At 41.1% G+C, this 83,721-nt stretch carries 69 protein-coding genes and 1 tRNA gene; 36 read left to right on the top strand and 34 right to left on the bottom strand.

Going from position 1 to position 83,721, the window contains the following annotated elements; genetic code table 11:
- The 3 genes from KH180_RS11915 to KH180_RS11905 all read right to left on the bottom strand — a co-directional run.
- The coding region (locus KH180_RS11915; RefSeq protein WP_290760594.1) for a sugar phosphate isomerase/epimerase family protein at window positions 1–580 on the bottom strand (580 nt) is incomplete at its 3' end.
- 12 nt (window positions 581–592) lie between these two features.
- Window positions 593–1,756: a Gfo/Idh/MocA family protein gene (locus tag KH180_RS11910; protein WP_290760591.1), complete on the bottom strand. Its 1,164-nt coding sequence runs from the start codon at window positions 1,754–1,756 to the stop codon at window positions 593–595.
- A gap of 23 nt (window positions 1,757–1,779) precedes the next feature.
- Window positions 1,780–2,706, bottom strand: a complete 927-nt coding sequence (locus tag KH180_RS11905; protein WP_290760588.1) for a sugar phosphate isomerase/epimerase family protein — start codon at window positions 2,704–2,706, stop codon at window positions 1,780–1,782.
- Window positions 2,707–3,109: 403 nt separating this feature from the next.
- On the opposite strand from KH180_RS11905, the gene KH180_RS11900 reads away from it, so the two are divergent.
- The gene (locus KH180_RS11900) at window positions 3,110–3,940 is read left to right on the top strand and encodes a class I SAM-dependent methyltransferase (RefSeq protein WP_290760586.1); all 831 of its coding nucleotides are present in this window, start codon (window positions 3,110–3,112) and stop codon (window positions 3,938–3,940) included.
- Window positions 3,941–4,063: 123 nt separating this feature from the next.
- Here the strand turns inward: KH180_RS11900 and KH180_RS11895 are convergent, their stop codons facing one another.
- The 14 genes from KH180_RS11895 to KH180_RS11830 all read right to left on the bottom strand — a co-directional run bounded on the left by KH180_RS11895 (window position 4,064) and on the right by KH180_RS11830 (window position 18,197).
- Window positions 4,064–4,420 carry a hypothetical protein gene (locus KH180_RS11895; protein WP_290760583.1) on the bottom strand — a complete coding sequence of 119 codons (357 nt, stop codon included), beginning with the start codon at window positions 4,418–4,420 and terminating at the stop codon, window positions 4,064–4,066.
- Between the two features lie 27 nt (window positions 4,421–4,447).
- A complete protein-coding gene (locus tag KH180_RS11890) occupies window positions 4,448–5,326 on the bottom strand; it encodes an AraC family transcriptional regulator (protein WP_290760581.1) in 879 nt (292 codons plus the stop codon).
- A 40-nt stretch (window positions 5,327–5,366) separates the two neighbouring features.
- On the bottom strand, window positions 5,367–5,906 hold the full coding sequence (locus KH180_RS11885) for a 5-formyltetrahydrofolate cyclo-ligase (protein ID WP_290760579.1): 540 nt from the start codon (window positions 5,904–5,906) through the stop codon (window positions 5,367–5,369).
- 169 nt (window positions 5,907–6,075) lie between these two features.
- Complete coding sequence (locus KH180_RS11880; protein WP_290760576.1) at window positions 6,076–6,858, bottom strand: HAD-IIA family hydrolase; 783 nt, start codon at window positions 6,856–6,858, stop codon at window positions 6,076–6,078.
- Between the two features lie 6 nt (window positions 6,859–6,864).
- Entirely contained in the window at window positions 6,865–7,560 is a 696-nt protein-coding gene (locus KH180_RS11875) for an L-ribulose-5-phosphate 4-epimerase (protein WP_290760574.1), read from the bottom strand.
- Between the two features lie 14 nt (window positions 7,561–7,574).
- Window positions 7,575–8,867 (bottom strand): sn-glycerol-1-phosphate dehydrogenase, encoded by a 1,293-nt coding sequence (locus tag KH180_RS11870; protein ID WP_290760571.1) that lies wholly within the window; start codon window positions 8,865–8,867, stop codon window positions 7,575–7,577.
- A 3-nt stretch (window positions 8,868–8,870) separates the two neighbouring features.
- Window positions 8,871–10,298: a PTS galactitol transporter subunit IIC gene (locus KH180_RS11865; protein WP_290760568.1), complete on the bottom strand. Its 1,428-nt coding sequence runs from the start codon at window positions 10,296–10,298 to the stop codon at window positions 8,871–8,873.
- 27 nt (window positions 10,299–10,325) lie between these two features.
- Window positions 10,326–10,628, bottom strand: a complete 303-nt coding sequence (locus tag KH180_RS11860) for a PTS sugar transporter subunit IIB (protein ID WP_290760564.1) — start codon at window positions 10,626–10,628, stop codon at window positions 10,326–10,328.
- Between the two features lie 26 nt (window positions 10,629–10,654).
- Window positions 10,655–11,125 carry a PTS sugar transporter subunit IIA gene (locus tag KH180_RS11855; RefSeq protein ID WP_290760561.1) on the bottom strand — a complete coding sequence of 157 codons (471 nt, stop codon included), beginning with the start codon at window positions 11,123–11,125 and terminating at the stop codon, window positions 10,655–10,657.
- Between the two features lie 6 nt (window positions 11,126–11,131).
- A complete protein-coding gene (locus KH180_RS11850) occupies window positions 11,132–13,213 on the bottom strand; it encodes a BglG family transcription antiterminator (RefSeq protein WP_290760558.1) in 2,082 nt (693 codons plus the stop codon).
- 225 nt (window positions 13,214–13,438) lie between these two features.
- Entirely contained in the window at window positions 13,439–14,341 is a 903-nt protein-coding gene (gene pfkB / locus KH180_RS11845; RefSeq protein ID WP_290760555.1) for a 1-phosphofructokinase, read from the bottom strand.
- Window positions 14,338–15,084, bottom strand: coding sequence for a DeoR/GlpR family DNA-binding transcription regulator (locus KH180_RS11840; RefSeq protein WP_290760552.1), 747 nt, complete (start codon window positions 15,082–15,084; stop codon window positions 14,338–14,340). The genes pfkB and KH180_RS11840 overlap by 4 nt, the downstream gene beginning before the upstream one ends.
- 307 nt (window positions 15,085–15,391) lie before the next feature.
- Window positions 15,392–17,440 carry an ABC transporter permease gene (locus KH180_RS11835; protein WP_290760549.1) on the bottom strand — a complete coding sequence of 683 codons (2,049 nt, stop codon included), beginning with the start codon at window positions 17,438–17,440 and terminating at the stop codon, window positions 15,392–15,394.
- Window positions 17,430–18,197 carry an ABC transporter ATP-binding protein gene (locus tag KH180_RS11830; protein WP_290760546.1) on the bottom strand — a complete coding sequence of 256 codons (768 nt, stop codon included), beginning with the start codon at window positions 18,195–18,197 and terminating at the stop codon, window positions 17,430–17,432. The genes KH180_RS11835 and KH180_RS11830 overlap by 11 nt, the downstream gene beginning before the upstream one ends.
- Window positions 18,198–18,374: 177 nt before the next feature.
- On the opposite strand from KH180_RS11830, the gene KH180_RS11825 reads away from it, so the two are divergent.
- Window positions 18,375–18,725 carry a cupin domain-containing protein gene (locus KH180_RS11825; protein ID WP_290760543.1) on the top strand — a complete coding sequence of 117 codons (351 nt, stop codon included), beginning with the start codon at window positions 18,375–18,377 and terminating at the stop codon, window positions 18,723–18,725.
- Between the two features lie 83 nt (window positions 18,726–18,808).
- A complete protein-coding gene (locus KH180_RS11820; RefSeq protein WP_290760539.1) occupies window positions 18,809–19,030 on the top strand; it encodes a hypothetical protein in 222 nt (73 codons plus the stop codon).
- Between the two features lie 44 nt (window positions 19,031–19,074).
- Here the strand turns inward: KH180_RS11820 and KH180_RS11815 are convergent, their stop codons facing one another.
- The 8 genes from KH180_RS11815 to KH180_RS11780 form a co-directional block, all read right to left on the bottom strand.
- Window positions 19,075–20,082 carry an ATP-binding protein gene (locus tag KH180_RS11815; RefSeq protein ID WP_290760536.1) on the bottom strand — a complete coding sequence of 336 codons (1,008 nt, stop codon included), beginning with the start codon at window positions 20,080–20,082 and terminating at the stop codon, window positions 19,075–19,077.
- Window positions 20,079–20,750 carry a response regulator transcription factor gene (locus tag KH180_RS11810; protein WP_290760533.1) on the bottom strand — a complete coding sequence of 224 codons (672 nt, stop codon included), beginning with the start codon at window positions 20,748–20,750 and terminating at the stop codon, window positions 20,079–20,081. The genes KH180_RS11815 and KH180_RS11810 overlap by 4 nt, the downstream gene beginning before the upstream one ends.
- A 10-nt stretch (window positions 20,751–20,760) precedes the next feature.
- The gene (gene serS / locus KH180_RS11805; RefSeq protein ID WP_290760531.1) at window positions 20,761–22,038 is read right to left on the bottom strand and encodes a serine--tRNA ligase; all 1,278 of its coding nucleotides are present in this window, start codon (window positions 22,036–22,038) and stop codon (window positions 20,761–20,763) included.
- A gap of 18 nt (window positions 22,039–22,056) precedes the next feature.
- Entirely contained in the window at window positions 22,057–22,554 is a 498-nt protein-coding gene (locus tag KH180_RS11800; RefSeq protein WP_290760528.1) for a DUF4446 family protein, read from the bottom strand.
- Window positions 22,555–22,564: 10 nt separating this feature from the next.
- Window positions 22,565–23,458 (bottom strand): ParB/RepB/Spo0J family partition protein, encoded by an 894-nt coding sequence (locus KH180_RS11795; RefSeq protein ID WP_290760524.1) that lies wholly within the window; start codon window positions 23,456–23,458, stop codon window positions 22,565–22,567.
- Window positions 23,455–24,228 carry a ParA family protein gene (locus KH180_RS11790; RefSeq protein ID WP_290760521.1) on the bottom strand — a complete coding sequence of 258 codons (774 nt, stop codon included), beginning with the start codon at window positions 24,226–24,228 and terminating at the stop codon, window positions 23,455–23,457. Before KH180_RS11790 ends, KH180_RS11795 begins: the two co-directional genes overlap by 4 nt.
- 295 nt (window positions 24,229–24,523) lie before the next feature.
- Window positions 24,524–26,215, bottom strand: a complete 1,692-nt coding sequence (gene argS / locus KH180_RS11785; protein ID WP_290760518.1) for an arginine--tRNA ligase — start codon at window positions 26,213–26,215, stop codon at window positions 24,524–24,526.
- Window positions 26,216–26,227: 12 nt separating this feature from the next.
- Window positions 26,228–26,998 carry a hypothetical protein gene (locus KH180_RS11780; protein WP_290760515.1) on the bottom strand — a complete coding sequence of 257 codons (771 nt, stop codon included), beginning with the start codon at window positions 26,996–26,998 and terminating at the stop codon, window positions 26,228–26,230.
- 106 nt (window positions 26,999–27,104) lie between these two features.
- Here KH180_RS11780 and KH180_RS11775 point away from each other — a divergent pair, with 106 nt between their 5' ends.
- On the top strand, window positions 27,105–28,055 hold the full coding sequence (locus KH180_RS11775) for an alpha/beta fold hydrolase (RefSeq protein WP_290760512.1): 951 nt from the start codon (window positions 27,105–27,107) through the stop codon (window positions 28,053–28,055).
- Here the strand turns inward: KH180_RS11775 and rsmG are convergent.
- The 8 genes from rsmG to rpmH are packed head-to-tail and all read right to left on the bottom strand — an operon-like array spanning window position 28,052 to window position 34,643.
- Entirely contained in the window at window positions 28,052–28,762 is a 711-nt protein-coding gene (gene rsmG / locus KH180_RS11770; RefSeq protein WP_290760510.1) for a 16S rRNA (guanine(527)-N(7))-methyltransferase RsmG, read from the bottom strand. The genes KH180_RS11775 and rsmG overlap by 4 nt on opposite strands.
- An 8-nt stretch (window positions 28,763–28,770) precedes the next feature.
- The gene (mnmG, locus tag KH180_RS11765) at window positions 28,771–30,654 is read right to left on the bottom strand and encodes a tRNA uridine-5-carboxymethylaminomethyl(34) synthesis enzyme MnmG (RefSeq protein ID WP_330624538.1); all 1,884 of its coding nucleotides are present in this window, start codon (window positions 30,652–30,654) and stop codon (window positions 28,771–28,773) included.
- 2 nt (window positions 30,655–30,656) lie between these two features.
- Window positions 30,657–32,030 (bottom strand): tRNA uridine-5-carboxymethylaminomethyl(34) synthesis GTPase MnmE, encoded by a 1,374-nt coding sequence (gene mnmE, locus KH180_RS11760; RefSeq protein WP_290760506.1) that lies wholly within the window; start codon window positions 32,028–32,030, stop codon window positions 30,657–30,659.
- A gap of 55 nt (window positions 32,031–32,085) precedes the next feature.
- A complete protein-coding gene (jag, locus tag KH180_RS11755; protein ID WP_290760503.1) occupies window positions 32,086–32,868 on the bottom strand; it encodes an RNA-binding cell elongation regulator Jag/EloR in 783 nt (260 codons plus the stop codon).
- A gap of 1 nt (window position 32,869) precedes the next feature.
- Window positions 32,870–33,871 (bottom strand): YidC/Oxa1 family membrane protein insertase, encoded by a 1,002-nt coding sequence (locus KH180_RS11750; RefSeq protein WP_290760501.1) that lies wholly within the window; start codon window positions 33,869–33,871, stop codon window positions 32,870–32,872.
- Window positions 33,868–34,110, bottom strand: coding sequence for a membrane protein insertion efficiency factor YidD (gene yidD, locus KH180_RS11745; RefSeq protein ID WP_290760498.1), 243 nt, complete (start codon window positions 34,108–34,110; stop codon window positions 33,868–33,870). Before yidD ends, KH180_RS11750 begins: the two co-directional genes overlap by 4 nt.
- Complete coding sequence (gene rnpA / locus KH180_RS11740) at window positions 34,107–34,454, bottom strand: ribonuclease P protein component (protein ID WP_290760496.1); 348 nt, start codon at window positions 34,452–34,454, stop codon at window positions 34,107–34,109. Before rnpA ends, yidD begins: the two co-directional genes overlap by 4 nt.
- 54 nt (window positions 34,455–34,508) lie before the next feature.
- Window positions 34,509–34,643 carry a 50S ribosomal protein L34 gene (gene rpmH / locus KH180_RS11735; protein ID WP_006568113.1) on the bottom strand — a complete coding sequence of 45 codons (135 nt, stop codon included), beginning with the start codon at window positions 34,641–34,643 and terminating at the stop codon, window positions 34,509–34,511.
- Between the two features lie 429 nt (window positions 34,644–35,072).
- On the opposite strand from rpmH, the gene dnaA reads away from it, so the two are divergent.
- The 17 genes from dnaA (at window position 35,073) to KH180_RS11650 (ending at window position 63,581) form a co-directional block, all read left to right on the top strand.
- Window positions 35,073–36,416 carry a chromosomal replication initiator protein DnaA gene (dnaA, locus tag KH180_RS11730; RefSeq protein ID WP_290760489.1) on the top strand — a complete coding sequence of 448 codons (1,344 nt, stop codon included), beginning with the start codon at window positions 35,073–35,075 and terminating at the stop codon, window positions 36,414–36,416.
- A 254-nt stretch (window positions 36,417–36,670) separates the two neighbouring features.
- Complete coding sequence (gene dnaN, locus KH180_RS11725; RefSeq protein ID WP_290760487.1) at window positions 36,671–37,774, top strand: DNA polymerase III subunit beta; 1,104 nt, start codon at window positions 36,671–36,673, stop codon at window positions 37,772–37,774.
- Window positions 37,775–37,787: 13 nt separating this feature from the next.
- Window positions 37,788–37,997: an RNA-binding S4 domain-containing protein gene (locus KH180_RS11720; RefSeq protein WP_290760484.1), complete on the top strand. Its 210-nt coding sequence runs from the start codon at window positions 37,788–37,790 to the stop codon at window positions 37,995–37,997.
- An 11-nt stretch (window positions 37,998–38,008) separates the two neighbouring features.
- Window positions 38,009–39,094: a DNA replication/repair protein RecF gene (recF, locus tag KH180_RS11715; protein WP_290760481.1), complete on the top strand. Its 1,086-nt coding sequence runs from the start codon at window positions 38,009–38,011 to the stop codon at window positions 39,092–39,094.
- Window positions 39,095–39,103: 9 nt separating this feature from the next.
- Window positions 39,104–41,026: a DNA topoisomerase (ATP-hydrolyzing) subunit B gene (gyrB, locus tag KH180_RS11710; RefSeq protein ID WP_290760479.1), complete on the top strand. Its 1,923-nt coding sequence runs from the start codon at window positions 39,104–39,106 to the stop codon at window positions 41,024–41,026.
- Between the two features lie 15 nt (window positions 41,027–41,041).
- Window positions 41,042–43,525 (top strand): DNA gyrase subunit A, encoded by a 2,484-nt coding sequence (gene gyrA / locus KH180_RS11705; RefSeq protein WP_290760476.1) that lies wholly within the window; start codon window positions 41,042–41,044, stop codon window positions 43,523–43,525.
- 91 nt (window positions 43,526–43,616) lie between these two features.
- On the top strand, window positions 43,617–44,459 hold the full coding sequence (locus KH180_RS11700; RefSeq protein WP_290760474.1) for a fumarate hydratase: 843 nt from the start codon (window positions 43,617–43,619) through the stop codon (window positions 44,457–44,459).
- Between the two features lie 14 nt (window positions 44,460–44,473).
- The gene (locus tag KH180_RS11695; RefSeq protein ID WP_290760472.1) at window positions 44,474–45,034 is read left to right on the top strand and encodes a Fe-S-containing hydro-lyase; all 561 of its coding nucleotides are present in this window, start codon (window positions 44,474–44,476) and stop codon (window positions 45,032–45,034) included.
- Between the two features lie 153 nt (window positions 45,035–45,187).
- Entirely contained in the window at window positions 45,188–45,796 is a 609-nt protein-coding gene (locus KH180_RS11690) for a DUF4867 family protein (RefSeq protein WP_290760469.1), read from the top strand.
- A 212-nt stretch (window positions 45,797–46,008) separates the two neighbouring features.
- Window positions 46,009–48,384: a phosphoketolase family protein gene (locus KH180_RS11685; RefSeq protein WP_290760466.1), complete on the top strand. Its 2,376-nt coding sequence runs from the start codon at window positions 46,009–46,011 to the stop codon at window positions 48,382–48,384.
- 82 nt (window positions 48,385–48,466) lie between these two features.
- On the top strand, window positions 48,467–49,690 hold the full coding sequence (locus KH180_RS11680; protein WP_290760463.1) for an ABC transporter substrate-binding protein: 1,224 nt from the start codon (window positions 48,467–48,469) through the stop codon (window positions 49,688–49,690).
- Window positions 49,687–51,381, top strand: a complete 1,695-nt coding sequence (locus KH180_RS11675; protein ID WP_290760460.1) for a sensor histidine kinase — start codon at window positions 49,687–49,689, stop codon at window positions 51,379–51,381. Before KH180_RS11680 ends, KH180_RS11675 begins: the two co-directional genes overlap by 4 nt.
- Window positions 51,382–51,383: 2 nt before the next feature.
- Complete coding sequence (locus tag KH180_RS11670) at window positions 51,384–52,895, top strand: response regulator transcription factor (RefSeq protein WP_290760459.1); 1,512 nt, start codon at window positions 51,384–51,386, stop codon at window positions 52,893–52,895.
- A 109-nt stretch (window positions 52,896–53,004) separates the two neighbouring features.
- Window positions 53,005–54,426 (top strand): MFS transporter, encoded by a 1,422-nt coding sequence (locus KH180_RS11665; protein ID WP_290760457.1) that lies wholly within the window; start codon window positions 53,005–53,007, stop codon window positions 54,424–54,426.
- A gap of 259 nt (window positions 54,427–54,685) precedes the next feature.
- Complete coding sequence (locus tag KH180_RS11660) at window positions 54,686–57,676, top strand: LamG-like jellyroll fold domain-containing protein (protein WP_290760455.1); 2,991 nt, start codon at window positions 54,686–54,688, stop codon at window positions 57,674–57,676.
- Window positions 57,677–57,873: 197 nt separating this feature from the next.
- A complete protein-coding gene (locus KH180_RS11655; RefSeq protein ID WP_290760452.1) occupies window positions 57,874–62,526 on the top strand; it encodes a beta-L-arabinofuranosidase domain-containing protein in 4,653 nt (1,550 codons plus the stop codon).
- A gap of 449 nt (window positions 62,527–62,975) precedes the next feature.
- On the top strand, window positions 62,976–63,581 hold the full coding sequence (locus KH180_RS11650; RefSeq protein ID WP_290760450.1) for a DUF4867 family protein: 606 nt from the start codon (window positions 62,976–62,978) through the stop codon (window positions 63,579–63,581).
- Window positions 63,582–63,829: 248 nt separating this feature from the next.
- Here KH180_RS11650 and KH180_RS11645 read toward each other — a convergent pair whose 3' ends face one another.
- Entirely contained in the window at window positions 63,830–64,195 is a 366-nt protein-coding gene (locus tag KH180_RS11645; protein WP_290760447.1) for a PTS fructose transporter subunit IIB, read from the bottom strand.
- 158 nt (window positions 64,196–64,353) lie between these two features.
- Between KH180_RS11645 and KH180_RS11640 the strand changes: the two genes are divergently transcribed.
- From KH180_RS11640 to KH180_RS11570, 15 genes are all read left to right on the top strand, one after another.
- Window positions 64,354–65,469 (top strand): GntR family transcriptional regulator, encoded by a 1,116-nt coding sequence (locus tag KH180_RS11640; RefSeq protein ID WP_290760444.1) that lies wholly within the window; start codon window positions 64,354–64,356, stop codon window positions 65,467–65,469.
- Window positions 65,466–66,959, top strand: coding sequence for an L-arabinose isomerase (araA, locus tag KH180_RS11635; protein ID WP_290760441.1), 1,494 nt, complete (start codon window positions 65,466–65,468; stop codon window positions 66,957–66,959). Before KH180_RS11640 ends, araA begins: the two co-directional genes overlap by 4 nt.
- 40 nt (window positions 66,960–66,999) lie before the next feature.
- Entirely contained in the window at window positions 67,000–68,610 is a 1,611-nt protein-coding gene (locus tag KH180_RS11630) for a xylulokinase (RefSeq protein WP_290760438.1), read from the top strand.
- A 17-nt stretch (window positions 68,611–68,627) separates the two neighbouring features.
- Window positions 68,628–69,335, top strand: coding sequence for an L-ribulose-5-phosphate 4-epimerase (locus tag KH180_RS11625; protein WP_290760435.1), 708 nt, complete (start codon window positions 68,628–68,630; stop codon window positions 69,333–69,335).
- 54 nt (window positions 69,336–69,389) lie between these two features.
- A complete protein-coding gene (locus tag KH180_RS11620) occupies window positions 69,390–71,015 on the top strand; it encodes a response regulator (protein WP_290760432.1) in 1,626 nt (541 codons plus the stop codon).
- Window positions 71,015–72,457 carry a sensor histidine kinase gene (locus KH180_RS11615; protein ID WP_290760429.1) on the top strand — a complete coding sequence of 481 codons (1,443 nt, stop codon included), beginning with the start codon at window positions 71,015–71,017 and terminating at the stop codon, window positions 72,455–72,457. The genes KH180_RS11620 and KH180_RS11615 overlap by 1 nt, the downstream gene beginning before the upstream one ends.
- A 269-nt stretch (window positions 72,458–72,726) precedes the next feature.
- Window positions 72,727–73,725 (top strand): ABC transporter substrate-binding protein, encoded by a 999-nt coding sequence (locus tag KH180_RS11610; protein WP_290760426.1) that lies wholly within the window; start codon window positions 72,727–72,729, stop codon window positions 73,723–73,725.
- Window positions 73,726–73,836: 111 nt separating this feature from the next.
- Entirely contained in the window at window positions 73,837–75,354 is a 1,518-nt protein-coding gene (locus tag KH180_RS11605; RefSeq protein WP_290760424.1) for a sugar ABC transporter ATP-binding protein, read from the top strand.
- A complete protein-coding gene (locus KH180_RS11600; RefSeq protein WP_290760422.1) occupies window positions 75,354–76,397 on the top strand; it encodes an ABC transporter permease in 1,044 nt (347 codons plus the stop codon). Before KH180_RS11605 ends, KH180_RS11600 begins: the two co-directional genes overlap by 1 nt.
- Window positions 76,394–77,431, top strand: a complete 1,038-nt coding sequence (locus KH180_RS11595) for an ABC transporter permease subunit (RefSeq protein ID WP_290760421.1) — start codon at window positions 76,394–76,396, stop codon at window positions 77,429–77,431. Before KH180_RS11600 ends, KH180_RS11595 begins: the two co-directional genes overlap by 4 nt.
- A 14-nt stretch (window positions 77,432–77,445) precedes the next feature.
- The gene (locus KH180_RS11590; RefSeq protein WP_290760419.1) at window positions 77,446–78,930 is read left to right on the top strand and encodes an L-fucose/L-arabinose isomerase family protein; all 1,485 of its coding nucleotides are present in this window, start codon (window positions 77,446–77,448) and stop codon (window positions 78,928–78,930) included.
- A 139-nt stretch (window positions 78,931–79,069) separates the two neighbouring features.
- Window positions 79,070–80,119 carry an aldose epimerase family protein gene (locus tag KH180_RS11585; protein WP_290760417.1) on the top strand — a complete coding sequence of 350 codons (1,050 nt, stop codon included), beginning with the start codon at window positions 79,070–79,072 and terminating at the stop codon, window positions 80,117–80,119.
- 88 nt (window positions 80,120–80,207) lie between these two features.
- The gene (locus tag KH180_RS11580) at window positions 80,208–81,683 is read left to right on the top strand and encodes an L-fucose/L-arabinose isomerase family protein (RefSeq protein WP_290760415.1); all 1,476 of its coding nucleotides are present in this window, start codon (window positions 80,208–80,210) and stop codon (window positions 81,681–81,683) included.
- A gap of 17 nt (window positions 81,684–81,700) precedes the next feature.
- On the top strand, window positions 81,701–83,167 hold the full coding sequence (gene xylB, locus KH180_RS11575; protein WP_290760413.1) for a xylulokinase: 1,467 nt from the start codon (window positions 81,701–81,703) through the stop codon (window positions 83,165–83,167).
- Between the two features lie 265 nt (window positions 83,168–83,432).
- Window positions 83,433–83,520 (top strand) — tRNA-Ser (locus KH180_RS11570).
- Window positions 83,521–83,721 lie beyond the last annotated feature (201 nt).

The raw sequence follows: 83,721 nt of genomic DNA, 5'->3' as shown, positions 1-83,721 counted from the left end.
TTAACATGGAGCGCACATCCCCTTTTCCTTCATCATAGAAGAATCCGTGCGGGGAAGAATACACATATCCAAGGTTCGGGGAACGGAAAGATTTTACCAGGTCACAGGTCTCATTGTTTAATTCACAAAAGTCATACGGATGAGACTGAATCTCCACTCTGAGCCCTTCCCTCTCAATGATCGGCAGCAGCTCTTCCATGGACTTAAACCACATGCCGTTGCAGATTTCCTGCTGGTTCGGGTCTCCGGAAAGCTCCGTGTTGATCACCGGAACCCCCATATCCACAGCAATCTCGATCATCCGTTTCCAGTTGGCAACCGCCATCTGTCTCTGTTCTTCGGTGGGGCCGGACCAGCGGTATACTACGATGAAAGAAGAGATTTCCACGCCGGTTTCTCTGAGTGCTTTTCTGTATTCTGCCTCACATTCCCTGGAAAACAGAGGATGCTTATAGAATGGATTGATTCTTGGATGTGGAGACTGTTCAATATACTTGTAGCCCCAGTCTGCCGCCTGGTGTACCATCCGGTTGATATCCATCTGCTTGGCCAGAACGTCAACATCAAATGCTATTTTCATCTTTTCTGCTCCTTATTTGTAATCTACCCACTGTGCCCCCTGATCTGCAGACTGCACACAGTTCTCTACCCAGCGCACACCTTCTGCCCCTGCATGTACATCAGGATACCAGAATTCAACAGCTTCCCCTCTGTCACATGCATCCATAGCCTGTGCAAACCGGCTGTACAAGTTGCTCCATGCCTCAAATAAACCTTCCGGATGTCCTGCACCAATCCGGTCTTCCTCCAAAGCTGAGGGTGCCAGATACCCCATTCCTCTTTCCAATACACGCACAGGTTCATTCTGCACTTCATAAGTAAGCTGATTCGGGTGTTCATCCCACCATTCAATGGATGCTTTTTCTCCGATCACACGGATTTTCTGTCCATGCATAGAGCCGCAGTTTACACAGCAGGACCACACATATCCCACTGCTCCATTGTCATATTCCATGATGGTCATAGCATTATCTTCCAGCGGTTTTCTGGATTCTACAAAAGACTGCCTGCTGCACATCAGACGTTTAATCTTCATATCCGGAAGCATAACTTCGGACAGATAGAGAGGATGAGTTCCCACATCACCAAGCACATAAGACGGCCCCGCCACTTTCGGGTCCACACGCCATTTAGTAGACGCTGTGTTTTTCTCTACAGCCACATTGTGGAAACCATGGGAAAACTGCATGCTGACAATACGGATCTTTCCTAATTTTCCTGATGCAATCAGCTGACGTGCTTCTTCTATCACCTGATGTCCGGCATATCCATAGGTTACGCCTACGATTTTGTTCTGCTTTGCTGCCAATTCCTCCAATTCTTCTGCCTCTTTGGCGGTAAAACAGAGCGGTTTTTCACAGACAACATGAAGACCGGCAAGAAGGGCTGCTTTTGTGATTTCATAGTGTGTTCCGTTTGGTGTGGCTATGGAAACTGCCTGGATTCCGTCTGCCCTCTTTGCCTCCTCTGCAAACATTGTTTTATAGTCAGGATAACATCTGTCTTCTTCAACATGAAGCTGCTTTCCAAACTCTTTTCCCCTCTCAGGGTCAATGTCAAACGCCCCTGCCACCAGGTCAAAATTAAAGTCTCTCATTGCAGCGGAACGGTGGATATAACCGATCTGGCTTCCCTTGCCTCCACCTACCATAGCCCAGCGGATTGGTTTTTCAATTTTCTTTTCTCCATAATACATAGCTTTTATCTCCTTTTATGAATTTAAATCTGATATCCTACACTTTTTAAATATGTAACACTTTCTTTTACATCCCGAAGACTGGTGTCAGAATTTCTCGGGTCGCGTTCCTGCTCAATGGTAATGTATCCGTTATAATTTATATCCTCTAATGCCTGCTTAATTCCCGGATAGTCCAGCGCACCTTTTCCGATCGGACACATGGCACCTTTTCCACATCCTTCAAAGAAGCGGATGTGTTCTCCCAGCACTTCCCTGTAAACCTTTTCATCCACATCTTTAAAATGAACATAGTCCAAACGGTCAGCATATTTTTTCAGCCATTCCGCCGGATCCATGCCAGAGTAATAGAGATGTCCTGTATCCAGGCAAAGTCCTGCCAGTTCATAAGGAATATCTCTTACCACTGCCTCAATTTCATCTGCAAATTCAATGTAGCCTCCTGCATGAGGATGGATGACCGGACGGACTCCGTATTCTTTTGCCTTTTTGCAGATTCCCCTGATATGATTCATCATCCTGGCCCAATCATCATCGGAAAGCCGGGGTGCCTTGTCAGGATGTCCTGCCGCATAATCTCTCTCATCATGTCCCCAGTCCATAATCGTCATATACGGTGCGGCAAAATGCTGTCCGTCATGTACGGGAAGCGGCGGGAGCTTTGTCACAAGAGAGCATATTTCTTCTGTCTGTCTCAGTACATTTTCATAATTCTCTTCACTTAAAAGATCATCAAAAATGGTTCCTGCAACAATTGACAGTTTATTGTTTTCCAGTTCTTCGGAAACTGCTTTTACATCAATGGGAAGATATCCGTAAGGTCCAAGTTCAATCGCCCGGTAGCCCGCCTGCCCTGCCTCCTTAAGCACTCTCTGCCACGGCGGCAGATAAGGATTTTTTACATCATCCACGCCCCAGCAGCAAGGAGCTCCGCAGATATTCATACTCATATTAAAACCTCCTGTTTTGTTTGTTCATTATCGCTTTCTGTAATTAATATTTTAGAGAAAAAAAGATGTGTGTGCCTTTGCTAAACTGTATTGATTTTCAAGAAAAGAAACAGATCTGTATATTCCCGCAATCCCCAATTATAGGCCTGCGGCACCGTAAAAGCGCCATATTGGAAAACTGGATCCTTTATGAAAAACCGATAGTAAAACTTCACTATCCTGTACATATGCTATATAATTGAAACACTACAGATAAAAAGGAGATGGTTTTGTCCGGCGCATTTACTGCTGTATAATCAGCGGCACAAATGAAACGTGGAAATCAGAAATAATCAAACATATATAAAATCTGTGAATGCAGATTTAGTTGTTGCGCAGAAAAGATTATGAAAGGACAAAACATATGAAAGATTTACTGAAACTAGTAAAAAACAAACCAAGTTTATTTGAGCAAAGTGAAAAAAATATATGGGATGATGATTACGTTTCCAAGAGTATGCTTAAGGCACATTTAAAGAAAGATTTAAATTCTGCTACAAGAGAAATAGAATTTGTAAAATCATCAGTCAAATGGATATCTGAAACTTTTCCCCCTGAAAGATATACGTCATTGCTGGATTTAGGGTGCGGACCGGGAATATATACTGAATTGTTTTATGATCATGGCTACGATGTTTCCGGCATAGATCTCTCAGGCAGATCGATTGCTTATGCAAGAAATACTGCCTGTGAAAATAAGAAAAATATTCATTATTTTAAAGGGGACTATACCAAGTTTGATTTTTATTCCCAATATAACTTAATAACACTTATATACTGCGATTTGGGCGTTCTTCCCCATGCTTCCAGAAAGAAATTATTATCAAAGATTTATGCCTCTTTGCTGCCTAATGGAGTTTTCTTATTTGACATTTTTACACCCTTAAAATATAGAGATATGAAAGAAAGTAAGGACTGGGACATTTGTGAAAACGGCTTTTGGAGTGAAAAATTAAGTTTAACGCTTCATTCCTTTTATCGTTATGATGAGGATCAGACTTTTTTAAACCAATACGCTGTTGTCACTGAGAATGATATCTCCTTATATAATGTCTGGGAACATACATTTACATTGGAAGAAATAAAAAGTGAATTAATGGACGCCGGATTCAGCAGCATAACAGTTTACGGTGATATTGCAGGAAGTTTATATGAAGACGGCAGACAAACAATATGTATTGCAGCTCAGAAATAGCTTCTCCTATATCATGCCTCAGGATTTTTTTATTTCATGGGATGCACTTTTCTATGAAACGAAAAAAGATCCTGAGGCATATCACATAACCAAAGGATCTTCTTCAACTATAAACTTTCCTGATTATTTAATTGGTATTTCTCCTACTATTATTTTAGATGCAGAATCCAGTAGAAGTATTCTGAAATCATTCCCCTGCGTATTTCCAATCTGAACGGTTATATCTCCTTCCACTGGTTTGGCATCTGCTGTAACTGATTCGGCCTGCTCATAGTCCTGTTTGACTGCTTTTCTTACAGTAACATATTGAAAATCTATTTTAAAAAAGTTTATCGGCTTCTGCTTCCATAAATATATTTTACAGTTTCTGATTACTTCCCCATCAGCCTGAGGTGTTTCGTTTATAAAATATTTTTTGCAAAAAACTAATATACATAGAAACAAAATAACCGCAACTGCAGTTAATAATATTTTTTTCATAGGTTTCCTCCAGTCATATGGCTATTTTTATGACTGATCCCTTCTTCCCCTCAATTTATCCAGATACATTGTCCGATACCGGATCGGCGTCATTCCAACAGTTTTCGTAAACAGCGTACTGAAGTAATTGGTATTGTCATATCCAACCATGGTGGCAATCTCTGTAGCCGTAAGATCAGTAGAGATCAGCATTGTCTGTGCAAGCCCGATTCTCCTGCGGATAATATAATTGATCGGTGTCATGCCTGTAGCCTTTTTAAAACTGTGAGACACATAAGTGGCAGAACAATGCATGTCCTCAGCAATCCTTTCCAGATTGAGTTCCTCTGTAAAGTGGTCATTCAGATAATTAAGAATCCTTGAAATGAATTCTTCTTCCTCTGTCTTCGCAGCCATGGCCTGGGGGAAGGTTTCCAGCTGATTTGCAATGACAACCATAGATGCACAGAAAAGCTGTGAGGCCAGCTGCCCTGCCGGATTCATTTCCTCCATCATATAAATCTGATCGCACATGGTTTTTAGAAACGGAAACAGGGAACCTGCATGCCTTATAAAAGGGCCTCCGTCAGGAACCATTTGATTCCGCTCCAATCCCCTTAAACAAAGATTTGTAATACCGATACAGTAATGCCCGATATTTGTTTTTTCAGCAGTGGCAATCTCGTGAAGATCTCCCTGATTATAATAGGCCATGCAGCCTTCTTCTATAGGATAAATATTTGTCCCCACCTGATATGTACCTGTCCCTTTATATACAAGCAGCAGTTCACAGATAGATTCATGGCTGTGGAGCGGACGGCTGATCTTTTCCGGCGTACTCTCCTGTCTGGAAATATAGACCATCGTCGGCAGCTGCCCATTTTCAAAAACTTCTTTCAGATTTTGGTTTATATCAAATCGTATCAAAGCTCCACCTCTTTTCAAAGACTTCTTTTTTACGGCATCTTTATTCCGTGACCACAAGATCCATTGGCACATCATGGCTGTCGGAAGGTATATCATTCCATAACAGTTTCCTTCTGCATAAAAGAACTTTCAAAAAATCTGTATCACACAGATACCGGTCATAATACCCTGCTCCGTGTCCCAAACGTTTTCCACACAGATCTGCCGAAACACACGGAATAATCCCCAGATCGATCTCCTTTTTTTCAACAGGAGGTGTATTTCTTTTGGGTTCCCTAAGACCATAGATACCATCCTCCAGCTGGTCCATACAGGTAATCTCCCTCACCTCCATAATACCCGGTGCCGTACACAGCGGGACTCCCACTCTTTTTCCCTGCCGGAAGCACTCGGATAAAATTTGGTTTGTGGATACTTCTCTGCCTGCGGACACATAACAAAAAACAGTCTCTGCCTTTTTAAACTCCGGAAGTGTTAAGACTTTTCTCTGTATCTCTTCTTCTGACATCCGCAGATACTCTGTGGATAACTTTTCTGTTTTTTCTTTGATCTGTTGACGGATTCTCTGTTTTTCTTCCATAGATCCTGATCCCCCTGCCTGATATCCCCGAATGCAGGATAAATTTTTAAATACCTTTTCTTTACCCAAAAGGATAGCATATGATCTGGCAAAAGGAAAGGAGCAGAATTTACTTCCTCTTTCTCTTCACACAAAAATCCCGGACGCCATTCAAACGCCCGGGGCTTTTTCACTCATTCAGTTCTTTCGTGATTTCGCTTAAATCCTTCACAATCAGATCCGGCTTTACATTACTTTTCTCCGCATCCTCTGCAGTGCTCTCTCCGCTCAGTACAAGAACGGATGTCACATGACTCCCGTCTGCCACTGCAATGTCTGTATAGAGCCTGTCTCCAACGACAGCGATCTCTTCCTGGCGGCATCCAGTCTTCCGCACAATATAGTCCAATGTATGTTCAGATGGTTTCCCAAAGAACTCCGGATATCTTCCGGTCGAAGCCTCCACAAGCTTAGCCATAGAACCGCAGTCCGGTATAAAAGTGCCTCCCTCCATGGGGCAGTTTAAATCAGGATTGATCCCATAATAGATACAGCCGTTCCGGATATAATGGCAGGCTTTCGACAGCTTTTCATAAGTAAGTGTCGTGTCAAATCCCAATATCACAATATCAGGGTCTTCTTCTGCCAGCGGTATGCCAAACCTTTTAAATTCATTAACCAGTGACGGAGTCCCGACCACATACACACTCCTGCCCGCATGATTCCTCTGAAGATACTCTATCATTACATGGCTTGAGATCATCATTTGTTCCTTATCTGCGCGGATCCCCATATCTGCAAGCTTTTCAATATAGGCCTGCTGGCTCTTGGAAGAATTATTTGTGAAAAAATAAAATTTTCTGCCCGTATTCTCCACTCTGGAAAGAAAGTCCTTCGTAAACGGAAACAGTTCATTTCCAAGATAAATCGTTCCGTCCATATCCAACACAAAAGTCTTAATGTTTTCTAACATAATCCCTCACTTTCCGGCGTTTCCGTAGTAGGCATTGGGTCCGTGTTTCCGGAAAAAATGCTTATCCTGAATGGTTTTGGGCGCCTCGGCTGCTTCTGCCTTCAGCTGCTCTGTCCTGGCAGCCATTTTTGCCACCTCTTCCATCACGACAGCATTGTGCACTGCCTCCTCTGCATCCTTTCCCCAGGAAAACGGTCCGTGGTTTGTACACAGCACTCCCGGAACATAGGATGGATTCATCCCCTGAAATGTCTCAACTATGACAAGTCCTGTATTCTTCTCATATTCGGTTTCGATCTCTTCCGGTGTCAGACTTCTGGCACACGGGATCTCTCCGTAAAAATAATCTGCATGTGTGGTTCCGTAACATGGGATCGGCCTGCCGGCCTGCGCCCAGGAGGCTGCCCAGGCAGAGTGAGTGTGGACAATCCCTCCCACCTGGGGAAATGCTTTATAAAGCTCCAGATGGGTCGGTGTATCGGAGGACGGATGATAATCTCCCTCCACCCGCTCTCCGTTTAAATTCATAATTACCATATCAGATGGTTTCAGGTCCTCATAGGCAATACCGCTTGGCTTGATTGCAAACAGCCCCTGCTCACGGTCAATTCCGCTTACGTTTCCCCAGGTATAGGTAACCAGCCCCTTTGCGGGAAGCTCCATATTTGCCTCATAAACCTGCTGTTTTAATTCTTCCAGCATATCTTGTGCCCTCCCTAATTCTTGATTACTTCTTCATAAAAACTATAAAACTTGAGAAGCCTCATAAAAGTGATTCTGGCTCTCACATAAGGAGACAGCCTTGCGGTCTTTTCCTGGAAGCTCTCATCAAATCCAAGATCCTCTAAGGATCTGACCCCGTCCACCTTGGCAAGCATTTCGGTGAGTTCCCCGGCAGAAGGGATCTCATCGATGACAGCCGCGATCTCATTCTTTTTATCCAGAAGCTTTTTGGAATCAATCTCTTCCAGCAGATTCGGTGTATTTTCCTCCATGATGGACTCATACATACCAAGTTTGGTAAAATTCACCCGGATCAGTTCCTCTTCCACAGGCATAGATTTTTTCACTGTAAATGTTTCACTGCGCATTTTTTCTGCTGCTTTGTGATAGATTTTTGAAGCCAGAATCAGCCCCACGCCTACCTTTTCTCCATGGTAATAATCTATATAATCATTCAGCACTTCCATCTCCCACAGATGAGACATATGATGCTCTGCTCCGGAAGCCGGCCGGGAGTTCCCTGTCATCTGCATCGCCAGGCCGGAGAGCAGAAGTCCGTACATAAGCTCCTCATAAGCCGCAGCATCTCCTTGTGCCAGACCGGAAAGACTGTTTTTCAGTGCATCCAGTGCTTTATATTCCATCTCACAGATCTCTTCACAGATATATTCCCCTGTTAAAATATGTGTGATCTTCCAGTCCGCCAGAGCCGTATATTTTCCCAGCAGGTCCGCAGCCCCGGAAGCAGTAAGGCGCATAGGCGCTTTGCTGAAAATATCAGTGTCCGCGATCACAACAGCCGGAGACACAGCCGTAAAACTCTTTTTAAACCCGTGCCATGTCATGGCAGCCACCGTGGAGACATAACCGTCTACACTGGCTGCTGTAGGTACAGAGAAGAATGGAATTTTCCTCTCATAGGCATGGTATCTTGTAATGTCATGAACCGTACCAGAACCCACGGCAATCATCAGATCCACGTCCCCTATTCTGTCAAGCTGATTTTGGGCTGCCTCCACTCCGTGTTCATCGGCATGAAGGTTTTCAGGGTCAAGAACTGCTTTTTTCAGTCCCGGTACCAGACGTTCCACGGTTTTTCCTGCTGCTTCATATGTATTTTCATCACAGATCATTACAATATTCTGAAACTTCTTATATGCATCTCTTGCAAGAATCTCAGGAAGCTTTGAAACTGCGCCTTTTTCTATAATCATATCATCTACTGCAATCTCATGTTTTCTGCCGCAGCTGCACGGCTTTAGAAACTCTTTTACATCTACTTTCATACACTACACCCCTGCTTCTTCCACTGATTCATTTTTCTCTGCCTGACGGTCTAAGTAAGCTACGATCTCCTTGTTTTTTAATTTAAATACTGCAAACATTGCCGCATAAACTGCCACTGCTATGGCGATAAAGACAGGATTTCCGGAGAGGAAAGCCAGGAAGACAAAACCAAGCATTGGTTTTCCAAGAATGTTAAAACTGGTAATCATGGCTGCTCCTGCCGGAATCGCAAAGCCTGCGGACATTGCCACCTGTGTAAACAACGGAGCTGTATAGGTGCACATCAAAAGGCCTAAGCTGAACCAGATTGTTCCTGCCACAAGAATCTTGGACATGTTCCCTTTATAAACTGCTACCAGACCCTGCACCATGTATGGGATTGCCAGGAGATCCACAACCGGAAGCACCTGGTTGCCCGGAAGGATGGTAGAGACTACGATCATAATCGGGATCAGCAGAAGCCCGCTTGTAAGAGTTGCAGGTTCTCCATATCCCACAGCATCATTGACTGCAATATACCATTCCCTGTCTCCTGCCTTGCCCATAAATTTTCTTGCCGCTTCTGTGATCGGTGCAAATGCCTGGGCAAACATGCTGGCGATTTTAGGAAAGATGGCCATAACGGCACTGGTTGCAATCGCAGCTTCCAAAATATCTCCCCATCCTGCTATGGTTCCCAGTTTATTCACACTTCCAAGGATACCGATAAACATTCCGAGGAAAAATCCAAGTGTCATTGGCTCTCCCAGGAATCCGATTTTCTTTTCAATCGATTTGGGATTGAGCTTTAATTTGCTGAACCCAAGCTTATTTAAAACCGGATCAAACAAAATCGCAAAAATCGCAGGTTCCACATTGTGCATGGCAATGATCGTACAGTTCGGATAGTTATAATACTTGGACCACCGCTTGGCAACTAACTCTGATATAAGAAGGCTGTACAGATTTAAAAGGATCATACACGCGATTCCGAGAAGGAAATTATGAGTTTTAAAAATAACCATAGCTCCCCAGACAATGTATGAATAGTTATTCCAAAGATCGGACGGCTGAAAAATATTGGTCCACTTCACAAGAAACAGGATCGTCTGCAGAAGGATTCCCAGTCCCAGATAAATCATGCCTGCGCTGGTTGCAAAGGCAACCACGGAGGTGGCCTGCCATCCTACATCAAAGGTATTTAAATTAACCCCTGTGACCCCTGCCATAACCTGTGACATATTCTTGACCATCGGTGTGATGATCGGTGTAAATGCACCCAGGATTAAGGTAAATCCCATCAGGGATACACCTGCATAAAGTGCCGATAAAAATGCTTTCTGAACTTTTACTTTAAATATCAATGCAATGATAAAAATAATAAATGGTACGATAATAGCTGATCCGAAGTTGTCGATAATTGATTTCAGTATTGTAAGAACTGCTTCCATATGTATTTCCTCCGTTTCATTTCCTGTTTACTTTCCGACAGACTTCAGTGCCTCCACGATCTGGTCAAAAAATTCTTCCTCACCCATGCCGGTGATGCACGCGAAGGCATTGACCTGAGGGATTCCATAATCTCCGTCCGGGAGAGGACTTGTATGGGCCAGAATATCAAATCTTCCGGATTGGGCAAGATTCAAAGCCTCTGTAGGCCTTGCCTCTGTGGTGGAAACAGAGTATCCCTTTTCCCCTAATTTTTCTTTCAGCTTTGCAGCTACCATAGATGAAGTTACGGTTCCTGATCCGCATACGGATAAAATATTTACAACTGACATAATGAATCTCCTTTCATATTTCCTTTTCAGGAAAGTGACTGTTCTTTTTCTTTTATTATTCGGATAACGTCCTGTTTCTTCGTGCATTCTGTCAATTCTTTCAGTGTCTCTGAATCCTGAAGTATCTGCAGGATCCTCTGTAAAAATACGAGATGTTCTTCCGGATCGTCCACTGCAAGCATAAAAATAAGCCTCGCCATGACAACTTCATCGGTTGTTCCCATCTGGTAAAACTTCACTGGCTTTTTTAATACTCCAATAGCCACAGCTCCTTTATACACATGGCTTTTATCTGTATGGGGAATGGCGATTCCCACCCCTCCCATATTGACGCCTGTTGGAAAATCTTTTTCCCTTGCCTTTAAAGCGTCGATATAAGATTCCCTGCAGAATCCTTCTTCTATCAATGTCCTGCCCAGACGTTCAAAGACCTCCCCGGAGCTTTCGGCCTCAAGGCCCGGGAGCACCAGTTCTTCTTTTAAATCTTCCCAAATCATGCTACATTACCTCATTTCATATTCATATCGTTTGATCGCATTATAGACTTCCCGGCCGCTTCCCGCACACCGTATTTCATCTCTGAACTTCTGGTTATGAAATAGGTTTACAAGATGAAACATTGCCTTTAAGTGGGTTTCTTTGTTGATAGCGCTTAGGCAGCAGACCCACTCTACCGGATCAAATTCAGGCTTTCCGAATACCACAGGCTGTTCGAGCCGGATCAGACTCATTCCTGCCTTCTTAGCCCCTGCATTCAATGCCTCATGAGGCAGGGCAAATCCCGGTGCCACGAGAATATATGGCCCGTTTTTTTCCACATTTTCTATCATGGAACTTATGTACCTTTCCTCAATACAGTCATTTTCAAGCAGATACCCGGCAGACTCCCTGATAGCCTGCTGCCAGCTTTTACAGCTTACATTTAATCTCACTGCCTCCCCGGGAAGCATGGCTAACAGCGGCAGGCTCACCTCTTTGTGGTAATACTCATTCACAACCTCTTCGATTTGAAAGACCATTTCCTGCGGAGCCGTATCTGATGCAAGAATTTCTTTGATCCGCTTCATATGTGCCGCCTCAGGCTTTTCTTTGACCTTTGGTTCTGCGGCAGCTTTATGATTTCCTTTCAGCCGTGAAAGCTTTTTCCCCACATTGATACAGTCCTCATCATTTAACAGCGGATCAACCTGAATATATTCCATGTCCGTATCCAGCGCCACGGTGGAAATAATCACATCAGCCTGGTCAATGTCTGCATTTTTAAGATCATGTGCCGGTATAATATCACACACATTAAAGTTAAAATACTTTTTCAGTCTGGCCAGCAAAAGCTGGGAAGTACCTATCCCTCCGCTGCACACAAGAATCACGGAGTAACGCTCTGTAGAATTTTTATTCCGTTCAATGGCAGCGCAGATATGCACTACAATATATGAAATCTCCACTTCATTCAGTTTCCGTCCGATATAATCTTCCAGAACTGATACGTTGTTCTGCACTGCTTCCTGAATCCTGGGATAACGCTCCAATACTTCCGTCACCACTGAGTTGACTGTATTGTCCTGGATAGCCGATGAAAACATGGATTCCAGATGATTGATCAGATTTTCATAGAAAATATAATCTCCCTGTAAATTCAGGTCAATGTCAAAAGACACATGCTCAATAAAAGTTCTTGTAATCACCTGCATCTTTACAATTTCCTGATTGCTGGTAGTCTTTTTAATATAACGCATTTCATTTAAGACTCTGCTGAGAAACTTAATCTCGTCTTCTTCTACCTGAATGCCTGCAAAATCGCTGAGCTGCTTTAATATGTATCCAGCCATCTCATATTTGCTGTTTTTCTTGCCGTCCTGCTCTGCATACATCTTAAGCCTCATGCGGTACAGACTTAACAGCAGAAAGTATTTAAGATTAGTAAAAGAGGTATCTGTGAGAAACCTTCCGGAGAAATGTTCCGCCAGATTGATCACCTTTTCCATTGTCTTTAAGTCTTCCATATCTACCCGGCTCTCTTCCTTAAGCGAGCCGATCAGCCTCTCAAAAACCGGTGCCTCACGGTAGACAGATTCATTGCTTTTCACCATGGAGAGCAGCAGTAATCTTTTATTTTTTTCCTCCCCTTCTAAAATCAATCCCTTGTTGGAATGGGAAACAACATAAAGCTTGTGCTTTTTTAAAAATGCTTTCAGTGCATCCAAGTCCTGGATGACTGTGGACCGGCTCACATACATGCAGTCTGCCAGATCTGAAATCGTCCGGTAGTCTTTTTCACAGATCAGCAGTGTTGCCATAAATATTTTTCTTTCATTTTTCTCCAGCTTGTAAGAGTAAAAATCATCCCGGAAAAGATACTTCCGTGCCTGCTCCATATCTTCTCCTGTCTCAATGAGTCCCTGTCTTTTAAGACTTACTCCGGACAGCTGGTTCTTATTAAGAAATTCATTAATCTGCTCCAAGTCATTCCGGATGGTCCTTGTGGACACTCCAAACTGCTCTGCAAGCTCTTTCATATAGGATGCCTGCCCATATTCTTTTTTCTGAATCAGAGTAGATAAGATTTCCCGAGATCTCTTGTTCATAATTATCACCTCATCTATGTTTTGAGTATATCATCCATACTCTTTGAAAAACAGTTTGAGGTATTTCATCTTTTGTGAAAAGAAATGACACTGATACATTTTCTTTCACAAAAAAATGAAAAAAACAAGGCATGTAAATTTCCATACCTTGTTTTCTCTGCAATTTATTCTTATATATTTATGTTCCTCACTTGTCCGGTCATAAACCAGCTGATCGCAGATTAATTATAACTGCTCATATAATTCCATAATCTTTTCTTTTGTAGCCAGATCCTCAGAAAATGCACTTGCGCTTCCTGTGGCAATGCCCATCTTCAGTGCCTCTTTATAATCCCCGTTTTTCAGGTATCCGGTCAGGAAGCCTGCAACCATAGAATCTCCTGCCCCCACAGAGTTTTTCACTTCTCCCTTCGGACAAGGTGAAATGTGTACGTCTCCTTTTTCCGTAATCAGGATAGCTCCGTCTCCGGCCATGGAAATCAATACATTCCTTGCACCCTTTTCCTGAAGCTTCTTTCCGTATTCAATGATCTCTTCATTGTTCTTTAACTCAACTCCGAACATCTCTCCTAATTCATGGTTATTCGGTTTGATCAGGAACGGATGGTATTTAAGCACGTTTAACAGCAGATCTTTCGTTGCATCCACAACGATCTGTATCTTTCTGTCCTGAAGCCTTTCCATGATCTTTTCATAGACATCTTCCGGAAGAGTATTCGGAATACTTCCGGCCAGAACCAGAATATCACCGTCCTTTAAAGTATCCAGCTTCTGATACATCATTTCCAGCTCATCTTCATGGATGTCCGGTCCTTGTCCGTTGATTTCGCTTTCTTCATCTGACTTGATCTTTACATTGATCCTTGTCATGCCTTCCCTGAGGCGGATAAAATCAGGCTTAAATCCCAGCTGCTTTGCCCCTGTCTCAATGGCATCTCCCGTAAATCCTGCGATGAATCCAAATCCTACGCTGTCGATCCCTAAATTAGCCAGTACGTTGGAAACATTGATTCCTTTTCCTCCGCAGTACATATCCTCTCTTGTGGTACGGTTTACCTTTCCCAGAGTCAGATCATCCACCTTGATGACATAATCAATCGCCGGGTTAAAAGTTACTGTGTAAATCATTCTAATACCTCCTTGATGACTGCATAGTTTAAAAAGCTTTGATCTTCTAACTTCCCTGTTACAATAAGGGCCTGGTCCAGAGCCGCTACGCTGACTGCTGAAACTGTGCGGAATTTGGATGAATCCGCCAGGATATAAGCATCCAGACAATGTTCAAGCGCCGTTTTCTTTACCAATGCCTCCGTTACGTCCGGAGTTGTAAATCCGCTCCGCTTTGAGATACCGTTGACACCGAAAAATCCTTTGGTAAAGTTATACTTTCTCAGACTTTCCAAAGCCTCAGCTCCGACAATGGCTTCCGTCACCGCCCGGAGTTCTCCCCCGATCAGATACACCTTAAACCCGCAGTCCATGAGCTTTTTGGCATGGGAAATGCCGTTGGTTACATAAGAGGCCTTCTTTTCTGTCAAAAATTCAATCATCATCTCAGTGGTTGTTCCCGCATCCAGATAAATAAAGTCATCCGGCCTGATAATCCCTGCACAGTATTGTGCAATTCTGCGCTTTTCATCCACATTTTTTAAAGATTTATTCGCAACTGCTTCTTCCATGTTAAGGCCTGCATCCAGTGCAGTAGCCCCTCCATGTACCTTATTAAGAAGTCCTTTTTTATCCAGTGCGGTCAGGTCCCTGCGGATCGTTGACTCAGAAATTCCGATCTGCTTCACCAGTTCCTGTACCGTTACAGATCTGTTTATTCTGATCAGCTCTAAAATCTTTCGAAATCGTTCATCTGGCAGCATTTCATCACCTCTTTTTCCTAATTATATCACAATTTCATTCAAAGTCAATCATATTCATTCATTTTCATTCAAAACAAAGTGGCATGCCCACCTCAGCTCCCCAACCCCTCATTCTTTGAGGGGCCTGTTCACTTTGCGCGCCAAATGCGATTTGCCACAGGCAAATAATTTCTCTGTGCATTTGTGCGCATCCTGCACGGAGTGCTTTTTGTTTCATAGGACGTTCTTTCCTATGAAACAAAAAAGAACAGCAGTCAGTCACTGCTGTTCTCATTTATCTTTTCATTGTTATCATGTTTCTGCTTATTTATTTATTTCTTTCTTTGATCACTGCCTTGCTTCCCATATATGTCGCCAGCATATATCCTCCGTATATGACAAGGATCGCTGCCCCGGAGGCTAAGATACCGTTTAGTGCATTTACATTGCCTAAAGTTGATATGACATTGCTGGCTACCTTTACACCAATATATGAATGTACCAGCGCCAAACTCAGAGGTACCATAAAGTAAATCACAATCTGTGCAAGCATGGCATGATTGATCATCCGTTCATCTGCTCCGATTTTTCTGAGAAGATTATACCGCTCCACATTGTCTGAATTCTCACTTAACTGCTGCAGTGCAAGCACAGCCGCACAGGTGATAAGGAACACCGCTCCGATATAGATAGCAATATATGTGATAACCATGCTGAGACCTGCACTCTGTTCAATCATCTCCACTCTGTAAATAGCAGTGTGATACGGAGACTGGTTCCTCTGCTCCACAGTATGATGAGGATAAATTTTATCCAGGGCTGCACTCAGTTTATGGCTGTTTTTGTCTGCATCCCCTTTCATCTGACAATTATAAATGATAGTTCTTACCGGAATCGTCCGGGCAATTTCGTCCGGCACAATCAGGGTACCCAGATCCATAGGCATGGAAGATGCTGAAAAGTACGTATTATCAAGTACGTCTTTTTTCGGTGTAAGGGTCTTTCCGCCTATTTTAATCTTCTCCCCGTCTTTGCAGGAATCCTTCCATAAAGCCTGCATATTTTCAAAGTTGCAGTTCACTGCATATTCATCTGACTTAAGATGAATCGCCTGTTTCCCCTGTTTTCTCATGGACTCATTATAATCGGATAAAGATATAATATCAGGAGTTGATTTTTCCATTTGTTTTTTTGTGCTTTTTGGGTAATCCACTAATTTGTCCCGTCCGCTGAGAAATATTTTGAATTTTACTTGCTCATACATACGGGTATAAATGGTACATGATTTGTCAACGAAATCATTCATATCGATACCCTTTTTCTTAAACTCTTCCTTCATATTCAGCTTTATTTCAGAATCCTTGGCATCCTCAGAAAGATATCTTACATAAGACGCGTCATACGGTGTGGCTTTCTTCATATCATTTCCGAAGGTTGTTGCCAGACCCGCTCCTGTGGAAAATACTCCGATTGCCACCAAAAGCATAAGGCAGAGCATTGTCATAGAGACAAAGGTTGTTGTAATTTTAGAGTTAATCTGCCTTAACACAAACATATTGAGCTTTCTGTAATAGAATCTCTTATTTGTCTTTAAAATTCTTAAAAAGAAACCGGACAGAGACAGGAAGAACAAAAAGGTTCCTGCCGCCCCAAAAATAATACTCATCCAGAACTGAGAATCTACTTCCATCATGCCGTTTTCCTGAATACAGTAATATGCATAACCGATGCATACTACAGAAATAAGAAACAGCACCACAGAAACTCCCAGTTTTTTCACCTTCAAAGATTCATTTTTTTTGCTTGCAGTCAAAAGATCAATAACCTTGACCTTGGATATACTGAATGCATTAAAAATCATAACAATCAGGAAAATAACTGCAAAGTAAATGATAGTCCTTATAAATGCTTCGCCGGAAAAAATAAACCTAAATTCCTTCATCTCCACCATAAACATTTTGGCTGTCACCGCTGAAAGTCCCTGAGATAAAAACACTCCAGCCAGAAGGCCTGCAGCCAATGCAAAAACTCCAATAAACAGGGTCTCAATAATCAGTACTTTTGACACTTGGCGTTTATCCATTCCCAGACACAGGTAAAGTCCCAGCTCCTTTTTCCTTCTCTTAATCAGAAACCGGTTGGCATAGATTACAAGGAAACCGAGAATCACGGCGATAAATACAGATAATGAGCCGATGGCCATCTGAAGCATTTCTATAATGCTTTTCTGTGATTCATTCATTTTCAGCATAGCCTGCTGGCTTCCGATAGAGTTAAATACATAAAACAGACAGACACCAAAGGTCAGTGTTAAAAAATAAACCGTAAAGTCTTTTATACTTTTCTTTACATTTCCAAAAGCTAATTTAGAATACATTTGTACTGTCACCTCCAAGCAATGTCACCACTTCAATGATGCGGTTAAAGAAGTCTTTTCTGGAATCCCTTCCTCTTACGAGCTCATTAAAGATTTTTCCGTCTTTGATAAATAAAATACGTTTACAGTAGCTGGCCGTAAATGCGTCATGAGTTACCATAAGAATTGTTGCATTCATTTCTGTATTCATTGTTTCCATACTGTCCAGCAGCATCCTTGCAGACTTACTGTCCAGCGCTCCCGTAGGCTCATCTGCAAGAATCAGAGACGGGTCCGTTACCATCGCTCTTGCACTTGCAACTCTCTGCTTTTGCCCTCCTGACAGCTGGTATGGATATTTAGGAAGCTCCTGTGTGATCATCAGTCTCTCTGCAATAGATCTCACTTTGTCTTCAATCTCTTTTGCAGGTGTTTTCATAATAGTCAGCGCCAGTGCAATATTTTCATAAGCAGTCAGCGTATCCAGCAGGTTAAAATCCTGAAAGATAAAACCCAGCTGTTCTCTCCGGAACTGGGAGAGGTGGCGTCCCTTTAACTTTGTCACATCCATTCCGTCAATAAAAATATGTCCTGAAGTAACTCTGTCGATCGTAGAAATACAGTTGAGCAGCGTCGTCTTTCCGCTTCCTGACGCACCCATAATTCCGATATATTCTCCTTTCTCCACATCAAAGCTGATGCCGTCCACCGCTTTTGTCACATTCCCTTTGTTCCCATAATACTTTTCCATATTTTCAACTTTTAATACCGTTTTCATATTCCATTACTCCTTTGCTTTTTTTATGTTATACATACTATATCACTGTTCCATAAGGCCATCCATCGAACTGCCTTACACAAAACTTACACTTTTGTCACCTTTCATATTGATTGTAATTTTAAATACAATCCTCTATACTGATACTATAACCAATTCATAAACGGAGGTAAGGCCATGTATTTAAAAAACGAAGATGTTAAGTATGAGACAGTAGAGAATGCCAGGGGAGGAAAAGGAACGATCAGAAAAACTGCTTTTTTGACAAAAGATGAGATGAAGGACAGCAGCCGCCTTTTCGGCAAGATCATTATTCCGCCCGGATGTTCTTTCGGATACCATGTCCATGAAGATGAAGGAGAAGCATACCATATTTTAGCCGGCCGCGGCATGTACAACGACAACGGCACTGAATATGAAGTAAAGGCAGGGGATACTACATATACGATGAGCGGATGCGGACACGGAATAGAAAATATCGGTGATACGGATTTGGAGATCATTGCTTTAATCTTATTAGACAAATAAGAAAATTATTGAAATTAAAATTCCAATGATATTTTTTTCATGGACCAACCATACTATTTATATGCCAAAAGGAGGTTGAGATCATGAAAAAGAAGAAAGAGCTGACAAACGAAGAAATTGATGAAAATATCTTTGATATGTGTTCCACATGCTCTACCACTGACTGCACCGGGCTGATTCCCGCAAAACCGGTATCTGAAGCAGAAATTGAATCCTATGAGGATCTTTATCCTTTCCGCCCTCCGGTAATGAATATTAAGGACTGCCCGAACCTGGAGGTAGAGGACCCGGATAAGCCGGATTAGGAATTAAAGAAAGAAAAACCGCTGAACATATTGTCAGCGGTTTTCTACATATGGACAAAAGAATTTTTGGGAAATTCAATTTTAACCTGGGTTCCCTCTCCTTCTATGGAGCGGATAGAAAACCCAATTCCAAGCTTATCAGAAAGTTTTCTGCACAGATACAGTCCCATACCGGTTGACTTAGCGTATTTTCTTCCGGTTGTCCCTGTATATCCTTTTTCCATGACCTTTGGAAGGTCTCTGCTGGAAATGCCGATACCGTTATCTCCGATCAATAGAGTTACATGATCCTTGTCTTCTTCTGCTGCAAATCTTATCTCCGGATTTTCTTTGCGGTATTTTACCGAGTTAATCACAATCTGCTTGATAATAAATTCCATCCATTTTTCATCGGTATACACATCATAATCCAAACAATCAAGGCTGATTTTTACCTTAGACTGAATCAGAAGTTTGGAATTTTTCTTTATCACATCCTGCACCATTGTATTCAGGTTCATACGTTTCACAATATAATCCTTTTCTACTCCATTGCTCCTGGAATAGTAAAGTGCCTGTTCGAGATAGTATTCCACTTCCTCCAGTTCATCACTGATGTCTTTTGTGACCTGGGAAGGATTATTTTCAATCATCAGCCTGGAAGCTGCAATGGGTGTTTTCACCTCATGGATCCACATCTCCACATATTCTCTGTAATCCTGTGCAGACACTTTATACTCTGATACTTCATCACACATTGATTTATTGCATTCTGTCAGACAGTCATAAAAAATGCCTCCCTCCAGAAATCCGGGCCTGTCCAAAAGTTCTGACAGCATAAACTTTTTATCCAATGCATCCATGCTGCTCAATGCCGTTTCATAGAAATTCTTTTTCTTAAAGTATTCATTGCCGAGTGCCAGTGTCAGAAGAATAAAGTATAAGCATAACAGATAAATAACAGAAAACACTGTGGCATGGAATAAATGCAGCATCCATACGAGAAACGTCAGAAAAAACAGCTGCAGTACAAAAAATAACAGCTTATCTTTTAAAAATGCCCGGATGCTCATACCAGATACCCCTGCCCTCTCTTAGTGACAATATAATCAGAAAGGCCGATAGAATCCAGCTTCTTTCTGAGCCTGTTGATATTTACAGTCAGGGTATTGTCATCCACAAACTCATTGGACTGCCACAGTTCTTCCATCAGTTCATCCCTGGACACAATTTGATCTTTCTGCTTCATGAGCACGGAAAGCATCTTTACTTCATTTTTACTCAGCTCAATATGCTTCTCTCCGTGCCACGCAGTACTGTTGGACAGGTTTATCGTCAGTCCCTTATGTGCAATATTCCACTCTTCTTTTGTATGTTTTGTGCGTTTCAGAAGCGAAGAAATCCTGGCCACGAGAATCTGGGTATTATATGGTTTTGCAATAAAATCATCCGCCCCCAGATTCATGCTCATAAGCTCATCCATTTCGCTGTCCCTGCTTGTAACCACAATAATCGGAATCTCCGATTTTTCTCTGACTGCCCGGCATATATAGTATCCGTCATATACCGGAAGATTAATATCCAAAAGAATCAGATCTGCTTCTTCCTCCAGGATATCATCCACGATATTGTCAAAGTTATTGAGCGCTTTTACACGATAGCCGTAACGGCACAGGAACTCACTCAGTTCTTTCTGGATTTTTAAATTGTCCTCGACCAAAATGATCTTTGCCTTTTCCATATAACATCCTTTACTGAATGACTTTCATACCGCCCATATACGGCTGAAGTGCCTCAGGGATCCTCACACTGCCGTCTGCCTGAAGATTGTTCTCTAAAAAGGCGATAAGCATTCTGGGCGGTGCCACTACAGTATTATTTAAAGTATGCGCAAAATACTTGCCGTTTTCTCCATTGACACGGATTTTCAGCCTTCTGGCCTGGGCATCTCCAAGATTGGAACAGCTGCCCACTTCAAAGTATTTTTTCTGGCGCGGAGACCATGCCTCCACATCAACAGATTTAACTTTAAGGTCAGCCAGATCTCCTGAACAGCATTCCAGTGTGCGGACCGGGATATCCAGAGAACGGAATAAATCTACGGTATTTTTCCACAGCTTTTCATACCAGTCCATACTTTCTTCCGGTCTGCACACAACAATCATTTCCTGTTTTTCAAACTGATGAATTCTGTAAACGCCTCTTTCTTCCAGACCATGGGCTCCTTTTTCTTTTCGGAAACATGGAGAATAACTGGTAAGTGTCTTAGGAAGCTCTTCTTCCTGAATCATTGTATCAATAAACTTACCAATCATGGAATGTTCACTGGTTCCGATCAGATACAGGTCCTCTCCTTCTATTTTATACATCATGGCGTCCATTTCATCAAAGCTCATGACACCGGTGACTACATTGCTTCTGATCATAAACGGCGGGACACAGTAAGTAAAGCCTCTGTTAATCATAAAGTCTCTGGCATAAGATATTACCGCAGAGTGAAGCCTTGCCACATCGCCCATTAAGTAATAGAATCCCTGACCTGCTACTTTCCTTGCACTGTCCAGATCAATACCATCAAATTTTTCCATAATCTCCGTGTGGTACGGAATTTCAAAATCCGGTACTGCAGGCTCACCGAATTTTTCAATCTCTACATTTTCACTGTCATCTTTTCCGATCGGAACAGAAGGATCAATGATATTCGGAATAGTCATCATAATTTTTAAGATTTTCTCTTCTACCTGCTTTTCTTCTTCTGTCAGTTCCTCAATACGGCCTGCCTGGTCGGCTACCTGCTGTTTGAGCTGTTCAGCCTCGTCCTTTTTCCCCTGTCCCATTAAACCGCCAATCTGTTTGGATATTTTATTCCTATTGGCTCTGAGTGACTGGACCTCCTGCTTGATCTCCCGGTTCTTCTCATCTAATTCTAAAACCTCATCCACTAACGGCAGTTTACGGTCCTGAAACTTATTTTTTATGTTCTGTTTCACTACATCCGGGTTTTCTCTCACAAATTTAATATCTAACATAATTTCCTCCTGATAGGTTTATTGATTCATGCAATCTTCCAGTACAATCTGCTCTTCTTTAGATAGAGCAACTTCTGAATGTCCGTCTTTTATTTCTTTTGCATACATATAACTTCCATAGCGGTTGCTCATTGCATTGAGTACAATTCCATTATTTCTGTGATCCAGCAGCGCAATCGCAAAACTTGTCTCGCCGCCCATTTCTTTAAATGCATTATATTTCAGTATATGCATTTTTGAATATGATAATTGAAGCTTTTCTTTCAGTCTTCCCATTTCTTCATCAAGTATTTTATGATTTTCTTCAATTCTTTCCATCTCATCAAAATGCTTTACAAATATTTTTTCAAGGGACTTACCATTTTCCCCCTTCATAAACATTCTGTATTTCTTTTTCATCTTACTGGTCTTCACCAGCAGGACAATGATCAGCAGCAAGGCCAAAGCAAGCAAACCGGCTAACCCGCATAATATATAAAATAAGTCAATTCCAAAAATTGTAATACCTGTAGTCATTCTTTTCCTCCTATAACGTTCTCAGCATATCAACCAAGCGGTCAAGTTCTTCTTTCGAGTAGTATTCTATCTCAATTTTTCCTTTGTTATTTTTATTTTTAATATTTACTTTACTGCCGAGCACCTGTTTTAAGGATTCTTCCATATTGGCAAACAAAAATTCATGAACCTTATCTTGCTCTTTGGCATGTTCCTTCTTCTTCTTTGCCATCTGCTTTACAAGCTTTTCAATTTCTCTGACACTAAGTTTTTCATCAAACACTTTCATTGCAATTTCATACTGCTGATCTGCATCACTGATTGCCAGAAGTGCGCGTGCATGTCCTGTAGAAATCATCTCTTCCGACAAAAGATTCTGAACTCTTTGATCCAGCTTCAGAAGACGAAGAGAGTTGGTTATGGCTGCACGGCTTTTGGAAACCTTATCAGCTACCTGATCCTGTTTCAGTGAGAACTCTTCCATAAGTCTCTTATAAGCCTGGGCTTCTTCGATAGGATTTAAGTCTTCCCGCTGAATATTTTCAATCAGTGCAATCTCTACGATTTCGTTGTCTTCATAATCTCTGATCAGCACCGGAACCTCTTTTAAACCTGCCAGTTTTGCAGCACGCCATCTTCGCTCACCTGCAATAATTTCATAAAACTGTTCATGCTTTTTAACAATTAATGGCTGGAGAATTCCGTATTGTTTAATAGAGTCTGCCAGTTCCTGAAGAGCATCTTCATCAAACTGTCTCCGCGGCTGGTCAGGATTTGGTTCTACTTTGAGAATAGGCACCAGGATCTCTGATTTTATTTGTTCATCCTTCTTTAATATTTTTTCTGTCTCCGTCTCTTTTACCGGAGCACTGGGAATTAGTGTATTCAGCCCTCGTCCTAATCCCGTCTTCTTTTTAGCTGTCATTGTTCTTTTCCTCCATTTGAAATGACCTCTTCTGCAAGCATCTGATAGCTTTCAGCACCTACTGATTTGGGATCATACACATTGATAGGAAGCCCATGACTGGGTGCCTCTGCCAAACGGACATTTCTCGGAATAATTGTCTTATAAATATTTTGATTTAAATATGACTTTACATTCTCCACAACCTGCAGTGACAGGTTTGTTCTGGCATCGTACATAGTGAATACTGCACCTTCAATTTTCAGATCCGGGTTCAAACTTTTCTGTATAAGTTCAATCGTATACATCAGCTGTGTTAAACCATCCAGCGCATAAAACTCACATTGAATCGGAACAATTACGGTGTCGGCCGCGGTCATAGCATTGACCGTAAGCATTCCAAGAGCCGGCGGACAGTCTATGATAATAAACTCAAACTTTTCTACTGTGTCATGCAGTTTTTCTTTTAGTATGTACTGCATACGGTCCACTGTCATTAATTCAATCTCGGCACCTGCCAAATTACGATTAGCCGGAGCCAATGATAAATTTTCAAACACATCGTGACATATACATTCATCAAAAGCAATTTCTCCGGAAATAACTTCGTAAACAGTATACTCTAACTCATTTTTATCCAATCCAAGTCCAGTTGTAGTATTTCCCTGTGGATCCATATCTATAATGAGTGTTTTTTTTCCTGCAGCAGCCAACGCAGCAGAAAGATTCACCGCCGTCGTTGTTTTACCGACGCCGCCCTTTTGGTTAGCTATTGCGATAATTCTTCCCATATTATATATTCTCCTTTTAAAAAATATTATATCACTTACAACTTCTTATTTCTATATGTTTCACGTGAAACATTAAATTTATCTGCTAATATTTACTTCTAAGCAAGCAACCCCTCCCCTGTTGTCCTTAAAATGAGTTCCGAATGTTTCACGTGAAACATTGCCACAGGTAAATTAATTTAACGAAATACTTTTATCTTACACTATAACAAAAAGAGGAAGCAGATAACATTACATCTGCTTCCCATACATTTATTTTATACTAAGGACTTTTGACCATTGCATGAAACAATTACTACATCTGTTCCGGACACTTCATTCCCAGAAGATCAAGTCCGTCCTTAATTGCTTTTTTTGCAATAATTACTAATTTCACTCTTGCACGTTTAAGCTTCTCATCTTCTACATTACACTGATTTTCATGATAAAAATGATTAAAAGCCTGGGCAACAGCCATCACAAATCTTGCAACAACAGACGGCTCCAGCCGCTCTGCCGCTGTCTTAACTACCTCCGGAAAACGAATCAGCTCTTTTAGTAAAGATACAGAAGCTTCATCCGTCAACAGGGAAGGATCAATTTCTTCCGCTACTTCTGTAATACCTGTCTTTCTTAAAACACTTGCGGCACGGGCATAAGTGTATTGAACATAAGGGCCTGTCTCTCCGTCAAAACTGTGAATTTTCTCCCAGCTGAATGTAACATCTTTAATTCTCTGGTTATACAGATCATTAAAAATAATTGCACCTATACCAACCATCTTTGCTACTTCTTCTTTATCTTTTAGTTCAGGATTTTTATCTTCAATTACCTCTTTGATCTTAGTTACGGATTCTCTCAAAATATCTTCGGCATAAATAATATTACCGCTCCGCGTAGAAAGTTTTCCGCCTTCCAGACTGACCAAACCATAAGGTACATGAATCAATTCATCTTTTGCCCAATCATTTCCCATAAGTTCTACAACCTTAAACACCTGAGCAAAATGGAGCTTCTGCTCCATCCCTGTAACATAAATGCACCGTTCAAAGTCATATGTTTTTTTACGATAGAAAATAGCTGCTAAATCTCTTGTGGCATAGATAGAACTTCCGTCTTTTTTCATAATCAGACACGGCGGCATATCATATTCTTCAAGATCTACAATGAAAGCACCTTCACTTTCTTTGAGCATCCCTTTCTCTCTTAATTCGTCCACAACAGCTGCAGTTTTATCCCGATAAAAACTTTCTCCTGCGTAAGAATCAAAATCAACATCCAAAAGTTCATATATTCTTTTATATTCAATCAGACTGATATCTTTAAACCATTCCCATATAGAAAGAGCTTCCTGATCACCCTGTTCCATTTTTACAAACCAGGCCCTTGCTTCATCATTTAAAGTATCATCCTTCTCTGCTTCCTCATGAAACTTTACATAAATTTTCATCAGCTCAGAGATGCCGTTTTTTTCTACAGCCTCTTTGCTTCCCCATCTCTTATAGGCAACGATCAATTTGCCAAACTGTGTTCCCCAATCACCCAAGTGGTTAATTCTCTCAACCTTGTACCCAAGCTTTTTAAAAATACGGTAAATAGAGTTACCGATCAAAGTTGTTCTCAGATGACCTACATGGAAATTCTTTGCCACGTTCGGTGATGAATAATCAATACAAATCGTTTTTCCGCAGCCCATCTCAGAACTGCCGTAATTATCCACAGATACCTGGCTAATCATTTGATTTACAAACATTTCTCTGTCAATAAAGAAATTTACATATGGTCCCATAGCGGCAACCTTTGAAACAAACTCTGAATCATGAATTTTGCCTGCAACCTCCTCAGCAATCAGATTTGGAGCTTTCCGGAAAATCTTTGCCAGCTGAAAACATGGAAATGCAAAATCACCCATATCTTCCTGAGGCGGAATTTCCAAAATCCTGCTCACAGTTTCTCTGTCCAGTTCATCAATAGATTCTGTTATTAAGTCAATAATCTTATCTTTCATTTTCTTCCTCACTTACGCTTCAATTATAGCCTGCAATACCACAGAGTTTTCCTGCCATCTGGTAATTGCAAATTGTCTTGTCAACATATCTTCCAGAATATTTCTATTCTTTTTAAACTTTTGAATGGATGCCTGCTTTTTAGGCTTTAGGACAAACTGCAGCATAATTCTGTCCTGTTCAATAAAAAGATCTATATTTAAAGAACGGATTCCCACTCTTTGAACAGCAAACTTTATCATCTGATAGAATCCTGTCAAAAATGAGAAAGTTAAAAGTACCGGGCATTCCTTTTCTATTTTCTCATATGTCACTTTGATATCCGGATGAATCTCTCTGATATGATCTGCTAATTCATAAAATGCCGGAATAAACAGTATCTCCTCCTGCTCTTTATCCAATTCTTTCAAGCCCGAAACAACAAAGTAATTTTCTTCCAGTCCTTCCAGGTATGCTTTCAGCCGGTCACACTTTTTTTGTATTTTCTTCTCTTTTTTAGAGATAATATCAATTTCATGTTCGACCTCACCTGTATCAGGTTCCTTCACTTCTTCCATACGGTTTTCATCGAGAGAAAGCGGGGAAAATACAGAACGAATCTGTCTTTTTTCCTTTTCCAGCTGAACACATCGGATCATCCTCTCTTTTTCTTCCTCCAGCTTATATCTCTGTTCAATCAGCGCTTCCTTATCTGCTACACATTCCATATATTCTTCAGATAAATATGCTGCTAAATCTGACATCAGCTGATCTTTATCAATCTTTTTTTCACCCAAATATCTCACCGCCTCACTTCTATCATAAACGAATTCTTAAGGAATGCAAAGTATTATTGTATCAAATCAGGGTTTGTCATATAATAATAGTAATAAATTAGAAAGGAGACTGCCTATGCATTTCTATAAAAAGCTTCGGAACCTGGCTACCATCACAACTGCTGCAACGTTAAGCGTATGTCTGATAAATAAACTTGTTTTTTCGCTCTCCTCCATGAAAGACGCCCTTTTTTCCAAATATGGCAACACCTATTCCTGGAGGTTCGGCAATATTTATTATACAAAACATGGAACCGGTTCTCCTATTCTGCTCATCCATGATCTGAACAACTGTAATTCTGAACTTGAGTTTTACAAACTAAAAGAAGAACTCTCCAAATCCCACACAGTCTATACGATGGATCTCTTAGGCTGCGGGCGTTCAGATAAACCAAGAATTACTTATACAAGCTATCTCTACGTTCAGCTCATCAACGACTTTATTAAAAATATCATCGGCACGAAAACTGACATTATAGCCAGCGGCAAATCTTCTTCCCTCATTTTCCTCGCCTGCTACACGGAACCGAGAAATTTCAGCCGCCTCATGATGATTAACCCGGAGAACATGACCAAAGCAGGCCGTTATCCGGGAAACCGCAAAAAGATGCTCAAGTATTTTATAGAACTTCCGATTATCGGAACGCTCACATACAACCTTCTTCACAGCAGGACCATGATTGAAAAGAAACTGGCACGGGAATATTTCCACCGGCCTAAGGATATCAAGAAAAAATATGTGGATATCTGCCATGAAGCCTGCCATAAATGTGGATCCGATACAAAATATTTATATGCAAGCCTTATATCCGATTATTTAAACTGTAATCTGATCCCTTCCATCAAGAATTTAAATCACAGCATCTACTTCCTTTTAGGAGACCATGCACCGGATGCGGAAAACACCATTGAACAGTATCAGGTATTAAACCCATCCATAGAATATCATTTTATCAAGGGTACAAAACTACTTCCTCATCTGGAGAATCCGGAGGAAGTACTGAAAACCTGCCGGATCTTCTTTTAACCGATTGGTTCTTTTGAGGGCAGCCCTGCTTTGCGCGGATAGCGTTTAGGGGTTGCCTTTTTTTTCTCAATCTTAAGAATCGTCCTCTCCATATCCGTTCCGGGAAGTACAAAAGAAACAACTTCCTCTATATTTCCTCCCAGCAGTTTCACCGCATGTTTTCCCTGTTTAAGCTCTTCCTGTATTTTTCCTGATTTATAAGGAAGAAACATTCCTGAAATCTTTACATAAGGGAGACAGTATTCAGAAAGAGTACTCAGATTTGCCACTGCTCTGGATACAACCAGGTCAAACTGTTCACGAAAATCCTTTTGTCTTGCAAAATCCTCGGCTCTTCCATGGATCGCCTGAATGTGATTAAGCCCCAAAGTCTCAATCACCTCTTCTAAAAATTTTACTCTTTTATTCAAAGAATCTAAAAGCACAACATCCAAATCCGGAAATGCTATCTTTAAAGGAATTCCCGGAAAACCGGCCCCTGTCCCCACATCCAGAATCTTTTGCCTGGAGAATCCACACTCTGCTCTCACCAGAGCCAGACTATCCACAAAATGCTTTAAGATAACGTCATCTCTCTCTGTAATAGCAGTCAGATTCATAACCTTATTTTTTTCCAACAGCAATTCATAATAGGTTTCAAACTGGGATATCTGTTTATCTGACAGACTGACCCCTAATTCTTCTGCTTTTTCTTTTAAACTTACCATATAAACTCCTAAGCCTTTTGATTCAGCTGCTCTAAATAAATGAGAAGCACAGAGATATCCGCCGGGGATACTCCTGATATTCTGGATGCCTGTCCAATCGATGCCGGGCGTATTCTGGCAAGCTTCTGGACAGCTTCTATTCTTAAGTTTCCTATTTCTTCATATTTGATTCCATCCGGAATTCTCTTTTTTTCCAGACGCTTAAACTGTTTCACCTGTGAAAGCTGGCGCTTTATATAACCTTCATACTTAATATTAATATTTACCTGTTCTCTTACATCCTCAGGATATTCCGGACGGCCGGGATCGATAGATGCCAGCATATCATAAGTAAGTTCAGGCCTTCTGATCAGTTCTGCCATCGTTGCAGAAGACTTTAATTCTGTACTTTTGCATTCAGCCAAAAGTTTCTGTACTTCTTTAGAAGCTCCTACGTTTACATGACTGAGGCGTTTGATTTCTTTTTCAATCATCTCCTCTTTCTTAAGCAGCTTCTCATACCTCTCCGGACTGATCAGACCCACTTGATATCCTATCTTTGAAAGACGCAGATCTGCATTATCCTGCCTTAAAAGCAGGCGGTATTCAGCCCTGGATGTCATCATCCGGTAAGGTTCACTTGTTTCTTTCGTCACAAGATCATCAATCAACACTCCGATGTATGCCTGAGACCGGTCAAGAACCAGCGGTTCTTTATCCTGAAGCTTAAGGGCTGCATTGATTCCTGCGATCAGCCCCTGTGCTGCCGCTTCCTCATAACCTGAGCTGCCGTTAAACTGCCCTCCCGAAAATAATCCTTCAATCGCTTTGAATTCCAAGGACGGCTTCAGCTGAGTAGCATTGATGCAGTCATATTCAATCGCATAGGCATTCCGGATGATCTTCACATTTTCAAGACCCGTTACACTGCGGTACATAGCATACTGAACATCCTCAGGAAGGGAGCTTGACATTCCTCCCACATACATTTCATTTGTGTATTCCCCTTCCGGCTCAATAAATACCTGATGCCTGTTTTTATCCGGAAACTTTACGATCTTATCTTCAATAGACGGGCAGTAACGGGGACCTGTTCCCTCAATTGCCCCCGAAAATAACGGTGACCGGTCAATATTATTACGGATAATCGTGTGAGTCTCTTCATTCGTATAGGTCAGCCAACAGGAAATCTGATCTCTCTCTATATCCTCTCTTGTGTTGGTAAAGCTGAACGGAACAATCTTCTCATCCCCCAGCTGTTCCTCCATCCTGCTGAAATCAATGCTGTTTTTATCAATACGTGCCGGAGTTCCTGTTTTAAAACGCCGAATTTCGATTCCAAGATCTTTCAGAGACTGTGTCAGGTGGTTTGCAGCCTGCAGGCCATTGGGCCCTGTCGCGCTGCTCACATCGCCATAAATACACCGTGCCTTCAAATAAGTTCCTGTGGTGAGAATCACGGCTCTGGCATAATATACAGCCCCTGAATAAGTTTTTACTCCCCGGACCCTGCCCTCCTCAGTAAGGATCTCCGTCACTTCTCCCTGTCTTACTGTCAGATTCTCTGTATTTCCCATGACCTGAGTCATTGCCATAGAGTACATCTTTTTATCTGCCTGTGCCCTCAGAGAATGAACGGCCGGCCCTTTTGACTGATTAAGCATTTTAGACTGAATATACGTCTTATCTATATTAATGCCCATCTCACCGCCCAAAGCATCTATTTCTTTTACCAGATGCCCCTTGGAACTTCCGCCGATATTCGGATTGCACGGCATCAGAGCAATACTGTCCATGCTGACTGTAAAGCAAATTGTTTTAAAACCAAGCCTGGCACAGGCCAGGGCTGCCTCGCAGCCTGCATGTCCTGCTCCGACTACTACAATATCATAATGTTCTTCTAATTTTTTCATTGTTATTTACCCATACAAAATTCTGCAAATATTTCATTTACCAGATCCTCGCCTACAGATTCTCCTATAATGTATCCAAGCTCCTCATAAGCATTCATGAGATCAATAGAGAAGAAATCCTCCGGCATTTCATTATCAATGCTTGTGAGAACCAATTCAAGACTTTCTTTTGCATTTGAGAGTGCTTTTTTATGCCTCATATTTGTGATGTATACTTCATCATTAAATGAAACTCTTCCATGGAAAAACAGTTCATTAATCTTCTCATAAAGTTCTTCCAGCCCGGAAAGATTTTTTGCCGACACAGCAGTGATATTGTTAAATCCTCTCTCTCTGAATTCAGTCTCAGAGACTTCTGTATCCAGATCAGACTTATTGAGAAGAACAATCACCTGCTTATCTTTCAGAAGATCCATAATATCCTCATCTTCCTTTGTAAGCGGCACAGAAGTATCCACAACGTAAAGTACAAGATCGGATTTTATCACCGAATCTCTCGCTTTATCCACACCAATCTTCTCAACAATATCCTCCGTGTCCCGAATCCCCGCAGTGTCAATCACATTCAGGGGAATGCCGTTAATCTGAATGGACTCTTCCAACGTATCTCTGGTAGTCCCGGCAATGTCAGTGACAATTGCCCGCTCTTCCCCCAGCAAAACATTTAATATAGAAGACTTTCCCGCATTAGGTTTCCCTACAATGGCCGTGTGGATGCCTTCCTTCAAAATGCGCCCGTTGTCAGAAGAATCTATATATTTTTGCACATCATCCCTGGCATGTTCCACCTGTACTCTGAGTTTTTCAGAAAACCCCTCCACTGAATAGTGTTCAGGATCATCCAGTGCGGATTCAATAAATGCCACGCTGTGAAGAATTTCTTTTCGAAGTAGCTTTATTTTCTCTGACAAAGCCCCTTTGAGCTGTTTCAGAGAGGTCTCCATGGCAAATTCATTTTTAGAATGAATCAAATCCATCACTGCCTCTGCTTTCGACAAATCAATTCTGCCGTTTAAAAATGCTCTTTTTGTAAATTCACCCGGTTCTGCCGGTCTTGCACCTGCTTCAATAACACAGGAAAGAATCTTTTTCATTACAATTACGCCCCCATGGCAGTTAATCTCTGCCACATCCTCAGCAGTATAAGAATGAGGGCCTTTCATAATAAGCAGAATACACTCATCAATATCTTTTCCGTCTTTTACAGCATGACCGTAATGTGCGGTGTAAGTAGCTGCCTTTTTTATATCTTTTTTTCTCTTTGGCCGGAATACCTTTGAGACAATGTCTATGGCTTCCGGGCCGCTGATCCTGATAATGCCGATCCCGCTGTTTGTCAGCGGCGTGGCAATCGCTGCAATTGTATCTGTTCCCATTTCACTGTCCTCCGCAAGGCAAAAAAGGGCTGCCGCAAAAGGCAACCCAAATTTCTTATTTCTTCAGCATGACAACCACTCTGCGGTATGGATCTTTTCCCTGACTCTTTGTCACAATCTTGGGATCCCGCTGAAGTGCAGAATGGATGATCCGGCGTTCATTTGGATTCATAGGCTCCAGATGAACCGGTTTCTTTGTTTTCTTAACTTTATTTGCAATACTGAGTGCAAGCTTCTCTAAAGTTTCCTGCCTGCGCTCCCTGTAATTCTCAGTATCAAGCTTAACTTTAATAAAGGAATCACTCTCTTTGTTTACAAATAAACTGGTCAAATATTGAAGTGCATCCAGAGTCTGTCCGTGCTTTCCGATCAAAGCACCCATCTTCTCCCCTGTCACATTAATATTAAGTACATTTCCGGATGTATTATAATAAAGGTTCAGTTTAGGAACAAGGCCCATCGCCTTTAAAACCTCGTCCAGATAAGATTTTGTATCTTCAATTATCTGGTCAATGTTTTCCGGCCGTTTATATTCTTTTTCTTTTGGAGTTTCAGGAACTTCTTCAGGCTTTTCCGTTTCCTGCGTCTTCACCTGCTTCTTTTCTGAAACTTTTGGAGTCTTTGCCGGTTTTTCTTCTTTTTCAGGCTGAGGTTCAGCTGTTGTTTCCGCTGCTTCCCTTAACTCAATAATCACCGGCTTTTTAAACAAACCTAAAAAACCATTGCTTCCTTTGTCAATCACTGCATACTGAATTTCTGTGCTTGGAATTCCCAGCTCCATCGCCGCATTCATAACCGCATCAGATTCTGTTCTGCCAGTAAAACGCTTTACTGCCATCCTATTTTCCTCCTTTATCCATCCGGTTCTTTACAATGTTCGCCTTAGATGCAATTCCTCCCTCAGATTGTGTATCATACTCTACATTCTTGGTGACTTTCTTTTTCGCAATATCGCTGATTGTAGTATCCTGGGATGATTGAGATGAAGTACTGCTTCCATTTGCAGCTCCCATCATTTTTTCGTACATTGAAGGGCCTTTTTTCTTGGCTTTCTTCTTTGCAGCTTTTTCTCTGCTCTTTTCAATGATCTTCTGCATGTTTGTATGATTATAGTAGTTATTAATCAAAATCTGCTGAATCCACTGGAATACCGCACTGGCTGTCCAGTAAATACCGATACCTACCGGAAGTGTAATACACATAAATAAAGACATCAGCGGCATCATCAGCATCATATTTTTTGACATACCGGCTGCCGGGTTGTCCGCATCCATATCGGCCATAGAAGTACGTGCACTCAAATACTGGAATAATGCTGATAAGATCGGAATAATCAGATAAATACTGAGTTTAAATCCAGGTGTATTCTGAATATTAATTCCAAGCACAAATTCATATGCACTTTTTGAAATATTCGGAATATAACCTTCCAGATTCCTTACTACATAGTACAAAGCCATAATAATCGGAAACTGGATCAGTGTTGTCGCACATCCGCCTGTTGGGCTTGTCCCATATTTATCATAAACCTTCTGCATCTCTTCCTGCTGCTTCATCATAGATGCCTGATCTCTTTTACCGCGGTATTTTTTCTGTATCTTATTCATCTCAGGCTGTGCCACCTGATTGATTTTCATGCTTCTCTGCTGCTTCATAGTCAGCGGAAAAATAATCAGTTTAGAAATAAGTGTAAACAAAATAATACATAAACCAAGATTCTCAATACCAACGGCTGCCAGTCCGTTATAAATCCACTTCATGATTTCGCCGAAAATCCAGACAATCGGAGCTAAAATCCCTCCGCTGCTGCCTGCCTGAGCAGCCTGTGCCAAAAACATCATTTCTTTTTACCTTTCACCTTTCTCACTTCCGGAACAGGATCATATCCTCCCTTTGCAAAAGGGTTGCATCTCAAGATTCGAAACACAGCCAGAAGGCTCCCCTTCAATACGCCGTGTTTTTCCAGTGCTTCAATTGCATACTCCGAACAGGTCGGTGTATAAATGCAAGTTCCTTTACCTTTTAATTTAGACAAGTGCGCTCTATAAAACCGTATTAAATGAATCAAAATCTTTTTCAATGTTTTTCATCTCTTTTTAAATGATGAAGCTTTATCAAATGGAGCAAAGCACTTTCCACCTTGTGATAACCTTCATCCTTGACAGCATTTCTTGCAATGACTGCAATATCAAATCCCTGCTTAAACTCCGATTGATGAAGTCTGTAACTCTCCCTCAGAAGTCTGGTCACCCGGTGTCTTACCACACTGTTGCCCACCTTCTTGCTGACGGAAATTCCAAAACGATTATAACCAAGCTGATTTTCCATGCAGTACAAAACGAAATACCTGTTTGCCTTTGACTTGCCGGTTCTATATACCTGCTGAAACTCTTTCGTTTTCCTCAATGAATGATAATGCTTCATATGTTTTCCTTCCCTATTTTATTTAGAGAAAAGAAAAGGTCACATCACTGCGACCTATGCTGACAATCTATTTCTTCCTTTTGCTCTTCTGCTTTTAATAACTTTTCTTCCGTTAGCAGTGCTCATTCTTTTTCTGAAACCATGAACTTTAGATCTCTGTCTTTTCTTTGGCTGAAATGTCATTTTCATGTCTAGAAACACCTCCTTAATCAAATAATAGTAATATTATATATGAAACCATATATTTTCTAAAAAACATCACTCCCATTATAGTCAAAGACTGCAGCATAAGTCAAGTATATTCTACGTTTTTTTGTTATTAAATTTCTTCATCCATAGATGTTGTAGGCCTCTAAAAAGTTATGCACAATTTGTGGATAACCTGTGGACAACTATGTGAAATATTTGTTAATCCAATGTTTATATGTGTCGAAACCCCTGATATTTCCTAGTGTTGATTTTGTGAATAAAATTATCCACAGTTTTCCTCAGGCAACATACATTGTATTACCATTGTACTTATAATATGAAAGAAAGATTGAAAAAAAAATCCTTTTGTTATACACTAGTAATAGTGTATTTTTTTAAACTTATTTAGAAAGAGGTCCGAAAAAATCAATGAAGAAAGAAATCGAAGCGATCTGGGATGACGTTCTGTTAAAACTTGAACAAGAACATGATATTTCAAGTGCTGCCATCAACGCCTGGATTAAACCGCTCAACATCAAAGAAGTGAAAGACGATCAGATTGTTTTGTCATTGAACAGTAATTTCGATGCCAGAGGTATACATTTTATAGAAAGTAAAATGTACGACTTTTATATTTCTCTGGCGATTCAGGATATAACAGGTAAAAAATACGAAATTTCTTTTGTTCTGGAAGAAGCTAAAAAGAAAAAAGCTCCGGCATCCCGTACGGATACTCAGCTTCAGGATTCCAATAACCTGAATCCCAGGTATACTTTTGACAGCTTTGTCGTCGGAACAAATAACCAGATGGCCCATGCTGCCTGCATCGCAGTGGCAGAGGCTCCGGCTGAAGCTTATAATCCGCTGTTTTTATATGGAGGCGCCGGACTCGGCAAAACTCACCTGATGCACTCCATCGCCCATTATATTATGGAAAATAACAGCAAACTCAAAGTTCTTTACGTTACCAGTGAAGACTTTACCAATGAAGTTATCAACGCTATTCATCACAATAAACAGGAAGAACTGCGGAACAAGTACCGTACTATTGATGTCCTCCTGATCGATGATATTCAGTTTATAATAGGTAAGGACAGCACCCAGCAGGAATTTTTCCATACGTTTAATGCCCTTTATAATTCCAAAAGCCAGATTATTATATCCTCCGATAAACCTCCAAAAGAGATTGAAACATTGGAGGAACGTCTGCGTACCCGTTTTGGCTGCGGACTCACAGCTGACATCCAGCCTCCCGACTATGAAACCAGAATTGCCATTTTAAGAAAACGGGCCGAATTAGATCATATCTATATAGATGATGCCATATTTGACTACATAGCATCCAATATTAAATCCAATATCAGGGAACTGGAGGGAGCGCTGAACAAAATCAGAGTATATTCCAAGCTGGAAAAAAGGCCGATTGACCTTGATTTGGCTAAAATTGCCCTGAAAGACCTTGTAGACAATGATACTGTTGTCAAAATTACACCAGATTTAATTATCACTACGGTGGCTGAACACTTCAATATTCAGCCTGCTGATATTTTATCAAAAAAGAGAAGCCATGATATTGCGTATCCCAGACAGATCTGTATGTATCTGTGTAAGAAGCTGACTGATACCTCATTCGTTAAGATCGGTGAATTTCTCGGCAAAAGGGATCACTCTACGGTTATTCATGGTTCAGAAAAAATAGAAAAAGATTTACAGAAAGACAACACACTGTCCACGACTCTTGACATTATAATAAAGAAAATGAACCCTTCTTAAGGTTTGTTCACATTATTCTGTGGATAACCTGTGCCTTTTCTGTTGATAATTTTAACCTTAATTTCAGGCTTGTTGATAACCTCAAAGTTATGAATGCTTTATCCGTGGCTTCTTAACAAGTTATTAACCTTAATTCAGCCTTAAATTAAGCCATTTTTTAGGGTTATTCACAAATCCACAGCCCCTACGGCTAATACTGCGGATTTTTAATATATATTTAAGTATTTTTGAACCTGAAAGGAGTTATACACAATATGAAAATCGTTTGTAATAGAACCGACCTTGTTTCCGGTGTCAGCATTGTATCCAAAGCTGTTTCAAACAAGACAACACTGCCTATTCTTGAATGTATTCTCATTGAAGCCAGTGCAGGTACCATTACTTTGACTGCCAATGATATGGAATTAGGCATTGAAACAAACATTGAAGGAAATATATTAGAACAAGGGAAAATAGCCCTGGATGCTAAACTATTTTTTGAGATTGTCAGAAAACTTCCGGATAATGACGTAACTATTGAAACAGATTCTGACTACAAGGCAACCATTACTTGTGAAAAAGCATGTTTCCATATTGTAGGACAAGAAGGCTCTGAATTTCCTTATCTTCCTGAGATTGAAAAAGAGAAAAGCATTACTCTTTCGCAGTTTACATTAAAAGAGGTTATCAGACAGACAATTTTTTCCATATCTGATAATGAAAACAATAAGCTGATGACAGGGGAACTTTTTGAAGTTGAAAATAACAAACTGAATGTTGTATCATTGGACGGACACAGGATTTCTATCAGAAATATAGAACTGAAAGAGAGTTTTGACTCCTTTAAAGTTGTCGTTCCAGGAAAGACACTGCAGGAAATTACAAAAATAATTTCCGGTGATGCAGAAAAAGATGTTATAATTTATGTTACTAATAAGCATATCTTATTTGAATTTGATCAGACAAGAGTTGTTTCAAGACTTTTGGAAGGGGAATACTATAAAATAAGCCAGATGCTGTCCAGTGATTACGAGACAAAGATTACCATCAATAAAAAAGAATTTCTGGACTGTATTGACCGTGCCAGCCTGCTGATCAGGGAATCAGACAAAAAACCGATTGTCATTAATATTACAGACAATTCTCTGGAATTAAATATTTCATCTTTCTTTGGTTCCATGGAGGAAAACATTTTAATCCAGAAAGAAGGAAGAGATATTCTGATCGGATTTAATCCAAAATTTTTGATGGATGTGCTTCGGGTTATTGATGATGAGGAGATTAATATTTATCTTGTCAATCCAAAAGCGCCTTGTTTTATTAAAGACAGTTCTGAATCCTATATTTATTTAATACTTCCTGTAAATTTCAACCACTAGAAAGGAAATTTTAATGGAGCAGATCAAATTAAGTGAAGATTACATCAAACTTGGCCAGGCATTAAAGGCTGCGGGGCTTGTAGGTTCTGGTGTGGAAGCGAAGATCGTCATTCAGGACGGCCTAGTCAGTGTCAACGGAGAGATTGACACAAGGCGCGGGAAAAAGCTGTACGGCGGTGAAGTCATAGAATTTGACGGCCAAGCTGTAAAAATTGTGAAATAGTTGGGTGCCTTATGTATATTCAGTCTTTAGAGCTAAAAAATTATCGGAATTATGACCGCTTGATTATTGAGTTTTCAAAGGGAACCAATATTCTATACGGTGATAATGCACAGGGAAAGACGAATATCCTGGAGGCAGTATATCTTGGAGCTACAACGAAATCTCACAGGGGAAGCAAAGACCGTGAGATTATCCGGTTCGGAGAAAATGAGTCCCACATAAGGATCCATCTTGTAAAGCAGGATATCGGGCATCAGATTGACATGCACTTAAAAAAGAGCAAGACAAAGGGAGCCGCCATTGATCAGATTCCAATCAAAAGATCCAGTGATCTTCTGGGGTTTGTTCCGGTTATCTTTTTTTCTCCGGAGGATCTGAGCATCATCAAGAATGGTCCTGCTGAGCGGAGAAAGTTTTTAGATATTGAGCTTTCACAGCTGGAGAAAATGTATCTTCACCAGCTTTCCAGCTATAACAAAGTAATGACCCAGAGGAACAACTTATTAAAACAGCTGGCTTATCAGAGAGATCTTTTGGATACATTAGACAGTTGGGATTTACAGCTTGTCAGGTATGGATCGGAGGTAATCCGTTACCGTCAGAGATTTATAGAGGACCTCAATGGGATTATTCGCGGGATTCATAAAAATCTCACCGGAAAAAAAGAAAAAATTGATTTAAAATATGATTATAGTGTGAACTATGATGAGTTTCTGACTGTTTTACAGAAAAAGAGGGAGATTGACCTGAGATATGCTTCTACAGGGGCAGGCCCGCACCGTGATGATATTGAGTTTCTTGTGAATGGGATCGATATCCGTAAGTTTGGCTCACAGGGCCAGCAGCGGACAGCAGCTCTTTCACTGAAACTTGCTCAGATCGAGTTGGTAAAGAGACAGACCGGCGAGACACCGATTCTGCTTTTGGACGATGTTCTGTCAGAATTGGACAGCAGCCGGAAGAATTATCTTTTGGACAGTATAAAGGACATTCAGACACTGATCACGTGTACCGGGCTGGAAGAATTTATTAACAGTCATCTGCAGATTGACAAAATGTTTCAGGTTAAATCGGGTAAAATTGTCAGAGAAAATTAGGAGGAACGTATGGGCACAGAGAAAAAAGGAGAATATGGTGCAGATCAGATTCAGATCTTGGAGGGATTGGAAGCTGTACGGAAAAGGCCCGGAATGTACATTGGAAGTACTTCCGCCAAAGGGCTTCACCATTTAGTATATGAAATTGTGGACAATGCGGTCGATGAATCACTGGCAGGATACTGTGATACGATTTATGTGACACTGAACAAGGATAATTCCGTCACGGTGCGTGACAACGGAAGGGGTATCCCGGTAGGCCTCAATAAGAAAAAGGGTGTCTCCAGCGTGGAAGTTGTATTTACAATTCTTCATGCAGGAGGAAAGTTCGGAGGCGGAGGATACAAGGTATCAGGAGGTCTGCACGGTGTAGGTTCATCTGTCGTAAATGCTCTGTCTAATTGGCTGGAAGTCAATGTCCATACTGACGGAAAAATATATAATCAGCGGTATGAGAAGGGAAAAGTCTGCTATCCGCTGAAGGTTGTGGGAGAAACTGACAGGAACGGCACAGAGGTCAGTTTTCTTCCTGACGATACAATTTTTGAGGAGACAGTATTTGACTACAAAACTTTGAGGCAGCGTCTCCGGGAGACTGCATTTCTTACCAAAAATCTGAAGATTATTCTGACAGATGAACGCCAGGAAGAACCTGTACAGGAAGTTTTTCACTATGAAGGCGGAATCAAAGAGTTCGTTACCTACCTGAATAAAGGGAAAGAAGCACTGTATGACCAGGTGATTTACTGTGAAGGAGAAAAAGACGGAGTCTATGTGGAAGTTGCCATGCAGCACAATGATTCTTATAACGAGAATTCATTGAGCTTTGTTAATAATATCATCACGCCGGAGGGAGGAACTCATCTGTCCGGATTTAAAAATGCACTGACTACCACATTTAATGACTATTCTAGAAAAAATAAACTTCTGAAGGAAAATGAGAGCAATCTTTCAGGCGAAGATATAAGAGAGGGGCTTACCTCTGTCATCAGCATCAAACTTGGGGAGCCTCAGTTTGAAGGACAGACAAAACAGAAGCTTGGAAACAGTGAGGCAAGAGGGGCAGTCAACAGCATTGTAAATGAGCAGCTGACTTATTTTCTGGAACAAAATCCTGCTGTTGCAAAGATCATATGTGAAAAGGCAGTTCTGGCCCAGAGAGCCAGGGATGCTGCGAGAAAAGCCAGGGATCTGACCAGAAGAAAAACTGCCTTGGACGGATTCAGCCTGCCCGGAAAACTGGCGGACTGTTCCGATAAGAATCCGGAGAACTGTGAGATTTATATTGTTGAGGGAGATTCCGCCGGCGGATCTGCAAAGACAGCCAGGTCCCGTGCAACCCAGGCAATACTGCCTCTGAGAGGAAAGATCCTGAATGTAGAGAAATCCAGGCTGGATAAGATTCTGATGAATAAAGAAATTCAGGCGATGATTACAGCGTTCGGAACCGGAATCCATGATGATTTTGATATTGAGAAGCTCAGATATCATAAAATTATTATTATGACTGATGCCGATGTGGACGGCGCGCATATTGCTACTCTGCTTTTGACCTTCTTTTACCGGTTTATGCCGGATCTGATCAAAGAAGGTTATGTATATATGGCTCAGCCGCCTCTTTACAGGGTGGAGAGAAATAAAAAGTTCTGGTATGCTTACACAGACCAGGAACTGAATAATATTGTCAATGAAATCGGCAGGGATAACAACAATAAGATCCAGCGCTACAAAGGTCTGGGAGAGATGGATGCCGAACAGCTTTGGGATACCACTATGGATCCTGACAAGAGAGTGCTGCTCAGGGTGACCATTGATGAGGATTCCGCATCAGAAATTGACCTGACCTTCACCACGTTAATGGGTGACCAGGTAGAACCAAGACGGGAGTTTATTGAAGCCAATGCAAAATATGTCCATAACCTGGACGTATAGGAAGGAATATAATTTATGGACGAAAATACAATCTTTGATAAAGTTCATGACGTTGATCTGAAGCAGACAATGGAGAATTCCTACATCGATTATGCCATGAGCGTTATCGCAGCCAGAGCCCTTCCGGATGTAAGGGACGGGCTGAAGCCAGTTCAGAGAAGAATCCTTTATGCGATGATTGAACTGAATAACGGACCGGATAAACCGCACCGTAAATGTGCACGTATCGTCGGGGATGCCATGGGTAAATATCATCCTCACGGAGACAGTTCTATTTACGGGGCTTTGGTTAATATGGCTCAGGAGTGGTCTACCCGTTATCCTCTCGTGGACGGACATGGAAACTTTGGTTCTGTGGACGGAGACGGCGCTGCGGCAATGCGTTATACAGAGGCGAGACTCAGCAAAATTTCTATGGAACTGCTGGCTGATATCGGAAAAGATACGGTAAACTTTATCCCCAACTTTGATGAGACAGAAAAAGAACCTCAGGTTCTCCCTTCAAGATTTCCTAACCTGCTGGTAAACGGCACACAGGGAATTGCGGTAGGTATGGCTACTAATATACCTCCCCATAACTTAAGAGAGGTTATCAATGCAGTAGTAAGGATCATTGACGACAAGGTGGAAAATAACCGTGTCACCGATATAGAAGAGCTTTTGGATATCGTAAAAGGACCGGATTTCCCAACAGGAGCCACTATTTTAGGAAAAGCAGGTATCAGCCAGGCATACCGCACAGGACGCGGAAAGATCAAGGTGCGTGCTGTAACTGATATTGAACCAATGGCCAACGGAAAGCAGAGAATTGTTGTAACAGAGCTTCCGTATATGGTCAATAAAGCAAGGCTGATTCAGAAGATAGCAGAGCTTGTAAAAGAGAAAAAGGTAGACGGTATTACAGAGATAAGGGATGAGTCTGACAGAACCGGTATGAGAATCTGTATTGAGCTCAGAAGAGATGCCAATGCAAACGTTGTCTTAAACCGTCTGTTTAAGCACACTCAGCTTCAGGATACATTCGGTGTTATTATGCTGGCTTTGGTCAACAATGAACCCAAAATCCTGAATCTGTTTGAGATGCTCAATTATTATCTGGAGCACCAGAAGGATGTTGTGACAAGAAGGACAAAATATGAGCTGAATAAGGCGGAAGAACGGGCTCATATCCTGGAAGGACTGCTCATCGCACAGGATAATATTGATGAAGTGATCAAAATTATCAGAGCGGCTGCCAATATTTCTGAAGCCAAAATACAGCTCATGGACCGCTTTGCACTGACAGATCCGCAGGCACAGGCTATCGTGGATATGCGACTTCGGGCACTGAATGGTTTGGAGCGGGCCAAGCTTGAAAAAGAATATAACGAGCTGATGGAAAAGATCACAGAATTAAAGGCTATTCTTGCTGATGAAAAACTGCTTCTTGGAGTTATCAAAGATGAGATGATCTTGATCCGTGATAAATACGGCGATGACAGAAGAACTTCCATAGGCTTTGATGTAAATGATATTTCCATGGAGGATCTGATTCCGAAAGAAAATACGATCATTACCATGACAAAGCTGGGATATATTAAGAGAATGACGATGGATACTTTTAAGAGCCAGAACAGGGGCGGAAAAGGTATCAAAGGAATGCAGACCATCGATGAGGATTACATTGAAGAGCTGTTTATGACTACATCCCATCACTATATCATGTTCTTTACAAATATGGGCAGAGTCTACCGTCTGAAAGCTTATGAAATTCCGGAGAGCAGCCGGACAGCAAGGGGAACTGCTATTGTGAATCTGATTCAGCTTCAGCCGGATGAAAAGATAACGGCAGTGATCCCGATCAACGAATACAAAGAAAATCATTATCTGTTTATGGCTACTAAGAGCGGAGTGGTGAAAAAGTCACCAATCATGGAATATGCCAACATAAGAAAAACAGGTCTTCTGGCAATTACGCTGAAAGAAAATGATGAACTGATTGAAGTGAAGTTTACGGATGATGATCAGGATGTATTCCTTGTGACTAAAAACGGACAGTGCATTCGGTTCCACGAAACCGATGTAAGATCTATTGGACGTACAGCTATGGGTGTCCGCGGCATTAACTTGGACGGCGATGATGAAGTCATTGGAATGCAGCTGAGTGCCCAGGGAGAAGCACTGTTGTTTGTGTCTGAGAACGGCATGGGCAAAAGGACGATGATGACAGAGTTTACGCCTCAGCACAGAGGAGGAAAAGGCATCCGCTGCTATAAGATCACAGACAAGACAGGAGACGTTGTCGGAGTCAAAGCTGTGGATGAGGAAAATGAAGTTCTGATGATTACCACAGAAGGTGTTGTTATCCGAATGAGCGTGGACGGCATCTCAATGCTTGGAAGAAATACTTCCGGCGTAAAACTTATGAATGTGGATGACAATGTGATTGTCGCAAGTCTGGCGAAAGTCCGGGATGAAGAAGTAGAAGATGAGACAGAAGATCCGGAAGAAACAGAATAAAAAACGGCGGTCAGAGCATGGGTTATTTGTCTGTGCTCTGACTTCGTGTTTCACAGCAGAATATTGGATGAATATGATTTTGGAGGAAATTATGAGAACAATCCATACAGATAAAATTATCCAGAGCATCAAAGAAATGTGCATAGAGGCAAATCTGTTCCTGTCTGATGATATGAAAAGCAGGCTGGAACATGCGGCCACTACAGAGAAGACCCCTCTCGGAAAACAGATTCTCTGCCAGCTTTGCGAAAATATGAAAATCGCCGGGGAAGAGCAGATCCCGATCTGTCAGGATACGGGGATGGCAGTAGTATTTCTGAATATAGGACAGGATCTTCACATTGAAGGACAGGATCTTCACGATGCAGTGAATGAGGGTGTCCGTCAGGGATATGAAGAAGGTTATTTAAGAAAATCTGTTGTAAAAGATCCGTTGATCAGGGAAAATACAAAAGATAATACACCGGCAATTGTGCATATCGATATTGTTTCCGGGGATAAACTTGAAATTTTAGTTGCTCCTAAGGGATTTGGCAGTGAAAATATGAGCAGGGTCTTCATGCTGAAGCCTGCAGACGGAGCAGAAGGCGTAAAAAATTCTGTTCTGGAAGCAGTAAAAGATGCAGGTCCGAATGCGTGTCCTCCTATGGTTGTAGGTGTGGGTCTGGGCGGAAGCTTTGAAAAGGCAGCATTTCTTGCAAAGAAAGCTTTGACGAGAAATCTGGACCAGAGGTCAGAAAAGGAGCATATCCGAAAACTGGAGGAAGAACTTTTAGAAGAGATCAACAGGCTTGGCATCGGGCCGGGAGGGCTTGGCGGAAGCACCACTGCCCTTGGAGTCAATATAGAGACCTATCCTACCCATATAGCAGGCATGCCTTTGGCTGTAAATATATGCTGTCACGTCAACCGTCATGTGCACCGGGTTTTATAAGGAGAGATGGAAAGATGAATAAGTATGTAAAAGTTCCGGCATCAGCAGATGAGCTGAAAGAACTGCAGGCAGGAGATTATGTTTATCTGACCGGCACAATCTATACTGCAAGAGATGCGGCACATAAAAGAATGTATGAAGCGGCAGCTGAGGGGAAAGATCTGCCGGTTGATCTTAAAAATCAGATTATATATTATTTAGGGCCGACACCGGCAAGAGAAGGCCAGGTAATCGGGTCAGCAGGCCCTACTACCAGCAGCAGAATGGATAAATATACGCCTCTCATGCTTTCCATGGGATTAAAGGGAATGATCGGAAAAGGAAAGAGGTCCCAGGCTGTGATTGATTCTATGAAAGAGAACGGGGCTGTTTATTTTGCAGCAGTTGGAGGAGCCGGAGCACTGCTTTCAAAATGTATTAAAGAAGCTCAGGTTGTAGCGTATGATGATCTTGGAACTGAAGCTGTCAGAAAGCTTAAAGTGGAAGAACTGCCTGTCATCGTTGTGATTGACAGCAGAGGACATAATTTGTATGAGACGGCAGTAGCAGACTATAAAGTAAAATATCTGGAATAATTTCTCAGTAAATGGCAAGAATATACCAGAAGTTCATAAAAACTTAAAGAATTTGAAAAGAAATCTTTATAGCATTTTTGGCAGAATTATGTAAAATGATAAAGATAGATTTTCTTATTTCTAAATTTTTAGAGATAAAAAGGAGACGATAGAATGTTAAGGTATATTTTTGAACCAGAATTTAAGAAATATGGCAATGTCATAGAGAATGTAGATTTCAGTGAACTGACACAGTATATGGACAGTGTACCGCCGGCAAAATATTTTGAAGAGCAGCTGTCAGTGAAAGAAATGGAAGATCTTCCTGTGTGTCATAAGATTCAGTGTGAACTTTTCCATGAGCTTCCTGTCCAGATCGGATATTTAAGCGGACATAATCACAGGATTCATGGAGTGGAATATCATCATTCAAAGGTGGTACATATTGCTGCGACAGACTGTGTGATGTATTTTGGACTCAGTGAAGATATTGAACCTAACGGTGAGTATCATACATCAAAGATGGAGGCATTTTTTGTGCCGAAAGGCACAGCCGTAGAATTAAACTGCGGTGTCCTGCACTGTACCCCTTGTAATATCAATGGTTATGGATTAAAGGTGATTTGTATTGCACCGAAACATACAAGTGAACCGTTCCGGCAGAAGGTCCAGACAGAAAAAGATAAAATTCTTTATGCCAGAAACAAATGGCTGATTGCCCACAAAGAATCAGAGATTCCAGGGGCATTTTATGGACTGAAAGGCGAGACGGAAGCTGTCTAAAATCGAAATAACGGAAATCTATAAAAAAGCGGAATCCTTTATTGGGGATTTCGTTTTTTTGTTTGTTTTTTTACGAAGTTTGTCGATTAATCTGTGGTTTTTGAAAAACAAGTTGCACGTACAAGCAACAAGTATTATCGTTTACCTCGTTATAAATTCCCTTTTTAACAAGTGTTGTTATTCTTAGAGTTTTAAAAATGAAAGGAGAAAACATGCAAGACAATCAAAAACTGTCCGATGAGCTTCTGCAGAAAATGGATGCGTACTGGCGTGCAGCCAACTACCTGTCTGCCGGACAGCTGTATTTACTGGATAATCCTCTGCTTCGTGAACCGCTGACAGAAGAACAGATTAAGAAAAAAATCGTAGGCCACTGGGGAACTGTTCCGGGACAAAATTTTATCTATACGCATTTAAACCGTGTGATCAAAGAGTATGATCTGGACATGATCTATATCTCAGGACCAGGCCACGGCGGAAACTTTATGGTAGCCAATGCCTATTTAGAAGGAACTTACAGTGAAGTTTACCCGAATGTCAGCCGTGATATGGAAGGAATGAAAAAATTATTTAAACAGTTTTCTTTCCCGGGAGGAATTTCAAGCCACGTTGCGCCGGAGACACCGGGATCTATCCATGAAGGAGGAGAACTTGGATATTCACTGGCTCATTCATTCGGGGCCGTATTTGATAATCCGGAATTGATCACAGCATGTGTTGTAGGAGACGGGGAGGCTGAAACAGGTCCTCTTGCTACAGCATGGCATTCAAATAAATTTTTAAACCCTGTGACGGACGGTGCAGTGCTGCCCATTCTTCACTTAAACGGATATAAAATCAGCAACCCTACAGTATTTTCAAGAATCTCCCATGAAGAATTGGAAAAGTTCTTTGAGGGATGCGGATGGAAGCCATACTTCGTAGAGGGAAGCGATCCGATGCCGATGCACAGGAAAATGGCAGAGACATTGGATGCTGCAATTACAGATATTAAAGAAATACAGAAAAAAGCAAGAGAAGAAGGAAATACAAAGCGTCCTATGTGGCCGATGATTGTGCTGCGCACGCCAAAAGGATGGACGGGACCGAAAGTAGTGGACGGAAATGAAATTGAGGGAACTTTTCGTGCTCATCAGGTGCCGATGACCATGGAACAGCCGGAACATTTAGATCAGCTGAAAGAGTGGTTATTAAGCTATCATCCGGAAGAGCTGTTTGATGAAAACGGACGTCTTATTCCGGAACTGGAGGAACTGACACCGGACGGAAACCGGAGAATGGCAGCAAATCCACATGCCAACGGAGGACTTTTACTGAGAGATTTAAGGCTTCCTGATTTTAAGGATTATGCCCTTGATGTAAAAGAACCCGGAAAGCTGAAAGCACAGGATATGATTGAGCTTGGCGGATTTGTAAGAGATATCTTCAAGCTGAATGAAGAAAATAAAAATTTCCGGATTTTCGGACCAGATGAGACTATGTCCAATCGTCTGTGGAAGGTTTTTGAGGCAGCAAACAGAGACTGGAATGCAGATCAGAAAGATAATGATGAATTTCTTGCTTCTGACGGGCGGATCATGGATGCTATGCTGAGCGAGCATATGTGCGAGGGATGGATGGAAGGATATATACTGACCGGACGTCATGGATTTTTTGCAAGCTACGAGGCATTTATCCGAATTGTAGACTCTATGGTAAGCCAGCATGCGAAATGGCTCAAGGTGACTTCTGAGCTTCCTTGGAGACAGAAGATTGCATCTTTAAACTTTATTTTAAGCTCCAATGTATGGCAGCAGGATCACAACGGATATACTCATCAGGATCCCGGATTCTTAGACCATGTTGCAAATAAAAAAGCAGATGTGGTAAGGCTTTACCTTCCGCCGGATACAAACTGTCTGCTGAACTGTTTTAACCACTGTATTAAAAGCAAAAATTATGTGAATGTCATGGTAACCTCCAAGCACCCAAGTATTCAGTGGCTTGATATGGAACAGGCAGTAAAACACTGCAAACAGGGAATCGGCATTTGGGAATGGGCAAGCAATGACCAGAATGATGAGCCGGATATTGTCATGGCATGCTGCGGTGATACACCGACATTGGAAACAATGGCTGCAATCACAATTTTAAGAGATTATATTCCGGAACTTAAGATCCGGGCTGTCAACGTTGTAGATTTAATGAAACTTCAGCCGCAGACACAGCATCCTCATGGATTGAGTGATGCAGAATATAATGCAATTTTTACAAAAGACAAACCGATCATTTTTGCATTCCATGGATATCCGACACTGGTTCACGAACTTACATATAAGAGACAGAATAAGAACCTCTACGTACATGGATATCAGGAAGAAGGAACGATTACAACTCCATTTGATATGAGAGTGCAGAATGAAATTGACCGCTTCCACCTGGTGATGGATGCTATTGAACAGCTTCCTCAGCTTGGAAACCGCGGTTCTTACCTTGTACAGCAAATGCGCGACAAGCTGGTCGCACACAAGCAGTATATTTCTGAGTATGGACAGGATCTCCCGGAAATTCGTGACTGGGAATGGCATACACCTGAAAAAACTCAGTAAATATAAATTTATTCCAATACCTAACTTAGAAACAGGCAGCTTGGCAGTAGCTGTCTGTTTTTAAGTTGTTAAGGAGCAAAATATGAAAAAATTATGGATCTGCTGTCTGACAGTTTTTATCTGTGCAGGTCTTCTGTCGGGCTGTAATTCAAAAAAATATGATACAGAAAAACGCAGAACAGAGATTATTCTGTGGCATTACTGGGATATTCCTCATAATCAAAAACAACTTTTAAACCTTGTAGAGGAATATAATAATTCACAGGATAAAGTGAAAGTTACTGTAAAATATATTCCGGATGAAGATCTCAAAAAGCAGCTGGCGCTCAGCATGACAGACGGAACAATGCCTGATCTGGCTCTGGTGGATTCTGCTGATTTTAAATACTTTCATTCTCTGAAAAAGTTTAAGGATTTGACAGAAGAAGTTGAAGAAGAAGAATATTTTTCTGAGGCATTGGATGCATGCCGAGCAGATGGAAAAATCTGCGGACTGCCTTTTGGACTGAATTGTCCGGCATTGATCTATAACAAAAGGATGTTTCATAAAAAAAACATAAAAGTACCCCAAACCTGGGATGATTTTTATAGAGCGGCAGTAAAACTTACGGACAAGGATACATATGGTTTTGGAATGACAGCCCTTCAAAGTGAAGAGACCATGTATGAATTTCTTCCGATTCTGTGGTCTATGGAAGGGGATGCCGACAAGATTAGTTCATCGGAGAGCAGAAGAGCCTTTGAACTGATAACTAAGCTTGTGCGGAAAAAAGCCATGAGCAGACAGTGCATCAGTCTGACACTTGGGGATCTTACAAATCAATTTATAAAAGAAAATGTAGCTATGATGTTTAATTCACCGATGACAGTGGATACCATACGGGAGCAAAATCCCAATCTGGATTTCGGCGTTGCCTTCCTTCCGTCTGATAAAGATAAAAAGAAGGTGTCCGTAGTGGGAGGGGAAATTCTTGGAGTAACAAGAGGAAAGCATCAGAAGGAGGCTGTCTCCTTTGTAAAATATCTGGCTGATAAAAGGAATATGGAACAATATCTGGACGGTTTTGGATTTCTTTCGCCGAGAAAGGATGTTTTTTCAAAACAGTTTGCCGGTGATGAGAAAAAGGAAATGTTCAAGGAAATATTCCAAACGGCAAGGCCAAGGGAGTTTACAAAAGAATGGCCGGATATATCAATGATCTTATCTGATGTTATAGGAGATACCATCATTGACGGCACTGGTTATGAGGAAAATCTGGTACATACAGCAGAAAAGATCAGGAAGATCAGAAGGGAGAATCATTGAAAAAGGCAAAGAATCTCAGGCAGAAGCTGATACCGGCACTTTTGATTTCTGCTCTGGTCCCGATCCTTTGTCTTTCAGTATTTTCTCTTATAAGACTGAGGATGAATATGAAAGACAGCCTTAAAATTCAGCTGAAAGAAAATACAGAGAAGGCAGATAAGTGCCTGAATATGGTTTTGGATAAGTACCATACGATCCTCTATGATCTTTGTACAGATGACGATGTGATACGGATTGTTGATGAGATTAACAATGACCAAAATGATCTGGAGGTGAACAGCAGCAGGCTCAGAAGAAAACTGAGCCATATATGCAACCGGAATACAGGAATCAATGGGATTACCATCGAGACAAAAAAAGGTCAGCTGATTTTTTATGACCGTCTTTCCTCTTCCTCTGTAAACAGCAGCTGGATTCATTCTTCTATGATGACAAATGTGACCGGGTACAAGGGATTTTTTTATTCTCCTTCCGGAGGACCAGTCAATTCAGGGGGACAGGAAATCTATCAGTTTCATATACAAAGAAAACTCATTGATTACAGAGATATTCATAAAAAAGTAGGAGCTGTTATTCTGACGGCAGATGAATCGGTTTTGGCGGAAGTGATAAACAGCCAAAGAGGAAATGAAGTCTATCTTTGTGCAGGACCGCAGATTGTCAGCTCAAAGAAAAAAAGTTTAATTGGACAAGAAAAAATAAAAACGGATCAGACCAAATACCAAGAGGCAAAAGTAAAAAATAAAATGAGCGGCTGGACCATTGTAAATGATTACTCTCTTAAGAAATATCATCAGATGATAATGGAACAGTCGGGAATGTATCTGGCCACGGCCCTTGGAATTATTGTGCTGCTCACGGTTCTTGTATATAAATTTACCAGACCTGTGATTGACTCTGTAAATTTGGCAGTAAAAACAATGAGCCAGGCAGAGACGGGTGATTTTTCTGCAAAAATTGTACCGAACGAACATGCACCGGATGAAATACAGAGAATTGCATCCGGTTTTAACAACGTGGTGGATCAGGTAGAAATACTGCTGAAGAAAGTGAAAGAATCTGCCATTGAACAAAAAAATGCAGAGATATCTGTGCTGGAAGCACAGATTGATCCCCACTTTCTCTATAATACATTGGATACAATTAACTGGAAAGCAATTGAAACAGGACAGTTTGAGGTCAGTGAAATGATAGGGGCGCTGGCAGATATTCTCAGATACAGCGTGCGGAATGTGGGGGAGCCGGCAGTGTTGGAAAAAGAAATTTATTGGCTGAGACAGTATATCGTGCTCCAGAAAACCAGAATGGAGCACGAACTGAAAACAGAAATCGATATACCGGATCCGCTGATGAAAATAAACATACATAAGCTGCTGCTTCAGCCGTTTGTGGAAAATTCAATTAAGTATGCATTTGGGGATAACCAGAAGGACTGCAGAATAAAAATCAAAGCAGAAAAATTGGATGGACAGATCCATATTGTGATTTCAGACAATGGAAGGGGGATAGATCCTGGTGTGCTGTCTGTACTGAATCAAGAGAATGCAGAACTTGGACATCATCTTGGTATTGTCAATGTAAGGAAAAGACTGAAGCTGTATTACGGGGAAGAAGCAGGTCTTTATTTTGAAAGCAAAGCGGAAACGTATACAAAAGTTCATATGTTTCTGCCGGAGAAGGAAGAGGTGTGATCATGAAAATTGTAGTAGTGGAAGATGAAAAGCCGATCAGAGAAGGACTGTCAAAGATCATTCCGAAGCTGGACCATTCCTATGAGACGGCAGGTAGTGCCTCCACAGGAAGCAAAGGGCTGGATCTTATAGAAAAGATGAAACCGGAAGTTATTCTTATGGATATTCAGATGCCCGATATGGACGGACTTGCAATGCTTAAAAAGCTGCGGGAAAAAAAACTGCGGGCAAAGGTCATAGTGCTGACTGCATACTCTGATTTTGAATATGCTCAGCAGTCAATAGAACTGGGGGTCAGTAAATATCTGTTAAAGCCTATGAAAATAAAAGAACTGAAGGAGGCACTGGAAGAAATCAAAGGGCAGCTGGAGAAAGAGAACAGGGGGAAAAAACTTCTGTCACTGGATCACATTTTTCAGAACTGTCTGAATGGACATTTTGAAGAGGAAATGGCTGTCATGCTGAAGGAAAAATATTCGATTAACCACGAAAAAGAACTTTACCTGCTAAGTTTCTATCTGCCTGAAAATCAAAAAGAATCAAATATAACAGCATTGGAACTAATCGAACGTTTGAAACAAAATACCCTGTTTTATTTTACTGTGGCAAAGTCAGAAAAGAATTATTATTTAATTCTGTATTATTGGAAAATGTCAGATATAGAAGAATATATACAAAATCATGTGATTCCTATGTTTTGTGAAAATATAAAAGGAGATATCAGCTTTGCATGGGAGAAAGCAAATAATATCATGGAACTTCAGTCTGCCCGGCAGAGGATCAAGAAACTTCAGGAATGGAACTTGGTATTTGAAAAAGGAACTCTTTTGACCGAAGAAAAAATAAAAAAGAGTCAGGTTTGTTCAATGAATTATCCGGTAAATCTGGATCATGATATAAGGAAAGCTGTTATCAACGCCGATCAAAAAAAAATGTCAGAGTGTCTGAATCTGTTTTTGAGAAAATGCAGAGAAAAATATTATGAACCTGAATCAATCAAAGAGGCGTGCATTAGATGCTTTTGGACAATCATCCACACCATGAGCGAATATGGAAAGAAGCCCGGGAGTGAGCTGTTTGTGCAGAAAAATATGGGTGCTTTAATAAGGGCTGTTACATGGGATGAGATTAAGTGTGTATTAAAAGAAGAAATAGGGCATATACCTGTGGATAAGTTTTCAGATAAGCAAAAAGTAAAAGAAAGCACTGCTGCAAAGGCAGTCAGAATGATAGAAAACTATTACAGCCAGGGAATTACACTGGGAGAAATAGCGGACAAGTTATGTGTCTCAGAAGAATACCTGAGCAGCCAGATAAAAAAGGAGACAGGAAGTTCATTTACTGTACTGATCAAAGAAAAGAGGATTAGAGAGATAAAAAAGCTTCTGGTAACGACTAACCTTAAATTAAGCCAGATTGCTGCGCTTGCAGGATATATGGATCCAAAGTATATGAGCAAAGTATTTAAGGAGGAGACAGGCATACTTCCGTCGGAGTACCGGAAAACACATTAAAATATTCCTCATCTCTGAGTTTTTTCGCCTTATAGGTTTTGTCTTTGTCCTGTAAAATACAGGTTAAGAAAAGAGAAACGAAACTTATGAAATCAGGAGGAAAATCAATATGGAAGCAGCTGAACTTACCGGCGGAATTAATATTGCTTCAGAGAGAAGTCAGAAAGAAGCAGTATCATCCCACGTATCACTGAGAGAAAAACTTTGCTATGGTGTCGGAGATGTGGGTGCGAATCTTGTATGGACAACCGTAGCGTCATTTCTGACAATTTACTGTACTGATGTGGCAGGAATCGGAGCGGGGCTGGTCGGTACACTTATGCTGGTGGCGCGTATGTTTGACGGAGTATCGGATTTGTTTATGGGAGTTGTCATAGACAAGACAAATACAAAATGGGGAAAGGCAAGGCCATGGGTACTCTGGAGTGCACCTCCGCTTGTAATCAGCCTGATTATGATTTTCTCTGTGCCAAATATCGGACTGAACGGCAAAGCAGCCTATCTTTTGACTGTTTATATTTTTTTGGCCGCCGTCTGTTTTACTGCATCAAATCTGTCTTACAACACAATGCTTTCCCTCGTGACTACAGAACAGCATGACAGGAATATTATGAATTCTATCAGATTCCAGTTTACCATGGTGGCACAGCTTTTGATCAATGTAGTTACGATTCCTCTGGTCAATTTTCTTGGCGGAGGACAAAAGGCCTGGACTATGGTCAGCGTGATTTATGCGGTACTCGCTATGCTGACTTTTTATATTACATTTTCAGGAACAAGAGAACGGTATCAGCCGGTTCAGAATAAAAAGAGTGAAAAGAAAAAGTCACATCCGCTGAAAACTATCAAAGTGCTTTGCCGGAATAAATATTTTATTCTGATTACAGCAGCTTTTGCGGTGATTTATGTATCCTTAGGGCTGACGTCAGGATCCAGGATTTACTATGCAAAATATGTCCTTGGAAATGAATATTTAAACAGTACAATGACATTATTTAATTATATTCCGACAATCCTGACCATTCTTCTGATTCCTGTATTTACAAAGAAATTCGGAAAGATCAAGGCACTTCTTGCAGGCTTTACTTTTTACGGTGTGGGTCTTGTTCTGGAAATATTAATGCCCACTTCTCTGTCGTTTTTATATGCAGGTCTGGTACTTCAGGGAATCGGACACGCAGCATTATATTCCTGCCTGTTTGCCATTGTCGGAGATGTGGTTGATTACAGTGAGTGGAAAGACGGCATCCGTGAAGAAGGACTGACCTACAGTGTAACAAGTTTTGGACAGAAAATTGGAACCGGTCTTGGGACCGCAGCCCTGGGCTGGATTCTGGCAGCAGGAAAATATGACGGGACAGCGGCAGTACAGAGTGCATCTGCTATCTTTGCAATTAAATCACTGTTCTTATATCTTCCGCTGGTCATTACTGCAGTTGTACTAATTATTTGGTATCTGTTCCTTGGAATTGATAAAATTTATCCGACGATAAGAAGAGAATTGGATGAAAGACGGCAGAGTGAGGCATAGGTTCTCTGAATGAAGCGCAGACTATACAGATACAGACACATGAATTCTTGTGCTGTATTTGTATGGTCTTTTTTATATATTGAATAAAAAAACAACATAATATTCAAAGAAAATTAAATTTATGGTCATTGTGTGAACAAATCCGTAAATTATTCAAGTAAGTCCGTAAAAAAGAGAATCGAACAGAGACAGAGGCAGCGGTATACTTTTAGAACAAGATGAAGGACAGATCTAAATAGGAAAGGAGAATTATATAAATATGAAAAAAAGTCAAGTTTTAGCTGTTATGATGTCTGCTGTAGTGATATCCAGTTCTATGCCGGTACAAAATGTATTTGCAGGAGAATCAGCCAGACAGGCAGCAGTGAAAAACATTGTAAAGACAAATGAGACACAAAATAAGGCATTAGATAATTCAGAAGACGAAATATTGGCCAAAGATTACGAAGAAGCAAAAATACCGGAGGCAGATAATATCCGCGGAAATATTACATTAAAAACTGAAACCTCTAATGGTACAAAGGTTTCATGGAAATCATCTGATGAGTCGGTAATCTCCACGAAAGAAGTTAAAAATGATAATTATGATTCCATTCCTGCAGGAGTGGTAAAAAGACCTGCTGACGGAGATAAAAATGTAACATTAACGGCAGTTTTTACAAGAAACGGAAAGAGTACGGAAAAGTCTTATAACGTCACAGTGAAGAAAGCGGCAAAGAAGCTGACGGAATCTGATATGAAAGGATATTTCTTTACTTATTTTGCAGGAGAAGGATATTCTGACGGAGAACAGATTTATTTTGCATCCAGCCGGGATGGTTTGAACTGGGTTGATCTGAACGAAAATAAACCAGTACTGACATCAGACAAAGGGGAAAAAGGTGTCCGTGACCCTTATATTATCCGTTCCCATGAAGGGGATAAATTTTATATGATCGCTACTGATTTAAAGATCAACGGAGGAAATGGCTGGGGTGCAGCACAGAGTAACGGAAGCAAGTCATTAATGATATGGGAGTCAGAGGATCTGGTAAACTGGTCTGATATGAGGATGGTAAAAGTAAACTCTGACAAGGCAGGTTGTACATGGGCTCCGGAGGCAACTTATGATGAGAAGACAGGAGAATATATTGTGTACTGGGCTTCCAAAACTTCTGATGACAATTACGGAAAGCAAAAGCTGTATTACTCCAAAACAAGAGATTTTTATACATTTACTGAGCCAAAAGTATTTATTGACAAGGATCAGTCAAGCATTGATACAACGATCACATACAATGAGGCGGACGGAATGTACTATCGTTATACAAAAAATGAGGGAGGCACTGACAATGAAGTGGGAGCCAAAACAAAAACAATCTTTATTGAGAGAAGCAAAACACTGCTTGGAGGAAAGTGGGAGCATATTCCGTCAGATTCTTTGAACGCGAACCAGTGGGTAGAGGGACCTACCATGTTTAAATTTATAGGACAGAACAAGTGGTGCCTGCTTCTGGATAATTTCGGCGGAGGCGGATATTATCCTGTTGTGACGGATAATCTGTCAGGCGGAGTATTCACAAAGCCGGAAGACTCTTATAAAATGCCCAGCAGAGCCAGACACGGCACCCCAATACAGATTACCAGTCAAGAATATAATGCAGTTATGAAAAAATGGGGAGATGGTGCAGACGAAAAAAATGACGAATCTAAACAGGCACCGATAAAGGAATATAATTTTGAAAATGGGGCGGAAGATATAACATTAAAATCAAACGCTAAAATAGAGAAAGATACAGATATAAATTCCAACGTTCTGAAACTGGACGGGACAGACGGCACCTTTGCACAGCTTCCAAAGGAATTGTTTGAGGGAAGAAATAAAATGACCATTTCTATGGATGTGAAGCCTGAGATGGATTCCGGAGCTTATTTTACTTTTGGTTTAGGAAAATCTAATCAGAAATATATGTTTTTAAAACTTGCCGGAAAACAAGTAAAAAGTGTAATCACCAGAAATACTTGGAGCGGGGAAAATGGTGTAGATCAGAATCTGGAGGAAAGTACAAAAGGAAAATGGCAGAATGTAAAAATAGTTTTTGACGGAATGAAGATGCAGGTCTATGTAGATAATGTTCTGACAGGAACAAATGAAAATACAAAAATGACCATTTCAGAATTAGGAGAAAACTTATCGGCTTACCTGGGAAAATCATTCTATGACGGAGATAAATATTTTAATGGATCTTTTGATAACATTAAAATATATAACAGAGCTTTTACAGAAAAAGAAGTACGGAATGAAACCGAACTTAAAACATTAAAAGAAATGGCAGACGGGGTCAGAAAGCTGAACAGCAATAAATATACAGAAGAAAGCTATGCTGCACTGCAGGCAGCTGTCTCAAAATTGGAGTCACTCACTTATCCGTCAGAAGCAGATCAGAAAGCCGCTGAGGAAGCATTTTATAGTGCTTTGTCAGGCCTTGAAATTAAGGGGGACAGCTCCTATACCAGCGGGTTAAAAATTGTGATCCAGGCAGCAGAAAAAATTAAACAGCAGGGTTATACAAAAGCAAGTTATGACCAGCTCCAAAATGCATTAAAGTCAGCAAAGGAAGCTGCTAAGAATCCTTCCCTTACAAAAAATCAGGCAGCAGTACATATAACAGCCATTCAGAAATCCATGGACGGACTGAAAACAGTACAGGTACCCAAGGTAACATCCTTAAAATCTTCTTCTAATAAGGCAACTTCTTTAAAACTCAGCTGGAAGAAAGCGTCCGGTGTGTCCTCTTATGAGCTTTACCGCTACAACAGCAGTAAAAAGAAATATAATAAGATCAAAACATTAAGTGCTTCTGCTGCATCCTATTCTGATAAAAAATTAAAATCGGGAACTTCATATACTTATAAAATTCGGGTGAAGAAGATTGATGGAGGAATTTCTTATTATGGGTCATATACCGCACTGAAGACGGCTACAGCTCCGGGAAAAGTAACCGGATTAAAGGTCAGGAAAGCTTCTAAGACAAAAATTAAACTTAATTGGAAGAAAGTAAAGGGTGCTTCAGGTTATGCTGTTTATATGAAGACAGGAAGCGGAAAGTATAAGCGAGTGAAGACAATCACCAAGGGAAGTACAGTAAAATATACAAAGACAAAATTGAAAAAGGGAAAGAAATATACATTCAAAATCCGAGCTTACAAAAAAGCAGACAAAACTATTTACGGAAGTTATTCATCTTCAAAAAACTATAAGATTAAATAGCAAAAAGAAAAGACAGGATACAAGTCAAACATGAATTGTATCCGGAAAAAAACAATATTAAATCAAATAAAAACAAACTTTATGAGAAAAAAGGAAACAAGTTCATAAATTTATCTACTAACTTCATAAGGAAAAGAATTAAAAACAGTCTTATATTAGGATAAACTAAATTTAAATTATAAAAATAGGAGGTATTTATGAAAAAATTACTTTACAAGTCAATGGCCATGGCTATGGCGGCATCTTTTGTGGCATCCTCAGCGGGGCCGGCACTGACAAATGTCCATGCCAGTCAGGCAGCAAAACAAGGTGCAGAGACACTGCAAAACCCTGTCCTTAATCTAAAGTTTGAAGATAATACTACAGATTCCAGCGGAAAAGGAAACAACGGAACAATTCAGGGAAGTAATTCTGAGTATATAGATGGAATTGTGGGAAAAGCATTAAAATTAAACGGAAATACCAAAATTGATCTTGGAAAGAGTACAGACTTGCAGCCGGAGAATCTGACACTCTCTTTCTGGATGAAACCAAACGAGACAATGACAGGAGAACAGGCTTTTACCTGGAATAAGACAACCTATGACAGTGACGGATGGTATCTGTCCTCAGAAGGAAACAGTGTGCCTCTGGCATTATCAATTGGGCCGTCAGATACAGGAAAGCAGCCATACAAGGTGAGTGTCAAGGGGACACGTTCTGAGTTCTTTCCAACAGATCAGTGGACACATATTGCAGTTACCTATGATCATGATACAAAAAAGGTAAATATCTACCGGAATGGAATCAAACAAAAAACAACAATCGATTATAATATCTCCGAAAGTACAAAAGCAACAGGCATTCTCGGATCAGATGCAGAGATGGAAAAGTCCATCGGATACAACGGATCAAAATATAACGGTTCTTACATCAAGGCAGCGCTGGATGAGTGGGAACTTTATAATGACGTGGCTGATCAGTCAGAGGTGATAGCACTTTATGAGGCCGGAGGAAAGGTATTTGACAAAAAAGCGGCTGCAAAAAGTGATCTGGATGACATCAGCATCCCTGCCGAGACGAAAAAGAATCTTGAACTTCCGACTGAAGGAAGCAGAGGATCCGTGATTACATGGAAATCAGACAATACGGCAGTAATCACAGACAACGGTCAGGTAACACCTCCCGTAGATCAGGATGTAACAGTAAAAATGACGGCAAAAGCTGATTTTGAAGGGGAAACAGAGCAAAAGACATTTGAGGTAAAAGTAAAGGTACCTTCTCAGTCCGAAGCAGATGAAAAGATCAAAAATATCGGACTGGAAAATATACAGCTTTCCGATGACTATCTGGTAAATGCATCATCTAAGGAAAATGATTATCTGCTTAGTATGAGTTCTAAAAAGTTTCTTTATGAAACCTATAAAGTAGCAGGGCTGACACCTCCTACATCAGAGGGATATGCTGGATGGGAGAGAAGTTCAGGAATGAATTTCAGAGGACATGCCTTTGGTCATTATATGTCTGCTCTTTCTCAGGCATACAGAGGTACCAGCGATGAAAAGACAAAAGAACAGTTAATGACACAGATTAAAGATGCTGTGAATGGACTGAAAGAATGCCAGGATAATTATGCAAAGCTTCGCCCTGGCAGTGCAGGGTATGTATCTTCCTTCCCGGAAAGCATTTTGACAGGTGTAGACGGAGTTGCAGGGCCGGCCGGAGGAAATCCGGGAACCAGTTCGACAAGCAATGTACTTGTACCGTATTATAATCTTCATAAGATACTGGCCGGACTTCTTGATGTTTCTAAAAATATAGATGACAAAAAAATAAGTGATAAGGCCCTTTCTGTTGCAGAGAATTTTGGAGAATATCTGGACAGCCGTTTTGGCAAACTGACAGATAAAAATAAAATGCTCAACACAGAGTACGGCGGAATGAATGAAGCTTTGTATGAACTGTATAATCTGACGGGAAATGAAAAGGCAAAAGACGCAGCCCAGTATTTTGATGAGACAAGCCTTTTTGATGATATGGCTGCAGGGAAGGACACACTGGACGGGAAACACGCCAATACAACAATACCCAAGCTTACAGGTGCATTAAAACGGTATACTGTTCTGACTCAGAATAAAGATTATTATGAAAAATTGACAGAGAAAGAAAAACAGGAACTTCCGAAATATTTGAGGGCTGCAGAAAATTTTTGGGATATGACAGTAAAGCATCATACTTATGTGACAGGAGGAAACAGTCAGGCAGAACATTTCCATGTTTCTGACGGACTGCACTATGATGCAGAAGAGAGAACAGGATATGGGGACGGAGGAAGTACCTGTGAGACATGCAACACTTACAACATGCTCAAGCTTACAAGAGAGCTGTTCAGAGTGACACAGAATAAGAAATATATGGATTACTATGAGAATACCTATATCAATGCTATTCTTTCTTCTCAAAATCCAGAGACAGGAATGACTATGTATTTCCAGCCAATGGGACCCGGATACAGCAAAGTATACAGTCAGCCGTACACTCACTTCTGGTGCTGTACAGGAACGGGAATGGAGAGCTTTTCTAAGCTGGGAGATACGATGTATTTCACAGAAAAGGAAAATGTATATGTCAATATGTTCTTCAGCAACATTTACAATTATAAAGCACAAAATCTGAAGCTGACACAGAAAGCCAACATGCCTAACAGTAACAAAGTGTCCTTTAAAGTGGAGGCACTTGACGGAGGAGATGTAAAAGACAATACAAACTTAAAATTAAGAATTCCGGACTGGGCAGCAAAAGATGTGACATTGACAAAGAACGGAAAATCGGTCGCAGTGACAGATGATATGAAAAAAGAAGGATTTGCAGTTGTATCTGATGTTAAGGCCGGAGACAGCATTGAATATATTACCCCGATGGAAGTGACAATTTCTGAAACTCAGGACAATAAAAATTTTATATCATTTAAATATGGTCCTGTTTTACTGAGTGCAGGGCTTGGCAGCAATAACTTAGGATCAGCGATGGATGCAGGAGTACTTGTCCGTGTTGCTACTAAAGATTCATCTGCTCAGTCAAATATAACAGTAAAGGGCACTACTATAAATGAGTGGAAAAAGAATGTCAGACAAAACTTGGTCAGAGTAGAAGACAGCAAAGATGGAAGGGTACAGTTTAAACTGAAAAATACGGATTCCGGTGACTTAATATATACTCCTCACTATATGCAGCATAAAGAGCGTTATGGCATTTATATGACGTTTGAAGAGGAAGATTCCAAGGCATCACAGGAACGTATTTTGAAGAAGAAACAAGCATTAAGAGAACAGGAGATCAGTGTTGATTCACTTACAAACTTTGATGAAAATAACTCTGAGTTTGAAAAGAACCTGCAAAAATCCGAGGATTCCTCTGTAGGTTCCTATAACGGACGCCAATATCGGGATGCACAGAAAAACGGATGGTTCTCTTATGATATGCAGATTGATCCAAAAGCAGAAAAGAATTATTTAAACTGTACTTATATTACTGATGATAAAGACAGAACTTTTGATATTTATATCAATGGAGAAAAATTTAAAACAGAAACCATTAATAATAAGGCAGGAACCAAAGTATTCTATACAGAAAAAGATGAGATTCCTGAGAAATATTTAAAGAATCCGGAATATAAGAAAGACAGTACCGGGGAGTTTGTAAAGGACGAAAATGGAAATAAGGTTCCAGTAGTCAATGTAAAATTTATGGGTATAGGTACAACACCTGTAGGAGGATTATATGGAATAAATACTACAAATAAAGATACATATGATACAGATGCAAGATTAGATTCTTTGTCTTTTACCGGAGGAAACTTTGAATCATCTTTTGATAAAGATTCAGATGTAATGATTGTAAATGCATCATCTTCTGCATCATCTGTTAAGATGAAAGCTTCACCTTCTAAGAAAAGCGGTTTGGTTTACGTAAATGATATTTTAATTGATGACGGTACAGAACGGAACATCAGCCTTGATAAAGCAGTTACAGCTGTAAATTTGAAAACAGTAGCGCAGGATCACAAGACAGAAAAAACATATACGGTTTATATTATCAAAAAGCAGAAAGATACTGCCGCATTGAATACTGTTTTGGGAATCGCAAAGAAACTGAAAAAAGAGCACTATACCCCGAACAGCTATCAGAAGCTCTTAAAAGAGATTTCAGCAAGTGAGACAGTGTTAAAAAACAGTGCCTCTGAGCAGGAAGAGGTCAACGCACAGTTGGATGCACTGAAAAAAGCGGTGGACGGGCTTGTGTCAGTGCCGTCTGTAGCAAAAGTATCCGGAATCAAATCATCTGCTAACACAACCAGTTCCCTAAAGCTTTCATGGAATAAGGTGTCCGGTGCTTCAGGGTATGAAGTATATAAATATGACAGTAAAACCAAGAAATATGTAAAGAAAGCAGATGTAAAAGGAACCAGTGCAGCTGTAACAAAACTTTCCGCAGCATCACCTTACAGCTTTAGAGTAAGAGCTTACAGCATTGCAGACGGAACAAAGTATTTCGGAAGCTACAGCAGTACATTTAACACGGCTTCAGCACCTTCAAAAGCAGCAGGACTGAAAGTAAAGAAAGCTTCTAAAACAAAAATCAGGGTCAGCTGGAAGAAGACAAAAGGAGCATCTGGATATGCAGTTTACATGAAAACCGGAAATGGTAAATATAAGAGAGTGAAGACAGTCACCAAAGGATCAACTGTGAAGTATATAAAAACGAAACTTAAGAAAGGCAAAAAGTATACATTTAAGATCCGGGCATACAAAAAAGCAGATAAGAATATTTATGGAAGTTATTCTTCCTCCAAATCATTAAAGCTTAAATAAAAAATGTCATTCATTAATTGAAATTCGTAAATTTCTCAATGAAGTTCGTAAAAAAATGAATTGAAGACATTTATAGATTCGATTAAACTGTAAGTAATCAACTTAATGCTTTCCTTAGTTCGTATTAGTTGAGGAAAAATTAATTATTTCATGAAAAGAAGCCATGAGCAGATGATGAACTGCCTGGCTTCTTTTTGTATTAACCAAAAAATGAAATTTTGCACAAGGTACAGGGAAATAAGCAGGTTGTCTACTTGTATGATGCTTGTTACCTATTCGATCTAAAAAAAATCAACCATAATCAAAAAATAAAAAACTTTTGGAAGGGCTGTACAGTAAATTCGTAAGATTTTAAAACAAGTTCATAGGATATTAGGTCGAAAAAATCTCTGAACCTTGTAGAATACTAAGTAACAGGAAACACAAGGAAGAAATAAGGAGTTATAAAAATGAAATATGTGTTTGATGAACAATTCGGCAAGTATGGAGAAATTATAAAAGGGATTGATTTTACCGGAGTTGTAGAATTAATGAAAGGCATACAAGTTGATAAAAGCATCAGAGAAACAGAATCTTCCAAGGAGCTTGAGCACAGACATGTTTTTAAGGAAGTAAAAGAAAAAATATTTAAAGGAAAACAAATACAGGTGGGCTGGTGTCTGGGCCATAATCATAAAATTAATATGGTTGAATACCATAAGACCTGCCAGGTATTTATAGTGGCAACTGACTGTGTCATGTTTTTTGGTTTGAAGAGGGATATGGAATTTAACCAGGTCTACAATACAAAACATATGGAAGGGTTTTTTGTCCCAAAAGGAACAGCGGTAAAAATAAACCCGGAGGTACTTCACTGTACACCGTGTAATGTCAACAGTTACAGCTTTAAAGTGATTTCAGTAAATCTGAAGCATACCAATGAGCCTTTGGAATATAAGACGGAGGAAAGAGAAGACCGGACACTGTTTGCAAAAAACAGATGGCTTATCGTAAATAGAGAAGCACATGTGGAGGGTGCCTTTTGCGGATTGAAAGGAGAAACCTTGGCTGTTTAGCATAAAAACCACAGAATCCTCAATTTAGCCCGAAAACAAAAATAGAATCATTTATACTCTATCCGAATCAAAATAAATTAATATATGCTCTCCCCTATTTTTTCTCTAATATATATTAATTTGTCCTCTAATAATTCTAAGTATTGAAAAATACACCTCAAGTATTCGGGCTAAACTGAAGATTCTGTGGAATAAAAAAGGCAGCCTCAATAAGTATACACTCATTGAGACTGCCTTTTTTTGAATCATTATTTCAGGATTTTAGAAAACTGTTTTTTTGCTTCTTCATAAGATTCAGCTTCTTCAGCAACGCGTCCGAGCACTGACTCGGCATTGCTGATGGCATCTTCAAGAGGAACAACAAGCAGTTTCTTGTTTCCGAAACGGGTAGTCTTGCTGACTTCCGTACTGGATGCGATGACTACATAGTCGGCTTCATCAATCTGTTCCGGAGTGAATTCTCCTCCGATTCCCTGTGCGCCGTGCGTTTCGGTCCTGATATCGTAACCGAGGGCTTTGCCAGCCGTTTCAAGTTGTTCAGCAGCAACATAGGTTTGGACCATTCCGGTCGGGCATTTGGTGATACAAAGCAGTTTCATAAATGTCTCCTCCATTCATATGTTACTCCTTCTTAGAATTCTATTATAGCATAAAGAGTTCTGAAATCTTATACAAAAATGAAAAGAAAAAACAGATAGAAAGTCATGCAATATAAACAACTTGTGCGCACGACCGTACAAGTTTTAGAATAAATTCTGCAGGGAGGAAAGGGATGGCTAATAAAGCAGGTTCAATGAAATATTTTAAATTAAAGGAGGATCTGAAAAATGACATCTTGTCCGGAATTTATAAGCCGGGAGACAGGATGCCTTCAGAAAATCAGCTGGCAAAGGAATTGTCCATCAGCCGGCATACAGTAAGGAAAGCACTTTCAATACTGGAAGAGGAAGGCTATATCGTTGCCTATCACGGGAAAGGAACTTTTTGTACGGAGCGCGCGGTCCACAAAAAGCAGTCAAAAAACATAGCTGTTATCACAACATATATATCAGATTATATTTTCCCCCAGGTATTAAGCGGCATTAATAAAATACTGACAGAAAACGGATACAGCCTGATGTTTAAGACAACAGGGAACAGCCGTATCAATGAGACGAAATGTCTGGAAGACATTCTGACCAAAGACGTGGATGGACTGATTATTGAGCCGAGCAAAAGTGAGCTGTTCTGCAAACACCCGAATCTGTACAAAACATTGGATAAATATGAAATTCCTTATGTATTCATCCAGGGAGTTTACTCGGAGATGACGGATAAGCCTTATATTGTAATGAATGACTGTCAGGGGGGATATTTGCTGACAAAGTATCTGATTGATACAGGACACCGGTTTATTGCTGGAATCTTTAAGGCAGATGACTATCAGGGAAAGGAACGCCACAGGGGTTATGTAAAGGCACTGAATGAAGCAGGGATACCATATAACCCGGATGCGGTTGTGTGGTTCCACACAGAAGACCGGGCATCAAAGCCCAGAGCAGAAATCCGAAGAATGATAAAAGAAGGATTTTCAATGGATGCAGTTGTCTGCTATAACGACCAGATCGCACTGGAGGTTATCTATGAGCTGGAAGCATTGGGCATCAGTATTCCGGAAGACATTTCTGTCACCGGCTATGATAACTCCGCTTTGGCAAAGCTTGGGGTAATTAAGCTGACAACGATTGCCCATCCGCAGAAAAAATTGGGCGAAATGGCCGGGCAGCTTTTGCTGGAACAGATACAGGGAATACCGCCAGAAAAATCAAAAGTAACCAGAGTTATCGATCCTGAACTTATTGTCAGGAATTCGTGCAAAGACAGGCGCAAGACGGAGGTAAAAAGATGAAGACAAAAAAATATCAATTTTGGTTTGCAACAGGATCACAGGACTTATATGGGGAAGAATGTCTTTCTCATGTAGCCCGGCATTCAAAAATTATTACAGAAGCCTTAAATAAATCAGGAATTCTTCCCTACGAAATCGTATGGAAGCCAACTCTGATTGATAACGCATCAATCAGAAAAACTTTTAATGAAGCAAATGCAGATGAAAACTGTGCGGGAGTCATCACATGGATGCACACTTTTTCACCGGCCAAGTCATGGATTTTAGGACTTCAGGAATACAGAAAACCTCTGCTTCATCTGCATACGCAGTTTAATCAGGAGATACCGTATCAGACTATAGATATGGATTTTATGAATGAAAACCAGTCCGCACACGGAGACAGAGAATACGGTCATATTGTTACCCGCATGGGCATTGAGAGAAAAGTTGTCGTAGGATTCTGGGACGATGAAAGAGTCAAAAAAGAGATCGCTTCCTGGATGAGAACTGCAGTGGGCATCATGGAGAGCAGTCATATCCGTGTGGCACGTGTGGCAGACAATATGAGAAATGTAGCGGTTACAGAGGGAGATAAGGTGGAAGCCCAGATCAAATTTGGCTGGGAGATCGATGCATATCCGGTCAACGAGATCGCAGAGTATGTAGAGTCAGTTTCAAAAGGTGATGCGGAAGCATTAGTCGAAGAGTATTACGACAAATATGAAATTCTTTTGGAGGGAAGAGATGCGGCAGAATTTAAAAAGCATGCTGCCGTTCAGGCCGAAATAGAACTTGGATTTGAAAAGTTCCTGACAGAAAAAGATTATCAGGCTGTGGTAACACACTTCGGTGATCTCGGATCTTTAAAACAGCTTCCGGGGCTTGCGATCCAGAGGCTGATGCAGAAGGGCTATGGTTTTGGAGCAGAGGGGGATTGGAAAACTGCTGCGATGGTGCGTCTGATGAAGATTATGACAGCCGGCAAAAAAGATGCCAAGGGAACTTCTTTCATGGAAGATTATACATATAACTTTGTGCCCGGAAAAGAAGGAATTCTTCAGGCACATATGCTGGAAGTCTGCCCGAGTATCGCAGACGGGCCAATCAGCATTAAAGTAAATCCTCTTTCTATGGGAGACAGAGAGGACCCAGCAAGACTTGTGTTTACAGCAAAAGAGGGCCCGGCGGTTGCTGCATCTTTAGTTGATCTGGGTCATAGATTCCGCCTGATTATCAATGAGGTGGACTGCAAAAAGACTGAGCAGCCAATGCCGAAGCTTCCGGTAGCAACGGCGTTTTGGACTCCGAAACCAAATCTTCCAGTAGGAGCAGAAGCCTGGATACTGGCAGGCGGGGCTCATCACACAGCATTCTCTTATGATCTTAGTGCAGAACAGATGGGAGACTGGGCAGATGCTATGGGCATTGAGGCTGTTTATATTGATGCCGATACTGACATCCGTAACTTTAAAAATGAATTAAGATGGAACGAAGCAGCCTTCAGATAGAATTCTGAGGGCCTCCGGGTCCGCGGCAGGAGGAAATCAAATGGAAATGAACAGTGTAAAAAGTGCAGTCGAAAACGGAAAAACAGCTCTTGGAATTGAATTCGGATCTACAAGGATCAAGGCAGTTCTTGTGGGGGAGAACAATGAGCCCATCGCATCCGGAAGTCATGACTGGGAAAACAGACTTGAAAATAATATTTGGACTTATAGTTTAGAGGATGTCTGGACCGGCCTTAGGGAAAGCTATCAGAAAATGGCTGAAGATGTGAAAAGCCGTTATGGAACGGAACTTACAACGATTGGTGCCATCGGGTTCAGTGCCATGATGCATGGATATATGGCATTTGATAAAAAAGGAGAACTCCTGGTGCCGTTTCGGACGTGGCGGAATACGATGACAGAAGAAGCATCGGAGAAACTTACACAGGTATTTGATTATCATATTCCGCAAAGATGGAGCATTGCACATCTTTATCAGGCTGTTCTCAAACAGGAAGAGCATGTAAAAGAGATCGGCTATCTGACAACCCTGGCAGGATATGTACATTGGAAACTCTGCGGCAACAAAGTGCTTGGGGTAGGAGAAGCTTCCGGTATGTTCCCGATTGACAGTGATACAAAAGACTATAACAGTGATATGATTTCTAAGTTTGATTCCCTTGTTGCGGATAAAGGTTATCCATGGAAGTTAAAAGATATTCTTCCTGAAGTCCTGACGGCGGGAGAACATGCGGGAATTTTAACAGAAGAAGGGGCGAGGCTTCTGGATGTCAGCGGAAAGCTTAATGCAGGGATTCCGATGTGTCCGCCTGAGGGAGATGCAGGTACAGGTATGGCAGCCACAAACAGTGTGGCCGTAAAGACAGGAAATGTTTCTGCCGGAACAAGTGTATTTGCTATGATTGTGCTGGAGAAGGAGCTTTCCAAGGTTTATCCGGAGATTGATCTGGTAACTACACCGACCGGAAGTCCGGTGGCCATGGTTCACTGCAATAACTGTACGTCTGACCTGAACGCATGGGTCAATCTGTTTAAAGAATTTGCAGAGAGCTTCGGAATAGATCACGTGGATATGAATCAGCTTTTCGGCACTCTTTATAACAAAGCTCTGGAGGGAGATCCGGACTGCGGAGGTCTTCTGGCATATAATTATTTTTCCGGTGAGCATATCACAGGATTTGAGGAAGGAAGGCCTCTGTTTGTAAGATGCCCTGACAGTAAATTTAACTTGGCCAACTTTATGCGTGTTCATCTGTTTACTGCTTTGGGTGTATTAAAAACCGGGCTGGATATTTTGATGAAGCAGGAAAATGTACAGGTTGAAAAGATGCTGGGACACGGCGGACTGTTTAAGACAAAAGGTGTGGGACAGAAAATTATGGCGGCTGCAGTCAACGCACCGGTGTCCGTTATGGAGACGGCAGGAGAAGGCGGAGCCTGGGGAATTGCGCTGCTTGCATCCTATATGGTGAACAAAGAAGACAGCGAGACTTTGGATGATTACTTGAATGAAAAAGTATTTTCAGATAATGAAGGAACCAGCATGGAACCGGATGAAAAGGATGTAAAAGGATTTGATGAATTTATTCAAAGGTATACAGAGGGACTTCCGATAGAACGCGCGGCAGTAAATGCATTGAAACAAATGTAAAAGTGGGGTAAAATGATATGTTAGAAGAATTAAAAAAACAAGTATATGAAGCTAATATGGAACTGCCTGCAAAGGGTCTTGTGACGTATACCTGGGGTAATGTCAGCGGGATTGACCGGGAAAGCGGCATGTTTGTTATTAAACCCAGCGGAGTGGACTATGAAAAACTCACACCGGAGGACATGGTAGTTGTGGATCTTGACGGCAATAAAGTGGAAGGGGAGCTAAACCCTTCTTCTGATACACCGACCCATCTGGAATTATACAAGGCTTTTGAGAACCTCGGAGGAGTGGTTCACACTCATTCCCCATGGGCAGCATCGTGGGCACAGGCAGGAAGAAGTATTCCGTGCTACGGAACAACCCATGCAGATTACTTTTATGGAGACATTCCGTGTGCAAGAGGGCTTACAAAAGCAGAAATTGAAAAAGAATATGAAAAAAACACCGGGCTTGTCATCGTTGAGACATTTAAGGATAGAAATCCCATCTATGTGCCGGGAGTTCTCTGCACAAACCACGGGCCGTTTACATGGGGAAAAGATGCGGCAGAGGCGGTACATAATGCCGTTGTATTAGAGGAAGTGGCTAAGATGGCATATCATGCGGAACATTTAAAAGAAGGAATCAATCCTGCACCGCAGGACATACAGGATAAGCATTTTTTCCGCAAGCATGGGGAAAACGCTTACTATGGGCAGCAGAAACCAGAACAGGAAATCTGATCGGTTGGAATGAGAGTTGTACCCGGAGCTTTAAAGCAGGAGAGGATGCGGCATATGATAAAGGTATTTTTAGTGGAAGATGAAGTCATTATACGCCAAAGTATAAAAAACAATGTGGAGTGGGAAAAGCATGGATATGAGCTTGTGGGAGAAGCTGCTGACGGAGAGATGGCACTCCCCCTCATTAAAGAACTGAAACCGGATATATTGATTACAGACATTAAAATGCCATTTATGGACGGTGTGGAGCTTGGAAAGATTTTAAAATCAGAAATGCCGGAAATATCTATTATTTTTTTGACAGGATATGATGACTTTTCGTATGCGAAAGAGGCAATCTCCATAGGGGTGACGGAATACCTGATGAAGCCTGTTACCGGCACACAGCTGATTGCCGCCCTTGACAAGGTAAAGGACCAGATAGAGCAGAAAAAGATCATGACCGAGAATATGTTCCGTCTGGAAAAGGAGAGCGAGAAAAATATTCAGATCAAGCGCTACAGGTTCTTCGGCGAACTGGTGCGCAGCAGGATTCCGGTGTCGAAGCTGATTGCCATGGGAAATGAACTGGGCATCTCTATTATGGCGTCTGCATATGTGGTCGTACTTATCAAGTTTTATTTTAATCATCCTGATGATGAAGAGAGAAAGCGTCAGGCAGAGGATGCCAATATGCAGCTTCTGCAGGCCGGCACGCATCAAAATGCCGCCATGTTCCAGAGGGCGACGGAAGGATACATATTCCTTTTAAAAGTACAGAGTGATGAGGATATAGATGTCGTCAGAGAAAATTTTCTGGATAAGGTTCAGAACATTGCTTCCGGATTTGAAGATCTCGGCTATTTTATCGGCGTTGGAGAAACGGTCCACAGAGTCCATGAGATTTCCCGAAGCTATGATACAGCCAGCGTGGCGTTTGCAAAGCAGTATGAAATGGAGAAAAACAGGATTGTTTATTACAGCCAGCTGGACAAAAAAGAAGAACTAGAGAATATATCCGTCAATATTGATTTTCAGGAGATTAATATGCAAAAGACAGATAAAGCAGTCCTGGTGAAATTTTTAAAAAACGGTGCAAAGGAAGACATAGACAGATTTGTTGAGGATTACTTTAAAGCGTTTGGAGAGAAAAATATGGAGTCCTTTTTATTCCGCCAGTATATTATTCTGGATATCTGCTTTATTATTAATGAATTTTTGGAGCAGATTCAAGGAGCAAAAAGGAAGGTTTCCGATAAGATGTTCGGAGAAAACTATAAGTTTTCAGATGTGGATACCTTGGATAAGACAAAGGCCTATGTAAAAAGGCTCATGAGAATGGTCATAGATTTACGGAATAAAAGTGTTGTAAAAAAATATCAGCCTATGATCGAAGAGGCTACGGAATATATTAAAGAACATTTTAATGCCGATAATATGTCCCTGAATGTGGTAGCTTCTATCGTAGGTTTGAGTCCCAGCCATTTCAGCACAGTATTCAGACAGGAAGTGGGGAGCACTTTTGTAGAATATCTGACGATGGTGCGTATGGAAGAAGCTAAGACTCTTCTCAAATGCACCAGTCTGAAGAGTTCAGAGATCGGCTACAGAATCGGATATAAGGATCCGCATTATTTTAGTTTCCTGTTTAAAAAGACTCAGAAATGTACTCCTAAAGAGTACCGCATGAAAGGAATCTAATGAAAAAAATAAAGGTGCAATTTTCAGGGTCTTCTTTAGAGAAAAAATTGAACTGGATTCGTTTATGTGTGCTGGTGCCATTCTTTGGAATGGTACTGGCTCTTCTTGTCATGATGGTAAGTTTTAATGAACAGTACGATACAAGTGTTCAAAATATCAGCCAGGCCAGCGAATTTAATTTTCAGTTCAGGGAGGACATAGACTATAAAATGTACAGGGTTGTTATAGGTGCAGATACATTTGAGGAGATGAATCCTTATGTAGAGATCTACAAGGCAAGAATGACCCTGGAACAGCTCAGGAAGACTGCATTAAAACAGGAAAGCAAAAACCGTTTAGACCAGATCAACCGTCTTTTGTCAAGTCTTGAAAAATATATTCAGGAAATACAGAAGTCTGATATTATGAAGGATTATAAGGACAATGAACGTATTCTCAGACATGATGTGAATATTTTTACAGAACTTATTGAAAAGAAGATCAGTCAATATATTTATTTTGAGACAGGAAATCTGAAAGATTTAAGAAGCAATCTTAGAAAACGTATTATGACAGCAGTTGCTGTCTCAGCCATTATTTCTGCATTTCTTACTGTACTTGTCTGGATCTTTACAAACCGGATTGCAAAAAGTATCTCAGAACCAATTGTAGACTTGTGTAATAAGACAAAACTTGTAGGGGAAGGGGACTTTACAGTAAGGGCACTGAACAGTGAGACTGAGGAAGTGAGGATTCTCAGTAAAAATTTTAATCAAATGGTGAGAAGGATTGAGCAGCTGGTAGAGGATGTGACAAAGGAACAGATGAACTTAAGAAAAACGGAGCTGGAACTTCTTCAGTCCCAGATTAATCCTCATTTTTTGTACAACACACTGGACACTATTATTTGGCTTGCGGCAGACGGACAAAACGAACAGGTAGTGCAGATCGTACAGGACCTGTCTACATTTTTCAGGGAATGCCTGAGCAAAGGAGAAGGATTAATCCCTATCAGGAATGAGCTTCTGCATGTAGAGAGTTACCTGAAGATTCAGAGCATCAGATATCAGGATATTCTGGATTTTTCAATTGATGTCCCGGAAGAAATTTTAGATAATAAAATCATCAAGATGACACTGCAGCCGCTTGTGGAGAATGCACTTTATCACGGCATTAAACAGCGGAGGGAAAAGGGAAAGATTGAGATCAACGGAGTTTACGATGAAGATAATATCTATTTGTCAGTGGAAGATGACGGACCGGGTATGGATGCAGAGCAGGTAGAAAAGATCAACAGTGAGATGGTGAGCGGAAGCTGGGAGAGAAAAGTTACCGGATTTGGAATGTCCAGCGTCAACCAAAGATTAAAGCTTCAGTTTGGAGAAATGTACGGCTTGATTGTGGAGAGTGAAGAATCTGCAGGAACAAGAATTATTGTTGTGCTGCCGAGAGAACATGATTGATATGAAGGTCAGGATGAATCAGGGTTCATTCTGATCTTTTTTCTTGTGTGGTATGTTGTACGTTCATTTTAAAGTTCATGAGGTTCATCAAAAGAAAATTATTAACTTATTTCAAAAGAAAAATAACTTTTTTTGCCTGTAATTGAAAAAAAATAAAAAAGTGTACTTAACTCAAAAGATATTGCATTGAAACAAGTGCAGATACAAGTAAAATATAGATTGTAAGTAAGAACCGCATGAAGTTCAGAAAATTTAAGGAGGAGAAAGTCATGAGAAAAGGGTTTAAAAAAGTTCTTAGTATTGCTCTTTGCGCAGCAATGATGGGTACCATGCTGACAGCCTGCGGCGGAGGAGGAAAGAAGGATTCCGCTAAAAAGGACAATAAGGAGATCACGATCGGATTTTCACAGGTAGGTGCAGAGAGCGACTGGCGTGTAGCAAACACAAAGTCTATGAAAGAAGCACTGTCTGCGGATAATGGTTTCAAATTATCTTTTGCTGATGCTCAGCAGAAACAGGAAAACCAGACAAAGGCTGTCCGCGAGTTCATTTCACAGGGTGTGGATGTCATCGCAATCGCGCCGGTAACTGAGACCGGATGGGAAACTGTTCTGAAAGAAGCAAAGGAAGCAGGAATCCCGGTTATTACTGTTGACAGACAGATCAAGACTTCTGATGATTCATTAGTTTCCTGCTGGGTAGGTTCCGACTTCAAAAAAGAAGGTGTGGAAGCAGGAAAATGGCTGATCAAAGACATGGAGAAAAAGGGAAAGAAAACTGCCAACATTGCAGTGCTTCAGGGAACAATCGGTTCTTCCGCTGAGATCGGACGTACAAAAGGATTTAAAGAAGGCATCAAAGATGCTAAGGGCTTTAAGATCATAGCTTCTCAGACAGGTGAATTTACACAGGCTAAAGGTCAGGAAGTTATGGAATCCTTCTTAAAACAGTACAAAGATATTGATGTAGTTGTGGCTCAGAACGACAATATGGCATTTGGTGCAATCGATGCATTAAAAGCAGCAGGTAAAAAACCTGGAAAAGATGTCACGATCATTTCTTTCGATGCTGTTAAGGCTGCATTAAAGGAAGTACAGAACGGGCAGATTAATGCTGAATTTGAATGTAATCCTCTTCATGGTCCCCGTGTAGCTGATCTTGCTAAGAAGCTTATGAACGGAGAAAAAGTGGAAAAAGTTCAGTACGTAGATGAACAGGTATTTACGAAAGACAATGTAAATAAATTCATCAAAGACCGCAAGTACTAGAAACCAGCTGGATCTACATAAGAATTACAGGCTCTGGACCAGAAAGCCGATTTCTGGCCTACCCTGTAATTTTTATACCCTAATTACAGTGAAAAGAAAGGTGGAATTGTCATGAATGATGAAAAAAAGACAGTTCTTTCCATGAGAAATATCAGTAAGAATTTTCCGGGTGTAAAAGCATTATCCGATGCACAGTTGACTTTAAGGGAAGGTGAAATTCATGCATTGATGGGAGAAAACGGTGCAGGAAAATCTACTTTGATCAAAGTCCTGACGGGTGTAGAAGAGTTTGAAACCGGTGAAATCCTTATGGATGGAAAGAGCATCGTGAACGGATCTCCGCAGGAAGCGGGAATGAACGGAATCAGTACAGTTTATCAGGAAGTAAACCTCTGCCCGAACCTTACGGTAGCAGAAAACATATTTATCGGCCGGGAGCCTATGAAAATGGGGCATATCGACTGGAAAACGATTAACAGGGAAGCACAGAAAATACTTGACAATTTAAAATTGGAAATTGACGCCACAGAGCTTCTGGAAAACTATTCTGTAGCAATTCAGCAGATGGTTGCCATTGCAAGGGCTGTAGATACACAGGCAAAGGTCCTGATCCTGGATGAGCCTACTTCCAGCCTGGATGAAGGGGAAGTAGAAAAACTATTTGAAGTCATGAACATGCTGAAAAAACGGGGAACAGCTATTGTGTTTGTAACTCATTTCCTTGAACAGGTTTATGCAGTGTGTGACAGGATCACAGTTTTGAGAAACGGACATTTTGTAGGAGAGTATAAGACAGAAGATCTTCCGAGAGTCAAATTGGTTGCAACCATGATGGGAAAAGAATTTGACGATCTGGCAGATATTAAGAAGAAAGACGGAAATGGCTCTAAAAGAGACAATGACGTCGTGATCGAAGCAAAGGGCTTATACCATAAAGGGTCCATTAAACCATTTGAACTGACTATACATAAGGGAGAAGTTATCGGATTATCCGGTCTGCTGGGGTCAGGACGGTCTGAACTGGCAAGAGTCATCTATGGGGCAGATAAACCGGAAGGCGGCGAGCTGTATGTAAACGGAGAAAAACTCCATGTGAAGGCTCCCATTGAAGCAATGCAGAAGGGAATGGCATATTGCCCGGAAGACAGAAAAGCTGAAGGAATCATCGCCGACTTGTCCGTACGAGAGAACATGATCATTGCTCTGCAGGCAAAACGCGGAATGTTCAAGCTTATGAGCAAGAAAGAACAGGAAGAATTAACAGATAAATATATTGATATGCTGCAGGTCAAAACGGCGAACAGAGAAGTGCCGATTAAGACTTTGAGCGGAGGAAACCAGCAGAAGGTTATTCTCGGCAGATGGCTGATGACTGATCCGGATTTTCTGATCCTGGATGAGCCTACACGAGGTATTGATGTCGGCACCAAGACAGAGATACAGAAGCTTGTTGTAAAGCTGGCAGGAGAAGGAATGTCCGTCATGTTTATATCTTCTGAGGTTGAAGAAATGCTCCGAACAGTTAACCATATGGGTATTCTCAGAGATGGGAAAAAGGTCGGAGAGCTGGAAGAAAGCGAATTATCACAGGAGAATGTGATGAAAGCAATTGCAGGAGGTGACAAGTAATGGATAAATTAAAAAAATTAACAGCCTGCCGCCTGTTTTGGCCTCTTGTATGTCTGTTCCTTGTATTGCTGTTTAATTTTATTAAGTCACCGTCTTTCTTTAAGATTTCTATGAATAACGGTGTGCTGTACGGATATCTGGTAGATATTTTCAACAGATCAAGTGAATTGATTATTCTGGCTGTCGGCATGACTCTCTGTGTAGCTTCCAGTGCAGGAACCGATATTTCCGTCGGAGCTACAATGGCTTTGGCAGGAGGAGTATCTGTATATCTGCTTGGAACAGGAAATACATACAATATGCCGTGGATCCTTGCAATATTGATCGGACTTGTTGTCTCAGTCGTATGCGGTGTCTGGAACGGTTTTCTGGTAGCAAAGATGAAGATACAGCCTATGGTGGCCACGTTGATTCTGTTTACTGCCGGACGCGGTCTGGCACAGCTGATCACCGGCGGAAATATTTTATACATCAAGGTGCCGAGTTTTAAATATCTGGGAGGATTCCTTCCACATATTCCAATCCCTACCCCGATACTGGTAGCTGTCATTGTCGTAGTGCTTGTAAGCTTGTTTTTAAACAAGACGGCAACAAAGCTGTATGTAGAAAGTGTTGGCATCAATCCAAAAGCCAGCCGGTTATTCGGACTGAATTCTAACAGAATCGTGCTGCTGACTTATGCAGCATGCGGCCTCTGTGCCGGAATTGCGGGAATGATAGCCACATCAAGAATTTCATCTATCGATGCAAATAACGTAGGGAACCTGATGGAATTGGATGCAATCCTTGCGGTAGCGCTTGGAGGAAACTCACTGGCAGGAGGAAAGTTCTCTCTTGGAGGAAGCGTCATTGGTGCAATCACAATTCAGGCATTATCTACCACACTCTATGCACTGAAAGTAACAGGAGACCAGCTTCCGCTTTATAAGGCGATCGTAGTTATCGTAATTGTGACACTGCAGTCTCCGGAATTCAAGAAATTTATGAATCGATACAAAGCAAAAAGAGCGGCGAAAGCTGCTGGAGAGAAGGTGGCATCATGATAGAGAAGATCAAGAGCAAACTGCGCGGGAATGGTTTCCTGCTGTTTGTCACCATCGTGCTGTTCTTTATATTGTATATTGCAGGAGCTATCGCCTATGGTGACCGCAACTTTACAAGTCCCCAGGTATTCTTAAACCTGTTCATAAGCAACGCAGGGCTGATTATCGCCGCAGTCGGCATGACCTTTGTCCTGATTACCGGAGGAATTGATATTTCCATCGGTTCTGTAATCGGTGTTGTGTGTATGATGCTCGCATGGATGATGGAGATTAAACATATGAGTGCCGGACTTGCAATTATCTTGGTACTGGCATTCGGAATTTTATTCGGACTGGTACAGGGGTTCCTGGTAGCTTATCTGAAAATACAGCCATTCATCGTAACACTGGGAGGTATGTTCTTCGCCAGGGGGTTGACGGCTGTGATAAGTTCCGACATGATCAGCATAAAAAACGAAACATTCTTAAACCTTGCGAATAATAAAATTTACTTAAGTTTTATCACTTATTACAATAACCGGGGAATTCCGATGCACCCTTACATCTATCTGAGTGTTGTCATTGCAATATTGGTAGTGGCCATAGCATTTGTTTTGCTGAAATTCACAAAGTTCGGGAGGGCTGTGTTTGCAGTGGGAGGTAACGAACAGTCTGCACTGCTCATGGGACTGAATCCAAGGACAACAAAACTGAAGGTTTATGTATTAAACGGATTTTTAGCATCTCTGGCAGGATTTGCTTTCTGCTTAAACTCCTGCGGAGGTTTTGTAGAGCAGGCACGCGGATTTGAGATGGATGCCATTGCGGCTGCAGTTATCGGAGGAACACTGCTGACCGGAGGTGTGGGAACAGTTATCGGTTCATTGTTTGGATCTCTGATTAAAGGAATCATCGAGACGATTATTACATTCCAGGGTACGTTGTCATCCTGGTGGACGAGGATTGCCATCGCAGCTCTGCTTTGCTTCTTCGTCATCTTACAGAGCGTATTTAAATCCATCCGTGAAAAGCGGCTGGCCCAAAGTGAAGATTAGCAGGAGGTAGAAAGATGAATAACATGCCTAAAGTAAAAATCGGAATTGTAGCAGTCAGCCGTGACTGCTTCCCGGAAAGCCTTTCAGTTTCCAGAAGAGAAGCCCTGGTGAAAGCCTATAAAGAAAAATATGGTGAAGAAGATATTTATGAATGTCCTGTCTGTATTGTAGAGAGTGAAATACATATGGTACAGGCGCTGGAAGATATTAAAAATGCAGGGTGCAATGCATTGGCGGTATACCTTGGAAACTTCGGACCGGAAATTTCAGAAACGCTTCTGGCAAAACATTTTGACGGACCGAAAATGTTCGTAGCGGCTGCAGAAGAAAGCGGAGATAATCTGCTGGACGGCAGAGGAGATGCCTACTGCGGAATGCTGAATGCAAGCTATAATTTGAAGCTTCGCAATATTAAGGCATATATACCGGAATATCCGGTTGGGACAGCCGGAGAATGTGCGGACATGATTCATGAGTTTTTGCCGATTGCAAGAGCCGTAAAGGCTTTAAGTGAACTGAAGATTATTTCTTTTGGACCGAGACCGTTAAACTTCTTAGCATGCAATGCACCGATTAAGCCGTTATATGATCTTGGGATTGAAATTGAAGAAAATTCAGAACTGGATCTGTTTGAGGCATTTAATAACCATAAAGGCGATGAGCGTATTCCTTCTATAATAAAGGAAATGGAAGAAGAATTGGGCAAAGGAAACAAGAAACCAGAAATTCTCGAAAAACTTGCCCAATATGAACTGACACTAAAAGACTGGATAGAGGAGCACAGAGGCTACAGAAAGTACGTAGCGATTGCCGGAAAATGCTGGCCTGCATTCCAGACACAGTTCGGTTTTGTTCCTTGTTACGTAAACAGCCGCCTTACCGCACAGGGAATTCCTGTATCATGCGAAGTGGATATTTACGGAGCATTGAGTGAATTTATCGGAACTGCGGTCAGTGAAGATGCAGTCACTCTTTTAGACATCAACAATTCTGTTCCTGCAGATATGTATAAAGAAGACATCAAAGGAACATTTGACTATACACAGAAAGATACCTTCATGGGATTCCACTGTGGAAATACTGCAAAGAGCAAGCTGTCCTTCTGTGAAATGAAATATCAGAAGATCATGGCAAGGACACTTCCGGAGGAAGTAACACAGGGAACTTTAGAAGGGGATATCACACCGGGAGACATTACCTTCTTCCGCTTACAGAGCACGGCAGATACAAAACTAAGAGCCTATGTGGCACAGGGAGAAGTACTTCCTGTAGCAACAAAATCCTTTGGATCTATCGGAGTATTTGCCATCCCAGAGATGGGAAGATTTTACCGCCATGTATTGATTGAAAAGAACTTTCCTCACCACGGGGCTGTTGCTTTCGGACACTTTGGGAAAACATTATATGAAGTGTTTAAATACATTGGTGTAGATGTTGATGAAATAGGATTCAACCAGCCAAAAGGTATGCTATACCCTGCGGAAAATCCTTTTTCATAAAGTAAAAGTAACTTTTTACTCCTTCTTAGACGGAGACAGGCTCTAACCAAGTCTGTTTCCAAGAGCACTTGGATAAAGCCGCAGAACAACTTGTTTTGCGGCTTTATCTGCTTTATTGTTTTACAGAAAGGAAAATAAGATGAAGAAAATAGGAATCAATGCGTTTGGATCAACTTCTTCAGGGGAAGAAGCAAGCCTATATACCATTGCATATAAAGACGGAAGTTCATTTTCCGCAGCCGACTATGGGGCCAGCATCGTATCCTGTGTGGTACCTGACAGATCCGGACGTATGACAGATGTTGTGTTGGGATATGAAAATGTCAAAGCTTATGAGCAGCAGGATATGTTTATGGGATCAGTCATAGGCAGACATGCAAACAGAATGAAAGGGGCTTCCTTTACCCTGAACGGAAAAAACTATCGGCTTTGTGCAAATGAGGGCAGAAATCATTTGCATGGAGGTGACACAGGATATCAGAAAAAGATGTGGAAGGGAGAAATTCGGGATAATAAAATTATATTTTCTCTGTTCAGTCCTGATATGGAAGAAGGATATCCCGGGAACCTTCAGGTCAGTGTAATTTATACATTTACAAAGGAACATACACTTCACATTGATTATACAGCTGTCTGTGACCAGGATACAGTCGTTAATTTAACCAATCATGCTTATTTCAATTTGGAAGGACACGGTGCAGGCAGTATTGAAAATCATTTTTTAAAGATCAACAGCGGTTTCTATACGCCGGGTGCAAAAGATTCTGTGCCTACAGGAGAGATCATGAGCGTGGAAGGAACTCCGTTTGATTTCAGAACAGAAAAACAGATCGGAAGAGATATTGAGGTAAAAAATAAACAGTTGGAATATGGCTGCGGCTATGACCATAATTTTGTGCTTGCAAAAGAGAAGGGAAGCTATGGAGAGGCGGCGTCAGTCTGGTGCAGAGAATCCGGTATTACGCTTTCTGTATTCACAACCCTGCCCGGAATGCAGTTTTATACTGGGAATCATATACATGAAGAGCCAGCAGGAAAAGAAGGCACTCTTTATCAAAAGAGAGAAGGTTTTTGCCTGGAAGCCCACTATTTTCCCGCAGGAATGGCTTATTCCCACTTTCCGCAGCCAATCTTAAGACAGGGAGAGATTTTCCGTCACAGAACATCCTGCAATTTTGGGATCAGATAGGTCTGTTTTAGTGGCTCCATACTCAGAACAGTGGTAAAATAAAAAGGAATGCAACTGTTGTTTTGATCTATGTTATGGAGGGAATATTATGGATAATTTACCAAAAATCAAGCTGGGGATCGCTGCTGTCAGCAGGGATTGTTTTCCTATGTCGCTTTCAGAGAACAGAAGGAAACTTGCAGCTAAAGCTTATCGTGAGAAATATGGGGAGATATATGAATGTCCTACCTGCATTGAGAATGAAGTACATATGAGAAAGGCTTTAAAGGAACTTAAGGAAGCAGGATGCAATGCACTGGTTATTTATTTGGGCAACTTTGGACCTGAAACGGCTGAGACACTGCTTGCCAAAGAATTCGGCGGACCCGTAATGTTTGCAGCGGCGGCAGAGGAAACTATGGAGAAGCTTACTGATGACAGAGGTGATGCTTACTGTGGTATGCTCAATGCCAGCTATAATTTAAAGTTAAGAAATGTACGCGCTTATATTCCGGAATATCCTGTAGGTACTGCCGGAGAAGTGGCAGATATGATTCACGAATTTGTGCCGGTTGCCAGAGCTGTGGTTGGAATGCGGAATCTAAAGATTATTTCTTTTGGCCCAAGACCTCAGGATTTTCTTGCCTGCAATGCACCGATCAAACAACTGTATAACTTGGGAGTAGAAATAGAAGAAAATTCAGAACTGGATTTATTTGAATCTTTTAAAGCACATGAAGGTGATGAGAGAATACCTGAAGTGGTAAAAGACATGGAAAAGGAACTTTCAGAGGGAAATAAAAAGCCTCAGATACTTCCAAAGCTTGCCCAGTATGAGCTTACATTACTGGACTGGGTGGAGAAGCATAAGGGTTCCAGAGATTACGTTGCCATAGCAGGAAAGTGCTGGCCTGCATTCCAGACACAATTTGGATTTGTACCGTGTTATGTAAACAGCCGTCTTACTGCGCGCGGGATACCGGTATCCTGCGAGGTAGATATCTACGGTGCTTTAAGTGAATATATTGGCACGGCAGTCAGCGGAGATATTGTGACGCTTCTGGATATCAACAATACGGTTCCTGATGACATGTATGCATCTGAGATTGAGAACAATTATAAATATGGGCACAAAGATGTGTTTATGGGATTCCACTGCGGCAATACATCTTCAGAAAAGCTGTCCTCCTGTGAAATGAAAAACCAGCTGATTATGACAAGAACTTTGCCGGAGGAATCTACCCAGGGAACTCTGGAAGGAGATATCATACCCGGAGATATTACATTTTACCGTCTGCAGAGTACATCTGATGCAAAATTGAGAGCATATGTGGCCCAAGGGGAAGTCCTTCCGGTGAAGACAAGATCTTTCGGAGGCATCGGAGTTTTCGCGATACCTGAAATGGGGCGGTTTTACCGCCATGTGCTTATAGAGAAAAATTTCCCTCATCATGGTGCGGTAACCTTCGGACATTTTGGAAAGGCACTGTTTGAAGTGTTTAAATATATCGGAGTGGATACAGAAGAGATTGATTTTAATCAGCCGAAAGGAATGATGTATCCGTCAGAAAACCCATTTGCATAAAAGAAAGGAGCAGGTGTATGTATTATATAGGTCTTGATCTGGGAACCTCTGCTCTCAAGCTGCTTTTGATGGATGAGAAAGGTAAAATTCTTAATATAATATCAGAAGAATACCCGATTTCTTTCCCAAAACCGGGCTGGTCGGAACAGAATCCTGTGGATTGGTGGCAGGCAGCTGTGGACGGAATCCGTAAATTGATAAAAGATGTGGATAAAGATCAAATTCAGGGAATCAGTTTCGGAGGGCAGATGCATGGACTTGTAATGCTGGATGAAGCAGATCGGGTGATCCGTCCCGCTATTTTATGGAATGACGGAAGAACGGAAGAAGAGTGTGATTATTTAAATAATGAAATTGGCAAAGAAAAATTGTCCGGATATACAGCTAATATTGCTTTTGCAGGATTTACTGCACCGAAGCTGCTGTGGGTTAAAAAGCATGAACCGGAGAACTTCCGGAAAATCTGCAAAATTATGCTTCCCAAAGATTATCTTGCATACAGGCTTTCCGGGGTGTTTTGTACGGATGTCTCAGATGCATCAGGCATGCTCTTATTTGATGTAAAGAATAAGTGCTGGTCCCAGGAAATGCTTGATTTGTGTGGAATTCGCCGGGAACAGGTGGCAGATATCTACGAAAGCTTTGAAGCAGTCGGAACAGTAAAACCTGAAATTGCTGCAGAGCTTGGAATACCTTCATCTGTAAAGATTATTGCAGGCGCCGGAGACAATGCCGCCGCAGCTATAGGGACAGGAACTGTAGGAGACGGGAAGTGCAATATTTCTCTCGGGACTTCCGGAACAATTTTTATTTCAAGCAGACAGTTTGGGGTAGATGATCACAATGCCCTTCATTCTTTTGCTCATGCTGATGGCCACTTTCATTTAATGGGGTGTATGCTGAGTGCAGCTTCCTGTAATAAATGGTGGATGGAAGATATTATAGATACAAAAGAATATGCAAAAGAACAGGAAAAAATAAAAACATTAGGGGAGAACCATGTATTTTTCCTTCCATATTTGATGGGGGAACGTTCACCCCATAATGATTCCAGCGCCAGAGGAACATTTGTCGGCATGTCTATGGACACTAAGAGAGCTGATATGACACTGGCGGTACTGGAAGGAGTGGCATTTGCCATGAGAGACTCTTTAGAGATTGCAAGATCCCTTGGAATTGATATAAAAAGGACAACGATCTGCGGCGGCGGAGCGAAAAGCCCTCTGTGGAGGAAAATCATTGCAAATGTGCTGAATCTTGAAGTTGATATCATAGAGAGTGAAGAAGGACCCGGATATGGAGGAGCCATCCTTGCAGCGGTAGGGTGCGGTGAATATAAAACAGTAGAGGATGCAGCGGACAAGCTTGTGAATGTAATTGACACAGTAAGTCCGGAGACAGAACTGGCAGAGAAGTATGAGGAAAAATATCAGATCTTCAGAAAAATATATCCTTCCTTAAAAACAATATATCCATTGCTTTAACTGCCTGACTTAAGAAAGAAACAAATTAACGGGGACCAGAAGGGTTCTCCGTAATTTGTTTCTTTTTCATTTGCCGGTCATAATATAACGAGCAGAATTAGTGAAAAAAATATGCTAATACTACTATATATAGTGATAAAGAATATTATTCCAATTTATTTAAAATTATTTTAATAAATCTATTGACAAAGACTTGGGAGTTTGTTAATATATTCAAGCGTCACACAAAGACGCAATATCATAACATTATTATTTAGGCGCTTTTGGAGAAGTACTCAAGTGGCTGAAGAGGCGCCCCTGCTAAGGGTGTAGACCGTTTGCGCGGTGCGAGGGTTCAAATCCCTCCTTCTCCGTTTTTATAAATTCATTAAAAAAAGAATTTATAAAAAATGAAAAAAGTTGTTGACAAAGAGAAATGCGTATGATATTCTAATATAGCTGTCGCAAGAGAAAACGACAAAAAACGACAGCAGAACATTGACAACTAAACAATAAGACAACCTTGAAAATTCTAAGAGATTTTCAGCATCTTTTGAAAAAGATGCAACGGACGT

It is taken from the genome of Anaerostipes sp. (assembly GCF_018381315.1).
In the GTDB taxonomy this organism is placed as follows: Bacteria; Bacillota; Clostridia; order Lachnospirales; family Lachnospiraceae; genus Anaerostipes.
This window is presented reverse-complemented; position numbering and strand designations above follow the sequence as displayed.

What these genes read in the sequence shown, in the direction of transcription:
- KH180_RS11910 (WP_290760591.1), bottom strand. Translation starts at nt 1,756, where the DNA reads ATGTATTATGGAGAAAAGAAAATTGAAAAACCAATCCGCTGGGCTATG.
- KH180_RS11905 (WP_290760588.1), bottom strand. Translation starts at nt 2,706, where the DNA reads ATGAGTATGAATATCTGCGGAGCTCCTTGCTGCTGGGGCGTGGATGAT.
- KH180_RS11900 (WP_290760586.1), top strand. Translation starts at nt 3,110, where the DNA reads ATGAAAGATTTACTGAAACTAGTAAAAAACAAACCAAGTTTATTTGAG.
- KH180_RS11895 (WP_290760583.1), bottom strand. Translation starts at nt 4,420, where the DNA reads ATGAAAAAAATATTATTAACTGCAGTTGCGGTTATTTTGTTTCTATGT.
- KH180_RS11885 (WP_290760579.1), bottom strand. Translation starts at nt 5,906, where the DNA reads ATGGAAGAAAAACAGAGAATCCGTCAACAGATCAAAGAAAAAACAGAA.
- KH180_RS11880 (WP_290760576.1), bottom strand. Translation starts at nt 6,858, where the DNA reads ATGTTAGAAAACATTAAGACTTTTGTGTTGGATATGGACGGAACGATT.
- KH180_RS11875 (WP_290760574.1), bottom strand. Translation starts at nt 7,560, where the DNA reads ATGCTGGAAGAATTAAAACAGCAGGTTTATGAGGCAAATATGGAGCTT.
- KH180_RS11870 (WP_290760571.1), bottom strand. Translation starts at nt 8,867, where the DNA reads ATGAAAGTAGATGTAAAAGAGTTTCTAAAGCCGTGCAGCTGCGGCAGA.
- KH180_RS11865 (WP_290760568.1), bottom strand. Translation starts at nt 10,298, where the DNA reads ATGGAAGCAGTTCTTACAATACTGAAATCAATTATCGACAACTTCGGA.
- KH180_RS11860 (WP_290760564.1), bottom strand. Translation starts at nt 10,628, where the DNA reads ATGTCAGTTGTAAATATTTTATCCGTATGCGGATCAGGAACCGTAACT.
- KH180_RS11855 (WP_290760561.1), bottom strand. Translation starts at nt 11,125, where the DNA reads ATGATTTGGGAAGATTTAAAAGAAGAACTGGTGCTCCCGGGCCTTGAG.
- KH180_RS11850 (WP_290760558.1), bottom strand. Translation starts at nt 13,213, where the DNA reads ATGAACAAGAGATCTCGGGAAATCTTATCTACTCTGATTCAGAAAAAA.
- pfkB (WP_290760555.1), bottom strand. Translation starts at nt 14,341, where the DNA reads ATGATTTACACAGTAACTTTTAACCCGGCGATTGATTATGTCATCAAG.
- KH180_RS11840 (WP_290760552.1), bottom strand. Translation starts at nt 15,084, where the DNA reads ATGCTGCCAGATGAACGATTTCGAAAGATTTTAGAGCTGATCAGAATA.
- KH180_RS11835 (WP_290760549.1), bottom strand. Translation starts at nt 17,440, where the DNA reads ATGTATTCTAAATTAGCTTTTGGAAATGTAAAGAAAAGTATAAAAGAC.
- KH180_RS11830 (WP_290760546.1), bottom strand. Translation starts at nt 18,197, where the DNA reads ATGAAAACGGTATTAAAAGTTGAAAATATGGAAAAGTATTATGGGAAC.
- KH180_RS11825 (WP_290760543.1), top strand. Translation starts at nt 18,375, where the DNA reads ATGTATTTAAAAAACGAAGATGTTAAGTATGAGACAGTAGAGAATGCC.
- KH180_RS11820 (WP_290760539.1), top strand. Translation starts at nt 18,809, where the DNA reads ATGAAAAAGAAGAAAGAGCTGACAAACGAAGAAATTGATGAAAATATC.
- KH180_RS11815 (WP_290760536.1), bottom strand. Translation starts at nt 20,082, where the DNA reads ATGAGCATCCGGGCATTTTTAAAAGATAAGCTGTTATTTTTTGTACTG.
- KH180_RS11810 (WP_290760533.1), bottom strand. Translation starts at nt 20,750, where the DNA reads ATGGAAAAGGCAAAGATCATTTTGGTCGAGGACAATTTAAAAATCCAG.
- serS (WP_290760531.1), bottom strand. Translation starts at nt 22,038, where the DNA reads ATGTTAGATATTAAATTTGTGAGAGAAAACCCGGATGTAGTGAAACAG.
- KH180_RS11800 (WP_290760528.1), bottom strand. Translation starts at nt 22,554, where the DNA reads ATGACTACAGGTATTACAATTTTTGGAATTGACTTATTTTATATATTA.
- KH180_RS11795 (WP_290760524.1), bottom strand. Translation starts at nt 23,458, where the DNA reads ATGACAGCTAAAAAGAAGACGGGATTAGGACGAGGGCTGAATACACTA.
- KH180_RS11790 (WP_290760521.1), bottom strand. Translation starts at nt 24,228, where the DNA reads ATGGGAAGAATTATCGCAATAGCTAACCAAAAGGGCGGCGTCGGTAAA.
- argS (WP_290760518.1), bottom strand. Translation starts at nt 26,215, where the DNA reads ATGAAAGATAAGATTATTGACTTAATAACAGAATCTATTGATGAACTG.
- KH180_RS11775 (WP_290760512.1), top strand. Translation starts at nt 27,105, where the DNA reads ATGCATTTCTATAAAAAGCTTCGGAACCTGGCTACCATCACAACTGCT.
- rsmG (WP_290760510.1), bottom strand. Translation starts at nt 28,762, where the DNA reads ATGGTAAGTTTAAAAGAAAAAGCAGAAGAATTAGGGGTCAGTCTGTCA.
- mnmG (WP_330624538.1), bottom strand. Translation starts at nt 30,654, where the DNA reads ATGAAAAAATTAGAAGAACATTATGATATTGTAGTAGTCGGAGCAGGA.
- mnmE (WP_290760506.1), bottom strand. Translation starts at nt 32,030, where the DNA reads ATGGGAACAGATACAATTGCAGCGATTGCCACGCCGCTGACAAACAGC.
- jag (WP_290760503.1), bottom strand. Translation starts at nt 32,868, where the DNA reads ATGGCAGTAAAGCGTTTTACTGGCAGAACAGAATCTGATGCGGTTATG.
- KH180_RS11750 (WP_290760501.1), bottom strand. Translation starts at nt 33,871, where the DNA reads ATGATGTTTTTGGCACAGGCTGCTCAGGCAGGCAGCAGCGGAGGGATT.
- rnpA (WP_290760496.1), bottom strand. Translation starts at nt 34,454, where the DNA reads ATGAAGCATTATCATTCATTGAGGAAAACGAAAGAGTTTCAGCAGGTA.
- rpmH (WP_006568113.1), bottom strand. Translation starts at nt 34,643, where the DNA reads ATGAAAATGACATTTCAGCCAAAGAAAAGACAGAGATCTAAAGTTCAT.
- dnaA (WP_290760489.1), top strand. Translation starts at nt 35,073, where the DNA reads ATGAAGAAAGAAATCGAAGCGATCTGGGATGACGTTCTGTTAAAACTT.
- dnaN (WP_290760487.1), top strand. Translation starts at nt 36,671, where the DNA reads ATGAAAATCGTTTGTAATAGAACCGACCTTGTTTCCGGTGTCAGCATT.
- KH180_RS11720 (WP_290760484.1), top strand. Translation starts at nt 37,788, where the DNA reads ATGGAGCAGATCAAATTAAGTGAAGATTACATCAAACTTGGCCAGGCA.
- recF (WP_290760481.1), top strand. Translation starts at nt 38,009, where the DNA reads ATGTATATTCAGTCTTTAGAGCTAAAAAATTATCGGAATTATGACCGC.
- gyrB (WP_290760479.1), top strand. Translation starts at nt 39,104, where the DNA reads ATGGGCACAGAGAAAAAAGGAGAATATGGTGCAGATCAGATTCAGATC.
- gyrA (WP_290760476.1), top strand. Translation starts at nt 41,042, where the DNA reads ATGGACGAAAATACAATCTTTGATAAAGTTCATGACGTTGATCTGAAG.
- KH180_RS11700 (WP_290760474.1), top strand. Translation starts at nt 43,617, where the DNA reads ATGAGAACAATCCATACAGATAAAATTATCCAGAGCATCAAAGAAATG.
- KH180_RS11695 (WP_290760472.1), top strand. Translation starts at nt 44,474, where the DNA reads ATGAATAAGTATGTAAAAGTTCCGGCATCAGCAGATGAGCTGAAAGAA.
- KH180_RS11690 (WP_290760469.1), top strand. Translation starts at nt 45,188, where the DNA reads ATGTTAAGGTATATTTTTGAACCAGAATTTAAGAAATATGGCAATGTC.
- KH180_RS11685 (WP_290760466.1), top strand. Translation starts at nt 46,009, where the DNA reads ATGCAAGACAATCAAAAACTGTCCGATGAGCTTCTGCAGAAAATGGAT.
- KH180_RS11680 (WP_290760463.1), top strand. Translation starts at nt 48,467, where the DNA reads ATGAAAAAATTATGGATCTGCTGTCTGACAGTTTTTATCTGTGCAGGT.
- KH180_RS11670 (WP_290760459.1), top strand. Translation starts at nt 51,384, where the DNA reads ATGAAAATTGTAGTAGTGGAAGATGAAAAGCCGATCAGAGAAGGACTG.
- KH180_RS11665 (WP_290760457.1), top strand. Translation starts at nt 53,005, where the DNA reads ATGGAAGCAGCTGAACTTACCGGCGGAATTAATATTGCTTCAGAGAGA.
- KH180_RS11660 (WP_290760455.1), top strand. Translation starts at nt 54,686, where the DNA reads ATGAAAAAAAGTCAAGTTTTAGCTGTTATGATGTCTGCTGTAGTGATA.
- KH180_RS11655 (WP_290760452.1), top strand. Translation starts at nt 57,874, where the DNA reads ATGAAAAAATTACTTTACAAGTCAATGGCCATGGCTATGGCGGCATCT.
- KH180_RS11650 (WP_290760450.1), top strand. Translation starts at nt 62,976, where the DNA reads ATGAAATATGTGTTTGATGAACAATTCGGCAAGTATGGAGAAATTATA.
- KH180_RS11645 (WP_290760447.1), bottom strand. Translation starts at nt 64,195, where the DNA reads ATGGAGGAGACATTTATGAAACTGCTTTGTATCACCAAATGCCCGACC.
- KH180_RS11640 (WP_290760444.1), top strand. Translation starts at nt 64,354, where the DNA reads ATGGCTAATAAAGCAGGTTCAATGAAATATTTTAAATTAAAGGAGGAT.
- araA (WP_290760441.1), top strand. Translation starts at nt 65,466, where the DNA reads ATGAAGACAAAAAAATATCAATTTTGGTTTGCAACAGGATCACAGGAC.
- KH180_RS11630 (WP_290760438.1), top strand. Translation starts at nt 67,000, where the DNA reads ATGGAAATGAACAGTGTAAAAAGTGCAGTCGAAAACGGAAAAACAGCT.
- KH180_RS11625 (WP_290760435.1), top strand. Translation starts at nt 68,628, where the DNA reads ATGTTAGAAGAATTAAAAAAACAAGTATATGAAGCTAATATGGAACTG.
- KH180_RS11620 (WP_290760432.1), top strand. Translation starts at nt 69,390, where the DNA reads ATGATAAAGGTATTTTTAGTGGAAGATGAAGTCATTATACGCCAAAGT.
- KH180_RS11615 (WP_290760429.1), top strand. Translation starts at nt 71,015, where the DNA reads ATGAAAAAAATAAAGGTGCAATTTTCAGGGTCTTCTTTAGAGAAAAAA.
- KH180_RS11610 (WP_290760426.1), top strand. Translation starts at nt 72,727, where the DNA reads ATGAGAAAAGGGTTTAAAAAAGTTCTTAGTATTGCTCTTTGCGCAGCA.
- KH180_RS11605 (WP_290760424.1), top strand. Translation starts at nt 73,837, where the DNA reads ATGAATGATGAAAAAAAGACAGTTCTTTCCATGAGAAATATCAGTAAG.
- KH180_RS11600 (WP_290760422.1), top strand. Translation starts at nt 75,354, where the DNA reads ATGGATAAATTAAAAAAATTAACAGCCTGCCGCCTGTTTTGGCCTCTT.
- KH180_RS11595 (WP_290760421.1), top strand. Translation starts at nt 76,394, where the DNA reads ATGATAGAGAAGATCAAGAGCAAACTGCGCGGGAATGGTTTCCTGCTG.
- KH180_RS11590 (WP_290760419.1), top strand. Translation starts at nt 77,446, where the DNA reads ATGAATAACATGCCTAAAGTAAAAATCGGAATTGTAGCAGTCAGCCGT.
- KH180_RS11585 (WP_290760417.1), top strand. Translation starts at nt 79,070, where the DNA reads ATGAAGAAAATAGGAATCAATGCGTTTGGATCAACTTCTTCAGGGGAA.
- KH180_RS11580 (WP_290760415.1), top strand. Translation starts at nt 80,208, where the DNA reads ATGGATAATTTACCAAAAATCAAGCTGGGGATCGCTGCTGTCAGCAGG.
- xylB (WP_290760413.1), top strand. Translation starts at nt 81,701, where the DNA reads ATGTATTATATAGGTCTTGATCTGGGAACCTCTGCTCTCAAGCTGCTT.